This window comes from Vibrio sp. Of14-4, from assembly GCF_022347625.1.
GTDB lineage: Bacteria > Pseudomonadota > Gammaproteobacteria > Enterobacterales > Vibrionaceae > Vibrio > Vibrio pristinus.
Genome location: NZ_JAKRGI010000004.1, coordinates 115,344 through 230,686, shown reverse-complemented (window position 1 = coordinate 230,686; position 115,343 = coordinate 115,344). Strand labels below are relative to the sequence as shown.

Genomic DNA, 115,343 nt, shown 5'->3' with positions numbered 1-115,343 from the left:
GACTCTACCAGCCCCGGCAACCACGAAAAAGTCTTGCAACTACAATTTATTGATCAAGATGTTCGTTTTATTAACTACAGTACATTGCATCCTAAACATGATATGCAGCATCTTCTCAAGGAAGTGCACAAAGCTATTGAACAATCAGAAGATAGGGATAAGACTATCATTTGTGGTGTTGGCCTTGGAGGGTACTGGTCGGAGCGTATTGGATTTCTATGTGGGATTAAGCAGGTGATCTTTAATCCTAACCTTCATCCAGAACTCACCATGCAAGGTCGCATCGACAGACCTGAAGAGTATAAAGATATTGCGACTAAGTGCGTGCAGGAATTTCGTAGTAAGAATAAAAACCATTGCTTAGTTATTTTGTCAGAAAATGATGAAATACATGATAATCTCCAAACGTCAGCAGAGCTTGAACGTTATTACAATATTATTTGGGACGCTACTCAGAGCCATAAGTTTAAAAAAATTTCTCAGCATTTAGAAGCGATAAAAACGTTTGGGCAATACGAATAAAAATAACTAGATCAAGGCACTACACTAGTGCCTTTTACGATTTGTAGTTATCTACGTCGTCTTCGTCTAGCCACTTCCATTGTAGAATAAAATGCATGAATGATACCAGGAATGAAAAAAAATAGAGTGAGTACAAAACTAATAAAAAAGTCTTTTCCTAGTCCACGGTTACATAAAACTGCGACAGGTGGTAACAACAAGCATAAGATGATAAGTAAAAATTTATTCATAATATATTCCTAAATTGAGTTAAACTAAAATTTTTTGAATACATATGTTCTTATTTGAAGGAAATTAAGTCAACGGACATAATAATTATTATTTATGCTGATTTCACTAAGTGCAATAATATTTATTAAGTTCTTATTATAAGATGTAAAATACAAATAATATTATTCTAAGTCAGTAGGTAGATCACCTTTGTTATTTTTTATAATATCTTTAATCAGAATGAAAACTTGTAGTACTACGATAAAAGTAAAGGGAAGCGCTCCTGCTATGGCTATTTGTTTGTTAAGCTCAACATCATTGTCATAAAGTAGTGACGCCGAGAGCAAGACTAGAATGATTGCCCATATCAGCTTGGCTCTATTACTATCAGTATTGGTTAGCATAGAGCAAACAAACAATGCCGAGTCAGCGCTTGTGATGATAAAAGTCACCAATAAGATTAAGGCTGCGATTGAAAATATTTGACTCAAGGGCAGATGCTCAAAGAAAACAAATAAACCCTGAGTGTAGTCTTTGCTTACAGAGCCGATGACATGCGCGCTAAAGTCACTGTCAAGACTAGCGCCTCCAAAAGTACTAAACCAAATAATGGAAGCTAGGGTTGGAATAAGCACGACACAGGCTAAGAACTGCCGAATGGTTCTACCTCTACTGATCCTTGCGATAAAAGGCCCAACGAAAGGAGCCCATGCAATCCACCATACTAGATACGTGATAGTCCAACCTAGGCTCCAGCTGTGAGACTGAGGCTCGATGGAAAAAGAGACTTTTGGTAAAAGCTGGATATAAGCGAGCGATGATGAAGTGATTCGAATTAGAGTTTGTATCGGGTCGATAAGGACGAATACTGCAATAACCATAGCAAGCATAATTACTGTATTGAAAAGGCTTAGCCGCTTAATGCCTTTTTGCAGTCCTAATAAGGATGATGCGGTAAACAAGATTGCAATGGCGATAAGCAAGCTATATCGAAAAGAGAATGAATCTATGGACCTTGAAAACGTTTGCTCTAAGCCGGTTTGAATCAGTGCAATAGCGTTAGCAAACGTGCCAGCAACACCAAATATTATCGCAATGACGGCCATCCAATCGACGACAGAGTACCAACCTTGTTTTGATTTAGAAGTAAATGTCGATGATATGTGTAAGGTGCGCTTTCTATTGTAACTAAACCACGCGATAGCAAGTGCTGTGATGGCATAAATCGCCCATGCATGTATCCCCCAATGGAAATAAGTAATTGCCAAGGCTGTGTCGGTATTATCTCCTAAGTTTTGTGCAAATACAGGCAAGTTAGCGGCATGAAAAGAGGGCTCAGCAATTCCCCAAAAGATAAGACCAGAGCCCATCCCAGCGGTAAACAACATTGCGAGCCAACTTGATGTGCTAAATTCAGGTATGCTTAATTCCCCACCCAAACGTATTTTGCCTACTGGGCTTATACTGAGTCCGACAACGAGCAACACCATAAAGCTTGAGATAAGTAGCAGACCAAGGCCAAATTGGTTAATCGCTGATTGAGTTAGATGAGCGAGATAGCTAATGGTGAGCTCGGGAAAGGAGACAAAAACAAACATAGTAGCGGCGATTGCATAAATGCTCATCGTCGTATTATTTGGCCTAAAGATATGAATCAGTCGAGATTTGAGTATAGCTATATTGGATGAGCTCACTTAGTTTTCCAGATGTTAACAATCCTATTCTAACTGATGTTATTCAATCAGGAAAACAATCATCAAACAACAATAACATACTGGTGAATGTGCAATAGATAGTGTTCAGTAGAGATTGGTACAATTATTAACCACATAGAAAGCGACTTATTAGGAAATATTACGTCTCAATACACAACACCCACTTTCAGGGTTGTTCGATTAATTTCATTCAGTTGAAAGATGATATCGACTAAAGCACAACAAGATGCACATAATTATCAATGTTATGTATACACATATATATTAATATATATTACAATCACCTATCCAAAAAATAACAAAAAGGGAACGACAATGCGGTGCCGTCTACTCACTGCCAGCGTACTTGCAATAGCAATCAGCGGGTGTGCTACTCAATCTCCACAACTTCTCTCTCAAGAAAGTGTTCATTCTCAACAGTCTCAGGTTGAAGCCCAAAAGTTAGCTACGGAAGCCTCCATTAAGCATCCAGTTTTAAAACGAAAAGTAGCATTGGGTCGAATTACTAATGAAACTATTTATGGGAAAAGCCTTCTTCGAGATGATAAAGGTGATGTATTGGGAAAACAAGTCACAGATATTCTATCAAAAGCGCTTACGGAGTCAGGGCAATATTTGGTGTTCGAACGACCTGATATTGAACGGCTAAAAGATGAAGCCCAACTCACTGGCAAAGCCTTGAATCTAGTCGGTGTTGATACATTGATTTTGGGGTCGCTAACTGAGTTTGGTCGCAAAACTGAAGGAGAAAGAGGCTTTCTTTCGTCTTCAAAAAAGCAAATTGCATTTGCTAAAGTGGATTTGCGGTTAGTTGATAGTGAAACCGGGTTGGTTTATCACTCCTTATCCGGAGCTGGGGAGAGTAGTTCTGAGTCAGCCTCTGTTGCTGGGTTTGGTTCTAAGGCTTCTTATGACGGTACACTGAATGATGCAGCGATATCAAACGCAATATCTGATGCGATAAATAAACTAGCAGTTGAGATCCAAACGCGCCCTTGGCATACCGATATTATTGCCGTTGAAGATGACCTTTTGTTTATCAGTGGCGGAAAGTCGCAAGGGTTAAAAAAAGGTATGATCTTGGATATCGAAACTAAAGGTAAAACCATAAAATCGAAACAAAATGGTTTTGATATTACATTGCCAGGAAAAAAGATAGCGACAATCTCAGTCCATGAACTATTTGGTGATAATGAGACAAACGAAGGTGCCATTACCAAGGTTGTAAGCGGTTCGATTGAGGGACTTAAATATGCTGACCTCAATGTTGTGGAGGCGAAACAATGAGAATAAAACTCGCTCTTTTACTATGTCTATCAAGCCTAAGTACTGGCTGTATACAAATGCCAACAACAGCAAGTTCGACAGTTGATAATAGACCGCAAGTTATTTTCAAGTCTAATAGCAGTGTAGACTTGAGCAGACTAAACGTTGTGGTTGATGGCCTAGACAATGGTTCAGCCGCCCACTTCAGTAATAAAGCATTACGTCTACTACCAGGTACTCATATTGTTGAAGTTTTTGATGGTGATGAGTTGATATCTTCACAAAAAATTTACTTGTCTGATGGTGTGACGAAAGAGGTATTTATTAAATGAGAAATATAAAATTGGGTCTTTGCCTCGCTTTACTTTTAGGCTTAACAGGTTGTAAATCGACTGCATTATATGATTGGGGTGAATACGATGAGAATTTGTATGAATACTATCACGATCCTATAGCTGCAAAGGAGTTCCCTGCTGTTCTTGAAAAGCATTTAGAACAGCTTGAAAGCAAAAATCTACGCCCTGCACCTGGTCTCTATGCTGAGGTTGGTACTTTCAAGCTCAAGTCTGGAGACACAAAAGAAGCCATAGCTTTTTATAAAAAAGAAGCAAGTACTTGGCCTGAAAGTGCTCCATTAATGGATGCACTTGTCAAAAACCTTGAACGTCAAAGCGATAAATAATAATGAAACATCTCAAACTTTTTTTCTCAATTATAATTGTGGCGATCTTAGCCGGGTGTCAAACCACCAAAGTAGAACGACAAACTGGCTTTGAAGAGCTCCAGCCCAGATCAATACTTGTTTTACCGGTTGTAAACAACAGTGTTGATGTTGATGCACCATTAGCCGTGTACAGCTCATTACCTGTTATGCTTGCCGAAAAAGGTTACTATGTTTATCCAGCAAATACAGTAAAAACTATCCTCGAGTATGAAGGTCTTTACGAACCTAAAGAAATACAACAAGTACCAGCAGAGTCGATTGCACAAATGTTTGATGCTGATGTAGTTCTTTATGTTTCGATAGAGCGCTGGGATACTTCATATGCTGTTATTTCTAGTACCACAGAAGTTGAATTCACTTATGAGTTTAAGAACAGAAGCGGTGATTCTATTTGGAAAGCTTCAAAGAAGATGGCTTATTCACCACAAAATCAATCATCGGGTAACTTGATAGTAGATCTTATAAGCGCTGCTGTGACGGCTGCAATTAACCGTGCTGCGCCTGATTATATGCCGTTGACCAAAACAGCAAACTACCAAGTGTTCTATCATGATCCTGCGACCTATTTACCGGATGGGCCTTATATGCCCCAAGATAAAAAATAGTATTAAGGCCAGCATATTTGCTGGCCGATTTTTTATCTATCTTGCAAGAGGCAATGCGGTGTGATCCTACATAAACTTCAATTTCATACTTCTTAAGACAATCTTTAGTTGCGCGGCCTATCCTGCCCTATATAATGACTTCTATCATAAGGATGTTGATAAAAATCAAAAAATGAGAGCAAGTCAAAACTTGCCCAAGCAAGACTAAAATTTTGAAAGCCTCTCGAAGGCGAAACATTGTTTGAATAACGTGGCTTACTTGATAAATAAAACCTCTACACGCCTTGATTGCCGTAAGACTCAATCTAATGAGAGCAGGCTGGCGAGAAATTAAGCAAATTTTATCGAGGCGAACTATCGGCTCGACACCTATTTTATTTTTCTAGAGGATAGTTGCTGTGACTCGAATTATCGTAGTGGGCGGCGGTGCAGGTGGTTTAGAGCTTGTTACCAAACTTGGCCGGACCTTAGGCCGTAAAGGGCGTGCGAAAGTGACGCTAGTGGATCGCAAAGCCAGTCATTTATGGAAACCCTTGTTGCACGAAGTAGCAACAGGATCCCTCGATGAAGGGGTGGATGCACTGAGCTATCGCGCTCATGCTAAAAATCATCACTTCGATTTCCAAATGGGTAGTCTTAAAGACATCGATAGGACGCGTAAGGTGATCACCCTTAGCGAACTTAAAGATGAACATGATGAGTTGTTGATGCCAGGTCGTGAATTAGAGTATGACATTCTGATTATGGCGCTGGGCTCTACCTCTAACGACTTCAATACTCCAGGCGTGCGCGAGCATTGCATTTTTCTAGATAGTACAGACCAAGCATCTAAATTCAGAACGGAAATGAACAATGAGTTCTTGAAGCTACATGCAAAACATGGTCATGGTTCGGTTGATATTGCCATTGTTGGCGCGGGTGCAACCGGAGTCGAACTATCTGCTGAGCTTCATAATGCGGTAAAAGAGCTTCGTACTTATGGGTTTGGTGACTTGGATTCAAGCAAGTTAAACGTTAACTTGATTGAAGCTGGTGAGCGCATTCTACCGGCACTGCCAACTCGTATTTCGTCGGCAGCGCATCAAGAATTAACCAAGCTTGGCGTGAATGTTCGTACCACAACTATGGTTACCGAAGCCTGCCCTGATGGACTGATCACCAAAGAAGGGGAAAAAATCCCTGCACAAATCATGGTCTGGGCGGCAGGAATTAAGGCGCCAGATTTTGTTAAAAATATCGCTGGCCTTGAAACTAATCGTATCAACCAACTGATTGTTAAAGAAACTCTGCAAACGACCTTAGATGACGATATTTTTGTTATCGGAGACTTGGCCCAGTGCACTCAGGCCGATGGCTCCTTCGTTCCGCCAAGAGCGCAAGCTGCCCACCAAATGGCGAGCCGAGCATTTTCTAATATCGTTGCCAAGCTTAATAGCCGCGAACTCAAGCCTTATGTTTACAAAGACAAAGGCTCTTTGGTGTCTTTAAGTAAGTTTTCAACAGTCGGCAGTTTAATGGGGAATTTGACCAAAGGCTCAATGATGATTGAAGGTCGAATCGCTAGAGTGGTGTATATCTCCCTCTATCGCTTGCATCAAATGGCCCTGCACGGTGTATTCAAAACCGCATTGATTATTCTTATGGGTAGGATTAACCGAGTATTACGTCCAAATCTAAAGCTTCACTAAAAAGCGTCTGCTGATAGGCGAACACACTAGTATTGCAGGGAAAGACTTAATGGCGGTATACCTCGGTATGCCGCTTTTTTTTAAGTGACTCAATAAGTGGGAGACCAAAAGCGGTATTACCTCCACCTCAATGAAAAGCAACCGTAAGTACAATGCGAGTAGCTCTATTCTCGGTCCTCGACTAAATCACCCTTCGTATCTAATTGTTTCTGACATGATACTAGAACTTCTTTAGCTAATTCATCGTCGTTTAAGGCTCTAGATACAGCCAGTCCACCAATCATCATTATTGCTGATTGTATGGCTTTTCTGTAGCCAACTGCGCCGTTGCCTTGCTTTTGAATTTGCATTACAAACTTTTGAAAGATTTGAGTGTAAGTGTCTCTTATTTTTTCGTCCTGATGGGTTATGTCTGTTACCAAGTAGGCTAGTGGGCAATAGGCATGCTTTCCTTCTCTATGCTCGACACTTAGGTATTGCTCGACTTGTTCAAGTAGCTCTCCATCCGCCCTACAATTAAGCAATAACTGGTTACGGCTATGCTGCGCAGCTTTTAAAAGCGCGTCACAATAGAGGTCTGACTTACTAGAAAAGTACTTATAAAACACCCCTCGAGTTAAGCCTGCATCAGACATGATTTCGTCGATTCCCACTCCCTCATAACCTCTATGGGTAAATAATTTAGCAGCACTTGATAGGATTTTTTCTCGTGTATCAAGCGTATGTTGTGGCTTCCAAGGCATTGATAATCTCATTCAAAGTGAAAGAAACGGAAGCGTCATTCTAATACAAAATATGTTCTTGAACATATTTTGCGGGAAATTAACATGATTTCATAACAAAAAACTATGGAGTTACAGTAAGTTGTCAGGTGTTTACATTATTGGTGCGCAATACAGTACATTTGTTCGTGCCGTTGCTTTGTGTTGTGAAGAAAAAGGAATTAACTACAGTCTTGGTTTCGATTTTCCAGGTCATTCTCTGGAGTATAAAGGCGTCACTCATTACAGGTTACACCCTTTCGGTAAGGTCCCAATTCTAATACATGGCGAACGGAAAATTTTTGAATCTGCCACTATCTGTCGCTATTTGGATAGTGAATTCTCAAGTAAGAAGCTCCAACCCAGCCACCACTTTGAACGGGCCCAAGTAGACCAATGGTGTGCAGCCATCTCTACCTATATCGACAAGGCTCTGATAAGGGATTATTTGCTAGAATTTAGTTTTCCAAAGGGCAGAGATGGAGAAATTCGCTGGGACAAACTTGAACAGTCCAAACCTAATGTTGAAGAAACTTTCAGCATCTTGAATCAACAATTGGGCAATAACACTTTTATATGTGGTGACCGATACAGCATAGCAGATGCTCTGCTAACACCTATTCTAGATTATTTAGAAAAACTCTCAGATGCTAAAGCGCTTTTTATTCTATACCCGAAACTTGAGAGCTACCTATTAAGGATGCGCTGTCGAAAAAGTGGCCAAAAAGTTTTAATTGCAGCAGAGATAAATAGTTGAGTTTTGATGCTAGATGATTTAATAAGTTATTATTCATTTGGGGATTAGCAATGAACATACCTTATACAACACACATTATTAAAAGGTGATAACACGGTGGCGCTTTTTATGTGATGTTAGAATATATAGCTCGATATATTTACTTTAATTCTTAGTGGCTTATGATAGATTCAACAGGATACAGGCAAGCCATAAAATGAGACTGTCTATTAATAAGCATGTTACATCCCTGACTAAAGTACAGCTTATTTTCACCAGTTGTTTAATTGTTAAAATAATTTGAGTCATAAATCCAGTGCAGCCATTTGAATCAATGAAATTTTGCCATTCATGGCGTCCATATCAGTCACGAGTGCTGAGCGCCATTCACGATCACTTAGATGATAAGCGAATTCACGTTGTTGCAGCGCCTGGCGCTGGAAAAACGACTTTAGGTCTGGAAATCTTTAGAATTCTAGAAAGTTCTACACTTGTACTCTCTCCGACAAGAATAATCCGAGATCAATGGGTAGAAAGACTGAAAGACTTTATAGAGTCTGATGATGTAATAAAACTAAACTGGGTAAGTAACTCAATACACGAGCCAAAAGTCTTAACTTCAATAACCTATCAAGCGCTACATAAACAATTCGCCAACGAACTAAATACTTTTGAAGATGAAGAAGTACTTCTAGAGGAAGATGAAGGGCTCCAGGATGATGAACTAAACAGTTTCATAAAAGTTATTGAGAAGCACAATATTAGAGTACTTATCCTCGATGAAGCGCATCACCTCAAATCTGAATGGTGGAAAGCATTAGATAAAGTTTGCGAACACGTCCCGGACATTATCCTCGTATCATTAACGGCCACTCCTCCTTATGATTCACAGAACCATGAATGGTTACGATATGAACAGCTATGTGGTCCTATTGATGAAGAAATTTCCGTTCCAGAGTTAGTTAAAGCTGGAACTTTGTGCGCCCACCAAGATTTCATATGGGCTTGTAACGCAACAACTAACGAAAAAAAACGAATTCAAGAATATGATTCTAGGGTCTTTACCCTCTGCGATACTTTGTTCAATAGTATTGAGTTTGAGGATATTGTATTGTCACATCCTTGGTTGCAGCCAGATGAAATAGAGTCTGAAATCATAAAGGAACCTAAAATTGCGATAGCGCTACTTGCTTTCATAAAGAAAAAGTCTCTTCCAGATAATAAAGAGTTGATGAATCTACTAGATGTGAGGGTAGAAGATATACCCGATCTAGGTCGTCATTGGTGGCAAGTTTTAACTGAAGCTATTTTGTTTTCAAAAACGACTCAACATAGTGAATCTCAAAAACAGTATGTTGATCAACTTAAAAAACAGCTTAGGGCTAGTGAATTGCTCTACAAAAGGGAGCTATCTTTAGAGAGGTCTCGACGAGTTGAAAGATCACTTTCTTTAAGTGTCTCTAAAGTTTTAGCATGTGGAACAATTCATCAACTGGAATATAAGCACAGAGGTGAAAGCCTTAGGCAAGTGATATTAACAGACTATATTAGAGACGAGGCCCTTTCGTCAGGGTTGGATACAGGTGAAATAAACTTAGGTGCTTGGCCAGTCTTCAAAAGTATAACCTCATCCTCTTCTGTCCCTGATCAAATTGGTTTACTTACAGGAAGAATAAGCATTATTCCTACTGCAAAGCTTCAATCACTTCTTCAATATATTGAAAGCAAAAATGTGAAAACCGAACCCATGGGGAGTCAGGAGCAATACCAAAAGGTGACAGCTCCGTTAAACCAGTTAACCTCTGCCTTCACTGAGCTTTTAATGAATGGAGACATTAAAGTATTAGTAGGAACTCGATCATTACTTGGGGAGGGTTGGGATGCCCCTGCAATTAACTCACTTATTTTAGCTAGCTCTGTGGGTTCATTCATGTTGAGCAATCAAATGCGCGGCCGCGCCATTAGAATTAACCCCAATCAAAGAGACAAAATAAGTACCATTTGGCATTTATTTGCCGTTGATGCAAAGTCATATGCAGGTTGGAGTGATTATCTTAACCTAAGAAAACGCTTTGAAACCTTTGTCGGTCTTTCAGAAAAAGAACTGACTATAGAAAGTGGATTTGAGCGTATGAATGCTACTTCTATTGAATCATATAACAGGCACAGTCCAACAGCTCCTATCACTGGTAATAACCGTCAAATGCTACGTCGCTATAGAAAATTAGATCGGATTTCAAAGCGGTGGAACGAAGCTTTATCATTAGATGAAACGGCAAGGGTTATCCCTTCAGTAAGAACAAGCAAAACGCCTGACCTTCGAGGGCTGCTTTTAAAACACTCGTTTTCCTACTTGCTAACGCAACTTATCGTGACTTTAGGTGGTGTAATTGCTGCTATTATTTATTCGTCCCCTATGTTTGACTCACTATTACCACTTTTTTTATTGATAGGTATTGTTGGAGGGTTAATCTACACACTACCAAAAACAATATCTATCATGAAAATCATATTTCTTTATCTTCCAGTTGATGGCGCACTAAAGCAAATAGCCAAAGCGCTAATGGAGGCATTATGCCAAGCTGGCTTTATAGAAACATCCATTCGGAAAATGAAAGTCAATATCGATAAACTTCCAGATGGCTCATTTTATTTATCACTAGCAGGTTGTTCCTTCTATGAGTCCTCGCTATTTGCTGATTGTTTAGCTGAAATTCTTTCACCGATTGACAACCCAAGATACCTTGTGCTCCGTGACGGTAAAATATATGGCTACTCAAGAGAAGATTATCATGCTGTACCTATAAAGTTTGCAGCCAAGAAAGAGTTAGCACAAATATTTTATAACTCGTGGCAGAAGAATGTTAGCTTGTCCGAATTGATTTACACGAGAACAGACGAAGGACGAAAGAGGTTATTGAAAGCAAAAATTAAGTCTTTTTCTTCAACATTTAAAGATGAGGTGAAAAGACAAGATAGATGGAGATAATATCACAAATAAAGAGTTTTAATTTCGAAGAGGAAACGTAATAAGGCTAAATATCTAGGCGACTAGGCAGTGTCGGTGTTTGAAGTGTTATAAGCTTGGAGATTTGTGGAAAACTTCAAAGTTAGTAGAATCCACCAGAATTACGCATTTTTCGACTGTCTGGTATCCTCCACAATGAAAGTGGTTTGTAAATGTCTTTAGTTTAAAATACCGGCGAACATGACAAGGTATTCAATAGGGATTCGCAGTTAGGCCCTACTTCAAATTTAGTGGTTGTAGCACAATCATTAGATTAGGTGGTAAAAATATAGGGCACACACCAGTAAAGAAAAACATAAATTGTCTAAATAAAATTTATTATTTTCTTGATGCTCCAGTAATTTTGAAATATGTTACCCGAGAGGAGAGATGTTTATTGAATATTTCTACGGCTTGTCAATGTCGCTTCTGATACACCTCGTATGTTCCGAGTTATCGTGCTAGTTTATTGGCTATTAAAAATGTTAGGAGTAAAAACTTATGATAAATTACTACGCATTGGCAGTAGGGGCCGCTGTCGTTGTCTTTGTGATCTTTTATTTTAAAAAAACTGGTCATGAAAATTACAACATAGCATACCCGGTTTTATTGGCGACTTTTCCAGTTTATTACTGGTTCTTTTCTATTTATTCTAACGATTATAACGCGCTATTCTATGAGGTAATTGTTGGTATACTTTTTATCGTCTCGGCAGGACTAGCGTATAAAATGAGTCGGATGAAAAGCTTAGCCTTGCTGGCACTAGCATTCATTTGCCATGGTATTTATGACATCATACATACAACAATATATAGTCACTCAGTGGCTCCGTCATGGTGGCCTGAATTTTGCGGGGTAATCGATGTTTTCCTGGGTCTATATATGCTGTCTTTAATGAAATGGAATAAATCCCAAAAGGTCTCTGATTAATAAATGTATAAATTAGGTATCATTTAGCGCCCTTTATTATCTAAATTTGACAGCGAGATATAACTATATAACATAATTGGAACAATTCCGCACAAGGACTAGTGTATGTTCTATAGATTAAAATATAAAAAAATAAATCGCTTCACCAAGGTTTTATTGTTGGTTTTGTTACTTAATATCTTTCCAACATCAGCAAGTGAATACTCGTCTTCAAATAATCAAGCCGAGGATCAAGCAGCGCTGGAAACATTAAAGCGTATTACCTTCTGGACATGGGAAGAAGAGGTTTCTTTATTACTACAAAACTACAATAATATCGATTATCGTAAGATAAATGCTAATTATGTTTTTAATGAACTTGACATGCATCGTTGGGGGCAGAAAATAACTGATTTCTTAGATTTGGCGACATTGTTATTATCGTTTCAGTCAGAAGAATATCAGAAAAGTAATCAATTAGAGTTCGACCAAGCCAAGTCTACCATCAATGATCTTAGGCATAGGATCAATCAGCTTGTACTCAGCGTACATCCGAGCTTCGATTTAAATTATCATACACTTACAAATGTATATAAAGGGTCAAATATTAAAATAGCTGTGTTTGATTTATTTGATCCTGTATTGCTCGCCAAGCAAGTTGAGCACTATCCAAATGCCAATATACAAGCCATACGAAGTTTTGGCGATCCAGTACAGCTTAACCATGGCAATTCTGTGATTGATGTTATTCTTGCCATTGCGCCTCACGCCACCATTATCCCCATAAGTGCGGAAACGAGTACTTATCATCAAGCCATGACTTATCTCGAAAATAGAACGGATATCCACATCATCAATATGAGTCGTGCTTTTCTCGCGCTTGATAACGAGTTAGATCCACAATTTTCGCAGCAGTTAAGCCATATTCTCGGGCGTACAATCGTCACCAAATCTCTCGGTAATACAGGGACAGACTTAGAGTCGAATGTCACACCATTAAGGCAAAATCTTGGCTTGGGAGCGAGCGGAAATTTATTTTCCTATGATTTGGGCTTAATCAAAGAATTTTTGCCCAGCCTTTATACCGATAACGATAACCTGTTGCTGGTCATCAATCTAGACACTTTTTCTCATCAAATCGCATTAAGCGCAACGATTCCGGGCGATAACGCTTTGGCTGTATCGACAAGTCTCAGCACACCCGCTGATGCAGTTTATACTTGGTCGACAGGCAACTTTGAATCAGGCAGCTCTTTTGCAGCGCCGCAACTCGCGGCGATAAGTGCATTATTATGGCAGGCTTATCGAGAACATCATCCTCAACAAATGCCCAATGCAGCCAGCAAGATCACTCAAGCACTTAAGATAAGTACTCGTGCTTCTGACTTGGGAGCATCCAATACAGGGCTAGGGTTGGTCGATGCTGACAAAGCACTAGCCTATATTTTAGGGCATCAATCAAAACAGAACTCGATAAAATAAACGATGGACTCACTAATGACTTGAAGAAAGTGCTCTTTGGGTCATTTTTCCTTGCGGCAGTTAAGATTCTGGTGGAAGGATAGCGTAAACCAAGCCCTGTTTGGGTAATCCATTATAGATGTATCGATTAGGCGCGCTGACTTCAAAACGCGCCCCACATGACTCGGCAAGCTTTTGGCTTGGCACATTATCGGGGTCGCATACGATTTCGATGCGAGTGACCTTGAGAATTGAAAAGCAAAACTCAACCAATGCGTCTACCGCTTCCTTTGCGTAACCTTGCTTTTGATAAGCATCGCCAAGCCAGTAGCCTATGCTGGCCATATTGAAAGTGTGGTAAAGCTCATTGACTGCAACCATGCCGATAAAGGTATGGTCTTTACGGGTGTAAAGACCAAATCCATAGGCTTCGGATTTTACCCAATTGAGGCGAGTGGCGAGAATAAACTTTTGTGCATCATCGAATGAAAAAGCCGGATGACACCAGTCTATCCATCGGTGTAAACCGGGCGAGGAGAGGACACACTGAGTGAGTTGCTCGTCATCTTCTTGAGGCATCAATTTTAAAACCAATCTGGCGGTAATAATCTGATAGTCTGGTTTCATAACACCCTTTTAGATGAACAAACAGCAGGTTAAGTGTACAATAATCACTCAGGTACGCGTCTTACTTGAATGATGACCCCAAGTAATGGGTGATCCAAAAAGTGAGTTTCAGTGCTGCGCATACGTCTCTTTTGATCCATGCGGTAGCTTTTAAGAAACTGCTCGGTATGAATCGTCGGCGTGATGTTTTCCATCATACCCGCTTGCACAGTGTCATCGCCTTCTAGGTTACTGATCTCAGTAAACACCAGTGGGTTATCTTCCAGTTTCACTTCACGAGTCGTGGACTGCTTGAGATCAAGCTGAACATCCGCATAAAGATAGTGCTCAACGTAGATTTGTAACTTGCCGTCAAGCTCATACAAAGGCCGAGAAATATTTTCTTCAGTGACGCCATCAATGACTTCGGTTCCTGTGTTTGCACCTTTAGGGCTGCCATCGGAGTTAAATTGTCCAGAGAAATCTCGCCCTGCCTTAATACGGAAGGTAGGTGCACGATAGCGATTACCGTCTCCTTGTCGCCAAGCCATATGGGTGAGAACCTCAAAGCCAGCATGATTTCTTAATTTCTTCACTTGAGGAGTCAGTTTGTATGATGAAGCCGGTAAACGAGTGACCCCTTTTCGATTACGATAATTGGTATCATTCAAATAGCCGACATTATCCATTGATAGCTCAGGAAGAGAATCTGGCCAAGACTCGGCAGTTTGCTCCGGATTTAATGCGCGTTTAAAAATGATCACTTCTATATCAAATTGACGCTGTGCCCATGAAGGCATAGCGACAACGAGAAGTAGTAGTGGGATCAGCTTTTTCATTGCAACTCCAAAATAAGGTGCGATCACCTTGAATTAGTTAAGCCTGAACTCATCAGGCTTGTGGTAGAAGGTTATGGCGGAATTCTCCCAACATATCACCGACAAATTGAATCCGCTTACGTCTGTCCACTAATGGTACCGTAAACTTAAACTTAGTTGGGCCTTCCATTGCGAATTTTTGTGGTTGTGATTGCAATAGTTTAACTAAATAAGTCGGATTAATGTCAGCATCCGGATAGAACTCAATGAATCCACCTTTATCATGGGCTTCAACTTTCTTCACTTTCAGGCTGCCTGCCTCAAGTTTGATTTCAGACACTGAGAGTAAGTTTTTGGTTGCGTCAGGTAAAAGACCAAAGCGGTCAATTAACTCAATTTTGAGATCTTCCAATTCTGCGGGTTCAGAGACACTTGCTATCTGTTTGTACATAGATAAACGTGTATTAACATCTGGGATGTAGTCGTCAGGAAGCAAAGCAGGCAGGCGCATCTCCACTTCCGTTTGCTCTCGCAACAGCTCATCCAGAGAAGGCTCTTTTCCGTCTTTAAGTGCTTCAACCGCTTGCTCAAGCATTTCCATGTAAAGGGTAAAGCCAACAGACTGGATTTGACCACTTTGTTCATCACCAAGCAATTCTCCCGCACCACGGATTTCTAGGTCGTGTGTCGCGAGCGTAAAGCCCGCTCCTAAGTCTTCCAGTGAGGCGATGGCATCCAAGCGTTTGATCGCATCTTTGGTCATGGCCTTTGGATGGGGGGTGAGTAAGTAGGCATATGCTTGATGGTGTGAACGTCCAACTCGGCCGCGCAATTGATGTAATTGAGCCAGCCCGAGGTTATCAGCTCTATCCATTATGATGGTATTGGCTGTTGGGACATCGATACCAGTTTCAATAATGGTGGTGCACACTAAGAGGTTAAAACGCTGATGGTAGAAATCATTCATGATCCGCTCAAGCTCGCGCTCGCGCATTTGACCATGAGCGACAGTGACCCGCGCTTCTGGGATTAACTTTTCTAGATCGGCCGCCACTTTTTCAATGGTTTCGACTTGATTATGTAAAAAGTAAACTTGGCCGCCACGCATAATTTCACGCAGAACCGCCTCTCTAACAACAGCAGTGTCGTGCTGTCGAACAAAAGTTTTGATCGCTAAGCGTCTGGCTGGAGGTGTGGCTATGATAGACAAATCACGCATGCCACTCATCGCCATGTTCAGTGTTCGAGGAATTGGCGTTGCGGTGAGGGTCAGTATGTCGACATCTGCTCGCATTGCCTTCATTTTCTCTTTTTGACGAACACCAAAGCGATGTTCTTCATCAACAATGAGAAGGCCGAGATCTTTAAACTTAATGTCATCGGATAAAAGCTTATGGGTTCCGACCACTAAGTCTACTTTACCTGCTTCAATATCTTGAAGGACTTGTTTTTGCTCTTTAGCAGTTTTAAAACGAGAGAGCACTTCGACCCGAATTGGTAGATTGGCAAAACGATCTCTAAAGTTTTCAAAATGCTGCTGGGCAAGCAGTGTGGTAGGGACTAAAACCGCCACCTGCTTGCCATTGTCTGTGGCGACAAACGCAGCTCGCATGGCAACTTCTGTTTTACCAAAGCCGACATCACCACACACGAGGCGATCCATTGCTTTGGCTTGGCACATGTCCGACATCACGGCGTTGATTGCCATGGACTGGTCGTCGGTTTCCTCAAACGGGAAACCGGCCTTAAATGTGGCGTATTGGTCGCGATCGAGCGCAAATTTATACCCTGGCTTTAATTCGCGTTTGGCGTAGACATCGAGCAGCTCTGCGGCAACATCACGCACTTTTTCAGCGGCGCGGCGCCGAGCTTTAGCCCAAGCTTCTCCACCTAACTTATGTAAAGGAGCCGATTCTTCAGCGCCTCCAGAATAGCGACTGATCAAATTCAGAGACGCTACTGGCACATAGAGTTTTGCCTCGTTTTGATATTCTAAGGTGACGTATTCGGTTTTTAATCCACCGGCTTCAAGCGTTTGCAAACCGATATAACGCCCAATTCCATGATCGATATGGACAACGGGTTGACCTGATTTGAGCTCTGCAAGGTTACGAATAACAGCATCGCTATTGGTGGTTTTGCGATCTTTTCGGCGACGTTGAATCACTCTATCGCCTAATAAGTCACTTTCGCATACCAGCGCCAGTTGTTGATCGCCAAACAGAAACCCATGTTCTGCCGCGCCAAGGACTAAGGCGAATTTACTGTCAGCCTGTATTGCTGAAGAAAAGCTATCAAACTCAACAGGGCGGAGTTTGATGCGCTGTAAAAGCTCCAACAAAGCTTCTCTGCGGCCTTCGGATTCGACAGAAAAGACGATCTTACCAGCGAAAGATTCACTGAACTGACGCAGTGCGGCTAAGGGTTCTTTGTTTTGATGCTGGGCAGCAAGTTCAGGTAAAGCTTGAATCGCTGGGTTTATCCGGCCCTGCTTTTCTACGATGGCATCGGTTGATAAATGCACCTGATGCAAGGTCTTGAAGTGACTAAACAACTCATCTTTCTTAAGCCACAGCTCTGAAGGTGGAAGTAGGGGGCGTAATGGATCGATTTTACGCTGCTCATATCGATATTCTGTATCTGATAGGAAATGATCTATTGCGCCTTCTAAATCGCCGACGGTGATCAGTTGACTGTCATCTGCGATATAGTCGAACAAGGTTTCGGTGTGCTCGAAAAATAGAGGCTGCCAGTATTCTATCCCAGCAGGCCAGATCCCTTTTGAAACTTGGACATAAACAGATTCGGGCTCTCTCCTGGTATCAAAGCGTTGGCGCCAGCGGATACGAAAGTCTTCAATTGCGCCTTCCGAAGTAGGAAACTCATGAGCAGGGAGCAAACAGATGTCTTTGACATCTTCAATAGAGCGCTGATTTTCAGGATCAAAAGTGCGTATCGTATCGATTTCGTCATCAAAAAAATCAATCCGAAATGGGTCATTAGAACCCATTGGGAAAAGGTCAAGAATCGAGCCTCTACTTGCGTATTCTCCGGGACCGAACACTTGGTCCACATGACGATAGCCGGACTTTTCAAGCTGAATGCGCAGCTTTTCTAAAGAATAGCGGTCGCCGACTTTTACCATCAAGGTATGCTGCATTAAGAAGTCTCGAGGAGACTGTTTTTGCAATAATGTGCTGATTGGCACAATAGTGATACCCGTATTTTGGGTGGGAAGGCGATACAAACGGGCAATGCGATCAGAAATAATTTCCTGATGGGGTGAGAAACTATCGTAAGGAAGCGTTTCCCAATCTGGAAACAGTGACACTTCTTGATCGGTGAATTGTTCTACTTCTTGTAACAGCTTAAGGGCCGTTTGTGGATCCGCGACAGCCAATAAGGTATGGCTATCATGCTGGTTAGCGAGTTCAGCAACCGCAAGTGCTAGGCTAGCACCTTGCAAATTGCCGACCTGTTTTTTGTCTCCGGCTCCAGATGAACTGGCCAGATTGAAAAGTGATGTAATAGGCATAGTAAGATTATTTTTTGTCGCGATCTCTTGAGCGCTGACGGAGTAATTTCTGTTGCTGATAGAGTGCTGCTTTTATCAAAAGATCTTCGTCTTGGTCACGCAGTAAATCATATTTTATCGTGATTAGGAAATCATCACCATCTTTGTCGTTACTTTCAACGTGTCCATAACAGTAAACGGCGGTTGCAGGGTGCTCAATAAACATCTTAACCCTAACTTTTGTCCCCACAGACAAAGCAGAATCGGCACTATAGCAGAATTTGCTGGCACCAAAAGACAAGGTTTGATAGCGATACTGTTCGTTGTCTTGCTGAGAAAGCATAAAGGTCAAGAGCAAATTAAGCTTTGAGTTTTGCGCATCAAGTAAATCAATCACGTATTTGAAATCAATACTTTTCATTTCGGCTCGAGCATGATCGTTTAAAATATCGAGATGACTGAATTCACTCGCGACAAGAAAAGGGGCAGGAATTTCACGTTCGAACTGCTCATAACTAGGTAAAACCTCAGTGCTGGGTAAAGGTTCGACGTTAACGGACATTTTATGATGTACGGTAAAATATTCTTGCTCAGACATACGCAAATTCCTTAAAGCTATGTCTTGATTATCGTCATAAGCAGCAACTAATCAAGATATCTCATTGTTTCGTGCATGATTTGACGCCATTTTAGCGAATAAGGACTACAACCTAGGGCGATAAATCGTTACAGTAATGGCTATCAAACGTTTTTGGTTATAACTATGTTCCATCCTGTATCTGCCTTTATTGGTCTTCGTTATTTGCGTGGACGCTCGGGTGATAGGTTCAGCCGTTTTGTTTCCTATATGTCGACGGCGGGCATCACCATAGGAGTAATGTCTCTGGTGACGGTACTTTCGGTAATGAACGGCTTTGAAGCGCAATTGAAAGGCCGCATCTTGGGCGTTTTACCCCAAGCGATAGTGTCTTATGCTGACGGAAAAACACCGAACACTTCCCCCCCTAACTTTCTTGATCAATTGCCGAGTTCAGCTTTACCAGAACCTATTGTTCAAGGAGAAGCGGTTATTCAAAGTGCCAGCACGCTATCTGCGGGCTTGCTGATAGGCGTAAAACCTAATGACCACGATCCGATAGAATCTTTCTTGGTGGCTGGCAGACTCACCTCTTTGCAATCGGGGCAATACCAAGTTTTGATTGGCCAAAGTTTGGCGAGAGGGTTGAAAGCTTCGGTTGGCGACAAAGTGCGTCTTATGGTCACAAGTGCTAGTCAGTTTACTCCACTTGGTCGCATTCCAAGTCAACGAATCTTCACCGTGGCTGGTATTTATAATACAGGCTCTGACGTCGACTCCCAGCTAATAGTAACTCACATAGATGATGCAGCTCGTTTGCTTCGATTGCCAAAAAACACAATCACAGGTTGGCGATTATTCTTCGATGATCCTTTTGTTGTCAGCGATCTAGGAAGTAAAGCCTTGCCAGATGGCTGGAAATGGCAAGATTGGCGAGACCAACGTGGTGAGTTGTTCCAAGCGGTTCGAATGGAAAAAAATATGATGGGTTTGATGCTTGGCCTTATTATTGGCGTTGCTGCGTTTAACATTATATCTGCTCTTATTATGGTGGTAATGGAAAAGCAAGCTGAAGTAGCCATATTGAAGACTCAAGGTATGACAAAGGCTGAGCTGATAGGTGTTTTCATGGTTCAAGGGGCGAGCAGCGGTGTTCTTGGATCAATCATTGGTGGTGGACTGGGTGTTTTGTTGGCCACTAACCTCAACTCTATACTCGACAGTGCTGGTGTTGCTTTGCTTTCCGTTGGGGGTCAACTGCCTGTATTAGTAAACCCTTTCCAAATCGGAACTGTGATCGTAATGGCCATTGCTTTGAGTTTATTGGCGACGCTTTTCCCTTCTTATCGTGCATCTTCTATTAAACCTGCTGAGGCTTTGAGATATGAATAACCTCCTTCAATGTCATAATATTTGTAAAACATACCGAGAAGGATCGATTGACACTCAAGTCCTCAAAGGAGTTAGCTTTGAGTTACAAAAAGGTGAACTGGCTTCGATCATTGGCTCATCAGGGTCGGGTAAAAGTACCTTGCTGCATATTCTGGGGACACTTGATGACGCAACAGAAGGAGAGGTAAGTATTCTTGGGCAGAACGTCGCGTCTTTAAGTTCGAATAAGCAAGCTAGGCTTCGTAATCAGCATCTTGGCTTTGTATATCAATTTCACCATCTTTTGGCCGATTTTAGCGCGCTAGAAAATGTCGCCATGCCGCTTTTGATTGGCGGAGAAAAATCAACCAAAGCCAAACAGGCCGCTAAAGCTTTACTTGGCAAAGTTGGATTAACTCACCGCTTGGGCCATCGGCCTTCCGAGTTGTCTGGGGGAGAGCGCCAGCGCGTTGCGATAGCCCGTGCGCTTGTTAACAACCCCTCTTTGGTGCTTGCTGACGAACCAACTGGCAATCTCGATTACCAAACGGCGCTGTCAATTTACGATTTAATGCGCGAGTTAAACCAAGAATCAGGAACGGCATTTCTGGTGGTGACTCATGATGGCGAGTTAGCTGCAAAAATGGATAAGCAGTTACACATGCAAGATGGTTTGCTGCTTGATGTCGAGGGAGTCTAGTGTGTTTTCTTCATTATCACTATTAATTGGTAGCCGTTTTAGCCGAGCCAAGCAGAGAAATAAAATGGTGTCGTTTATTTCATTGTCTTCCACTATCGGCATTACTGTTGGCGTCGCGGTCATTATCATAGGACTGTCGGCAATGAATGGTTTTGAGAGAGAACTCAAGGATCGCGTTCTATCAGTCATTGCTCATGGTGAGTTTGAAGGAGTGAGAGGACCTATCTTCGATTGGCAATCTGTGGTGCAGCAAGCTGAAAAGCACCCCAAAATTGAAGCGGCAGCTCCCTATGTAACTATTACGGCGTTAGCTGAAAAAGGTAATAAGGTTAAGGCGCTTGAAGTTCGTGGAGTGGACGCAGAGTTGGAATCTAAGGTGTCTAGCATCAATCGCTATGTGGATGACAAGGCATGGCAAGACTTTATGCCTGGCAAACAACAGGTGATTCTGGGTCAAGGAGTCGCGACATATTTAGGAGTGTCAGAAGGTGATTATCTTACTCTTATGATCCCGACTTCAGGTTCCACTAATCGAGTACAAGCGCCAAAGCGAGTTCGACTTAAGGTTGCTGGTTTGCTTAAACTCAACGGGCAGATTGACCATAACCTTGCAATTGTGCCTTTAGAAGATGCTCAGAAATACGCTCAGCTTACTGGTGCTGTTACCGGTGTGTCCTTGAAAGTTTCTGATGTTCTTAATGCAACACAAATTGTGCGTGAAGCAGGCAATACCTTAGATGTTTATGTGTATCTGCGTAGTTGGCAACAAGAATATGGCTTCTTGTATAGAGACATTCAACTTGTTAGGACGATAATGTATCTTGTTATGGTCCTCGTAATCGGTGTCGCTAGCTTTAACATTGTATCGACGCTCATGATGGCGGTAAAAGATCGCGCGGGAGAAATTGCGATATTAAGAACAATGGGGGCGACGGATGGCTTGATGAAGCGAATTTTTATTTGGCAAGGCGTTTTTTCTGGTGTCCTAGGTAGTGTTATCGGTAGCGTATTCGGTGTTCTAGTCGCAGCGAATTTGACTTACCTCATCAAACTACTGGAAAAAGCAATTGGCCATCAATTTCTCTCTGGGGATATTTACTTTGTTGATTTTCTGCCCTCACAAATTGTCTGGACAGACATAGCTCTTGTGTCAGGAACGGCGATTATCTTAAGTTTACTTGCGACTTGGTATCCGGCTTCTCGTGCATCTAAACTTAACCCAGCTTTAGTCCTAAGTTCTAAATAAAAACACAAAGATTAAAGGGCCATTTGGGCCCTTTAATCTTTGTATGACATGTCAGTTTTACCAAATTTAACCATTCATCGAAAACCTAATCTTTGCGCTTTCCTTTCTTTAGTAACCTACCTAATCTGATTTTTCTTTGCTGCCAGCTTCTCACAACAGAATAGCGCCAAAGTGCTTTGATACCGAAGTATCCAGCAATGGCTGAGACAATGCCACAAATCATGCAGCCGAGTATGAAAGGAGGACCAATGGTACTCATTTGCTGCATGATAAAGTCCCACGATAACTCGAAATGAAAGGGTTGCGGAGAGGTATGCATAACCACAGCGCCGACTTTATAAGCAAAGTAAAACAGTACGGGCATAGTTATAGGGTTGCTTACCCAAACAAGTGCGACAGACAGAGGAAGATTAACACCACATACAATCGCTAAGCCAGCTGACATAATCATTTGGCTTGGTAATGGTACGAAAGCCATAAACAAACCAACGGCGAACGCCCCTGAAGCTGAACGACGATTTAGGCACCAGAGGTTAGGATTGTAAAGCACGTTACCAAAAATTTTCAATGCTTTCTGGCGTTTTATGACTTCATGGTCAGGCATAAAACGTTTTATGAGTTTTCTTGGCATAGGGAAATATGACTCTCTTTTTAAATTACTGGACACTCATTTCGTTTTGTTTCCTTATCTCGACCGCCCAGTTTTGGTGGACCGCGCCATCATGGCCATGGGTGTTTCCCTGTGTATTGATTCTGATACTCAGTATAAGGTTAAAATTGCTAAAATGGTGTGTTGGATTACTCATTGCTTGCTTAATACTCATAATACGCATTAATTGTGTGTACTCTCAGCAAGAGATGCTTTTCCAAGATGGTCCAAATATTACCATAAATGCCGAGGTTGACAGCTTTTTTAAGCAAATAAATCACGGTTTTCACGGTAAAGTAACTGTCACTGCTATTAACGGAAAGTCTATTTTAGGCCCTCTTAGACCCAGCATATGGTTAGTGTCACCTATCCTTCTTGTTTCTAATGACAAAATCCGAGCAAAAATCAAACTAAAGCCCATAACTGGATACCTTAATGATGTCGGGTTTGATGCTGAGAAATTTGCGTTGCAGCAGGGCGTTGTAGGCCGAGGCAGTGTATTAGCTGACTATAGCTATTGGATTATAAATTCAGGGTCTGTGCGTTTTTCTTGGTACAGTCAAGTGAAAAACTCAATAGATTCCTTGATGGGCAAAGGAATAATACTGGCTTTGACCTTTGGTATAAGAGATGAATTATCTACAGAGGTACAGCGTCAACTTAAAGCCAGTGGTCTCAGTCACCTAATTGCGATATCTGGGTTGCACATTGGGATTGTGTTCGGTATTGGTTGGTTTGTCGGCAAACTGCTTTTTCGGATTTTTTTTCGTTGGAGAAGTACTCCGATGGTTGTGGCGATCTTGTGTAGCGTTTGTTACGCGTGGCTCGCAGGTTTTTCAATTCCAACGCAAAGGGCGGTCATTGCCTGTTGCTTGGTGTCTGTCTTATCAGTGTCTTCTAATCGAGTGCCTAAAAGTTATCAATGGTTACTCATTTTTTCCTTTTTATTATTTCTGGACCCTTTTTCAACAGCGTCAATGAGTTTGTGGCTTACTATGTGGGCCGTTGCTGTGATTTTGATCTTTTCAACGCAAAAAAGGGCTCACATATCCTATTGGAAAAAAACCGTGACACTTCAGAGCGCTTTGATTCTGGGTATGATGCCAGCAATAGCGATCTTTTTTCATGGCGTTAGCTTAAGTAGTTTTATTTACAATCTTGTATTTGTAGCATGGTTTAGTTGTTTTGTAGTTCCCGTGTCCCTAGTGGCAGTTATCCTTGATATTGGGGCTAACATTACTTTTCTTTGGCGCTGGGCTGACTTATTAATTCAACCTGCATTATATGCGATGAGCTTTGCCGAAGAAACTTGGTTTGCTTTATCAAACGAGCAAGTGACTTGGTTATGCCTTCTTTTCTCGCTATGTTTGTTAGCACCTTACTTAAGCAATTACGGGAGAATCTTATCTCTTCTATGTCTGTTAGCGGTTTTAATCGAATGGCGAGTTAAGCCGATATGGCAAGTTTTTGTACTTGATGTTGGCCATGGCCTGGCCGTTGTTATGCAACAAGATGGAGAAGCGATTATTTATGATACAGGGATCGCTTGGCAGGAAAGCAGTATTGCAGAGCAAGTGATTACACCTTTTCTTCACTATCACGGGGTACGCCAAATAAAGAGTCTTATTTTGTCCCATTCAGATAATGATCATGTTGGTGGAATGACTGAGCTCATTGATCAATGGCGCCCTCAACAGGTAATAAGTAGTCAGGTATTGAAGGATGGTAAGGAGTGCCTTGCTGGGCAAAAAATGACTTGGGGAGCGTTAGATATTGAGTTTATATGGCCAAATAATGCTGTGCCCAGAGCTTATAACCCACATTCGTGTGTTGTTAGAGTCACGCAATCAAATAGTGAACAGTCAATTTTACTGACTGGTGATATCGATGCCGTTGTAGAGTGGATGTTGATTAGGAAACCTAGGCTATTACGCGGTGATGTGATCATTGTTCCTCATCATGGTAGTCGGACGTCGTCAACGACTCAATTTATAAAAGTGGTTGGTCCAGACTTGGCCATTGCCTCAACAGCCAAGACTGGAAAATGGCAGTTACCTGCCCCAATGGTCGTTGAACGATACAGGAAATCAGGCTCAGCTTGGTTAGATACGGGGAGCTATGGGCAAATTAGTATCAGCTTTTATGATTCCAGTTGGCAGGTCGAGCCATTAAGGAGGGTGAAAGGGCGGTCTTGGTATAGGCAGATGCTACGTAAGGGGGTAGAATAGCACCCATAATACTTTTAAATAAAGCTGTTTTATGTCTTCAAATCAAGATGAAACAACATGGCAAACCTTTAAACGCCTTTGGACCTATATTCGCCTTTACAAAGCGGGCCTTTCAGTTGCTGTTGTTGCACTTATTATTAATGCTGCGGCAGATACCTATATGGTGTCATTATTGAAACCTCTGCTTGATGAAGGTTTTGGTGATGCAGAGTCCAATTTCCTTCGAGTACTGCCGTTTATTATATTCGGTATGATGCTTTTGAGAGGCGCGAGTGGTTTTGTCTCTTCTTATTGCCTGAGCTGGGTATCGGGTAATGTTGTTATGCTAATGCGTCGTCGGATTTTTAGCCAGTTTATGCATATGCCCGTCTCCTATTTCGACAAGGAGTCCACTGGAGGTTTGTTGTCTCGTATTACTTATGATTCAGAGCAAGTCGCTGGTGCTACAAGTCGGGCTTTGGTGAGTATTGTACGAGAGGGAGCCAGTATAATTGGCTTCCTTGTCTTAATGTTTTGGTATAGTTGGCAATTATCTCTTGTTCTCTTTATTGTTGCTCCCATTGTTGCATGGGGCATTAGTATCGTTTCGAAACGTTTTCGTAAAATATCCAAAAATATGCAAGATACTATGGGGCATGTAACGGCTTCCGCTGAGCAAATGCTAAAGGGACACAAGGTTGTATTGAGCTATGGTGGTCAAGATGTCGAGCGCGAGCGCTTTGATATAGTGAGTAATCAGATGCGCCAACAGTCAATGAAGTTGGTGGCTGCACAAGCGATTGCCAATCCGGTAATTCAAACTATCGCCTCTATTGCTTTGGTTGTGGTGCTATTCTTAGCCAGCGTTGATTCAATCAAAGAGCAGCTGACACCTGGTACGTTTACGGTCGTATTTTCTGCTATGTTTGCTTTGATGAGACCTCTTAAAGCATTGACCAATGTGACCTCGGAGTTTCAGCGTGGTATGGCAGCGAGCCAGACTTTATTTGAGCTCATGGACCTAGAGACCGAGCAAGACAAAGGAAAGTATGAGATTGACAAAGCCCGTGGCGAGTTAGCGGTAAAAAATGTTACGTTTACTTACGATGGGAAAGATGCGCCTGCTCTGCGCAATGTGAACTTTGAAGTACCCCAAGGAAAAACGGTGGCACTTGTTGGTAGGTCTGGTTCAGGAAAAAGTACCATAGCAAACCTATTTACACGTTTCTATGATGTAGACTCCGGATGCATTGAACTTGATGGCCATGATGTTCGAGATTATAAACTGACCAATCTGCGTAATCATTTTGCTTTAGTATCACAGAATGTGCATCTCTTTAACGATACAATTGCGAATAATATTGCCTATGCAGCAACGCAGGAGTATAGCCGTGAACAAATTGAGCAAGCAGCGCGTCTAGCTTATGCCATGGATTTTATTGAAAACATGGAACATGGCCTTGACACGGTAATTGGTGAAAATGGTGCTAGTCTTTCAGGTGGACAACGCCAGAGAATTGCAATCGCGAGAGCATTGTTACGAGATGCTCCTGTTCTGATTTTGGATGAGGCAACATCAGCATTAGATACTGAGTCTGAAAAAGCCATCCAATCTGCGTTGGATGAGTTACAAAAGAACAAGACAGTACTCGTTATTGCTCATCGGTTATCAACTATTGAAAGTGCTGATGAAATTCTGGTAGTTGATGAAGGTGAAATCATAGAACGAGGTAGTCACGCTAGCTTATTGGAAAAAGATGGAGCGTATGCTCAGTTGCATAGAATTCAGTTTGGTGGTTAAACCATGATTCAAAAAATCTGGTTTGGCAAATCACTTCTCTTTTATATAGTGTGGCCATTATTCTGGCCACTTAGCCGACTTTTTGGTTTTTTTAGCCGAAGGCGACGCCATGGTTTTTTATCAGGAAAGAAGGCGAGTTATCGAGCACCTGTCCCTGTAATTGTGGTTGGGAATATTACGGTTGGTGGAAACGGAAAAACACCTGTTGTCATTTGGCTGATTGAGCAACTTCAAGCTCAAGGATATAAGCCAGGAGTAGTATCACGTGGTTATGGTGCCAAGGCACCTCATTATCCCTTAGTGGTTGAAGCGCAAACTTCGACCAAGCATTGTGGTGATGAACCCAAGCTTATCTATCAGCGCACTGGATCACCGGTTGCCGTTTCTCCAAATCGCTGTGATGCAGTGAAAGCGCTGTTACCTTTGGGTGTAGACATTATTATTACAGATGATGGCCTACAACATTATGCTCTTGAGCGAGATATTGAGCTGGTTGTGGTAGATGGTCATCGCCGTTTTGGTAATGAGCATCTGATGCCATTAGGGCCTTTACGAGAGTCGACCGCTCGATTATCAGAAGTTGACTTTATCGTAGCTAATGGTGGTGAATCAAAAGCTGGTGAAATGATGATGAGTCTAACACCCAGCCTAGCGGTTAATTTAAAAACGAACTTCAAGGCTCCTGTTGGGCAGTTGGAGTCACTTGTTGCTATTGCCGGTATCGGTCATCCCCCCCGCTTTTTTGATACGCTCAAAAGCTTAGGTGCTCAGCCAGTGTTAACTCAAGGATTTGCCGATCACCAAGACTTTGACCCTTGTGAGTTACAAACTTTGGCATCTCAAGGGCAGCATCTAATCATGACGGAAAAAGATGCGGTGAAGTGCAGTGATTATGCCGAAGAAAACTGGTGGTATCTCCCTGTAACAGCGACATTCTGTCACCAAGATGAAGCGCAGATTATAAATAAAATTAAAGAGGTTAAGGAACAGTATGGACCATCGACTGCTTGAGATTGTTGCATGTCCAGTTTGTAAAGGAAAACTGACATTTGATAAAGATAAACAAGAATTGATTTGTAAGTTAGATCGTTTGGCGTACCCAATAAAAGAAGGTATCCCTGTTTTATTAGAGCCAGAAGCTCGCCAAATGAGTATGGAAGAGGGAAGGTAGTGGCCTTTACAGTTATCATTCCAGCTAGGTACGATTCCTCACGTTTACCTGGTAAACCCCTCGCTGATATCGCTGGAAAACCAATGATCCAGTGGGTGTATGAGCAGGCGACTCAGTCGGGAGCAGATACAGTTATTGTCGCAACAGACGATAAGCGAGTAGAAACAGCCGTTAAAGCGTTTGGTGGTAAAGTGTGTATGACTTCGACTGAGCATCAGTCAGGCACGGAGCGCTTAGCTGAAGTTATCCAAAATATGGGTATAGATGACAATCAAGTGATTGTTAACGTACAGGGTGACGAGCCTTTGATCCCACCAGTGACTATTGCTCAAGTCGCGAATAATTTGGCGAATAGTCAGGCTCCGATGGCAACGTTAGCGGTGGAAATATCTCATCAGGATGAGGTCTTTAATCCCAATTCAGTCAAAGTTGTTACAGATAGCGAAGGTTATGCGCTTTATTTTAGTCGAGCTACTATCCCTTGGGATCGTGATAACTTTGCAAATGCTGATAAGGCGATAGTTCAGCCATTAATGAGGCATATCGGTATTTATGCTTATCGAGCTGGTTTTATAAATACCTATATTAACTGGGAGCCAACAGCGTTAGAGAAAATTGAGAGCTTAGAGCAACTTAGGGTGCTCTGGTATGGTGAGAAAATTCATGTAGAGATTGCTAAGCAGATCCCACCAGCAGGTGTCGATACACCAGAAGATCTAGAGGCTGTTCGCCGAATCGTGCAAACGATCTAGCTTTATTTCTTTAGGTCCTTTTATTTTTCTATGTTTATTGAACGATGAAATGAAAAAGGGAGTGCATCATAGGTGCACTCCCTTCTTTTGTTATACGTTAAAGGGGATTATATTTGTCCATCGTACTCGTTTCTTTTAGGGCAAGTTGTCAGAATTTCTCTTCGTCCTGACTCTTTCACTTCTTCCAAAATGACATCAAAACCCCATAAACGATAAAGATGTTTTAGGACTTCTTCATAGCTCTCATCGAGAGGGATCCTATCATGTGGTACGTATTGCAGAGTAAGTGACCTATCCCCTCGAACATCGACATTAAAGACTTGTATATTAGGTTCAAGACTACTTAGGTTATATTGTCCTGCCAGTTTTTCTCTAATATCTCGATAACCAGTGTCATTGTGTATTGCGGTGACTTCAATGTAGTTCTTCCTATCATCATCAGTTATCGCGAATAACTTAAACTCTCGCATTAACTTAGGTGATAAATACTGACTAATAAAACTTTCATCTTTGAAGTTTTTCATCGCAAAGTGTACGGCTTCAAGCCAGTCTGTATCAACGAGTTCTGGAAACCATTCTCTGTCTTCATCTGTCGGCTCTTCACATATCCTTCTTATATCACGGAACATGGCAAAGCCCAGAGCATAAGGGTTAATACCACTAAAATATGGGCTGTTGTATGCAGGCTGTGCAACCACACTGGTATGGCTGTGAAGAAATTCTAAGATGAAGCGATCAGTGACTAGTCCTTCGTCATACAAATGATTGAGAATGGTGTAATGCCAGAATGTAGCCCAGCCTTCATTCATAACCTGAGTTTGCTTCTGTGGGTAAAAATATTGACTGATTTTACGCACAATACGAACAATTTCTCTCTGCCATGACTCAAGTAATGGCGCATGCTTTTCGATAAAGTAGAGGATATTTTCTTGTGGTTCAGAGGGGAAACGAATTTTAGACTCCTCCTGTTCTACCTTACCTTTGGGTACAGTACGCCACAAATCGTTAACTTGAGATTGAAGATAAGTCTCACGCTCTTCTTGGCGCATCTTCTCTTCAGCAATCGAGATCTTCTCGGGACGCTTGTAGCGGTCTACCCCGAAGTTCATCAACGCGTGGCAGGAGTCCAGTAACTCTTCGACTTCTTTAACTCCATACTTTTGCTCACATTCCGCAATATAGTTCTTAGCGAACAAAAGATAATCGATGATGGAACTAGCGTCTGTCCAGGTTTGAAACAAGTAGTTGCCCTTAAAGAAAGAATTATGTCCATAACATGCATGAGCCATTACCAGTGCTTGCATGGTTACGGTATTTTCTTCCATTAAATAGGCAATACAAGGATCTGAGTTAATAACGATTTCGTAGGCTAGCCCCATTTGACCATGTTTGTAGCCCTGCTCGGTTTGAATGAATTTTTTACCGAACGACCAGTGATTGTAATTAATCGGCATACCGATGCTTGAGTAAGCATCCATCATTTGCTCGGAAGTGATGACCTCGATTTGATTTGGATAGGTCTCTAACTGATAGTGATCTGCTACACGTTTAATCTCGGCATGATAACGGTCAAGTATATCAAAGGTCCAATCAGGGCCGTCTGGCAGAGTTTTTTTCTTAGTCGCTTTTTTGGTTTTCGTTGCCATCATAGCCTCCCTAAGCCGTTTCTTTTCTGAAAAGCTCTCGGAATACGGGGAAAATATCCTCTACGCTTCGAATATTTTTCATTGCAAAGTTATCGAAAGCATCTTCCAATTTTTCATACTCGTGCCACAGAGTTTGATGAGAGCGGCGAGTAATCTCTATATACGAATAATACTGGCAGTTAGGTAGTAAGTTCTTGGTGAGTAATTCACGGCATCTAGGTGAATCATCAGCCCAGTTATCGCCATCTGACGCTTGTGCGGCGTATATGTTCCACTCGCCGATTGGGTAACGGTCTGTGACAATCTCTTTCATCAATTTCAATGCACTAGACACTATGGTGCCGCCGGTTTCTTGTGAATAGAAAAACTCATGCTCATCCACTTCTTTTGCTTGAGTGTGGTGGCGAATGAATACCACTTCAACGTTTTCGTAAGTTCTAGTTAAGAAGAGATACAGCAGGACATAAAAACGTTTGGCGATATCTTTGGTAGCTTGATCCATGGAGCCTGAAACATCCATCAAGCAGAACATGACCGCTTGGCTAGAAGGGATAGGCCTGCGTTCGTAGTTTTTAAATCTAAGATCAAAAGTGTCGATGAAGGGGACCGTATCGATGCGTTTGCGAAGGTCCTTGATTTCCTTTTTGAGCCTCTTTTCCTCCAGTAGCTGAGCTGGTTCGCTCATTTTAACTTGATCTAACTCTTCCTCAAGTTCTCTAAGCATGCGTTTTTTGCCTGCCGTCATTGCCGTTCGGCGTGCGAGAGACTGTTGCAGCGATTTCACAATCGCTATATTTGCAGGCACCCCTGCGGTTTGATAACCCGCTCTATGTGTTTTCCATTCCGTTATTTTATTGATTTGGTTTTTTTCCAAGTTTGGAAGTTCTAGGTCTTCGAATAAAATATCTAGATATTCATCTTTGGATATTTGGAATACAAATTCGTCTTGGCCTTCACCGTCAGGGCTTGCGTCCCCTTCGCCTGAACCTCCTTGACCTCCACCTTTAGGACGTTCTATTTTGTCACCAGTGATAAACTGGTCGTTGCCGGGGTGAACGCGTTCTTTAACTCCCCCTTTGCCTTGATGGAAAATAGGTTCTTTGATGTCTTTGTGAGGAATTGCAACGTCTTCGCCAGTTTCTGTATTGGTAATTGATCGGCGGTTGACAGCGTCTGCAACGGATTCTTTGATTTGTTCTTTATGACGACGCAAAAATCGTTGGCGGTTTACCGCGCTTTTATTTTTGCCGTTAAGTCGTCGGTCAATAAATTGCGCCATGAGTCATCCCTCGTATCTTACACACTCACAATGAGAGTATGTTCTCACATCCAATACGCAGCCAGATGATCAAGTCTGGCTGCTAATTCATTGGCCGTATCCCTCTTTTTCGAAGAGGAAACGCTTCCTAGCTATCAAGACGATTTACGTACTCGCAAGTACCACTCTGATAACAAGCGGACCTGTTTCTCGGTATAACCTTTCTCCATCATACGAGCAACGAAGTCATCATGTTTCTTCTGATCCTCAGAAGATGTTTTGGCGTTGAAGGAAATAACGGGTAGTAATTCCTCTGTGTTTGAGAACATCTTCTTCTCAATGACGGTGCGGAGTTTCTCGTAGCTGGTCCACACTGGGTTTTGCCCGTTGTTGCTTGCACGCGCTCTAAGTACAAAGTTAACAATTTCGTTGCGGAAATCTTTAGGATTACTGATCCCTGCGGTTTTTTCGATTTTTTCTAACTCGTTATTAAGAGCGGAACGGTCAAACAGTTGTCCGGTTTCGGGGTCGCGATACTCTTGATCTTGAATCCAGAAATCTGCATAGGTGACATATCTGTCGAAGATATTCTGCCCATATTCTGAGTAAGACTCCAAGTACGCAGTTTGAATTTCTTTACCAATAAATTCAACGTATCTTGGCACCAAATACCCTTTGAGAAACTCTAGGTATTTCTCTGCGGTTTCTTGCGGGAATTGCTCACGTTCAATTTGCTGCTCGATAACATAGAAAAGATGAACTGGATTCGCTGCAACTTCAGTTTGGTCGAAGTTGAAAACGCGAGAAAGAATTTTGAACGCAAAACGCGTTGACAGGCCAGACATACCTTCGTCTACGCCAGCGAAGTCTCGATACTCTTGATAACTTTTTGCTTTTGGATCCGTATCTTTCAATGTCTCTCCATCGTAAACGCGCATTTTGGAAAAAATCGAAGAGTTCTCTGGATCCTTAAGTCTCGAAAGAATGCTAAATTGAGACAGCAACTCTAGTGTGCTGGGAGAGCATGGGGCCTTCGAGAGTTCTGAGTGGTCGAGCAGTTTCTGGTAAATTTTGATTTCTTCAGAAACTCGAAGACAGTAGGGGACTTTGACGATGTATACGCGGTCCAAGAAAGCTTCGTTGTTTTTGTTGTTACGGAAGGTTTGCCACTCAGATTCATTGGAGTGCGCAAGGATCATACCGTCGAACGGAAGTGCTGATAAGCCTTCTGTACCGTTATAGTTACCTTCTTGAGTCGCAGTAAGTAAAGGATGGAGCACTTTGATTGGTGCCTTGAACATTTCCACGAACTCCATCAGCCCTTGGTTTGCCCGGCAGAGTGCACCCGAATAGCTGTAAGCATCTGGATCATCTTGTGAGTAGTGCTCTAGCTGACGAATATCGACTTTTCCGACCAGCGAGGAGATGTCTTGGTTATTTTCATCTCCAGGTTCGGTTTTGGCAATTGCGACTTGATCCAAGATAGATGGCCGCACCTTGACCACTTTAAATTTAGTGATGTCACCGCCAAACTCATGAAGTCTTTTCGCTGCCCATGGCGACATAATAGAGCGAAGATAGCGTTTCTCAATATCGTACTCGCGTTTTAATAGGTCACCATCTTCTGTTACATCAAAGAGGCAGAACGGATGATCATTAACAGGGCTTCGCTCCCCATTTGCTGATAGGACATAAATTGGAACTTGCTGCATGAGTGCTTTTAGCTTTTCTGCTAGTGATGATTTACCACCACCTACAGGTCCAAGTAGATAAATAATCTGCTTACGTTCTTCAAGACCTTGAGCCGCATGTTTTAGGTAAGAAACAATTTGCTCTATTGCTTCTTCCATGCCATAAAAGTCTTTAAACGTTTCGTACCGAGATATTACTCGGTTAGAGAAAATTCTGCTTAGGCAAGGGTCTTGCGCAGTATCAATTAATTCTGGTTCCCCAATAGCCATCAGTAGGCGCTCCGCTGCGTTCGCGTAAGCACTTTTATCATCTTTACAAAGCGCCAAGAAATCTTGCAAGGATAACTCTTCATCCTTGGCTGCTTCATAGCGTGATTGGTAATGGTCGAAAATACTCATAATGACTTCCCCTCTGAACCTGCCTTTACAGACAATCAACCCGCATAGAAAAAAACAAATCCCTTCATAGTAAAGAGTAGTTGGTTTTTAGAATTTTGCTTAAAAAATATGTATTTATTTGCAAATTGTGATGTTTGACCACTTGCTTCAAGTAAGGTCATTGAGACGCAGTAAACTTCGTCTTGTGGTACTGAACTGATTGATGAATTTGTTAGTTTTTGAAATTGTTCGAAAGTGGGCTTGTTGAGGTGGAGTGCTGCCGAGCGGCAGCGCTCTGTGATTCATGAATTTATTATTCGTGTAATTTCATTATCACACAAGTGATACTGGCGTGGACATGTACGCCAAACATCCAACATTCGATGATATTTGTCTAACATTGGCATTTGAGCGTTAAACTGATGGGTTTGATCAAAGCTTGGATACGCACCTTCTGAAGAAACTAGAAAGCGAACATAGTGGACGTACTCAGACTCGGTAGCCATATCAAAACCAAGGAAGATAAGACGTCTTGGCTCAATCTTGCTTTGAGCTTCTTGTGCTAGCCCTTTGTATGACTCTTGCATCGCATGGAACATTTCCATCACATCGATGGTTTTCCGACATTCTAGCTCGTCGAGAGCGCCGAAGTTCTTGTCTAGCTCACGCATATGAAGAGCATAGCCTCGCTCTACTATATTCCTGAGCCGAGAATACTTTGCTTTGTTTTCTGGGTCTAGCTGCGACATCAGCTGATATTGGTTTGACAGAATCAAACGCTGAGCGTTGGTCATTTCCATAATCTTTCCTTTAAAGTCTGATAAATTTTGCACTGCGTCCAGCTTATCGATTAGGTAATGATATAAATATGATCTCAACACATGTTTTCTATGAAAAAGTAGGGAATCTATAGCGTTCTACAGGCTACTTATCTCGGTAATGATTGTAGATATAATCTCGGTCGGAAAAGACACGCAGCCACTCTGGCTTAAAAACAACTAAAATGGCAACTGCCATACCATTTAGTAGCCCTTCAGGAAATGCAAGTAAAGGTAAAAATATCATGTAGTTATCTGATATGGTCGTCCAGTCGTAAGCGCCAAGAGATAGCAGATAAACTGCATTCGTTAACAGATGCATGCTGCCAGTGAAAGCGCCGTTAAAGAAACCTGCTACAAAAATAAACACAAAAATATTTTTTGGTAGATATGAGTAGCTCAGCAAGAAAACGCTGTAACTGATTAATATGGGTATAAAGCCCGATAAAACAATGTAGCTGGGTAACTGATAAGGATTAATTTGACCGAAAAAACAAAGTGATATTGAAATTACAATGGTTAGACCACAAGCACTTCGCCAGCCATACATAAGGGTTAAAGTGGTGAGCGCTAAAAAATGAATGGTTAGGTTATCTTTTACACTGGCTTGAACTGACCATAAGAGGCCCAATAGAATGATAGCGCCACATGTAACATGTTGAAAACTCATTTCAAGGCGCAACTTAGGTATTAAGTGTAAGGAAATATCCTTCCACACCCACTTAATAGAGAGCAGAATAATAGTTAGGCAATACAGTTCTGATAGTTGCAAAGCAATTCACTCAAACTACCAGTCCAGATAGTCCTGGCATTGTTGATGAAATAACGATTTTTTGGAATCAGTATTTTACGTTAGAGTGATATTGTTCAATAACTGATACCACATTATCCATTATTTGCTTGGATGGTGGTTCGACACCCTCAAGAGGGTATTCTAAGCCTAAAGCCTCCCATTTGTGGGCACCTAACTTGTGATAGGGTAGTAGTTCCACTTTTTCTACGTTGTTCATATCTTGGATGAATCGTCCCAAAAGGTGGGCATACTCTGCGCTGTCGGTGTAGCCCGGTACGACTACATATCGTACCCATGTCTTTTGCCCAATCTTTTGTAGATACCGAGCGAAATCTAACGTACGTTTATTTGAGACACCAATAAAATCATGATGTACCTCGTCATTGATATGCTTTAGGTCTAGCATGACGAGATCCGTTGCTTCTAGCACTTCATCTATAACTTGGCTGTGCTTACGAATATAGCCGTTTGTATCTAGGCAAGTGTGAATACCCTCAGCTTTAGCTGCACGAAAAAAATCCCGCACAAATTCTGGTTGTAGCATGGCTTCTCCACCAGAGCAGGTAACACCACCACCCGACGCGTTCATAAAATGGCGATAACTCTTTGCTTCTTTGATGATTTCTTCAACGGTTATTTCTTTACCAGTGTGGGTATCCCAAGTATCTCTATTGTGACAATACATGCATCGCATTAAGCACCCTTGCATAAACACGATAAAGCGAATTCCGGGTCCATCAACAGTTCCACAAGATTCGAAAGAATGGATACGACCAATCGTTGACATAGACTCTTCTCTGGCGATTTATTTTTCGTTATTTTATTACAAAAAATAGGGGTAATATAGGTTTTTAAGGGGATCAAGCTAAGTTTCTAGTAGCTAACAAAAAGAGCGTTACATAGACTAATATATAGTTAAAGAAAATATCACGTAATGTGCAATTTTTTAACTATATACATACAAGTCGGCTAGGCAAGTTTGGAATACATCAACTGATGTAAAAGGATGTTCTATGAATATACTTGCGCTTTCTCAGAAACAAAAAGTCACCTTGTTTCTAATGGTGCTAACCATAGGTTTTATTACGCTAGCGGTGTTTACTTCTTCTCGACTGACTTATATGAGCGAGCAGTATCATCGCAGTGGTGATATATCGTCTGGATCGATTTCGATATACCAAACTCAAAGCAAGATCCTCACACTGAGTAGTGAATTAGACAATTTGCAAGGCTCTCAAGTAGCAAAAGCGAAAGAGGACATTTCGGATATCGTTGTCGCTGTTAATAATGACTTGTCTTTCTTAAACACTCTAGGTTTGGAGAGCTATGCGAGTGAACTAGCAACGAGTATTGGTGATTTCGAAGCGGCGGTAATCCCTTGGTTAGGCCTCAAACAGGAGCTGGGGTTCAATATCGAAGAAGGGAAATTGGGAGAGCTTAAGCAACTTGCCACTATCATTGAACAAAAAATTGCTGAGACAGGCATGGTGACGCTCAATTCTGATTTTCAGGCAATGGTGAAATCCCAACAAAATTATTTGCTGCAACCTAATGAGAAAAACCTTAAGCTGTTTAATCGCGCCATGGGTGCATTTGAAAGCATGTCCAACGTGTATGCAATGTTAGACCTTTACGAAAAAGAAATCGAACAGTATAAGGCTACGTTTAAAAGGGTGAGTGAGCTTTCAAAACAACTGGGTAGTGTTGAGCAGCAACTCGTTTCTACAAAAATGCAGCTTAAAACCATTATTGCTGCTGCTACTGGTGAGCTTGGTAACATCAGCGCTGAGTATCAATCTTCAGCGGAAAACTCTTCAGGTCAGACGGTATGGTCAATTTTGGTGGCGTGTATTGTATTGGCAGTGTTCACTATATCTATCTTTATCATGCAAAGTAGCTCGCTTTCTCGTTCGTTAGCGAAGACTCGAGAGATTCTGCATAATTTGTCAGAAGGGGACTTATCTAAGCGTATGGCGCTTACTAAAAACCCCAACGATGAGTTTAATCGACTGGCATCGAGCATAAATGAAACATGTGAGAACTTGGGTGAACTCGTCTCAGGGGTGCAAGCGAGCAGTGAAGCACTATCAGGGAATGCGGCCGAATTGAATAAGGGGTTAGATCTATTAGCACACCATCAATCAGAAGTACTAGGACAAACCGAGCTTCTGGCCTCTGCGACTGAAGAGGTCAGTGTCACTACCCAAGAAGTCTCTGGATCTTTGGAGCTGGTGGCTGAAATTAGCCATAGTTCTACTCAGTCTGCAGAGAATGGAGCACGTATTATAGAAGCTGCAATAGGGTCTTTAGAAGAAGTGGGTAGCATACTAACTTCTGCTGCGGGGCATATTCAGCAACTAGAGGAAGCATCGTCCAAAGTTGACTCTGTTATGGACATTATTAACGGTATTGCCGAGCAAACTAACTTACTTGCATTGAATGCAGCGATAGAAGCAGCTAGGGCCGGTGAACAAGGACGTGGCTTTGCTGTTGTTGCTGATGAAGTGCGCAGCCTTGCGGTGAGAACAGTGGATGCAGTGGCGGAGATTTCTGAGACCATAGACACAATGAAGAAAGAGAGTGCCGAGGTAATTCAGTATATGGGTCGGTCGGAAACTTCGATGAAGACAGGGCAAGAAAAGGGGCATGAGGCCATGCAGGCGATGCATACCATTACTGAAAAAGCGGATGACGCCTCTCATCAGACCGATGTTATTTTTGCTTCAATCAAGGAATTGGTGACGACCAGTCAGTCGATGGCTGATAGCATGACTCAAATCTCTAGTGCGATGAAAGAGTTGGAACAAAACAATGAGCAATTACGTTCTGTTAGCCAAGTCGTCGAGGAAAGGGCTGGCAGCCTAAATAGTGACTGCCAGAGATTTACAATTTAGAAAAAAGCGTATAGTGATAAGCTGCCCGAGCTGTAGATAGATTTATCTGATTCTTCATAATCTGGTGTTTTTACAGTGGCAGTGGCAGTGGCGCCAAAATGGTCGTTATACCAAGCTATTCCAGCAACAGCAGTCGCTTGATCTTCTTTTAGTGTAACATCATAAACATTAGCGTTATGTCCATTTAGGTTTGCATAGGTATCTACGCCGGGACGATAACCTTCAATAGTAACATCATTAAACCTGTACCTTGCTTCAATACCACCATACACGAACCATCCTGACTTAGAAGCCCCGAGCATGCTAGCACGGAACGGATTTTCATTATCTATGTTTGCTGCCCCCATACTGCCAGCGAGATCTGTTCCCCAACGAAACATCAATCCCGTTGATATATCGCTACGAAAGTTGCCTAAATTGACCTCTGAAACACTAGATACTTCCCAGCCTGTATTAGCTATTGCGTTATCTCGCCATAGGTTAATATGAGTCAAATACCCTACACTGCCGACGTATCCCTCATCAACCTGATAAACCCACCCTCTGGGCTCGTCCGATCCTACAATGCCATGAACGATGTCTTGAGACTCTTCTGCTAATGAATCTTCACCCGTAGCTCCTATGGTTAGATTAAATCTTTGGGCTTGCTGCGGATGTAAGCTGATGTAGTTAAACTCGCCGTGAAAGTATCCGGCATAAGGACGGTCATTGATTTGTGGGGTTGTGGCCTCTATATCTGAAGGTGTATACATCTTGTGGCCAATGAGAAATTCTAATTTATCTAATGATGTACCGCCCCAGTATGACAGGCTAAGAGGGCTGAAAATAGCATAAGGCGTAATCGCACCTGTGGAATAGGTCAGAAATAGCCCGCTAGTGTAATCTTTGTCCACACCGAAAATGCCATCATTATCGATAGTAAATGCCAACGTAGATTTTTCCGATGCAAGGCAGAGAGATGAAATCAGCAGGAGAGGGATAAAAAGAATACTTTTGATTTTCATTGGCTTGCTCATAATTTACTAAGAGTCTTGATAGTACAGGATAGCCGGGATTAATCGATGATTGAGATAAACATTTGTGCAATGTGTCTCCTATTTGTTAAAGAGAACAAGGAAGTTGGGATGATTTGGTTGAGTAAAAAAGCCCCTAAATGGGGCTTTAAGTCATAGGGTCAGCAAATGTTTACAAAGACTCGGTAAACGTCCTTGCTATGACATCTTGCTGTTGCTCAGCCGTTAGAGAATTAAAACGAACGGCATAGCCTGACACGCGGATAGTCAGTTGCGGATATTTCTCTGGGTGTTTCACCGCATCTTCAAGAGTGTCTCTGTTCAAAACATTAACATTGAGGTGCTGACCGCCTTCAATCCCCGCTTCATGGTGGAAATAACCATCCATAAGACCAGCCAAGTTTGCTCTTTGTGACCCCTCTTCTTTACCCAAAGCATTGGGTACGATTGAGAAAGTATATGAAATGCCATCTTTTGCATGAGCAAAAGGCAGTTTTCCTACTGACGTTAGCGAAGCGACAGCACCTTTCTCATCTCTACCGTGCATTGGGTTAGCACCGGGAGCAAAGGGTGCACCAGCACGGCGTCCGTCGGGTGTGTTACCTGTCTTTTTGCCGTATACGACATTAGAGGTAATTGTCAGGATAGACTGAGTCGGGATAGCGTTGCGATAAGTTTTTAGTGAGCGAATTTTGTTCATAAACACTTCGACTAATTCACAGGCAATGTCATCCACGCGAGCATCATTGTTACCAAATTTTGGATAGTCACCCTCGATTTCAAAGTCAATGGCAATGCCGTCTTCGTCTCGAACGGGTTTTACTTTGGCATATTTGATAGCAGATAATGAGTCCGCCGCCACAGATAACCCTGCGATACCACAAGCCATAGTGCGACGAACATCTCTGTCATGAAGGGCCATGAGTGCTGCTTCGTAGCTATACTTATCATGCATGAAATGAATGCTATTTAGCGCTGTCACGTATTGCTTAGCAAGCCAGTCCATAAACAGGTCTAGTTTTTCCCAAATACTGTCAAAGTTCAGAACTTCGTCTGTCACCTTAGGCATCTCTGGACCAACTTGGACCTTAAGCTTTTCATCGACACCGCCATTGATCACATAAAGTAGTGTCTTTGCAAGGTTGGCGCGAGCACCAAAGAATTGCATGTGTTTACCAATCACCATAGGTGACACGCAACATGCAATAGCATAGTCGTCTGACTCAAAGTCCGGGCGCATCAGGTCGTCGTTCTCGTACTGAATAGAAGACGTATCGATCGAAACCTTGGCACAGAATCGTTTAAATCCATCAGGTAATTGCTCAGACCAAAGTACGGTAATATTTGGCTCAGGTGATGGACCCATAGTGTATAAACTATTGAGGAAACGGAAGTTAGTTCTGGTTACCAGTGTGCGACCATCTAGACCCATACCGCCCATAGACTCTGTTGCCCAGATAGGGTCACCAGAGAACAGATCATCATACTCAGGAGTACGAAGGAAACGTACCATGCGTAACTTCATGACAAAGTGATCAATCATTTCCTGAGCTTTGACTTCATCAATCTTGCCCGCAGCAATGTCACGTTCAATGTAGATATCTAGGAAGGTAGAAGTTCGACCTAGGGACATAGCTGCACCGTTTTGTGATTTAACCGCAGCTAAGTACCCAAAGTAAGTCCATTGAATCGCTTCTTGGGCTGTTTCTGCCGGACGAGAGATATCAAAGCCATAAGACTCTGCCATCTTTTTCATTTGGCCAAGGGCACGATGCTGCTCAGCGATTTCTTCGCGAAGTTGCATCGTCATTTGTAAATCATCACCGTTTTCGAAACGCTCTTGCAGCGAAGCAAACTGTGCCAACTTATCTCTCATTAGGTAGTCGATACCGTAAAGTGCGACGCGGCGATAGTCACCGATAATACGTCCACGACCATAAGCATCAGGAAGACCAGTAAGCACGCCGGATTTTCGACATTTTAAAATGTCAGGAGTATAGATATCGAAAACACCTGCATTATGTGTCTTACGGTATTCAGTAAATATCTTTTTAACTTGAGGATCGAGTTCGCGATCGTAGGCTTTACACGAGCCTTCTACCATGCGGATACCACCGTTCGGAATGATGGCGCGTTTTAGCGGGGCTTCAGTTTGTAGGCCAACAATGGTTTCTAAGTCTTTGTTGATGTAGCCAGCTTGATGTGAAGTTATGGTTGAAATGACGGACGTATCAAAGTCAACAGGAGCATGGGTTGCATTTTCCTTCTTAATTCCTTCCATGACTTTGGACCACAAAGCATTTGTTGCTTCAGTCCCTTCTGATACTAGAAAAGATTCGTCGCCCTCATAAGGGGTATAGTTCTTTTGAATGAAATTACGAACATTGACTTCATTTTGCCAATCACCTTCAGCAAAACCTTCCCAAGCTTTAGCAAATTGCTCTGCCATGACATACCTACCTTATTAATTTAAACGAGCACTATCTGGCCGTTGAGCCAACCAGAGTTCTAATACAAGAACGGCACTCTATTTTTGAATAACAATATGTATAGTGGGCTAAAGTTTTCTAGACCTAGTGTCACCATAGATATTGCTACTCGTGAATGATGTTTGCCTTCGAGATCTACAATAATTTAAAAAAAAACTGCAAACCTTAAACTAAATCAATAAATGATAAACTTTTTACACAAAAATAAGGGCAACAATAGTGTTGCCCTGAAAAGGTAGTGTGTTAAAGCCAAGCTTGAATACCGTATTGGCCTTCAAGCATGCCGACTGCGAGCATGGCGGCTAAGCAGATAACCAATACGCCGACCGGAATAATGATTTTATCGACAAAGGATAGGCGCTTTGCCCGCTCTTTATCGCCAATTAGGCCATTATTATCTAGGAGCATGGTCAGTGCCCAAGCCAAAACAGGGTTGACAATCGCAGAGCCAAATATACAAATCCCGGCAGCTTGTGAGTCTTTGCAGTCTTTGACCATCTGCATGCCTGCCTCTAAAAGTGGAAGAGATACACCCACCAGCAGAGCGACGCGCATAACAGGTGGCCATACTGCGATATCCATTGGAAACCCAAGAATCGCGATAAGCATTACAAGCAGCCCCAGAAGAATTGAGCCAGCAGGGATTGGGCGTTTGGCAATTGCAGCAGGGATCATATACGTTCCCCATGACGAAGTAATGTTACCACCGCCTATTGCTGTGCCGACCATCTGACGAACCGAGCACATAGTCATAGTGTCATCAACATCCATGAGTACTTTTTCGGTTTTCTTAGGGTAATTTAATTCTTGGAAAATTCGATGACCAAGAAAATCCGGTGACCACATAGCGACAGCTAATATTGCAAAAGGCAAAGATGCGATAAAGTGCTCGGCGTTTGGAAGGCCAAGCATCCATCCTTGTTCTGTATTGCCCCACCAATAAGCTGGGTTTAGGTTAGGCAGGCCCGGTTCAGTAACAAACTCTATGTCAAAACCAGCCCCAAGTGTTAACGCAACGGCTAAGCCGGTAAAGGCGCAAACAGGTATCGCGAGCCATCGTTTGTTAAGTTTTGCTAATAACGCGTATAAAGAAATAGTAATGCCTAGCACCACTAAGCCTATATAACCCATACTGCCAGCGGTAATAGATGGAGATTGAAGTCCGACCGCCCAGTCTTGGATGGCGTTAATCTGGCTCATGGTACCGGTTAGACCGAGAAAAATGAGTAAGCCACCCGCCGTGCCCTCCGAAGTTAGGTTGACCAATTTAGAACCACCTTTGAAGAAACTGAGCAGTAGGCCAAATACACCAATTAAAATGGCTAAGGCGAGAGGGTGGGCACCGGCGATTGCAATGGTTCCTATCAGTGGGATCATAGGGCCATGATTACCTGCCAAGTTTGCTTTGGGGTTCACTATTCCTGAAGCCAATATGCAGAATAAAAACGCTGGAATAAGCATCTCAACTCTTGAGACCTCGATGGCAAAATTTTTGCCTAAGTTGACGTGGTCCCAAGCAGCGGTGAGTCCTTCAGCCCAAGACATCATCACCGCTGAATACATGGCGATAATACCTAGTGTTCCTGCTAGAGCGGGCACAAGGTCTTCAAGTTCAAACCTGAAATCTCGAAAGGGTAAGTTCAAGCCGAAACGTCTGGGTTTCATTATTTGTAGCTCGTGGTCTAAGTAGTCTGAGCGACACTTAAACTGAGAGGCTGGACGGTGGAGATCACGATAGCTTTTATCTTCGATATCCGAATCAGAATGCGATGTTTTGACTGCGTCTGACATAGATTCCTCATATTTAGCATAGAGAGTGTTTGTAGTTAAGGAAGCAAGTTGTGTAGATACACAGATGTGCTTAACTACTTTTCTGCGGCCATAAATAGTAACGGGCCAACAGTTGAGAAAGATCTCTCTTATTGAGAGTTTTATCTTTTGTGTGAGTGTAAACCGCAATATTGGGAGGTGAATTGATTTAGATCACCTTATAAATAGATATGAAAGTTAACTACATATCAGGATGATTTAGGCAATTGAGAATTGAGAATTGAAAAATGAAAGTGACTTTCAAACTGATGGGAGGTGTTCAGCAACCAATTGTGCAATTCGTCTATCTATTGATTAAATTATTGAGATGGTTCCGGTTTTTTATAAAAATGTTAATTTCTTTTGGTGGTTAACGATTCTGATGTTTTTATTTTTATGCGTCTGACGGATTTAATTTGCATAATACTTGAATCTAAATACATTTAATTTGATTATGAATTCATTTTTGTGTCGTTAATGATTTGTTGCATGTTAAGCGGTGCGGTGCTAGTTTGTAGCGAGATAAGGCTTGAATTTAGCCTTTCAGTGCCAAGCTTCTTTGTTTGGATAAGCGATAATAAAACAGGGAGTAATGAGCGCATGAATGATGCAGCCGCGCTAAATATAAAGGAACTGCATAAGACCTTTGGCCATAATGAGGTACTAAAGGGAATTTCTCTTCAAGCTCACAAAGGTGACGTGATTTCTATCATTGGTTCATCTGGTTCAGGCAAAAGCACTTTCCTACGATGTGTAAATCTTTTAGAAACGCCCACTAACGGTGAAATTTGGGTCAACGGAGAGCTGATCCAAATGAAAACCAATCGTCAAGGCGAGTCTGTGCCTGTAAGTGAAAAACAAGTCCAGCGCATACGTTCCAGATTGGCTATGGTGTTTCAAGGGTTTAATCTTTGGTCGCACATGACGGTGCTCGACAACGTTATTGAAGCGCCAGTACACGTACTTGGTGTGCCCAAAGCTCAAGCGAGAGAGAATGCAGAGCTACTTCTGAAAAAAGTCGGCCTTTATGAGCGGAAAGATTATTACCCAGGTCACCTCTCTGGAGGCCAGCAGCAGCGGGCAGCAATAGCTAGAGCTCTTGCCGTTGATCCTGAAGTGATGCTGTTTGATGAACCTACTTCAGCGCTTGATCCGGAGCTAGTTGGTGAAGTTCTTGGTGTAATGCGAGATCTTGCTGAAGAGGGCAGGACAATGCTAGTTGTAACGCACGAAATGGCATTTGCACGCGATGTTTCTAACCATGTCATGTTCTTACATCAAGGTCTAGTGGAAGAGCAGGGTGAGCCTGCTAAGCTCTTCACTAACCCAGATTCAGAGCGTTTACAACAATTTATCTCATCTATCTACTGAGTCTGTTGTAATCAGTACCACAGATTCTGCAAATATTAAGAAATCATGTTTAAAGGAGTATGAAATGAAAAAGTGGCTAGTAGCAGCGGCTCTCGCTGCGACCGCAGTGACAGGACTTGTTCAAGCGAAAGAATGGAAGACGGTTCGCTTTGGGATTGAAGGGGCTTACCCTCCATTTAGTTGGACGGAAGCCGATGGCTCTTTGAAGGGCTTTGATGTTGATATGGCCAATGCATTATGTAATGAAATGCAGGTGAAATGTAAGATTGTTGCACAAGATTGGGATGGCATTATTCCATCACTATTAGCTCGTAAATACGATGCAATCATTGCCGCTATGTCGATTACAGAAGAGCGCAAGAAGAAGGTAGATTTTACCGGAAAATATGCTCTTATACCGAATAAATTCATTGCCAAGAAAGGGGCTAATCTGGACTTCGATAAACTAGATGGGCAAAAAATTGCAGTACAAAGAGCGACTACGCACGATAAGTATCTAACTGATAATTATGGCGATAGAGTGGAGATTGTCCGTTACGGCTCGTTTGATGAAGCTTATCTTGACTTAGCAAATGGTCGAGTTGTTGCTGTTTTGGGCGATGCTTCTGCTCTTGAGGAAGGCGTATTAAACAAAGCTGGTGGCGATGCGTACGAGTTTGTCGGGCCTTCACTGACAGATCCTAAGTGGTTTGGCGAAGGTTTTGGTATTGCAGTACGTAAACAAGACAAAGATTTGACTGAAAAGCTAGATGAAGCGATTGCGTCACTTCGTGAAAAAGGTGAATACCAAAAGATTGCTGCTAAGTACTTTGACTACGATGTGTACGGGCAATAATCTTGTCTAAAAGGTCCGCTGATGTGCTTTCTGGTGTAGATCAGCGGTCTTTTTCATTCTAGCTGTTATTTAAACTAACCAATGATTTAAACCCCAGAGCTTAGGAACTTACCTATGTTGGATTTACAAGGATACGAAGCCTCTATATTGAAAGGGGCCCTAGTGACGATTGAAGTTGCGCTACTCTCTTTGTTGCTTGCGATGGTGCTAGGGATGCTGGGGGCTCTGGCAAAGATGGCACCTTATCGCTGGGCGAGAGCGATTGCGACGTTATACACCACTGTTATTCGCGGTATCCCTGACCTTGTATTAATGATGTTAATATTCTTTGGCGGACAAATCTTACTCAACAATAGTTTGTATTCGTTCAACGAATGGTTAAATGAATGGTTTACTGCAAGTGACCCAAATCATGAGTGGACCTCATATTTACCCGACTATATCGATGTAAGTCCATTCATAGCAGGTGTTCTTACCATTGGGTTTATTTTCGGTGCGTATATGGCGGAAACGTTTCGTGGGGCCATAATGGCGGTCGATAGAGGGGAATTGGAAGCTGCCAAAGCATATGGCATGAGCTCAGCACTCGCCTTTCGTCGTATTTTACTGCCACAAATGATTCGCCATGCTCTGCCAGGTTTTGGAAACAACTGGCTGGTGCTTCTTAAAACCACGGCACTTGTCTCGATTATTGGTTTGGAAGACATGGTTCGTATGAGCGCACTAGCTGCTGGCTCGACAAAGATGCCATTTACCTTTTACATGACAGTTGCTGTCATCTTTCTATTTTTTACCAGTGTCTCAACGGGGTTACTCAAACTTGTTGAGCGTAAATTCAGTATCCATACGAGGTAGTTGATGGATTTTTCACTGATCATTGAAAGTTTACCAATCTATCTCGGGGGGCTCTGGACCACGACTTGGCTGGTGGCTGCTTCTCTTATTATTGGGCTATTTGTTGCGATCCCATTAGGTATCGCTCGTAATAGTACTCACTACTTGTTCAAAGGGCCGAGTTGGGCTTTTATCTACTTTTTTCGTGGCACTCCACTATTAGTTCAGCTTTACCTCATTTATTACGGTATGGATCAGTTTTTTCCTGTCAAAGACACTCTTTGGGAAAATGCATGGTTCTGTGCTCTTGTGGCTTTTGTTCTTAATACTTCTGCCTATACCGCAGAAATAATTCGAGGTGCGATAAATGGGCTACCTAAAGGGGAAGTAGAAGCGGCCAAAGCATATGGAATGAGTACATTGATGACGTATCGACGTATCATCCTACCCAGTGCTTTGCGCCGTGCTCTACCAGCATACAGTAACGAAGTGATCTTTATGCTTCATGGCAGCGCAGTTGCTGGAATTGTGACCATAGTGGATTTGACTGGTGCTGCTCGCCTTGTTAATTCTCGTTACTACGCACCGTTTGAGTCGTTTCTGACTGCTGGCCTTTTCTATATGTGTCTGACCTTTATCATTATTTGGTGCTTTAAGCAGGCTGAAAAGCGATTTCTCGCCTATTTGAGGCCGCTTAGCTAAATATAAAAAAGCTTCCTATTGGAAGCTTTTTTATGTCTGAAACTTCAGCTCAATATAATCAGTACAGTACCAGCTAATGTCATTAGTATATTTGCAATCGCGTATGTGCCCGCATAGCCAAGCGCAGGAATAGTTGACTTAGTATAGTCATTGACTATGTCCATGGCTGGGGCGCAGGTTCGAGCTCCTATGATGGCGCCAAATAGCAGTGCTCTGTTCATCTTTAGGATATAAGCGCCCACGAGGTAAGCAAGAGCTACTGGAACAACGCTGACCAATAACGAAAGGCCAATCACTTGTGGGCCGAATTCGGCAAGGTGTTCAAACATTTTCCCACCTGCGCTCAGGCCTATCCCAACCATAAAAAACATTAGGCCTAAGTCTTTGACCATGTTTAAAGCACCTTGAGGTACGTAACCAAAAGTTGGGTGGTTAGCTCGTAAGAAACCTAGCGAAATTCCTGAGAGGAGAAGGCCTACGGCATTACCTAAGCCAAACGACACCTGACCAAAAGTCATGGTGATCAATCCAAACATAATCCCTAGGATAAAGAAGCTGCAAAATGCCAGAAGATCAGCCATCTGACTATGGATGGAAATAAACCCAATTTTCTCTGCTAATCCATGTACGCGGCTCTTCTCACCACTGACCTGAAGGACATCCCCTTTAGCCAGTACGATATCGAGATCCATTGGCATTTCTATTTGTGCGCGAACAACTCTGTTAAGGAAACAGCCATATTCGGATAAGTTCAGATCAGAGAGACGTTTACCTGCCATGGCATCACTTTTTACCACGATTTCTTCTTCAACGATCCTCAAGTCTAGAAGATTGCGGTCGAATACTTCCTTGCCATTACGAAAGCTAGGATCGAGTCTCGCGTGGCTATCAGGGAATCCAAGCAGTGCAATCTCATCACCTTGCTGCAAGATGGCGTCACCATCTGGGTGGGCAAGGATACCATTGCGACGAATACGCTCGATATAGCAACCAGTTTGGCGGTAGATACCCAATTCGCGAAGGTTTTTTCCATCGCTCCAGTCAATGAGCTCTTGCCCAACTCTGTAGGCGCGAATGATGGGCAAATAAACTTTACGCTGTCCATTACTTCCCAGCCCTCGCTCTTGGGCTATCTGCTGTGCAGAGTCGGACAAATTTTGCTTTTGAAGCTTTGGCAGCAATTTGGCAAAGGCAATCATGCTGATCAAACCAACTAGGTAAGCCATAGCGTAACCCACAGATAAGTTTTCAATCACCTCAGAAAAGTCCATAGCATGTGGCGTGGTGGCAAGGCCAGAGTTGAGAGCATCTTGAGCACCAACCAGCACAGGAGTTGCCGTAAGTGCACCAGCCATCATTCCGGCAGAGAGTCCGAAATCAAGACCTAGGTTATGGCTGGCAAAGTAGGTGATAAAAATAGCGCTAGATAAGACCACCATACTCAAAATGAAATAATGCTTACCATCTCTAAAAAAGATACCAAAGAAGTTGGGACCTGCCTCTATGCCAACACAGTAGATAAATAACATAAACCCGACGGTCAATGCGTCTGCATTGAATGTAAAACCCAGATGTCCCATGACTAATGAAGTAAGCAAAACACCAATTGAATTGCCGAGTTGGAGATTTCCAAAGCGAATTTTTCCTATGGCTAAGCCAATAGCGAGTGCAACAAAAATTAGTAGAATAGGGTTTTGCTCAAGCAGGGATAAAACATCAATGTTCACAGGGCAGCTCTTACTTCGGTGCCATAGGTTAAGTGAGCAAATTGTAACTTAATAAAGAGAAATGATAAGTGTTAATTTGTATAATTGACGATTTACTGACTTGTGCCAAATATTTTGCAATAGGATTAAATTACGGGCACAAAAAAGCCGCTATATTAAGCGGCTTCAACAAATTCTGATTAAGCGTCAAACAGACCTAAATGCTCTTTTGCATACGCTTCAAAGTCATCACAGCCACCGATATGAGTCTCATCAATGAAGATTTGTGGAACAGTTTCCACTGGCTTTCCGACAGTTTTCTCAAGGTCAGCTTTTGAAATGCCTTCTGCATGAATATCTACATAACGGTAGTTAAAGTCATCACGTTTTGCTTTCAATGTCTCAGCGTGTTCCTTTGCACGAACACAGTAAGGGCAAGCTGGACGACCAAAGATAACTACGAACATATTGTCATTCTCCTTTATTCTGATAGGCGCCACTATGCCCGAATCGAGCTGGAAAATAAAGAGGCATTTACCTGTTGCTTCGATAGGGTAAACCTATTTGTTTAGAAGTGAGACAATTTGTCGTAGCGTGAATCCTTGAGCGCTTCTTTAACCCGTTTTAGGTTGTCTCTAAAGCCTGAACCACGCCTTAACGTGAAGCCTGTTGCCAGTACATCAATTACTGTCATTTGCACGACGCGACTTGCCATTGGCATGTACACATCCGTGTCTTCAGGTACGTTCAGTGAAATGGAAAGAGAACTGGCTTGATCCAGCGGAGAATCTTTAGCCGTGAGTGCAATAACAGTGGCTCCGTTTTCGCGGGCGAGGTTGGCAATCTCAACCAGACTCTTTGTCCGGCCTGTATGCGATATCAGCACGATAACATCGTTATCCGTACAATTAATACAGCTCATACGCTGCATTACTATATCTTCAAAACAGGTGATCGGAATATTAAAGCGAATAAACTTATTTTGTGCGTCACGGGCGACCGCTGAAGATGCACCTAAACCAAAGAAAGAGATGCGTTTGGCTTGAGTGAGAAGATCGACGGCTCGATTGATCTGCATTGAGTCTAAGCTATTTTTTGCCACATCCAAACAGGCCATAGTGGACTCAAAGATTTTGTGAGTATAGGCATCTGGGCCATCATCTTCTTCAACATTACGATTTACATACGGAGTGCCGTTAGCAAGGCTTTGTGCAAGATGCAGCTTGAAATCAGGGAAGCCTTTAGTATCTAAGCGGCGACAGAAGCGGTTTACTGTCGGCTCACTGACGTCGGCCATTTTTGCAAGAGTAGCAATACTAGAATGAATAGCAGTTTGAGGAGATGCCATTATGACTTCAGCAACTTTGCGCTCCGATTTGCTGAAGTTTTCTAGATTTTTCTGAATTTTTTCTATTGTATTCATAGTGTTCACAAAGGTATAGAGAACAACTTGCTGGATAATTTAAGGCGTCATTACTTACGTACAATTGCCAACCAGCGCCATGTGGCCCAGTATAAACCCAAGCTTAAGGTTTACTGTAATATTTACACTCTTCGATAAGTGTAAACATGACAGGCCTCAAACTAAATATGTCTCAAAGAGATAAAATAGTCTTTATCCTTGCAAAAACCTTCTCTTAAAGAGGTCCAATGGTAGGCAAGTTACACTTATTTAGAAAGAAATTTTCAACTAGCTTCAATGGTTTGAGATGTTGCTAGGATTTTTGCCATCAAATTGGGTGCTTGCTGAGCGATGTATCTTTGCTCTTCTAGTACTGAACTGAGAATATCGTGTCCCGTAAGCGGATTGGCTAGAACGACGCGAAACACAATCGTATTAAGTTTACCCCAGCGAGCCGGGTTTAAACGTGTTCTCGAAACAAATGATTTTCCCGTTTCTCGTTGGCGTTTTTGGATAAATTGAGTCAGTTCATTGATTAACTCATTGAGGTGTTTTCTGCGCTCTGGTGAAGCAAGTTCAAGCGCCTCACGTACTTCGGCGGGAATATAACGATAGGTCAGTAAGCAAAGCTCTGGTTCTGATATCAACTCAAAATCATCTTGCGCTTGTATTAGTTTGGCAAAATACTTGGCTTTTTCGATACTCTCATCGATAAGCAGCTGATAACCTGGGCGGCTAATAATATGCATTGCGGCGTAAACCAGCATCGCCATACCAGACCGAGAACCTTCCAAGGTATGACTGCCTAGGTCTTTTGAGCCTTTTCGAAGTATATATTGAGCGTGGTGCTCAATAGATTTCATCGCTTTAGGATCCTTGAAGAGAACCATTCCAGCCCCCATGGGAACATAAAGCTGTTTGTGGGCATCGATGGTAATTGAATCGGCTTCTTCCACACCTTGTAAGAGGTAACGGTAGTTATTTGACATTAGGGTAGCGCCGCCCCAAGCTGCGTCGATATGAAAATGGCAGTCGTGCTCACGGCATATCTCGGCCATCTCAGGTAAAGGGTCAATCGATCCTGTTTCTGTGGTTCCTGCTACTCCTATAACCGCAAACGGTTTGATATTTTTTTTCTTTAACTCAACAATTTTTTCGTTCAATGCGTGTGGGCATATACGATTGTAATTGTCGGTTTTGACCGCGACTAAACCTTGCTGGCCAAGTCCTAGCACATCGGCAGACTTTTTCAGAGAGTAATGTCCTCTTTCTGACACTAGAATGGCAAGGCCTTGATAACCATAGTGTTGCATCGCACTGAAAAGCCCCTCTTTCTCTACACCCTGAAATTCTCCTTGTGCTTTTAATGCATTGTTTCTCGCAACCCAAAGGGCAGTGATGTTTGCGATTGTTCCACCCGAGCAAAAAGCACCTAGTGAGTGTTGTGCGCTGTGCATCCACTTTGTGTAGAAATCGTCATTTTGGTTGTATACCAATCGATGCAGCATGCCGAGTACTTGACGCTCTAACGGGGTAAACGCTTTGGATGTTTCTATTTTCACCAAGTTTTGATTGAGAGCGATCATGATTTTTGACAATGGCATCAAAAAATAGGGAAGTGCTGATGTCATATGTCCGATAAAGCTTGGTGCTGAGGTATGAACCGAGTGCGAGACTAAGGTATCAAGGAGGTGCTGAGTATGCTCAGAGACAAACTCTGGACTCTCTGGAATGGCGGAATACGAGAAGTCTTTTTCAATCTCTTTAAGGGGCTTCTCTTCTGCCACAATATGTTCACGTAAAAATTGATTAAGGTTTTGCGAGAGCCTTTCTTCGATTTTAGTCAGTGTTGAATCAGGCCCTTCAGGGACAGTAAATATTTTAAGTAAACTGTCGAAGCTTACGTCAGCCGTTTTATGTTTGGTAATCATACAACTACTTTGCTCTTGTCACTCTGTTGCCGCGCCAATCTAAACGAAAAACGGTTTAAAGTCCCGAGTTAATTGTTCGAACTTTTCTGGCAATATCAATATGAAGTGTCACTGCTTTGATATGACTCTCACCAGTGACATTTATATTAGGTTTCACATGACATACTTTCTAAGTCTTTGATAGCTTGGTTATAACGTTTAAGTGCACTATCAATTTTGGTTGGATGACTCAACAAATCAGCAAAGGCAGACCTAAGATCATAGTTTTGATCATGTGGTTTTGATTGACGATCACTGTAGGTTACTTGAGCCAGTCGACCTAATTCATCACTGCGAGACGATAAAGTTTTAATATCTTTCTGCTCGAGTAAGAGCCAAGACTCGACTGGTTGGTTTACGGCAATCTTCGAAGGGTCATTTTCTAAATAGTAGTGGACAGCCGCTCTGTTGAGCTCAAAATGGTTTTTTCGACCTTCTAAGAACCATTCACTGACTTCTTTTAGGTCGGGGTATTGTTCGCTAGTTAGCTTGGCTAAATCTTCATACCAATGAAGAGAAGCATCAATGTAAGCATCGTATTTCTTGGATAAACATGCATTGTCGGCTGCGGCAACCATGGTAGAGGTTGCTCCTAACAACAATGCAATCAGTAGACGTGTCATAATTATTCCTTTTTTCTAAGGTTATATATGATTAAGCCACTCAATATGATTCATTAAATTGTATAGCATGGCTGAGTCATTAATATAATGAACTGAAAGATAAAATCATGCGATCTGCTCTGCAAGAGAGACAAAGAACAGCATCAATAAAGGTACTAATAGGCTCAAAATGAATCCACTGACAATGGCAATCGGTACGCAGCGAACGCCTCCAGTACTTTGAATAATTGGCAATGTAAAATCCATTGCTGTAGCTCCTGCGTAACCTATAGCCACACTAGGTCGTGAATGTATAACCAGTGGAATCATAACTAAGGCAACGAGTTCTCTAACTAGTTCAATCATAAATGACGCTCCGCCAAATATTGGTCCAAAAGCATCCCCCATGAGAATCCCTGATAAAGAATACCAACCAAACCCACAAGATATGGCGAGTGCTTGATAAAGATCCAAGTCAAGTATCATTGCAGCGACAACTCCTCCTAAAATTGAAGTTGTAATTATAGTGACTGCGATGATCATGCCTTGCTTGTTGAGCAAAATTTGACGTAAGGAGAGCCCACTATTTCTGAGTTGAATCCCAATCAGAAATAGAAGAACGAATAAAACAGATTCACTTGCTATGTCCACCCAGCTTAGATCTATATATAGAAGTCTACCCGCAGCCAGACCCATGCCAACAAAGAGAATTAGCTTTATTGACTCGAAAGCCATAGTTGAAAGTGAAAGGGTATTTTTTTTGCTTTCAACCCTAATTGGGAAGAGTCTATCAACGATTGGAAGTGCCGCTAAGTTGCTTAGTCCAATACATACAGAGAAGACAACAACATACTGAAGTATCAACTGTAGATTTTGACCCAGATTATCGAGTGAAGCCAGACTCAAACCCATCAAGGCCAAGATAACAGTAATTAAATAGTTAGTTGTCCGATTAACTCCGGAGAGAAAAGCGGTATTTGACGTTTGAATAAGGTACCCCACAAGTAATGGGGCAAAAATAAAAAGCATTCCCGTAGGCATGATATTCCTGAGTAATGGCTAGTCTAGTTTATAAACCGCTAGCGCTGATGAGTTCATTGATTTTTGATTTAAACTCAATATCACTCAAATTACTCAATTTGTATAGTATATCGGCTCCCGTAACATCAAATTCGACAGTATGTTCATCGATTTGATCATCTTGACGGCGGAACATGAGAATATGATTAGCAATACGGGCTACATCGAGGTAGCTGACATTAACATTCTTTATTTGAGTGGCTTGGTTACTGGCAACATCAATAAAATCGTGGTCAAAACCCCACTGTTTTAATACCAGTTCGCTCGCACTGGTACATAAGTTGTTAAATACCTGAAATGCGATGTCTTCATCTAGGTAATTCCCTTTTTCTAGATAAGTATGGTATTCGCTAACAATGCAGAAAAGCCCAATATCTGCTAGCAACCCTGTCAGCAACGCCTTATCTGTTTCTAGGTACTCATAATCACTGGGAGAGATTTCTTTGAAACCCTTTACCACCATCACCATAGTTGCAGCAAGCTCTCGTGAAGTGCTGGCGCTATTTATAAGCATTTGATTGCATCCGCGACTTAAATTCACGGAATGCTTAAGTTGCTCTATTGCTTGGGCTGTGACTATGTCGCGAACTCTCAAGATTCCCAGACGTGAAACGGCTGTGACAATGTCAGTACAGGTAATATTACGACGGTTAAAAATCACCGAGTTTGCTACTCTGATAACGATAGCGGCAAGGCCAGGATCTTCAAACAAACAATCAGCGATATCAAATACGGTCGTGCAATCTTTAGTACAGAGCCTTTGTATTTTTAGTACGACTTCAGGGATTGGAGGTAATGTGATTTTACCAGATGTAATGGCATGCTCTACCAAGGTATTGAATTCAGACTCAATACCTTTGATCAAGAGCTCCTCATTTTCGGGAAGCCAGAAAAAAGACAGATGGTTCATTCTAATTAAGCGTTATCTTCTACCATATATATTTTACCTAGCATAGTAATCATTATGCAAATCATTGATATAAAATATGGATTTGCATATGTGTATATTGATGTTGACTCAGTATGGAAAGATACTTTATGTGATTTTAGTCGCGCTTTAGAGCTAGTCTAGCCGGATTGATGTGATCTGTGCATAGACATATTTTTTATCGTTAACTACCATTTATGGACTTGGAGTCAGAGGTCAAAACAAATCATAACTTAGAGGTTTTCTGACACAGGTATATTTTTTCGCTTACATCTGCTGCTATCTGGTGATCGTCAAATAATCGGGGTTTTCTGGTTTAAAAGGATCATGGATATGACAGAGCAAAACTTTATCTCGTATGTAAATAAGTTCGGGAGTTTCCAAAAGCGTTCAATGTTTGGTGGGCTGGGCCTCTTTAAACAAGATGCCATGTTTGCCTTGATTAGTTCTGGGCAAGTGTTTATTCGAGGTGGGGAACAACTCGACAGGCAATTGATGCAGTTGGGGTGTATGAAATACCGTCACGTAAAAAAACAGACGACAGCAACGGTGAACTATTATGATATAACGCGCCTTTTTCTTTCGAGAAGTGCAAAGCTTGACGATATTGTCCGGCAATCAATGCAATTTTCTGTTTCTCAGCGACATCATAAAAAATCATCCGCCAGTCGTCGTTTACGTGACTTGCCGAATATGCAACTAACTCTAGAGCGTATGGTAAAAAAATCCGGTATTGGTGACGTAGATACGTTTGTTGAGCTTGGTGCTCCTAAAGTGTTCTCAAAGGTGAAAGCCACATATGGCAATGATGTTGATGTGAAGCTACTTTGGAAGTTTGCTGGTGCAATAGATGGCGTACACTGGAAGTTGATTCAAGAACCGCGTAAGCGTCAATTGCTCGCATGTTGCATTTAAATAGTGAGAAGGTAAAGAAAAGCCGAGTTTCACTCGGCTTTCAACCATTAGAATTTAAAACGTGTCGTAAACATTAGCTGGTCGCCATAGAAGTCGTTAATTCTAACTTCACCTCCGATAGAAAATAGCTCTGTCGCATGAAAGCGAGCGTAAGCAGAACCAATCCAATCGTCATCATTATCAATATTTACGTAACCAGCTTTACCACCGACTTCGAGTTGAGGCCCCAGCCACTGGCGAACCCCCACATTCAGTTCCATACCAGTATCACTACCTTTACCTTCTTTGCCGTCAAAATCCACTACACGGAAAAGCATTTCACCAGTAAAGTCCGCCCAGTTATTGATCGGAGCATGAAAGCCAAAACCTGCAGCTGCATCATAATCTCCTTCGAACTCAGAGTCGATTCTACCGATGAAGTGAGCATTTGGGTGGACAGATTTACTTACAGCTGTACCGAAAGTCACAGGACTTGCTCCAATTCTGGCTTCTATGTAATCGTAGCTAAAGTTACTCATTACGGCGGGGCTGTTTGGGTCTGTCTCTGCAAGAGTTTGAGCGGATGCTAGCACTATGGCAGCAGCTAAGATTTTATTGCGCATATGAAAGAAAAACCTTTTCTTGTTAATTTCCTCGGTCTATTGCGACTGAGCACTGTCATACCATAACATCATAATGCATTCTCGTGGTATGACACCACTAAAATGTCATTGTTTTGTCACTCTTTATATCAAAAGGCAAAATTTACACCAAAATAAATTTTAAAAAGAGATTTATTACCCATCTTTAAAATCAACTTAGGACTTTGAGTGGGAGTGTAACTGGTGCAAGGGGACATTGTGTTTTGCAATTGGGTGGTGTGAGGTGGCATAAAACCTTACAGTGAATTGACCCACCTTTTGATCGTGTGGACTAGACTAGTACCAGTGAGTGTAACGTGCGGATCGTTAAACTTATAATATGGTAAAACACCAATGCTATGATTTAATAGAGAGTTTTTTGGCGTAAACTGTAATAAATACTCGAGTAAAGATAAAACATGCATCAATTAAAAAAATATGGCGCTATTGGTGGCGCAATTGCGTTAGCATTATGTTGGCCTTTGGCTGTTGGTCAAATTGGGCAAAATGTTATTAAGGACGGTGTTGCACATTTAACCAATGAATCATTGAAAGCGGAAGTAATTTCTTATGATAGGGGATATTTATCTTCAGAGGTGACAACACGCTATACAGTACATGACCCCGTCCTATCAAAAGAACTCGAATTGGATGGCTTTCCAACGGAATTTGTTGTCAATAGCCATGTTACTCATGGGCTTTTGAGTTTAAAAGCTGAGTCGACGTTAGAAGATACTGAACGCTTTCCATTAAAGTTGACTACCGTTACCCAGCTCAACGGTAACACAGATTACTCACTAGAACTGGGTAATTGGCATCAGTCTTCTGAAGGTGAAGATGCTGCGATGATCTCTGTGACCGCTTCCACTCTTAAAGGGCATTTAACCGTGCTCGGTGAAGTTAGCTATGACCTCAATGTGCCTTCGGTTGAAATCGATTTTAATTCTGGAGAGAAAATGTTGATTTCTGGAATTAAAGGCGTAGGAGATGGCCGAAAGCAAGATAACTTTTGGTTGGGTGATCAAGAAATACGCATCTCAGACGTGAAAATATCCGACGCTCAGCAATCTTCCATATTTAATATGGAAGAGGCCAAGTATGAATTCTCTTCATCGATAGACGAGGCGTCTTCTCGCGTAGATAGTCAGCATGTTGTCAATATATCTAAATTAGAAATGCCTGAAGGTAAAGCAGAAAATTTAGGACTTGACGTTGAGTTTGGTGGATTAGACAGTGATGCTTTTAACCACCTGATTAGCTTGTATCAGAACAGCCCGACTTTGACACCTGAAGACATCCAGCACGCCATGCCTTATGTGGACACTCTATTCGACAAAGGTTTCTTCCTATCGGTGAATAAAGCAACACTGACACTGGGAGATGCTGGTGAGTTTAATAGTGTGGGTAAAGTGTCTGTTCCTGAAGGTACGAGTGAGATTACGAAAAACCCAGCTAAGCTTTTGCCTGCCTTGAGCGGTGATATTGACACCTTCTTCTCGAATGGCCTTGTAGAGCAATACCCATTCATTAAACAAAGCATTGATGAGGCTTTAGTTCAGGAATTTATCGGTCAAGATGATAAGGGTTATCAGCTTAAAGCTGAGCTTAAAGATGGTAATTTAGTATTTGAAAGTGGTCAAAAAATACCCCTGATACAACTGTTCTTGCCAGCTGTAAATTAGCCCTAACCGGTAAATTTTTGCTGTTTAATTGAAAAAGAGGTCTTAAGACCTCTTTTCTTGCTTTTTATGTACAAAAAAACGTGGTATTAATCAATAAAACCTCTATTAAAAGCGTAGACAAGGAATTTGGGAATGGAGAATGTGTATAACTTTAGTGCTGGCCCTGCTGGGTTGCCTAAAGAAGTAATGCAAAAAGCACAAGCGGAGTTTGTTGAATGGAATGGGCTTGGTACTTCAGTGATGGAAATCAGTCACAGAAGCAAAGAGTTTATTCAAGTGGCTGAAGAAGCAGAACAGGACCTAAGGGATTTACTCGATATTCCAGACAACTATAAAGTATTATTCTGCCAAGGCGGTGCTCGCGCACAATTTGCAGCAGTGCCTCTAAACTTACTTGGAAGCTCGCTAAAAGCAACCTATGTTGATGCAGGCTACTGGGCTCAAAGCGCAGTGAAAGAAGCAAAAAAATACTGCCAAGTAGACCTTGTTGATGCAAAAACTACAAAAGAAGACAGAGTGGCAGTGATACAAGCCTCAGATTGGGAGATTGATCCTGAGTCTGCTTATGTCCACTTTTGCCCAAATGAAACCATTGATGGGATTGAAATATCTGATTTGCCTGATACCAAGTTACCTATTGTTGCTGATATGTCCTCTAACATACTCTCGCGTAAGATAGATGTTTCACGATATGGTGTTATTTATGCGGGAGCCCAAAAAAACATCGGTCCAGCAGGTATTTGTATTGCTATTGTACGTGACGACCTACTTGATTTAGCTCACGACCTTTTACCTAGTTTTATTAGCTATAAGGTTTTGGCAGAAAAAGACTCGATGTTTAATACTCCTCCTACATTTGCTTGGTATCTATCTGGGCTGGTTTTTAAGTGGCTTAAAGAGCAGGGAGGGGTAAGTGCCATCGAGCAAATAAACATCGAGAAAGCCACAATTTTGTATGATTATATCGATAGCTCAGAGTTTTATAGTAATAATGTCCATGCTCAAAACCGGTCGCGGATGAATGTCCCTTTCCAACTTGCAAAACCTGAATTGGATGAAGCGTTTCTCAAACAAGCTTCTGAGAGAGGCTTAGTTTCGCTTAAAGGGCATAGGGCTGTAGGAGGAATGCGGGCGTCAATTTATAATGCAATGCCGATAGAAGGTGTAAAAGCTTTGGTTGAGTTTATGAGAGAGTTTGCGGCAGATAACGCTTAAACCTCCATCAAATTTAGAGCACGAGATTCTGTTATCAAGTGCTCTTCATTCAAGTTCGGTATCGACTGCTCTTATCTTATCTTCTTTTCTTGTTGCGCTTTGTATTACTATCATTCTGATTATTATTGGGGCTATTCTTGTTCCCAGAACCAAATTTACCTTTGGGCTTAGCCCCTTTACCATGCATTTTTTCAAATCCAGGCTGACTTTTGGTGTGTTTAGTAGCAAACCGGTTTGCACCATGACGGCCAGACTTTCTGCGTTGGGCGGGTGTTAAGGTTTGCACATCTTCTTCTGGTACCAGACAACTCGGCTTATCTCCAATCAGATGTTTTTTGCCCATATTGATTAACGCTTCACGTATGATTGGCCAGTTGGCTGGATCATGGTAGCGCAGTAGTGCTTTGTGCAATCGGCGTTGTCTTTCTCCTTTGGCTACAGGCACTTCTTCGCGTTGTTTATACTTTACGCGTTTGAGTGGGTTCGTTTCTGAATAATACATAGAGGTTGCATTACACATAGGAGAAGGGTAGAAGTTCTGTACCTGATCACATTCGAAATTATTCTTCTTAAGCCACAAAGCCAAGTTGAGCATATCTTCATCTTCTGTGCCGGGGTGTGCGGAAATGAAATAAGGGATCAGATACTGCTTCTTTCCGGCTTCAGCACTGTACTTTTCGAACATGTCTTTGAACTTATCGTATGTCCCCATTCCTGGTTTCATCATTAAGTTAAGCGGCCCTTTTTCAGTATGCTCTGGAGCGATTTTTAAATAGCCTCCCACGTGATGGGTAACTAGTTCTTTCACATATTCAGGGGACTCAATAGCCAAGTCATAGCGAACACCTGATGCTATCATGACTTTTTTAACGCCTTTGACCTTACGAGCGGCGCGATACAGGTCTATGGTGTGCTTGTGATCAGTATTGAGTTTGTTACAAATTCCTGGGAAGACACAAGATGGACGTCGACAATTCGCCTCTGCTTTAGGATCACTGCAGCCTAAACGGTACATATTAGCAGTCGGACCGCCGAGATCAGATATGGTACCGGTAAAGCCTGGAACCTTGTCTCGGATTTCTTCAAGCTCATTTAGAATCGACTCTTGAGAGCGATTTTGTATGATACGGCCCTCATGTTCAGTAATTGAACAAAACGAACAGCCACCGAAACAGCCACGCATGATGTTAACGGACGTTTTGATCATGTCATAGGCAGGAATTTTTGCTTTACCATATTGAGGATGAGGTACTCTCGCATAAGGCAATCCAAACACATAATCCATTTCTTCAGTAGAGAGAGGGATCGGAGCCTGATTGACCCATAACTCGCGATCACCATGACGTTGTATCAAGGCACGGCCCGAATAAGGGTTGGTTTCTAAATGCATAATACGACTTGCATGGGCATAAAGGATACGATCGTTATTCAGTTTCTCGAAGTTAGGGATACGTACCGCGGTTGTCGCAGCGTCGTGACGTGAGGGGCGAATTGTGATTGGTTTTGCTTGCTCTTCTTTATCCTTGGCTTTGATATCACACTTTTCTTCAACAGCGTAAGGGTTGGGTGGAATAAAGGCTTCTTTACGTGGTTTTTCAATCCGTGAAGAGTCGATAATCTTATAGCCGTCAGGCTCTGAGGCCAAGCTGACAACTGTACCACGTATATTGGTCATTCTGGCGATATCCTCACCATCAGCGAGCCTATGGGCTACTTCAACTAATGCTCGTTCAGCATTGCCAAATAAAAGAATATCGGCTTTAGCATCGAATAAGATAGAACGGCGCACTTTATCTGACCAGTAATCATAGTGAGCGAGCCTTCTTAAGCTAGCTTCAATACCACCAAGTACAATCGGAACGCCTTTGTATGCTTCGCGGCAACGTTGAGAATAAACAAGAGTCGCTCGATCTGGTCGCTTTCCACCTTCATTGTTCGGAGTATAGGCATCATCATGGCGTAACTTTCGATCTGCCGTGTAGCGGTTGATCATTGAGTCCATATTGCCTGCAGTGATGCCAAAAAATAGGTTTGGCTGGCCAAGCTTTGTGAATGCTTCTTTGTCGTGCCACTCTGGCTGCGCTATGATACCAACTCTAAAACCTTGAGCCTCTAACAATCGACCGATAATCGCCATACCAAAGCTAGGGTGGTCAACGTAAGCATCCCCTGTAACGATAATAATGTCGCAGCTATCCCATCCTAATGCATCCATTTCTTTGCGGCTTGTCGGGAGAAACGGAGCGGTACCGTAGCATTCAGCCCAGTATTTTTTGTATTCATGAATAGGAGTGGTCTTAGCGTACATATTATTGTCTCTACTTCAAGGAGCGCGAATTATAGCGACTTGTTTGTTCGCTATCCACCCCAATAAAGCTGTCTAATACAGTATCCAACAGTTTAGAAAATGTTAATCTTGTAGACCACCTAACGTAAATTCTCGTGATATGCAGCTAATATCATAGTATTAGACGGTTAGCAGCAATGGGTCTATCTGTATGGGAAAAGGAAATTCAGGTAAAGAAGTATCCAATACGCAGCAAACATCTTGTTGGCACAAATACGAGAGTTATTCTTGGCAGCTTGACCTCACCACTCAGGAGTTCAGTTGTGAGCCACAAGCCATGAAATCTCTTTTTGGCTATTCTCAACCGACTATTTCGGCCAAGGAATTATTGAAACGTTTACCTCCAGCTCAAAGAAATAATGCTCGCGAGGTGTTTCGAGCGGTAATCAGTACACACAGGGTTCGTTATTTTCACTGCTGTATCATGACACCCGACAGCCTTTTTAGTTATGTGGAATTTAAAATTACAGTAGAAGAGCATTCTTTATTAAAAGGAACCTTGTTACCTTGCCTTGTGATCCCGTCCGATATTGTTGCTGCAGAGATATTCTATGCGATGTTTGAGAATTTCCATCATGGAATGCTGGTGACCGACGAAAAAACGCGGATACTCGCGTGTAATCGCCATTTTGAGAAGAGTACAGGGTATGTTCTTGAAGACATAATAGGTAAAGAGACCAGCGTTTTTAATGCAGAGAAACTAAGTAGCGACTATTACAAGAATTTATGGGGTGACATAGAAAATAACGGCCACTGGAGTGGCTTAATCTTAACCAAACGCGCTAATGGTTCGACGTTCCCCCAAAAATTAACAATCCATAAAGTATCACCGGGAAATGGTGAGTCTTATTTTTTGGGCTTAGGTACAGATTTATCTGACCACCTTCAATGTGTTGATGATAGGCAAGCTGGTGGGGTGGATTTGCTTACTCAATTGCCAACAAGTGATGCTTTTCTTAACAATATTGAAGATGATCCACAGTCGATATCTCAAGAAAACATTCAGATTATTCTCGCCTTACAACCACAATTTCCAGAACCTAATGCTCAGGAAACAAAACGCCAGTTTGCCAGCTATTTAATGGGAAATAAGTTGATCAGTCATGCCGGTTATATTGGCGATGACCGCTTTGCTGTCGTGATGACAGTGGTTATTGCTGAAAAGAAGGAAGGTATACGCTTAATTAGACAGGCCATAAAAACCTTTTTTCAGAGCTTTAAGCATTCACAAAGTTCTGTCGCACTTTCTTTAAAGCAGGGGTTAACCGGAGTATCGATAAGATATTCAAGAGATATGGCGCCAAAGCAGCTGCTATCTCATGCAGTTCAAGCATTACTTGAACTGCATTCAGGGCAAGATAGACGAGTAGCTTTTTATGACCGCCATATCCATGAGCAAGTGGAGCGCAAAAAATGTTTGGAAACCTGGGTTGAAGAGTCAATTGAAAATGACTCCTTACAAGTTTTTTTCCAGCCGATAGTCGATATCAAACAAGGCCGAATTGATAAGTTTGAAGCCTTATGTCGATTCCCCAAACATCCGAAGATTCAAACATCAACTCAAGAACTCATCAATACGGTAGAAGATATAGATAAAATTGTTGAGCTAGATGATGCGCTCAACAAAAAAGCGTTTTCTTGTTTACCAGAGTTACAGAGCTTGTTTGGGCAGCATGTGGGTATATCTATCAATCGTTCGTTTAATGCCAAGCAAGATATTATGGCAATATTGCAACACACTACACAGTCAATTGACGAAAGTGGTATACCTGCTAATAAGGTGACTATTGAGTTTACGGAAAGTGCGTACTTTGCTGGTGATAGATATCAAGAAGAGTTATTAGCGTCTATGCGAAAAGCTGGGGTTCTAATTGCGGTGGACGATTTTGGCACCGGCTTTGCGTCATTTGATTACCTAAATAAAAGCTATTTCGATGTGTTAAAAATAGATCAAAGTCTTATTGAAGGTATAGGTGCGAAAACCAGACAGTATCATGTGGTGAATACAATTGTTCAGCTAGCTCAAAAACTCAAGCTCAAAGTAGTGGTGGAAGGTGTTGAGACCTTGGATGAATATATTGCTTTGCGTGACCTAGGTGTCGATTGTATTCAAGGGTATTTCTTCTCAAAGCCCCTTTCTATTGATGAACTTCGTAATGTTGAAGATTATTGCACTTTGCCTGTCATTGATGGAAGTGCAGAAAGTAGTGTTGGCACAGTTTCAGAGCTTGTAACACCAAATTTGCCGCGTGTTGATCCGGGAGAATCATTATCTCTAATATACACCTATTTTAGTTCTGATGAACTTAATGTATTACCTGTGGTAGAGACCAATCAGTGCGTCGGTCTAGTGGACAGGGTGGCGATGAACTTACATATGACGCCGAGTATGGGCACTGACCATGAGACAAATAAAGAAAATTCTATTTGGCAGAAAGCCGTCCACCGTATGATGTCACCACCCCATGCTGTTTTAGATTGGCGTTTGCCTTTGGGTGATGTGAAAAGTTTATTGAAGACGCACGCTCTGCCTTGGGTGCTTGTTGATAGTGATTCAAGGTTTAAGGGGTTGGTCGAGCAACATGCGATAATTGAGTACTTAATCTAATACTCGAGCATAATCTGTTCGTGCTTGAAATTGTAATGTATGTTGCGTTCACACGTATACGAATATCTCCGTAGCCGACTGAGCTATTGTTTTGTTATCATACTCGCCCAGACATTATAACGACGATTCTCGCAGTGATGATTCAGCAACTTTTATCCCTTCTTGCTCCTATGCTTTTAGGTGTCCAATTATTATTAACTCTTATTTTGGTGAAAGGGGATATTTGTCCTGGGCAAAGAGGGCGAATTCATAAAGTTTTACCAGTTGTAGCGCTTCTATGGCTTGCAGTAGCATCGCTAAAAATTGAAGCGATAATGCTGGTATTCGCCATCCTGTACTTTTACTCGCAAGTTCAAACCAAAAAAACGCGTGTACAAGGGCCTCTTTGGGTGATGTACCTCGCCAATGGTCTCGCTTTTGCCTATGTAGGAATAGTGATTAGCGAGCAGCCCAGTATTGCTGGCTCCGCTTTGAAGATCATAGAGATATTTTTGCTTGGCGCTTTATTTTCTCATCTCCTTCTCACTATTGCTAAAACACGCTTACAGGCCTTTCACCGTATCTTGCCAGTTACAGGTATAGTTTCAGCTATGCTACTGAGCATTGTTGTACTGGCCAAAAGTTCTCAGATAGATCCAAATCTATTGGCTGAACATACTAATATGTTGCTAAGTGGCTTTGCATTAATGATTACTGCGGTTCTGATCTGGTGTTGGCATATTTTGCTCTCGAAAACAGTGCATAAAATTCAGCTTTGGGTGGCGTTTATTACTATGCTGGTGTCTATGAGTTTCATTGAGCAGTTTATTGTCTTGTAGCTGATGCCTATTTCTTATTTTGACTATTTGACGCTAAGCTTAAAAGATTAGGAGTAGTGTTGGGGCGTTATTATGGACCTAAGTAATGTCGCTAGATTGGATAGTAATATCTTGCTTGGTATTGTTAACGAAAAGCTAAGGCTTGAATGCAATAGCTTTGAAGAGTTGATAGTCATGTATGAGATGGATACCAATACTGTGACTCACAAGTTGGACAGTTTAGGCTATCACTATGACCCTTTGACTAATCAATTTAAGTCGTTCGACAGATAAACCAACCAAAGACCGCTTTACATTATGGCTAAACAGGTTTGATCCCTTCCAGGTGGTTCTTAGATTGCTGTTTTGCGGTGCTGTAAAACGCCTGTAAATAACGTTTATCTTTTTCACATTGACGAGTGGCAGCGAATAAACGGCGCCATAGCCCTTTACCAACCGGTAAGCTGCTGATCAACCCTTGACGAGAAAACTCGTGAATAGCCCAGTTAGGCAGAGCTGCAACACCAAGCCCTGCGGATACCATTTGCACCAGCATTAACGTGTTATCGGCTTGTTTCCATTTAGCCGGTTCTACTCCTGCCGGTTGGAGGAAGTGTTTGACTACATCAAGGCGATTTTTTTGCACAGGATAAGAGAGCATAGTTTCTTGTTTGAGATCGTCAGCTTGAACACAGTTTTTATTTGCTATTGGGTGATTTACTGCGGTGATAAGGCGCATTTCAAAATCGAATAAAGGCTCATAGTGGACTTCCGAGCGGGGTTGGATATCTGAGGTTATGACTAAATCCAACTCCCCACTGAGTAATGCTGGAAGGGGTTCAAAACCAAAGCCTGATGAAAAGTCTAGCGTCACGCTTGGCCAGGTTTGCTGGTAATCCCTCAGAGCTGGCATTAGCCACTGAAAACAAGAATGACATTCAATGGCCATATGTAATCGTCCATTAACGTCTTCTTTCAAGCCGGCCAAATCATTTTCTGCTTTGGCTAACCTAGGCAAAATTTGGTCAGCTAAGTCGAGTAGAATCTTGCCTTCAGAAGTAAACTTAACTGGGCGAGTTTTGCGTAAAAAGAGCTGTCCCCCGAGTCTTGCCTCAAGATCTTTTATCTGATGAGAGAGTGCTGACTGTGTAAGGTGTAATGCTGTCGCCGTGGCAGTGAGTGAGCCTGTATCTCTCAAAGTTACAATTGTTTTCAGATGCTTAAACTCTATCATTAGCTTTCTTCAGTTACGCGAGTTCTGTGTGAATATAACTAATCTACGCTTTAAAAAAAGATGTGTAAACATCTAGACGTCTATTTTTCGCCATTTGCGCTGTTTATCCCTGAATAGAATAAGCTGGGTTACACATGAATTTTTTTCATAAACAAGTTGAATAATTGGAGATTGTCACTTTACTGCTTTGGCGAGATAGTTTAGCCATCTAGACGCCTTTAGGTGTTCTATACAAAACCCCAGAGGGTGATGATGAATGAGCTTGCGCTTTGTAAACAATCTCACCCGTTTAAAAAACTTCAAATAGAAAAGGACGAGTAAGATGGTGACAACAACGCATATATTAGGTTATCCAAGAATAGGTGAGCAACGTGAACTTAAATTTGCGCTTGAAAAGTATTGGCGTGGCGACATTGATCAAGCGGCTTTAAAAGCGGTAGGTTCTGAGCTGAGGCATAAGAATTGGCAAACACAGTCTGATGCTGAACTCAGTTATGTTACTGCTGGGGATTTTGCTTGGTATGATCATGTATTAACCACCACCTTGCTGCTTGGCCACGTCCCAAAGCGGCACCAAACTGGGTTTCCTGACTTGGATACTTTGTTTCGAGTTGGGAGAGGACGCTCCCAACAAAAAGAGGGTGAGAAAGGCGCAGCAGCCTCGGATATGACCAAATGGTTTAACACCAATTACCACTATATTGTTCCCGAATTTAGTCAAGAAGATACGTTTGAAGTCAGTTGGCCTCAGCTATTTGAAGAAGTGAGTGAAGCAACTAAGGTGGGTCATAAGGTTAAACCTGTTTTGCTTGGCCCTATAAGTTACCTCTACTTAGGGAAGGAAGTTGAGGACGGATTCGATCGTTTGAGTCTGCTACCGCGTATTCTTACGGCTTATCAAACCATATTGTCTAAACTTGCTGCGCAAGGCGTTGAGTGGGTTCAAATAGACGAACCGATTTTATCTTTAGAGCTTGAGACGCCATGGTTGAACTCATTTAAGCTTGCTTACCAAGTCCTCCGTTGCGATGTGAAAGTACTTTTAACCACTTATTTTGATTCATTAGAAGATTCACTTGATAACGTTGTGGAACTCGATGTTGATGGTTTGCACGTGGATCTCTCTGCGGCTCCTAAGCAGCTCGATCAACTTGTGTCTAAACTTCCCCAGCACTGGGTGCTTTCTGCTGGAGTAGTGAATGGCCGAAATGTATGGCGCGCAGATCTTGCCGCTCAGCTAGAGCGGTTAAAGCCCATCAAAAACAAATTAGGCGATCGCCTATGGGTTGCAACTTCATGCTCATTACTTCACTCCCCTGTGGATCTTGACTTGGAATCCGAACTTTCTGAAGAGGTGCGTAGTTGGTTTGCGTTTGCCAAACAAAAGGTCTCTGAGGTGGCTCTATTAGCTAAAGCGCTTGATGGCGATCAACAAGCGATTGAAGCTTGTCACAGCTACAGTGTGCCTGTGAAGTCTCGTAGAGACGCAACGCATGTTAATAAACCAGAAATTCAAGAGCGTCTTAATCATATAACCAAAGCTTTTGCTCAGCGAAGTGCTCCTTATGAGGAGCGTGCGCTTGCCCAAAGTAAAGCGCTGGATTTACCTTTGTTTCCGACGACCACAATAGGATCGTTTCCACAAACGAGTGAGATCCGGATACAACGCAGTGCTTATCGTACCGGCAAATTGTCCGAATCGGACTATAACATAGCGTTACAAGGTCACATAAAAGAAGCGGTGCTGCGTCAAGAGGCCTTGGATCTCGATGTCTTGGTTCATGGCGAAGCTGAGCGAAATGATATGGTGGAGTACTTTGCAGAAAACTTGGCTGGTTTCCAGACTACGCAATTTGGTTGGGTGCAAAGTTATGGCTCTCGATGTGTAAAGCCTGCGATTGTGGTTGCAGATATCGAAAGAGAAAAACCAATTACCGTTGAATGGTCAAAGTATGCTCAGTCACTAACGTCCAAGAAAATGAAGGGCATGCTTACTGGTCCAGTGACCATTCTATGTTGGACGTTTCCTAGGGAAGATATCAGCCGTAAAGAGATCGCTAATCAGTTAGCGCTGGCGCTTCGAGATGAAGTATCAGACTTACAAGCGGCGGGGATCAATATTATTCAAATCGATGAACCCGCATTTCGCGAAGGTCTGCCACTTAAAAAGCGTGACCATCCTGAATATCTTGATTGGGCAGTCGACGCCTTTAAAATTTCTGCGGCAGGAGCAAGTTCAGAAACCCAAATCCATACTCATATGTGTTACTCCGAATTTAACGAAATTATTGATTCTGTGGCAGCTTTGGACGCTGATGTGATAACCATAGAAACCTCGAGGTCTAATATGGAACTACTCAAAGCGTTTGAGGAGTTTAATTATCCTAATGAGATTGGCCCAGGCGTTTATGATATCCACTCTCCAAATATCCCCAGTAAAGAATGGATTGAAGGCTTGATCAACAAAGCAGCGGAGAAAATCCCAGCTAAACGGTTATGGGTAAACCCTGATTGTGGTTTAAAAACTAGAAACTGGGCTGAAACGGAAGCTTCTCTGAATAACATGGTGTCTGCGGCTAAAAAGCTGCGCGCTGAATATTCATAAAATCGGGTGAAGGTAAAAATGCCGACTACTTTGGTCGGCATTATTGACTATAACTCACATAAGTTTGCCACCATCGGTCAAAAATTAGTTATAATGCAACCATGTTGTGCGCAATGAAAATAGACGATGAACACACCCAGCAAACCTAAACCGACCTCAGATAAATCCATGCTTCTTTTAAGTGAGCAGATATGCTTTCCTCTCTATAGTGCAGCTAACTCAGTGACCAGAGCTTATCGACCTTTATTAGAGAGCTTAGATCTTACCTATTCGCAATATCTGGTCATGATGCTGTTGTGGGAAAAAGATGGTGCCAGTGTTAAAGATTTAGGCAGTCGGTTACATCTTGATTCTGGAACTTTAACGCCATTACTTAAACGCCTAGAAGCGAAGGGTTTTGTCGCAAGAGGAAGAAGTGAAGAAGACGAGAGAGTACGAGTACTCAACCTAACTGACCAAGGTCGAGCACTTAAAGAACAAGCCAAATCTGTCCCGAGCAATATGTTGTGCAAAATCAATCTCGATGCCGATGAATTAGTTTCTCTCAGACGCTTGTGCGATAAAGTTCTTTCTAACCTCACTTAATGATTAAACTTGGTTATCCCCAACGCCGAAAGCGATGATCTGACTAATTTGAGTTAGACTACGGCCACTCTCTTGCTGCCATTGTGCAAAGGCTTGGTTTATTGCTTTGAGAGAGCGTTTAGTGTCTTTTCCGCCCTCAAAAATTTGATAGCTTCTTAAATAAGACTCAACATCGCCAGATAAAATAAAGGTGTCTACGCCCATTTGACGAAGGCTATAAGGGCCAGTATTACCACCTAGTCGACAGCCATGTTTTTTAAGAAAGAGCCATAGTTCAGTGATTTCGTCGCTTGGCCATTTGGCGACCATCTTGCCAAATGACCCGTGTTTTAGTGTCACTTCATGGATCATTTGGGCATTTTCACAGATTGACTTTACTTTGGAATGATGGCGAATAATACGTTTATCGGATGCTTTTTTGTCCCATTGTTCTTCAGAGAGCATAAGTAAAGGTTCAACCTTAAAATCAAAGAAAACCTCTTCAAAATTCGGCCACTTTTTTCTCACCACACTCCATGAGATGCCACTTTGAAAAACCTTCATACTGAAAGCCGCCAGCCAGCGATCATTTGGAATGTTAGCGATTTGCTCCTGACTCAGTGGGCTTGAAAGCATGGATTCAAGCTGCTGTTTTCCACCTTTGCGTTCACTCGCTCTATGATAAATATCTGCAAATTTTTCTAGTGACAATGCTACTTTCTCCGATTAGGAAATACGAGTTTTCTATGTATGCAAAGGAGCGATCTTCTTTGCTAGCCGCTGCTAAGATTACTTATAGAAGCTTTGATTCTAGTACTGAAGATTGACCCAAATAGCTTAAGGGTTTCTTTACTACAATCTCATTGATGCTAAGGGAGATTTGATGCAAAAGGAACCATATTATTTACATTTAGGAGAGGGTTATTTAGACGCAAAGACTATGAATGAGTTGGCGGGGGCATTTGATTTAATCCATGTCGACTTACTTCGAGGTCGTGGCTCAGTGCAGGTCGTGGACATGCAAGGTTGGAGCCGTGAAAAACTTAAGCAGTTCAATAGAAGTGTTACTAAAAACTTAGGTGATACACCATATATCATCAAAAATGCCGTGGATAATAAACAGCCTAAGCTGCGTCCTTACTCTTGGTACACACAAGAAGATTGTTTGAAGTCTGCCTTGGCTATGAAGAGTACTGACGTTGTATTGAGCAACCATAACCATCTCTACCACCTGGTGAATCATCAAGCAGTGCCTTTGATAGAATCTACTCTATACAAGATGGTTCCAGATATAGAGTTAATCGAAAACTCAGGCTCATTTATCTATCCTCCTGACGATGGAATGATGTCATGGCACACTAATGAAAGCGCGTCCTTAGCACCTATCAGAGTTTATTTTGTTTATACGCCGGAAGACCGAAAATCTTTCTTTCGTTATGTAGATGCGGACGGGAGAATATATACCTCATGGGACAAAAAAGGTTGGAATATTAGAGCATTTTATTGCGGAAATGTGCAGGTCGATGGATTTCGCCTTTGGCACTGTGTTCTGTCTAACACTCACAGATTTTCATTCGGTTTCAGATTGACAGGTATTTCAATGGATCAGCTTAGCTCGATGACACAAGGGTTTGATTCTAATTATATGAGTATTGAAGATTGGAGAGTTTGGTGAGTATATAAGTAAAGGCCAACAGAATCTCAGTTGGCCTTGCTTATCATAGTTTATTCTACAAAGTCAGTAGATAATTGATCAATTGGCTATACTCTTCCATTGTTCTAATTTTTTCTGATTTGACTATGTACTTGTCGTTGACCAGAACACCGGGAACGCCAGTCAAGGTACTTTTCTCAAACTGTTTATCGAAGTTTTTCTGCATCGAGTTAACCACAAAGCTGTTATAAGTGGCATCAAACTTTTTCGCATCTACCCCATTGTCGATAAAGATTTGTCGTAGGGCTTTCTCGTCTTGTGGTGCGCTGCGCAGCTGATGAATTTGCTTAAACATCGCAGGAACCATACTGTCTTCAACACCAAGAGTTACCATAGTGGCATAGGATTTAGCCATAGGAATAGCCATGTCTTTACCCATAAAGGCAACATGAACTTTTTCAAATTGCGCATCTTTGGGGAGTGAAGTTTTCACCTGATTGATAACTGGTTCGAAGTTGTAACAGTGTGGGCAGTAGAAAGAGAAAAACTCGGTTACTTTTGGTGTGGCTGATTTTTCTGTTTTTAGCACTTCATAATATGTGCCTTCATCAAACTTTGCTGCGTGAGTACTGAGCGAAATAATAGCGGTTGTAAGTAAAGCAAATAATTTTTTCATTAAATAATTCCTAATAAATACAAATGACTCCGACTATTGTAGTCGGTAATAAATGAGTAAATGGTTAAGAACTAAGTAATAGGAGGTCGAAACAAGGTTTGTATACGGGCCACCGCTTTTTCTGATTTGTCTGGCCTAATTAGAGCGAGAGAACTCTGACGAGTATCTGTTAATTTGAGCTCAGCGAGATAGGGAGCTTTTAGGGTGCAAAAGGAAGCGCAGCCGTGGTGTGGTGTGCTGGCTTTACTGTGATTTTGATTTTTGGCGGAGCATTTTATTTTATGAGTTAGTGAACTATCTGGCGCTATGACCGAAGCTTCTTGACTTAACTGAGAGGCAAAAGCGACGCTGACACTGATAAATGTGAAGCAAAAAAGCGCAACAATGTATGATGAAAATCGAGTCAGCAAAGTCAACTATCCCCAATGGCCGAAAAACTAGCTTACCGCATTTGGCCTCAATGATAAATGGTGAAAATAAAGTTGAGTCGCTATAATCGCTGCTTGATCTTTTTATATTAATCAATAACATAAACCCTACTTCTAAGGTTTGATTTAAACTATCTTACAAAAATTAATACACACTATTGATTGAGGGGGGAAGCAGGGTTGAGTTCTCAGCGCTGTTTAGGTTGCCAAAAATATGATAGCGAGGCATAACATGATCACAGGCAGCTGCAACTGCGGTGCGATAAAATACCAAATTACTGGAACAATTAAAAAAATAGTCAATTGTCATTGTAACCTGTGCCGAAAAATGAACGGCAGTGCGTTTTCAACCTATGCAGCGGTATTGCAGTCAGACTTTGAATTGATATCAGGGGAACCTGGCTCTTTTAAGGTATCGGAAAATGCCTGCAAGCATTTTTGTAACCAATGTGCTACGCCAATATACAACAAGAGTTCAAATTACACGGGTTTGAATATCGTACATTTGGGAAGCCTTGATTGTGCAGAAAGGCTGGTTCCTGAGGTAAACATCTACGACGAGTCCAAACTCGAATGGCTAACAGAGATTGCACAACTTCCTACTTTCGAAAAGTCAATCAAGTAGTCGTTCTTATGCTGTTTCTCACTCCTGCCAACGCCTAAGCTGGTTTGTTCTTCTAAATATTAATCGCTCTTTCAGATAGCAACTACACTTACATTTATATCTATTAATCTTTCGGTCACTATAGGTGTGTTTGTCGTGTATTGATCACTAATAACGTATCGCTGGTAGCTATTAATAACGTCAAGTTAATGGCTCTTTGTGACGATTATGCTTGCGAGGTGGAAATGGTGTTTATGCGTCTGAAGGTGCTGTTGGTAACTTGCAGTGTGTTGTACACCTCTAACGGGCTAGCGGGCATTAATATGTCGGAAGTTAATGCCTATGCTTATGAAGGGCTCGCCAGTATATGTGCGACTTCAAGAAAGATATCTGGTGCCCAAGCTCAAGAAATGAAAGCCATTCATGTGGAAAAAAAACGTGAGAGACAGAAGAGAGCTTCTGCAGATACCAGCTTTTCTTATTACGCTGCAAAGCAGTTATGGGGCATTCAAAGAGGAGATAGCCCTTCTTATGAAGAATGCTCAGCGCTTTTGAAGTAAAAGCGCTGTATGGGACTTAATTGAAAGGTATCCGTGATACGTTTAATTTATAAATCAGGAGCGTTGTTTATCCTTATAAAAAGTAATCCAAAGGGGCTATTTCTTTAAAAACAATATTGTACAAACGACCGCTTTTTTTTGGTTTCATCTGCAATGCTTTGATAGCAGGATAAGAGATTAACAGCTCTTTGCTCATTGGCTTCATCATATGTCTGAACTTAGGTTTTACATTGAGCCCAAAGTATGTTTCATAGAGATAGAGTAACTCACCAACCCCTTGTTTTTTGCGTTCTGCTTGCTTACACCAAGAACTATAAATCAAGGATTTAAGCTCTATTGAGTCAGCACTTTGTCGCCACTTTCTCGCATTATTATAAGCATGTATCACTTTGTCAGTATGCATGAGTAGAGGAGGGACTTGTATTCTTCCCGCGAGATGAAAATTTCCTCTTGTATTGAGAAGGTGCTCCATATGTTTTGGGGTGACCCCTCTTGGGTCGGAGCCAAAGCATGTTTTTCCGTATATAGCAACGGATGCAGCCTCATAGGCAGTAATAGCGAGTTGTGAACAAAACATATCAGGGATGAGATTAGTACTACCATAAACAAAGCTAAGCACATCCTCGATATACTCATTTGTTGTCGCATGGAATGTTCTTTTAGTATACAAAGATTTGGCTGCACCTACCATATCATAATGACCTCCCTCTACTGGAAGGCCTTTTGGTCTTGTATCGACTGTTATCCTACATAAAGCTTTAGTTATTGTTACTGCAGCCTCCGCCAATTGTTTATCTGCACATCGGTATACAACAGCAGCTGTATTGGGAATGTCATCATCGTCATGAATTTCGCCAGCAGCTTCAGCAAGTTTTCTGGAAGATAATCCAATAGCGATGTGTTCAGAGGCGGCATCACCTTTAAGCTTGATACCTGCTTTTTCATCGGGTGATTTCCAATGAAGGTATTTTTGAGCTTTGGTGATCGAAGCTGCAATTTTGTCATGAGCCCACCCCGGAAAGACTTTAAAGATGAGTACATCTCCTGGCTGCACTTTCACCTCTTGCAAACGATTGTACTGTCTGAGGCTTGCGATAACATCATTATCAAACACTTGCGACTCCTTTCTAAATATGGGCGATCATTTTCAGCGACTGAGTTAAGACTCTCAATAAAGGTGTTCCATCCACCTTTTTGTCTTTGAAAGTCACTATTGATAATAATATTTGTATATTGTGAAGTTCGCCATTAAAGCGAGCGGACTCTGTTTATATTAGTAAGCTGCTATTTTTAGTCGGTGTAATTGAAACATGTTTACATGTGTGACTGTGTTATGTCCTTGGGCTACTTGATTGACTAGTAAGTGAGATGACCGACGTGGTTTGCTATTGCAGAACAGTTTATCAAGGTGATCCTAATAACAATTCCTTTGAGCAATTTGATGAGACTTGGGGGTCGATATCAGATTTTTCTCACAAGTTAGAATTATTGATAATAAAATCCAAGCTAAATTAGGCTTTTTAACACTAGTAAACTAATTTTTATGGCATCAGAGCTTAAGATTGGGTTGGCTAAATTGAGACTATGGGAGTGCTGGGATTGTCAGCAAATACTTTGCAGGTATTGTTAGTCGAGGATGACTATCAGCTTGGCGATGTGGTTCACGAATACCTTGATATATCGGGCATAGCGGTCACTCATAAGCTGAATGCACAAGATGGTTTGGACGCGTTAAGTCATGGTGCCTTTGACTGTGTAATTCTTGATTTAAATCTTCCTGACGAGGATGGATTGGTTGTTCTTAGAAAAATTCGCTCTTCATCTGTCATTCCAGTTATTGTTTGTAGTGCCCGAGGAGACGTTGAAGATCGTATTATTGGTCTTGAATTTGGCGCAACAGATTATTTGTCTAAGCCTTATTCTGTCAAAGAGTTATTGCTACGAATAAAAACACACTCCAGTCGCTACATCAGAGATGAAAAACTGCAGGAAGATCTGAAAGTCCAACATATCCTGTTGGATACAGAGAAAAAACAGTTGCGATGTTTAAAGCGCGAAAAAGATATTCCATTGACATTGAAAGAATTTATGATTATCAAACAATTGGCACAGAAAGTAGGACGTGTATACTCAAGAGCCGAATTAATTGATGCTGTCTCTGGTGTTGATGGTCCTGAAAGTGAACGAGCCATGGATGTTGCTATTACGCGTTTGCGAAAGAAGGTAGAGGTCGACCCCAAACATCCGCAAATCATTATGACATCAGTTGGCTTTGGCTACTACTTAAATAGTTAATGTCATTTGTTAGAATCTAAGAGGTCGACCAATCGGAGACTTTTCCCATTTCGTTTTTCGGTAGCTTTGCTCCAAATACTATGTTTTGAGCTAATACCGATTGCTCGCATAGGGTGACAATTTCATATCTAAGCTTGTCTTTTAGTGCATCACGTACAGGAACTATAAACACATGGATTGACTTGATCTCATCATGTTCTTTTACTTTGATTGCAGAGTCGATAATATCAGGGTGTTGAGATATTTTGTGGCGAACTTCTCCAATATCGATATTATGCCCCTTGATTTGAATCATCCCATCTTTTCGTCCTTCGATATCGAAGCTGTTTGCGCTGACAACTTTTAGATGATCTTGAATGTCCAAACGACTCTCGCCCTGATAGATATCGGTGCCGATGAACTTGAGATCTTCTCTTAGTCGATATTCTGTGTGACATTGGTCTCGCCACCCAACCCCGCCAGTTTCTGTTGAGCCGTAGATTTGAATCACACGTTTTACCCCAATATCAGCTGCATACTTCAGGTGTCGGTGGTGGCAAGGTGAACCAGATATGACGACATTGCATTGAGACAGCATTTTGTGGCGTATGGTTTGTAACATTGATAAGCCATCCGCGATGGTGACGATCAAACTCTTATTATGTTGAATGATCACTGACAGTGGTAACTGCCGCGCATCAACCACATGGGCATTACAAAGCGCAGGTAAAATTGTTGCCCATATAAATCCATAAATATGGTGGGTTGCTACCATACTATATACGTATCGTACATCTCCGTTTAATCTCAGCCAGATTCGTGCTTCTTGTTCTAGAGCGTAAAGTGGTTTCGATATTTGTTTAGCTTTGCCTGTTGATCCAGAAGTGAGGAAGGTAATTCGGGCGTCGTTTGTTGCATTAAGGTGTTCTGCGACAATATGGGCCCATTGGTTTAAATTGGCAATTGCATAAAGCGCTTCTGCGTCTTTTTGTTCCCTGATATTAAAAAACATGGACACGAAACTTGCGGCTTGAAATGTTGCCAATGAGTCCAACTGCCATCGTCCGTTTTCATCTTCATTTGTCGCCATCAAACGAATGGATTGCTTATCTTCATAGGAGTATTGGCAGGCTTCGACAATGAGATCCAAAATCGTATTCAACAGCATATATCCTGTCCAGTGCAGTCTTTCTTCCGGCTTCATTTTTGGCCTCCTTACGCTTGTCATGAGTCGAGTATAGGTTGCTTTAAGCGATCGATTACTGAGTGAAACATGATTGAAACATCTTAGAAATGGGTTGGAAATCTTGCTCTTCATAATCAAGGTTATCCCACAACAAATCATATGGAATGTAACCATGACAGAAGAGAAGCTTTTAGAATTTTTATATGTAGCGCCGGTCGCACTTATTGAATTTGATGGTCAGGGAAAAGTGAAGATTGCCAATCCACGTGTTGCCCAGTTATTTAACCGATTCGCGCCTGGAGGCTACTTTGATAACTTTTTCACATTCCTAGACGATGTGTTGCCAGAGCTAAAAGAGGCTATTTTAGCGTTCAATGAGTCTGGTGGGCAGGTGATGGAAAACCGACGATTTTGCATAGAGGTACCAAACGGGAGTGACAATGAAAGCTTGTGGCTTGACGTTACTGTCATGCGTCAAGCTGAAGATGATTACATCGCGTCACTGAACAACGTAACTAATCAAGTTAAATCGGAAACCGAAAAATACATTGCCGAGCAGCAACTCTCGACAGTGTTCGAGTCCGTTGATGGTCATGTAATTTTTACGCTCGACACCGAAGGCAGCATAGACAGCTGGAATGTCACGGGTGAAACACATATTTGTAGTTCTGACTCAGCACTCGGCAAGTTGTTGTCACAAGTTACTAACTTATCTCTTGAAGATAATGCTCAATACCTTAAGGCGTCTTCTCAAGGTGAAATTATTAAACAGCCGATTCAATTCAAAAGCCGATATGGGGATGCGAAAGGAGCCGAGCTTTGTATGTCAGCAATTCACGATCAGAGAAACCACAATCGTGGTTTTTCTGTCGTGCTTACTTTAGGTCATTAGACCGCTAATTATAAACACAGGAGAAAGTTATGAACTTTTCAAACGTCAGTGCTAGTCAGCTAAATGGTTCAAGCTCATCTGATTTTAATAGAGCAAACTTTGGCATTGTTAAAATGGATCACAAAGGAAACGTGACCGATTACAACGATAGCCAAGTTAAGCATACAGGTATGCCCAAAGCCTCTGTTATGGGTAAACACTTTTTCACTCAAGTCGCACCTTGTACCAATAATTTTATGGTGGCTCAGAAGTATGACAAGGGTGCAGCACTGGATGAAAACTTACCTTACACCTTCACACTCAAGATGGAGCCTACGCCAGTTAAGTTACGTCTTATTAAAGACAACAGCGCTCAATATCTGCTGTGTGATTGGTAATTAAGCTCAGTGTTATGTCGAAACAGTGTTAGTAGGTGGTCACTGTTTTGACATGTACCGACCAGTTATGTTTTGGAGGGAAATAAATGTTTGAGCTATATCGAATTTTAGCATCCTCATTGATTGCAATCGTGAGCTTGCTCTTTGCCTGTGTTCTTTTTGCGTGGGATAGTGATGCATTAGCCTTTACGGTTTGTGGCGCAAGCGCAATATTTGTCGTTATTTCAACTTATTTACACTGGCGTAGGATTGTTCTTCCAATGCAACAAATACTTGAGATGGTCAACCAAAATGCTGATCAATTCAACATTCGAACTCAAGAGGGAAAGCCTATTGAACCCGACTTTCTTGTACCTTGGCTTGCGGATACGCTGAAGGCGGTTGCTGAGCGATCACATAAGTTATTTGATGATTACCACCATGATCATGACCTTGTAGAGAGGGCCACGGAAGAGCTGCGCTCAGTGCAATGTTATTCTGACCATCTAGTTTCGATTGGTGATCAACACCCCTTCAGCCCTGACGCTGTGCGCAGTGCCTTTGCCCAAGGCGATTCAGCGGCCGATTATGCGACGCAAACATTCGAAAAAATCTATATTTCTATTGATGGATTAGGACAGAGGTTTCAAGCTGTATTAGATGATTCCGGCGAGTTGAAAGAGAAAGCGACCAGCAGTGTAGAAAAAGTACAACAAACCCATTCTATGATTACCGCACTGGCCAAACAGGCAGAGGAGATCTCTGACGTCACCCAGTCAATTGCCGATATTGCTAATATGACTCAGCTGTTAGCACTCAATGCATCCATCGAAGCTGCTAGAGCTGGGGAATCGGGCAGAGGGTTTGCGGTCGTTGCCGATGAGGTGAAAAAACTGGCCCAGCAAACCGATGAGGCAACCCATCGTATCAGTGAGATTTCACAAAATATTCTTCAAGCGAGTGCTTCTTCTGCGCAGTCTATGGCTGAAATAGATGCATCAATTAGCACCGTTAGTCATTCTGTCTGCAATGTTGTGGATGAAATACAATGTCAGTGGGATGATGTTCAAGTATTAGTAGGCCAAATGGGTCAAACAGCGGGTACAGTTAGCGGCCTGAAAGGAATCTTACAGTCTTCATTGGCCGAATTAGAATCACATTTTTGTATGTTGGATGGAATCTATCAGTTCGCAAGAGAAAGCGTCCATTCAATTAATCGCTTGAGTGAAGTTCTTGAAGTACCGCTAAATTTGAATACCGGAGTCGAAGCAAACCCACCCGAGCAGAATCTATCTATCGATAATACTCACGGTGAATTTGGCTTAGATAACTCAAGCAAGCAGCGCTTAGCAAATGTAAATTAAAGCAGGGAGTAAGACTTATATGATGGATTCAAGCTATGCCAGTGAGTTATACGCTGAAAGGCGAGAGGTTAAAAATTGGATAGAGCTTGATGGTGTTTCATTGACACTTTCTAATATCAGAGCTTTGTGCCGAAATGGCTATGATGCGAAATTAGGACAAGCGATTAATAGTCCGGATTTTTTTGATAAAAGTTGCAAGGTGCTTAGGCATCAACTCGATGCTGGCGCCAAAATATATGGTGTGAATACTATGTTTGGCGGTCTTGCTAATCAAGCCGCTGAGAATCCCACCGAATTGCAAAAAGCATTGGTTTGCGCCCACATGTCTGGCGCAGGAAAGCCGCTTCCTCAAAATGTCGTTAAAATTGCGATGTACTTACGCGCAAATTCTCTTTGCCATGGCACATCGGCAATTAGGAAAGAAGTTGTAGATAGATATATTCAGCTTGCTAACCAAGACATAACCCCCTTGGTTCAAGAACTTGGTTCTATTGGTGCAAGCGGTGATTTGATACCGCTTTCTGCTATTGCGGGTGCCGTAACCGGACAATCTGAGCGATTTAAGCTGTTACTAAATGGGCAATATTTGCCATGTACTCAAGTGCTGTCCAGATTAAATCTAAGTCCCATTGAACTGAAAGAAAAAGAGGGTTTGGCGCTCATCAACGGTACGTCATGTTTGACCGCAATTGCGGCAAAAAATGCCCTCGACTTCGTGACATTGTTTGATCTTCATTTAAAGCTTCAAGTGGCATTTTGTGAAATCATGCAAGTAGATACGCGTCCTTTTGACGACTTCATTCACCAACATCGACCTCATCCAGGGCAACTCTGGGTTGCGAAGGCCATGCGGTTGGGGTTGGAATCGAGTGAAATGCTTCGGGTGAGGGAAGAGGTAGAGAAGGATTTTGCTAATCAGTCATTGATTCAAGATAGGTATTCTTTGCGCTGTATACCTCAGTTTCTCGGTGCGATACTTGAAGACTTTGTCGTGTCAAAACGTTCTATCGAAATTGAAATGAATAGTGCGACGGATAATCCGCTGATTGACACGGTTCAGGAACGCTTTCTTCATGGAGGAAACTTCCTTGGTCAGCATATGGCAATGAGCATGGACAGAATGCGCGTTAACCTCGCATTGCTTGCAAAGCACAATGAAGCTCAAGTAGCGCAACTCGTTGAACCTGCCTTTAGTGGAGGGTTATCGGCTTCTCTTGTGGCACCACACTATGTAGGACAATGTCTTGGCGTTAAGCCATTACAAATCTTGAGTAATTCTTTGGCGCCATTGCTTGAGCAAAAATCTTCCCCATTGAGTATCCATTTCCCAGTTTATGCGGAGCAATTCAACCAAAACCTAAACTCTCAAGGGTTCGGCTCTGCCCAGTTAACTCAAGATAGTATTCAACTTTTGGCAAAACACATGGCGGCGACTTCACTGATTGCAGTTCAGGCTATCGCTCTCAAAGCACAGCAATTAGGTAAGCCAGTGCAAGCCTGTTTTGGAACACATTCTAAAGAACTTTATCGAGAGTGTAGAAAGTTACTTTCGCAACAGGATAGTGACTTTGTTTGTCAGCCACAAAATCATGGTCGATATTCTGAGTTTGTTGAGATACTAAGCGAGTCAATGCTAAATGGTGAGTTGATGAGCAGCCAGCCATTTCTAGATGACAGCATTTCCTTTTAGTGGGCCATCTGAATGTTAGATTTACAAACTGATTATGAAAAAGATAGTTGTCACACTTGTCGTTTTAATTGGGATGGGAAAGAAACCTGGGAACACTTGGACGGCAAGCTGGACATGAAGGAAAAAATAGTAGGCAGTTTGCAAAGGCGGCTGAATCACACGGCTCGCTGGTGTAAAGTCTTCCACTCGTCTTTTGAGTTTTCACACTATGAATTTGAAGAGGCAGAAGGCGCAACACTTCAAGATTTAAAAGTCTACACGTTTAAGCTTGAATTACAAACCAATGGCAATATCTCGTTGTTGATTCAGCAATCTGACCGAGACTCAATATTCGACAGTGTGGGTGACTTTTTTCATATCATAATTGAAAGTATGAACGATGCCGTGGTTGTGACTAATGCCCCAGATCTAAGTGAAGGAGGGCCAAAGATCATTTTTGCTAATGAGCTTTTTGCCAATATGTCTGGGTATGGTCAGACAGAGCTTGTCGGTTATTCACCCAAAATATTGCAGGGTCCTGAAACATCCAGTGCGAGTAACCGGAGAATTCGTCAAGCATTAGAAAGCTGGACCCCGATTGTTGAACAAGTCACTAACTATCGTAAAGACGGTAGTACATTTAGTGTGGAATTAAACATCACGCCAGTGAAAGATAAAACGGGTTGGTATTCTCATTGGGTCAGTGTGCAAAGAGATATCTCGGCTTGCCTACCTAGAGATGATTCGTCAGCGTGACATGGTGATGGATTCCTCTCTCGTTGGTTGTTGGTCTTTTGATCTTGAAAGAGACAAGCTGAGAATGGACACGAAAGTGGCACGGATGCATGGGTTGTCTGATGTGCCAACGGTAACCATCGAGCATTGGTTAAACACCATACATCAAGCAGATAGGCAAGAAGTGAGGTTTAAGTTTATTCGAGCCCTTACGGCAGAAGCGGATTTGAATGTTGAATATCAAATCAATAGTGACGAAAGCAGCCAACCGAGATGGATACGTTGCAAAGCAACAAGTTTTAGTGAAAAGAAATCGATTCAGCGATGTATTTCAGGGATCTGTTTCGATGTCTCACAGGAAAGGCTCAATGCTATTGAACTCGAAAAGCATAGACAGATCTCTCAACAAAATGCCAAATTAGCATCTCTTGGTGAGCTGGCTGCCGGTGTGGGCCATGAGATCAATAATCCGCTTTCGGTGATTGTCTCCATCATTGACTTAATTGGCCTTAAGCAATCTCAAAACTTAGGCGAAGAAGTATTTACCGCTTCTCATCTAGAGCAACTGAAGGAAGCCTCCCACCGAATAGAGCGTATCGTTGATGGATTGCGAGGTGTTTCCAGTGTTGCGAGAAAAAGTGAAGAGTTAAAACCTATCGATGTGGTTCTTGCCAGTAAAAATACACTTAATATGCTCAGTGACTTATTTAGTAAAGAGGGTATTGATGTGACCTACAGAGTATCGGCAAGCGATCAACAATGCATGATAATGGGCGACGCTGCAGGGATGCAGCAAATTCTGATCAATTTGATGAATAACGCCAAGGATGCAGTTGAATTTACCACATCCAAATCAATCTCCGTTACCTTCAAGCAAACAAAAGTTAAATGTACATTGATCGTCGAGGATTCTGGCGAAGGTATGAGTGAAGATGTTCAGGTTAGGATCTTTGAGCCATTTATGACAACCAAGTCAGTGGGTAAGGGGACAGGATTAGGCCTTGCCATGACAAAAACTGTGGTGGAATCTTTTGGGGGGCAGATATCTTGTAAGTCAGCGTTAGGCAAGGGAACTATTTTCCAGTGCGATTTCCCTCGCTATATCGGTTATGCGAGTAAAGATAAAAAAACTACTGCTGTGCCTCCCCATCAAAACAAGCATGTTTTACTTGTGGATGATGATGTAGCGGTTGGACAATCTTTGACCGATCTCCTCTCTGCATTGGGGTGTAAGATCACAACCGCGCAAAATGGTGCCGATGCGCTAAATAAAATGGACCAAGCTCAGTTTGACCTTATTCTGACCGATTTAAAAATGCCAGTGTTAGATGGCGTCGAATTACTTGAAATACTAGACAACAACGAACACTGGCGCTCGATTCCCAAGTACGCTATTACAGGAGAGGTGATCAGCCATGGTGACGACTCAATTCGAGTCATCAATCAGCATACTAATGGGATAGTCAACAAGCCTATTCGTCTCAATGACATTATCGCTATTTTAGAAAAATGCTGAGCTGTGCGACGATTATATATCACGCCACAAACAAGCTAAGAAAATTTCACGCATAACCTCTCATTAAAGCGATTCAGATTGTGTGATCCGGCAATAAACCATGCAAAATTCGTCATTGAGTTGTTGCTAGCTCAGTCACCAGAAAATACAAAAAGGAAACAATGATGTTTATTGTGTCGATAACCTACATCAGTGATATGTCTCAAATTGATAAATATCTAGAGGAGCACATTAGCTACCTAGACAAGCACTATGAAAAAGGCAGCTTTATCGCTTCGGGTAGAAAAGAGCCCCGCACTGGTGGAGTCATTCTTGCCACAGTAGGTAATCTAGGCGATTTAGAGCAAATTTTAGATGAGGATCCGTTCAAGGTTCATCATCTGGCCGATTATGAAATAATCGAGTTTATTCCTACCAAATCTGCTCCTGAGTTTGCGTCTTTAGTTCAGTCAACTGGCTAACTATCGTAAAAAGAGCAGGTCGCTCACTTTGTGCTTTAGTTAAGCGTGGTTACGAATATCTATTAAGCGTTATATGGTAAACATGGACAAAATAATCGAACTGATTAAGCAAGACCAAGTCAGAGTATCCGCGCTAGATAGAGTATCTCAACTGAATTTGCCTCAGTGCTATATAGCTGCAGGTTTTGTACGTAACTTAGTTTGGGATTGGTTACATAGTTTTGAGTCGCCAACACCTTTAAATGATGTAGATGTCATTTACTACGATCAACATGAAGCCGATCCAAATGCTTATTTGGCTTACGAAGCCAAATTGAAAAAGTGGCAGCCTGAAGTAAATTGGCAGGTTCGTAATCAAGCCTATATGCATAAACGTAATGGCGATCGGCCCTATTTAAGTACTTTAGATGCTATGAGTTTTTGGGTTGAAAAAGAAACCGCTGTGGCTATAAGGAAAGTGGGGCTTGACCAGTACGAATGTATTGCCTCTTTTGGTTTTGACTCACTATTTGATTATTGCATTACATATAACCCCAAGAGATCTCGAGAAACGTTTGAAAATCGTCTAAATTCAAAAGGCTGGTTAGCTAGATGGCCAGCCTTGAAAGTTGTTCCATAACAAGTATCCGAGGCTCAAAGCCACTTTATTTACCTTATATTGATAATGTTTTGAAAGTGCTTAAATAAGCACTTTTCATTATTTCAGTATATAATTAAGTTAATTATGAAGTGAATGATTTGACCTTTAACCCATCAAATATCTTGTTGTAAAAAACACAAAATATTAGCCCAAACATAATTAGTAAAGTTCCGGTTTTTTCTATATTAGATAACCTTTCTTGTAATATAAAACTGGAAGTAATGATGCCTACTATAGGGATCAATAGGGCAAAAGGGGTAACAGAGACTGCCTCATACTTTCTTAACAGCCATCCCCAAATAGCAAAAGCAACCAATGTGGACGCATAACTGACATATATTAGTGCGGCCCAAGTTGTAGTGCTGGCAGACATCACTAATTCGATAGGTGTATTTGTTTCTGTATAGTATGATATAGCTAATAAAGGTAGAGGTGGTATTAAGCATACCCATATCATAAAATTTAATAAGTTAACGCCTTTTGTTCTCTTCATAATGATATTTGATATGGCCCAAAAAAATGCAGCCATTAGAATTAGCACTAAGCCAAGCAATGTAATGTTGGTGCTAGTTTCAATAAAGAATAGACTAAAACCTATAGTGGCAACTAATATCCCTATAATCTGACCCTGGTTAATTTTCTCTTTAAATAGGAGGATACTTAACCCTATAGTAAAAAATACTTGAGATTGTAAAAGTAACGAGGATAAACCAGCTGATGCATCGGCATCCATAGCAAAAAATAAGAAACCAAACTTTAATACACCAAGAAATAGACCCACTCCCAGTACATTCCATACTGAAGTTTTAGGGAAGGGAACAAAAAATACTGCTGGAATTGCAACAATAGTAAAGCGTAATGCAGAAAATAACAATGGTGGTAGTTCCTCTAAGCCAATCTTTATAATGGAAAAATTTACACCCCATATAACAATAACTAATAATGCAAGAGAAATATCCTTTAACTTCATATATAGAGTCCTTTTTAATTTTGTATTTTGTCAAAAAAGTCGTAGTATATCAACTTACAAAGGTATGCTGAGGGCTTTGTAGGCACTTTATTCTGGTAACTTTCCTATTTAGCTTCCAGAATTTCACTATTTTTAAGAGCTGATGAGCTCGTTATATTACTTCCTTTTCTAATAGTTATAGTATCCATTGATTTATGAAAATATAGGACTCAACATGATGAGGGCACCATTTCAGGTACTGGTTTTTCCATATAAATTAGAAATAAAAGAACCCATTTTTTTGATAGCTTGTCGAAGGGATAACGGTGAATGGCAGGCAATTTCTGGTGGTGGAGAAGATAAAGAATCTGTGCTGGATACTGCAAAAAGAGAGCTATATGAAGAGACGTCGTTAATTGGTTATGATTGGGCTCAACTAGACTCTATGTGTATGTTACCTAGAATTTTTTATTCTGGTCATGAGAAATGGAAGGAGCACCCCTATGTGATACCAGAGTACTCATTCTCTGTGCAGGTTTTTGGTGAGCCACAATTATCTGCGGAGCACACTGAATTTCGCTGGTGTAACGCATCTGATGCAAGTAGGCTTCTTAAGTATGATTCAAATAGAATAGCTTTGTGGGAGCTATGCGAACGACTTAAGTTATCTAACTGATCCTTAATGTATTAAAGCTTTGGAGCTTGCAGACAAAGTCGATTGTATTATTAGCTATGAGCGCAGTTTTTTCAGACCCGTATTCGGTTAGGTAATGGGATAAAATAATTAAACGCCCAAGAAGTGGGCGTTCTTATTAGTATTTGTTTATATTATTCGCGTGTGACAATATTGTAAGATAGTCACTAGTATCTTTGTCTTAGATGACTCACTTTTTGGTTAATGCAACACCATCAAAGTGAATACCGGCACAGCCGTGTTGGATAAAATTGCGGATGTTAGCGTGATCCTCACCATTTGGATTATTTAACACATCGTCACGATAGAACTGGCCGAAACAAGCCAAGGTTGATGATTCATCTAAGCCTTGCAGTTGTGCGAAGGCAAAGATCTTACAAGAGCCATTGTTTTGCCCTGCTTGATTTTGAGTTTCTCCGTTTACAAAGCTGACTGGGTGAAAGTCAAAATGTTCGTCGATCACCTGTATTGACTGTTCAAACATAACCTCATTAGGTGTGCTGGCCAGTCGTTTTAGAAACTTATCCATTTATCGCTTTCCTTACAGTTGAATAGACTAACTACTATATCACTAGGCAAAAAGAAAGTTAGCCCCCAAACGGTGAAAGAACCGTTTGGGGGCGTATGAGTGTGCTTTAGTTATTTAAAACGGTGACTGACTGTTGACATGGGTAAAGCGGCTGTAAAGCTTTGCAACTTCTTCTGGATCAAATGCCTCTGTATAGGTTAGCTCACTGAGGCGGTGAGTAATATTTTGCAAATCATGGGAGCGTTGCTGCGCTCTATGCTGGTAACGCTCGAATGCTCTCGGAATATCAAAAAAGTTTGATGCTAAGCTTTGGGCAAGAATAAAAGCGTTCTCGATACCAAGACTAAAGCCAATGCCCATGGTGGGCAAAACGGCGCAGCACGCGTCGCCGAGCAGTACGGCATTCTCGCGTGACCATTGAACAAATGGGGCAATATCGACCAGAGGTGAGGGGATAATTTGCTCGTCAGGTGTTTGGGCAATCATCTCTAGAAGATAAGGTGAGTAGTGAGCAAATTGGTCGAGTATTTTTTGCTTGTCTAATGTTTCATCAGACTCCATCTTGCAGGCTGCAAACCAGTACTTGCCTTGTGTTTCACGGTTATAGGTGTAGGTCACAATGCGTGATTGCATTCCAGCAAATACATAACATTCCTCATCGCTTAGCGAAGGGCTGTGGTAATCAACCATGCCTCGGCAACAATACACGCTGGGTTGGCGGAGAGTGACTTCAGGAGCAACAAATTTTCTTACCTGAGAAAATACCCCATCGACACCGACAATAACGTCAGCCTCCAATGGTTCACCGTTAATAAGTATGGTGTCATCTTCAACGGTACAATGTTGCCCTGTGATTATGTTCTCTTCGCCATAGGTGTCGAGTAAAAGCTGATAAAGGTCGCGGCGGTGGAATAGACCAACATCTGCATTTACTTTGCCGTTGACTTGTTGCATTGAAAGCTGGTTTAGTACTTCAGCATTAAACGTCGCGGTAGTGAGAAGATCGACCGTATTACCAATGCGCTTTACTTTGGCGGCGTCGGTTAGTGCAGCTAGCACTTGCATACCTTCCGGCCACATGATGATACCAGTCCCATCAATGCGCGGTTTATCAGACTTTTCATAAACACTTGCCTCAATACCAAACATACGCAGAGATAGGGCCAAGGCAAGTCCATTGAGACCCGCTCCCACGATGGCTACATTCAGAGACTTTTTATCCATTTCATACTACCAAAAGTGACTAATATTGGTTTTACGGTAACAGGAAGGGTAATCAACGGGTAGTGAAAAGTCGTATTTTGCTGTTATTTGATGCAAAGTTAATCTTTAAGAGAATGTGTGTTGATTTGTTTAATGATATTTATACTTTTTAGAGAGTTTGATAGGCGAATCGACTATAAGTAAAGGTTGTAATTCATAGATGGGTGAATGAACCTAGCCCGATGAGTAAAAAGAAATGATGGCAAAAAAATCAATGCGTAAACTAATAACGAGAACTGCTTGCCTAACGGGACTGATGAGTGTGTCTGCTTGCTCATCATTTGTTAGTTTGGAGACACCTAATAAAAATGATAGGGTTCAGTCTATTGTTATCCATTACACCCAAGAGACAGAAGAAAAAACTCTCAAGCTTTTTAATAGCCCTGAAGCCAATGTCAGTGCCCACTTTGTGGTCACGGAAGAAAGCATCTACCAGCTTGCTGAACTTAACCAGCGCGCATGGCACGCAGGGAAAAGTTTTTGGCGCGGAAGAAGTGGTCTTAATGACACGTCAGTCGGCATTGAATTAGTCTACGAGGTGGATTGTCATCGTTTGGAAAATACAGGAACCCCGACTCAGACAATGACGTGCTTGTATCCTGATTACCCACCAAAACTGATAGAAAATCTGATTAAGGTGCTGGATAAGATTTATCAGACTTATCCTGATATTCAGCCTGTCAACCTTGTCGCTCATCAAGATATTGCGCCAACGAGAAAAAGCGATCCTGGACCTAAGTTTCCTTGGCAGTATGTGTACAGCAAAGGTTATGGGGCATGGTATAACAGTGATGATTACTTGAGAGAATACAGCAAGCTTGTATCCCAACCTGTCAATCCTGATAGTTTCTATAGAGCTATCGAGTATTACGGATATCCCCAAGTAACGGATGCCAATAAAACCGATGTGATTAAAGCATTTCAAACGCACTTTACACCTTGGTTAATCAGTGGTGAAGTGACTCCCGAAAGCATGGCGGCGATTCTTGCGCTCCTCAATAAATATGATCAGGAACACTACCTTGAAATCAGTTCAGAGATGGATGGTTTTATGTTGCTTGAGCCAGAAAGTGCTTACTGATTTTGACTTGTCTATTGAACCCCAAAGCCAGCATTTGGGGTTCATTGAGTTTTGTTAGTTTTTGGGTGAGGGTTTTTGGTTTTCTAGGACTTGCAGTTTTGCACGAATAAATTCGCTGTGGTCGACATAAATAAGCTCAGCAGTTTTGCGAATGACGGCGTCTTCTAGCGGGTCTATTTCACCATCGGCATTGGCGACTTCCCACATCGATTTAATCAGATCAAAACGTGCTGCTTGGCTTAATTCCCTCAGCTGAGAGGTAAATTCGTAGAGCGATGCGGATTGACGGCTTTTAGCTTGCGCACGCGCGATAAGCTCAGCGGCCTCTTCACTACTTGTATCTAGCAAACGAGCAAGCAAGGTATTTTTCGCCTGAGTTTCCGCCTCATCCGTTTTATGGTCAGCATTGGCAACTTCACACAGCAAACATGCCATTGCTAGATTTGGGTCCGCGCTGTCATGTTTGCTGAGGTCATTTCCCTCGACTAACTGCTTAAAAAGCGCCGATATGGAATTCAACATGTTATCTGCCTCGACATTCTGTGTTATTTCTATAGATAGTGATTATTCTCGATGAGCACAAGTGCTTTGACAAAAAGATGACTTTTCATCAAGCGGTGGAAAGTCGATTTCATTGCCTTCTCCAGTCAGTATTGAGATACGTTTAGGCTTACCATGTTCATCAAGCTTTAACTCCCCAACCGCACTGGCATTGACTAGATATCGAGACCCACCAATATTTGGTTGGCGTTTTTTAACTTTGAGCCGCTTGCGCTTGGTAAAGAAGTTCAGCGGTGAGCTAGGTGAGTAGAGTACTCTATCTATATGATCACAACATCCGAGTAAGGGCTCTGGAAACTGGTTCTTGAAACCACTCGAAGTAATTTGATAAATGTTGGGGCTGGAGCGACGAAAACGAAGCTTAACATCATAAGCGAAAGAGTAATGCACATCACCGGAGAGGATAACGAAATTGCTCGGTGTTTTGGTGTGAGTAAAAATACTCAGCAGGGTATTGGCACTGCCTCTGTGCGCCATCCAGTTTTCTGCATCAATCACCAAGGGCTGGCCCATCATGGTCATGCTTTTTTGTAAAGCTTCTATGAATTTAACGCCAAAAATAGGGGCGGCAGAGACCACAATGACTTTATCTTGGTACATCAACTCTTGTTGAAACTCGATAAGGGCTTCCCAGTCCATTAAGCCAGAGGGCTTGTTCATCTTAGACTCTGAACGCCAGCGACGAGTACGAGTATCAAGTACTACCACTTTGGGTGAGGTATCAATTGTGTAGTGCCAGCGCTCAAAACTGTATAAGTAGCGGATAAGATCTCTATGGTGTTGCTCAGTCGGCTGTTTGAAATAGCCGAGAGCAAGAGATAAAAATTCCTGATTGAAGTTATCAGGCTCATTCCCCCAACCTTGACATAACCAATAAGCAATCAGGGCATTACCAATGATCTGATGCGAAAACGGGTTAGTGTAGGCCGCTTGCTCCCATCCTATGGTGAGATTCCAGTCATCGGTTACATCATGATCATCGAAAATCATATAGGTGGGAATATGAGCAAAAAGCCGTTGGACTTTAGCCAGCCCTTCAATAAAACTCCCCAGTCTCTCGTATTCGCCTTGCCATTTCTGCTGATAATGTTCAGAAATCGTTTTGCCATTGGGAGTAAAGGCTTGGTCGCTGAGGCGATCTCGATTGATGCATGGCCACAGAGTAGGGGACCAGACTAGCAAATACATGGCAAAGTATTCAGCAAAAGTGATGAGGTGGTTTTCACTTTCACGCGCACTGAATATGGGAATATGCCGTTTAGGTAAGAATTTGCGGATCCAAGTCTCTTCGCCAAAGTGATGAGGAAGTATGCTATCTCGCCCATAAAAGCTATCTGGGTGCAAATATAAATCTTTGGCGGAGCTAAGTGGTCCGTCAGGGAAGGTTTCGTCGGGTAATCCTAATAACTCGATAGTCTGAAGTATGGCGTCAAGTAAAGGGCCTGATACGTGGTCTGCATATATTTGATCGCCACTCATCATCAGCATATCGGCTCTCTCGCCCAAAGGTTGCGATGCGAGCTTAGTATCCATAGCCACTAGAGCATCTTTACTAGGATGATCCGGGTTACGACACGAGCCGTGTAAAACGTAATCCGCTTTAGTGGAAATCTTAAAAGTCAGTGCCTGCTCATTATCATGCAATAAATGCGGGTATAACTGACTCAGTGGGCCGTTTTGAGTATGGAATTCGTAACTTAGCGCTACATTGGTTGGAAAGTGGTGCTCGAAATGAGCCAGAGTGACATAGCAATGCTCCCCAACCTTAACTTGATTACATTGTTCAATCGACTGTTCGAAAATAACACCACGATCGGGTTCATGATTGAGAGAAAACTGTCCTTGCAGTGGTTCGCTAGTCACAAGCCAAAAAACCAAATCCTTGGCGGAGGACTTTCTTAAGATTGGGCCAGCCAATAGAAAAGGGAGTTCATGTTCTGTCTTCATTAAATATCTGTTGGGTCCTTAGGTACTTCTGGGTCTTCTAAGATCTCTATGATTTCAGAGCTCGACATTTCATGGCCCATAAGAAATAGGGCCAGCATAGCATCTGCTTTAGTTTTTGTATCGGAACTTTCATCGATAATGTGTTCAAATCTTTTACGAATCATATCAATCTCATGCTCAACAAAGCCGCGTCCTTCCTCATCGCCTTGCATTTCTTCTGGCGCATTGTCGAATTCAAGGAACAACATTTCTTGGTCGAGCTGAGTACTAACCAAACGCTCTGGCAGCCATACATCGCCAGTTACCAGCTCTGGGTCTTGAGTCTCATCGAGTGAGTCGATAATTTTCTTTAAGTCTGAAGCTTTCACGATTTTTTCAATTTTGGGTAAAGGTATACTCTTATAGTAATGGTGAATTGCATTAAGCGATAAGTAAAAACGCATTTAGTTTTATCAGCTTTGTACAATTTCGTCTGCTCTGTAATTTTAAGGCATAAAAATGAACAGCATACAGACATATTCAGCGCTGATGATGCTAATAACAACTCCTACCAGCTTTTCTTACGCACAAGATCAAACTTGGGGCATTGCTGCGGTTTATCGCTCGGCATCGATTCCTTTTGTGACGCCTGATAATAATCAAGCTGTCGGCTCCTTTGTTCCCATGATGTATTTTGATAATCAGCAGGTGTTTATTGATGGATTACAAGGTGGTGTTTATCTGTGGCAATCAGAAGATGAGGCTCTAGAGTTTAACGCGCTGATGCGCTTAAGGTTTGTTGATATTCCCGCTTCTGCCCAAAATGCCAACGGCGGAGATGCGGTCGATTTTGGTGCTCAGTTGGGGTATGCCTTTAACGATACGTGGCGAGTCAACACAGAACTAATGACAGACGATGAGTTTCGGTTTCACGCCAATTTTGCCCTTAAAGGCGAGTATGAGTACCAAGATTGGCAGGTGAATCCCTTTGCCGAGATCAGGTATAAAGATGCTGACTTTAATACTCAGTATTATACATTTTCGGCCTCTGACGACGAAAAACTTGGCGCCGGTGTTGATTTTAGATTAGGGGTTGATGCCCGTTATCACTTGTACTCAAACCTCTATTTACTAGGTTCAACCAGTGTCCGTCGTCTTGATAGCAACGCTTACGACTCTTCAACGGTTGACGACAGATATCAGGGTGAGGTGTTTGTTGGCTTTGGCATCTTCAATAACAAGACCAGTGATTCGAAAAAAACATTGACTGACTCAAGGTACATACGCTTGGCTCATGGCTGGGCCACGCCGTCTAACATAGGTGAAATACTCGCGTTAGACACTCAATCTGATCAATATAACAACCAAATGAGTTCTTTGTTTTATGGTCACCCGCTGACAGACCAATTGTTTGGCGTGCCGATAGATGTGTATTTCACCCCGGGTATCGCTCATCATTGGTCTTCCGAAGTGCAATCTGCCAGTACAGAATATATCGCGGCGATTAAATTTTATTACACGATTGAATGGCCTTTTAAATGGCGGCTGGGCTTTGCTGAAGGTATGTCTTTTATTGATAGCATTACCTACATAGAGCAGACAGAAATGGATGAAAAAGGGTATAACGCCAGTAATTTACTCAATTACTTGGATTTATCACTTGATGTGAATCTAGGAGATCTGGTCGGTTATTCTGAGCTCAACAAAGTGTGGTTTGGGTATTCACTTCATCACAGGAGCGCAATATTTGAGCAAGCGTCCCAGTATGGTCGAATCAAGGGTGGCAGTAACTACAACACGATTTATTTTCAATTTGAGTTCTGATCCTAAACTAGTAGGTAAGACACTGTTATTCTCTCGTTAATCCCGCAGGTTTGAAGTATTTTTATTGTTCATTGTGATACAATACGCACAGTTTATGGAGTAAAAAGAATAGGTAACGCTTTGACATCGTCACAGCCCAAAACACGCCCTACCGAAGAGCACACAGCACAAGCCAATACACCATCTTCTTTGCGCAGCGCTTTGAATCAATGCATGCTAAGAGATAGGTTTCGCCTTAGTAAGCGTATCTCTGGTGCGAGTAAAATAAAAAAAGAGCAGTCACGTCATGCTGTGTTTGATGAAATTGCATTGGATATTGCCAAGTCAATAATGGAAGCAGAGCAAAGAGCGAGCTTCAAGCCCAACATCGACTATCCAGAGATATTACCGGTTAGCCAGAAACGGGACGACATTGCTCAGGCAATACAAGACAATCAAGTGGTGATTGTTGCTGGGGAAACCGGCTCAGGTAAAACCACTCAGTTGCCTAAGATTTGCGCTGAACTTGGGCGAGGTCAATATGGCTTGATTGGTCACACCCAACCTAGACGTCTGGCAGCAAGGTCTGTGGCAAGCAGAATTGCTGAGGAAATGGGCACCAAGTTGGGGGATTTTGTCGGCTATAAAGTTCGATTTAACGATCAAATCTCAGACCAAACTCAGATCAAACTGATGACAGACGGTATTTTGCTTGCTGAAATTCAGCACGACCGCTTTTTAAATCAGTATGACACTATCATTATTGACGAAGCGCACGAACGAAGCCTCAATATCGATTTTATTCTGGGTTATCTCAAAGAGCTCTTGCCTCGTCGCCCTGACTTAAAAGTCATCATCACATCGGCAACGATTGATCCACAGCGCTTTTCAAAACATTTCGACGATGCACCGATTATTGAAGTGTCGGGCCGAACTTATCCTGTTGAAACTCGATACCGTCCATTGAGTGGAGACGATGATGTTGATCGTGACCAGTTAGAAGGCATCTTCGAGGCGGTAGATGAGTTATGCGATGAAGGGTTAGGCGATATTCTTATCTTCATGAATGGGGAACGTGAGATCCGTGATACAGCCGATGCTTTGAGTAAACGGAATTTAAAGAGTACGGAAATTGTTCCTCTATATGCTCGCCTTTCAGCAGGTGAACAGAATAAGATTTTTCAGCCTCATGCAGGGCGTCGAATTGTACTAGCCACCAACGTGGCCGAAACCTCTTTAACAGTTCCTGGTATCAAATATGTTATTGATCCCGGAACGGCTCGAATCAGTCGTTATAGCTATCGAACCAAAGTTCAAAGACTTCCCATCGAGCCTATCTCTCAGGCGAGTGCTAATCAGCGTAAAGGTCGTTGTGGCCGTGTTGAAGAGGGGATATGTATCCGCCTTTACTCTGAACAAGACTTTGAATCTCGCCCTGAGTTTACAGATCCTGAAATACTGCGAACCAACCTAGCGTCGGTTATTTTGCAGATGACGGCACTGGGTCTTGGCGACATTCAAGCTTTTCCGTTTGTTGAGGCTCCAGATAAACGCAATATCCAAGACGGTGTGCGTTTGTTAGAAGAGCTTGGCGCTATTAATGAAAGTGCTAAGGACGCCAAAAAACGTCTCACCCCAATAGGTAAGCAACTTGCACGGATACCCATTGATCCTCGCTTGGCGCGGATGGTATTGGAAGCGCCAAAATATGGTGCCCTGAAAGAAGTGATGATTATTGCGGCGGCGCTATCCATTCAGGACCCAAGAGAAAGACCAAGCGATAAACAGCAATCGTCGGATGATAAACACAAACGCTTCTTCCACGAAGAGTCTGACTTTCTAACCTTTGTCAATGTTTGGGATTACGTGCAAAAGCAGCAGAAATCGCTGTCGGGAAATCAGTTTCGCAAGCAGTGCAAGCAAGATTACCTGAACTATCTCAGAGTTAGAGAATGGCAGGATGTTTACTTTCAAATCCATCAATCAATGCGAGAGATGGAATACAAGCTCAATGATGAGCCGAGCAGTTATCAAAGTGTTCACAGTGCGATTCTTGTCGGGCTTTTATCCCATATTGGTGTCAAAGATCAGGAGAAGAACGAATATCAAGGTGCACGTAATGCGCGTTTTCATATCTTTCCTGCTTCGGGGTTATTTAAAAAACAGCCTAAATGGATAGTGTCGGCGGAATTGGTCGAAACCTCCAAACTATGGGGCCGTATCATTGCTAAAGTGCAACCAGAATGGATTGAGCCACTGGCTAAACACTTAATTAAAAGAAGTTACAGCGAGCCTCATTGGTCGAAGAAACGAGCTGCGATCATGGCACATGAAAAAGTCATGCTTTACGGCGTGCCAATTGTGCCCAAGCGGTTAGTCAATTACGGCAGCATTGACCCAAGCGTTAGCCGAGAGCTGTTTATCCGCAGCGCCTTGGTTGAAGGCGAATGGGAAACCAAACACGCTTTCTTTAAGACTAATCGCAAATTATTGCAGGAAGTGGAGCAGCTGGAGCATAAATCTCGTCGGCGCGATATATTGGTTGATGATGATGAGTTGTTTGATTTTTATGATCAGCGTATCGGAACCGAGGTCGTTTCTGGAAAGCACTTTGATTCTTGGTGGAAGAAGGCGTCGCAGACCAACAGTGAGCTGCTGAATTTTGAAAAAGAGATGTTGCTCAAGGGAGATGCCAGCCATGTAACGGAATTGGATTACCCTAATTTTTGGTATCAGAATGGGTTAAAACTTAAGCTCAGCTATCAATTTGAACCGGGCGAGGATAATGATGGTGTCACGGTTCATCTGCCTCTGCCTGTTCTTAACCAAGTTGAACCTGCTGGTTTTGATTGGCAAATTCCGGGCTTAAGACATGAATTGGTGGTCAGCCTAATAAAGGCGCTACCAAAAACCTTACGTAAGAACTTTGTTCCAGCGCCAAACTACGCAGATGCGTTTCTCGCCCGAGCCACTGCGATGGAAAGCCCGCTTTTGGACTCGCTAGAAAAAGAGTTACGCCGCATGACAGGTGTTGAAGTGCTGCGTGAAGACTGGAACCTTGAACAGGTTCCCGATCATCTTAAAGTCACATTTCGGGCCGTTGACCACAGAAACCGTAAGCTCAAAGAAAATCGCGATCTTTACCTTTTGAAAGAGAGCCTGAAAGACAAAGTTCAGGAGACACTATCAAAAGTGGCTGATGATGATATTGAGCAAAGAGATCTAAAGACTTGGAGCTTTGGAGAACTGCCTAAAGTCTACCAGCAAAAGCGTGGTGGTTATGACGTTAAAGCCTTTCCTGCGATTGTTGATGCAAAAGACAGCGTTGAAATTAAGTTGTTTGAAACCGCTGATGAGCAACACTTAGCGATGCAAGCTGGGCAGCGTAAACTTGTTTTACTCAACGTACCGTCACCGATTAAATATCTGCACAGCAACTTGCCGAACAAATCCAAGCTGGGACTTTATTTCAATCCTTATGGAAAAGTCTTGGACTTGATTGATGATTGTATCGCTTGTGGTGTTGATAAGTTAATTGAAGAGCAAGGTGGTCTGGTTTGGCAGTCTGAGGCGTTTGAGAAACTTAAAGAGCATGTACGCGCTGAACTTGGGGATACCGTTGTTGAGATTGCTAAACAAGTGGAAGTAATTTTGACGACTGCCTTCAATATTAACAAAAAGTTGAAAGGGAAAATTGATTTCTCCATGGCATTCGCCTTATCTGATATAAAAGCGCAAATAGAAGGGCTTATATTCAAAGGCTTTGCGACAGAATGCGGTTGGAAGCGGTTACCCGATATTCTTCGCTACATGCAGGCGATCGAGAAGCGTATGGAGAAATTGCCAATCGATCCAAACAAAGATCGCTTACATATGCTTAAGATTGAGTCTGTTGCAGATGAATACAAGGAACTATTAAATAAGGTTCCTAAAGGGGTAATGGTGCCTGAAAAGGTGAAGCAAATTCGCTGGATGATTGAAGAGCTTCGCGTGAGCTATTTTGCTCAGCAGTTAGGGACGCCATATCCGGTATCGGATAAAAGAGTCAAGAATGCGATCAGTGAGTGCTAGCGAGAATAAGTGCTCACTAGTCGTTTTAGGTATGCAAATTGCTTAATTGTAATACAGAGTAAAGTTTTTGACTGGGAAGGCAGAGGATTGCCGTAGCAGTTTCTGTCAAGGATAATAGAGAAGGCTAACTATGAAAAAATCACTATTAGCACTGGCATTGCTAAGTGCTTCAGCAGCGGTATCGGCAGACTCGTTGATTTACGGCGGGGCTAGCGTTGGACAAACAGACTTAAACGGAGAGTCGACGACTTCTTATAACGTTCATGTCGGAACGGGCCTCTTGCCTTTTATCGGCCTTGAAGCGGGTTATCAAGATCTCGGTAAGTTCGATCGTGTTGACTACAATGGCATTAAAACTAACCTAACAGGTAGCGCCATTTATTTTGCTGTAAAGCCAAGCATTGATTTCGGTCCTCTCCATGTGTATGGAAAGGCGGGTGTGCATTCATACAACCTGAAAGCCGATGGTGGCTTTGATGAAGATGAAGTCGATGTGACCTATGGTGTGGGTGCTGAGTACTTTGCCCCCGGACCTGTACCGATTTCTTTTGGTGCAAGTTACAATGTATTTGGCATGAAAGAAGACGATATTACTAATTTCTCTTTGAATGCGACTATCCACTTCTTGTAATATTCACTTTTCGTAACATCGACGCATAAATAAAAGCTTGGCTGTTTATAGCCAAGCTTTTTTATTTTGTACAATAATTCATATCATCTTATTGTAAGTGTATCTGAAATTTATAAGATAGCTAAGTACTATCTTAGGATGAAACCTACTCGTATTCGAACATAAATGAGACATTAACTATTTTCACGAGGTTCTAGCGTTTCTCTCATTACAAATATAATGGGGTCAGGTCTTGCTTCAGTTTATCTTTCATTATTGTGCTCAAATAGTATCAATCTATAGTGCTAATTTTACCTGTTACGGAGGTTGGAGGATAGTTAGTATAATTTAGAAATACTAGTATGAAGATTGGATAATAAAAGTCGTGTAGTAGTTCCCTCCGACACAAATTGTATTAGAGTTGCTATAAATACATTACATAGCTATGCATGTTTGGTTATACAAATGACTTCTCTCACCAATGTCGAAACATCTCTGATATAAACGCCTAATTTCGACCGTTAGACTATAAATGTCATATGCAACATCGATCACATAAATTGCAATTTATTGAAACTATATTTCACATATAGATATATTTCACTTATTATTTTTTCTCATTATATAAACCAAAGATTATAAAGGAATACTTAATGATAAAAAGAACTCTTCTACTCAGCTTTTTCTCTCTGGGAGCTACAGCTTCACCCATTCAGATCGATAGTTGCGAGAAACTACTCAACCTTGAGAATAAAACTAACTTGGATTATGAACTGGTTCAAAATATTGATTGTGCTGGATTACTTCATAGCAATCCTAAAATATTTTCAGGAAACTTAAATGGTAATGGTTACTCAGTATCAAACCTATCAATTATGGCAACTAAGGGGAACATAGGACTATTTTCTAAAATTGACTCAGGAGAAGTCAAGAACCTAACTATTAATAGCTTTCAAATTACCACGCAAGGAGTGAAAGCACAGACCGTTGGAGCTTTAGCGGGATTATTAAATGGTGGGCTTATTAAAAACGTTACAATTTCTAATTCGTCGATCGTAAATGCTGTAGGAGCTTGGGCCACTGGTTTACTAGTTGGTAGAGCAGATAATGCCATGCTGCAAAATATTACTGTAGAGCATAGCATCTTAAGTACAACTACAAAGTCTGGTAGCGTTGGTGGAGTCTCTGGCTGGCTAATAGATGGTGCGGGAGCAAACGAAATTAAGGTCCATGATCTTAATATGACGATAAAAAATAATAGCTTTAACGACACTGGAGGTATATTTGGAAAAGTATACAATACAGATCTAAGTTTGCTAGAAATTACCGATAGCGCTATTAAAAGAAATGACTTAGCAAAAAATGGTCATAACGGATTATTAGTCGGGAAGCTCGACAAGTCAACCATCAATAATGGTAGTTTAGTAAATGTTACTCATAACTTTTTGCTTGGTAAATATAATGGCATTGCAGCAGGAGTAATAAATCAATCAGAAGGCGATGAATTAGTATTAAATAGCATCTCTCACAATGATGAAGATAACACTTTAGGTTGGCACTATATCGATGCCAAACAAACATATAGAACTAATAATCTATATATTAACTTGGATAACGAATCTACTTTGCCGCCCCCTGTATGTCGCTTATAATTATAAAAATGTTTGATAGACTTATGGAATCATATGTATGCAGTAAAATGATTTTTTATTCCATGAAATTAGATTGATTTTAATTATTTAAAACTTAGTGGTATATTTTTTCGAATCTTTTACCTGAAAAATGTAATGGGTCAGGCTTTAATTCTTGTTACCCATGAGCTTTTCTATATCAAATCTACTGTTGTAATACTCACTTTTTATGACATCGATGGATAAATATAAGCTTGGTTGTTTGTGGCCAAGCTTTTTATTTTGAACATAAACATGTCAGTGGTTTTGCTAAACTATCAACTTATATAATAAATACAAGTACCTTAAACCACGTTATTGAAGCTAGCGCTCAGGTTTACATGCGATAGTTAGTCTCGACCACTCTTGCTTTGTACCGATTGCAAACAAACTGACTATAAACAAACAGATACCTGAACTTACCAACCAAAAAGTTAAAGAATTATCTGGAAACATAGACAAAAAAGGAGAAAGCTCTCAGGAGAAAAACACTGGTAACCACAACTAAAATGGAGCGCGTAAATGGAAGTTTCCTTATTACGCCAGCCCCTGCCAAGGCAAAAGTACCCCAGACACACAAAGCTGCTGCTATTGTAAGCGTGATAAGTGTAGGGTACCAAAGTCCTTGCTCCGCCATTTGTGCCATCGCTTCTCCGGCCCCGAACAGTCGATACCAATCAGCCCCAAATACAATACATCCCAAATGAGCTAATGCGGCTAAAAAGCAACACCCTGAAGATGCTATGAGACATTTGTTCTCACGACGATTCATTTATCCTCCTTGATACCTAAGGCTTACTCGACGACTAAATGCCGTTTGTCATCCAGCTATGATGCAATCTTTGTATCACAATTCAACTAAAAATCAATATATTACAGGAAGGTAAAAAGGGACGTGTTTGATTTAAAAACGGCAGTGCTTCTATACGAACACTGCTATTTTACTTTGAGCAATAACTCGTATCACCTTACAAGCTTTTGTGCACAACTTTCGTAGACTAATCACTCAAGTTAGGAAAGTTACGGAAACTTTAAGAATTGCAAACAATGATACAAGAAGCTGACACATGGCCCTGCATGTGTCAGCACGGTAGGGTATGCTAAGAAATTGCAGGATAAATTAGTCACACAACTTAGGGTCTAAAGCGTAAGTTCTACTTGAAAACTTCAAAGCTAGCTCTCGCTTAGATGTGCATTCTATATAGCCTCTACTCGCAATTTCTTTTTTCAACGCTACATTCATACCCCAACCAGTAATAAAAGATAAAATAGTTATAAAGCCTAAAATAATGAATACTATTTTAGGGATCCATTTCGCCTGTTTTCCTGTGATTAAAGGTATGGTTGAGAATACAAATGCGATAACGGAGCTCATGAGGCCGGCAAAAGATGACGCATCATTGAGAGCACCGCTAACTTTTATTGTGTCACTTAGATGATTGAAGTTATGGATGATTTCTATAGATTGTTCCCAAGAAATCCAAACCATTGGGCTACAAGCCAACATGAAAAGGAGAGCTTTAAACCGACTAACTTTCATCAATCAGCTCCTTTATTTTATCTTTTAGTGGCTTTGTGTATTCATAATGATCATCAATATCCGAAACGTACCCGCCAATTACAAAGGAAGATACAGCAAAAACACTTAAACCGACAGCCACGGGTAGTGTTGCGCCAAAAGCAAACGCAGATATCCCACCAATAACTAGAGTAAATCCTTGTGCAGCTACGCCAGCAACAACCCCCTTGGCTACATCAGCAGAATATTGACCGACAACCTCACCCAAGGTTTTTTCATCATGCATGATGTAATCTACGGCATTGACTGCACCACTGAAAACAAGCTCTACATAGATGTTACCTTTCAAGAAGTTAATATTACCCTTAACAGTATTCAGTGAGCATCTGATTTTAAGTATTTTCTAGTTAGGGCTTGGCTCTAACTCGTTATCACTTGGATAAGGCAAAATATCTCAAACCTAAACCGTTTGTGTACAAACATTACTTACTTGTAGCTAAACGGGAAGCAAGTACCAAAAATACCACACCCAACATACCATCGATATGACGGTTTAAACGTAAGTTACGGCCTAGCAAAGAACCCAACTTACTAAAAGACATTGAGAAAATAGTATTGATACATAAAACAATAAAACTAAGGATGGTTCCCAAGATGAGTATCTGATTGGTCAAAGGACTATCAGAATGAGTAAATTGAGGTAAGAACATACTGAAAAAGAGTAATGCTTTGGGGTTCATAATATTGTTAATTAAACCAAGGTAGATTAGCTCCTTGTTACCCAGATACTGAATCGTCTGACTTGCAGATACGTCTTTGTTATTCTTTAGCCACCTACGCAATAGATTTAACCCAAGCCAAGATAGATAAATCGCCCCAACAATTTTGATTGCTAATACCAAAAGTGGTATTGCTTGCAATAGTTTTCCTAAGCCAAATGCGACTAACAGTGTTTGAATCAATCCCGCGATGAAAATACCAAGAGACACCATTAGTCCATTTTTAAAGCCACGAGTCGAAGAATATGTTGATATAAGCACTAAATCTGGACCAGGAGAAATTGCCAAGAATATTGTGGTAACAAAGAATAGCGGTAATACTGTGGTATCAATCATTTTTTACTGGCTCCTTTCTTTTTGCCAGATTTTACCCGCTAATTATTTGATATTAAAGCCTAATACACGCTACATGATTTGGCATGAAGTCAGAGTTGCTTAGTCTTCAATGGAGCTTTCGAATACTAAGCAGAAATCGTTTGTCATCATCATGATTTTAGGAAAAGTAATGATATAATTAGCAATTGTATGTTCACTGTAAGCTTAGAAGAGGCATCTTCGTGTTTCATGCCCCTTAGCGCCTCTCTGGACTAACGAGTTATGTTCGAGATGGTTCCAATGCATTACAAATCAGCTCCAATGGCCCATTCATCATTTCGGTTTTGATCAAATTCGCATCATGACAACAACTGGTAGAGAACGCGAAACCATGTAAGTAATCAGCCAGCAAATCTAGGCCATCTTTTGCCACTTTCTTGTTTAAATCTAGAGGTGCAATAATAGTTTGATAACGCTCAGTAAACACTTGGGCAGGTCCATATGATGACATGCTTAGCATCGTTTGTAGTAGGCCGTTGTTCTCGCGTAACAGCTGGATATAACTAACACATAAACGTTTTAACTCAGCTTGCCAGTTTGAACTTTCCTGAGGCTGATAGATCTCCGCCACAAGTGATGTGGTAAGTGCTTCCAACAAAGCATTCTTGTTTTTGAAGTAATAATAAATCGCCATAGGGTCTACATTTAATTTCGCCGCTAATGAACGGATAGTGGGAACTTTTCCATCTCTTTTCATCAAATATTTAGCCGTTTCTAGAATGCTTTCGGCACATAACTGTGACAGTTTCCCTACTGGTCGCCCGCGTTTCTTTTCATTGACAGCCATTTGTTCTTCCCGATAAAATCAATAAAAATTCTACTGTGTAGAATTAATTTTAAACAAATTTTTTGCTTTTCTCTACCACGACAAATTTGATGAGGCTCATATGGCAAACATCGTGTTTATTGCAGCCAGTCTGGATGGTTTCATCACAGATAAACAAGGTAAACTCGACTGGCTATATTCTGTACCAAATCCAAACAATATTGATACTGGATTCTTTACGTTAATGGAGCGAGTCGACGGCTTGGTGATGGGGCGTAATACCCTCGATGTGATTCTGAGTTTTGATTGCGATTGGCCTTACACAAAACCAGTGTTCGTGTTGAGCAACACCATGACGAAAGTGCCACAAGGCTATGAAGGAAAGTTATTTTTTGTCAAAGGTGAGTTGAAAGATATTATCTCGGAACTGAATGCAAAGGGATTTTCTGATCTATACATCGACGGTGGCGTGACAATTCAAAACTTCCTCAACGAAGATCTGATCGATGAAATGGTGATCACTCGCTTTCCTATCCTGCTTGGTGACGGCGCACCTTTATTTGGTGAACTAAAAAATCCATTGAACTTCAAAGTAACCAAGAATGAAGTGTTACTAGAAACCTTGGTTCAAACCACTTACGTACGAGAGAAATAATTTCGACTTCTGTATCTAAACACGCTTCACAGCAAATTGGAGGGCATTTTACGATCTGCTTGAGTAACAGTTAACAGGTTTTATCTTTTGTCTCATCGATTAATTTATGTATTGAAAAGGTTTCTGAATTGTCCACAAAGTAATATTAGACGTAACTCCCTTCGGGGCAAAAATGAACTAGCCACGATCGCTAGCTCGTTTCTGGACATAAGTGTGGCAGTGCCTTTGCTAAATTAGCTATTCACGGATAACTTCTCGTATCCCAAAGTGACGAAGTGCACCTCTATGCGAGATGCCGATTTTTGAAAGCTTTTGGACATAGCCTTTTACCTCAGAACCATGGTGGCAGATTCGTTTAATACAGGATTTTTGTCAAAACATGCAAGATACCCCGAGTCTATACTGTACCACTAAGAGGTTGTTTTTGTATCTAATGGTTGGTATTTTGAACTCTAAAGGACTAATGCGTTTGTTATCTTCTGGCAGTATATCGATTATGAGACGCAGATCTATAGCCACAAACCCCATTCAATAAGGACATCAATATGGAAATTCAAGTTTGGATTACATATGTGGTAACGGTGTTGGTGTTAATGAGCACACCAGGGCCAAGTCAACTTCTTATGTTATCGAATAGTATTGGTAGTGGTTTTAGACGATCAATTTATACCGCAACTGGTGACTTGACGGCGAACTTCTTTCAGATGGTAATTGCAGCACTTGGTTTGGCCACGGTTATTGCAAACTCACAACATTTTTTTACCATTTTGAAATGGGGTGGTGTAGCGTATCTGCTTTATTTAGGCATGAAATTATTGTTATCAAGTCCAGGCAACTCCATTGAGCAACAAGGTCAACAACGCTCTAAGTCCTCTCTTTATTGGCAAGGTTTTATAACATCAGCAGCCAACCCGAAAGCAGTAGTTTTCTTTGCAGCCTTGTTCCCTCAATTTATAAACCCTGAGTCAGGATTGCTCATGCAGTTTGTGGTTCTCAGCTCTACCTACTTAATAATGGATGGCGTATTCTTGTGCTGCTACGGCAAGTTTGCTGAGTCTATAGCACATAGACTACATGGGAACATGAAGCACCAGTTGGATAGAATGTCAGGTATATTTTTAGTGCTTGCAGCAGTACTGTTAGGCAATAAAGAAGTAAGTTAGCCATGAACAGACGTACGGAAACGTCAATGGGCGATCTGTCACTGAGTCAGTGCGTTAACTTGGTAAAGGGGGCATTTTGTATTTAATACCCCGTCAGCACCCTTCTGGACAATTCTGAGTCAGTGAGTTTACTAATTTAGCTTGGTACGGATAACTTTTAGTACCCCAAAGCACAAACAGCTATCGCTTCTCACGATGGCTGATATGCACGAAATGGACAAAACCAAGCAATCTCTATCTATGGCATTGGATTCGCTTTATGCAGAATGTTTCGCTGAACATGCAAAATGGAACTAGACCCGAAACGCCCTAGATATTCAGCCCTAGAGATATTAAGTCTTTTTCACATTGGCCTATATCTTCAAATTGAATTGCATGCATACCAACAGACTTTGCTCCTTCTACGTTGTAAAGCATGTCATCAATAAACACGGTCTCTGAAGCTATAAGTTCGTACTTATTGAGTAATAAGTGATAAATTTCTGGTTGAGGTTTCAGCATGCCCACTTCCGCCGATACTATCGCTCCATCAAATAGCGGCCAAAATGAGTAAGTTGACTTTAAGTAGGCTACTATTTCGTGAACGTTATCCGTTAGTGCATAGACACCATAACCTGCACTCTTAATACGTTGAATGAGAGCAATGGAACCAACTATTAGACGTTGAGTCTGCTTTACATAATAAAACAGCTCTTCACACTCCTGCTATGAAAACCCGAGAATCTGCTGATACTGAGTTTTGGCTTCTGTTTCTGATATGAGTCATTTGTTCAAATCTATCCACGTCTGGGATTGGAAGGTTGCTTTGGCAAATTGTTGATGATCTTCACTCTCCACAAAAGTGAGTCGAGTAATTTCTAAAGGATCCCAACGAACAATCACGTTGCCAACGTCGAAAACAATGTTCCTTACTTTTGGTTGAGCCATAGTTTTATACCTGAATGAATTGGTCGTTTAGACATGCTGAGACATCAAAGTAATCCCTTGCTGATGTAACTCCATTTATAGTGGGTTGTGTGGGAGCAACAGCGGTAATATTAACAACATCACACCCAGCGCTTAGAGCGGATTGGATACCTGCTAGAGCATCTTCAAAAACAAGACAATGCTCAGGGAGCACTTTTAGTTTTTCGGCCGCTAGCTTGTAACCTTCTGGGTCAGGCTTTCCTTTTTGTACATCCTCTACGGTAACCAATATTTGAGGGACTGGAATTGAGGCAGCCATCAATCGTTGAACGGCCAATTCTCTTGGTGCAGACGTATATATTGCCCAGTCGTGATCGTTTAACTTGTTCAGGAAAGCAATCGCTCCGCGTATAGGTTTTACAGAATCGACATTGTCCAATTCTATTGCTTCCAGCTTAGCAACTTCTTGTTTGATATTAAGGTGGGGCATCAGCTCTTTGATGACGTCGTCCGCTGGGCGACCATGAGATATAGCTAAAATGCGCTCGACATTGATGTTATGTTCTAGCGCCCATAGACTCCATGCTTTTTCGACAGCGCCCTTTGAATCGACAAGTGTTCCATCCATATCAAAGATGAATTTTGCATAGTTCTTCATTCTTTCAACCTCTTTAAGTTGTTGTTAGTTTTTTTCGAGGTTAGCTAAGCTCTTGAGACTATTATTCGGTATATTTAGCGCTTTTAGTCGCACTATTTGGACATTAAATGATACTATCTCGACAATGTTTAAAGGCATTATTTATTGGATCTAGGCAGAATGAGACCTATACCGACGAAAAGCTTGATACGTCCAGGCTACTCTTGGAGACATCATTTAGATGACTCTCCCTTAGAGTTATTGAAAGCTCATTTTCACAGTGAGTTTGAATTTCTGTTGCTGGATCACTACCAAGGCGTAATCAGGATTGGAAGTGTTGATATAGATGTCACTTCGTGTTCTTTGTTCTTGATTCCTCCAGAATTACCCCATGATTTAAAAGGCTTAGTAGCAAATAGTAAAAAGCTTCCCCCCGAGAGGTACAGTCTATGGGTTGATAAAGAATGGGTGTCGAATATGTTGTCGCACTGTAAGGAAATGAGAAAGCTATCCAGCATACTTGGTGATGGCTTATCCATTCAATTTTCCCGACCAACGGCTGTCGAAGTGAAAACAGTCATCAACCAGATTGATTATAAAACCTCAAGCCTAGAGCAGCTATCGGTGCTTTTTCGTGTTTTTTCAGTGGTAACTCAAGACAAGAATCCCGTGACTTTAGGCTCTTCTGAACATGTTAAATTTGAGTCTGAAAAAGATAGAATTGAAGCACTATCTGAATATTTGAATCAGCACTATGCCCATGATATTTCGTTGCATGATTTGTCTCAGCATATTTTTTGTTGTGAGCGAACGGTTAATCGTATTTTTATTCGTCATTTTGGCGAAACATTTAGTCAAAGGTTGAAAAAAATACGATTGAGCCATGCTGCTAGGTTGTTAGAAACGTCTAGCCTGAAAGTCAGTCATATATGCCAAATGGTTGGATACAATAATACTTCAAATTTTAATCGGTTATTCAAGAGCTACAAAGGAATAACACCTAGGGAGTACCGAGATAAATTTTCTAGTAAATAGCAGATAGAACTATGTATTCAGATAGTTGTTCACCAGTTCACACAAGTGAGTAGCTCACTCGTTTGTTCATTAACGGCTTATCACGCCCAAAGAAATTGCATAACAATGCAAGCAGAAGTTGTCGGATAGAAGTGTCGATTTTGCACATAAATGAGAGATGCTGAGAATCGTTGTTCCGCACTCAGTCATAACTACAAGTATCGGAAATTCAGCAGCGTGATCCATTGGTTAGTCATTGCACTAAGGCGGAATGGGGCATCTTTAATTTAAAAATGGCAGTGCTGCTATATCAGCACTGCCATTTTATTAGGGTACGTAATCTCTTTCTTACAGGAATATTATTTATGAGTCGCTGCTTTCATCGGTGAAACAAACTTAGATAGCTGCACCAGCATTTCTTCTGGGGCTTCTGTGTGTGTTTCTATGATTTTAACCACTGCTGAGCCTGAAATCGCACCTGCGGCACCTGCATCAATCGCTTGTTTCACTTGCTCTGGTGTTGAGATACCAAAGCCGAGTAGGGCGGGTGGCGCATCGTATTTATTGAGCCTGTCGAGTAAATCACTGACTGGCATATTGGCTTTTGTTTCCGCTCCTGTCACTCCAGCGCGTGAGAGCAAATAGGTGTATCCACTGCCTAATTCCGCTACTGACTTTAAGGTGTCATCAGAGGCGGTAGGCGGCACAATAAAGATAGGCTCAATGCCATGTTTGGTTGCAGCTTCTACAAATTCGGCGCTTTCGTTTGTAGGTACATCGGCGATTAACACAGAATCGATGCCTGCGTTTGCGCAGCGCTGATAAAAGTTATCAATGCCGCGTGCAAACACTAGGTTTGCGTACATGAGCAGTCCGATTGGTAAATCTGGGTACTTTGCACGAATTTCTCCAATCAGATCAAAGCAGATCTCTGGGGTCGCGCCAGATTCAAGTGCACGAATATTCGCTCCTTGAATGGTAGGGCCATCAGCCAAAGGATCGGAAAAAGGAATGCCAAGTTCGAGTGCATCTGCTCCCGCTTCGACCAGCGTTTCCATTATTTTTAACGACTGAGCTGGGTTAGGGTCGCAAACCGTAACAAAAGGAACAAATGCGCCTTGGTTTTGCTCGTTTAAGCGTGCAAACATTGATTGGTAACGGCTCATTAGATCACTCCTTTTTCTTCTAAGATGGCATGTACGGTGAAGATATCTTTATCGCCGCGTCCTGATAGGTTAACAACCAATAACTGTTCTTTCTCCGGGTTCTCTCGAGCCATACGAAGGGCGTGAGCAAGAGCGTGTGAAGACTCAAGGGCAGGAATGATGCCTTCACTGCGAGCCAACTCCTGAAAAGCGTCTAAGGCTTCATCATCGGTCACATTGTCATATTCGGCGCGACCAATCGCATTTAAATGCGCATGCTGCGGCCCGACAGAGGGAAAATCTAAGCCAGCAGATACAGAATAAGACTCTTCAACTTGTCCATTGCTATCTTGCATCAGTGGCGCTTTCATACCAAAGAAGATGCCTGTTTTGCCGTGTTTTAGTGGCGCGCCATGTTGGTCGGTATCAATACCTTTACCAGCAGGTTCAACCCCAATCAGGCGAACATTTTCTTCCTCGATAAAGTCTGCAAACATACCAATGGCATTTGAGCCTCCGCCCACACAGGCAATCACGGCGTCTGGCAGGCGACCTTCGCGTGCCAAAATTTGGTTTTTGGTCTCTTCCCCAATCATACGCTGAAAATCGCGTACTATGGTTGGGAATGGGTGTGGCCCTGCTGCTGTGCCCAGAAGGTAATGGGCTTGCTCATAGGTTGCTGACCAATCGCGAAGGGCTTCGTTACACGCATCTTTTAGCGTGGCTGAACCTGAGTGAACGGGGATCACTTCTGCTCCCATCAACTTCATTCGAAACACATTAGGGCTTTGACGTTCCACGTCTTTTGCACCCATGTACACTCGACATTTTAGGCCCAATAAAGCGCAGGCTAGGGCAGTGGCTACGCCGTGTTGGCCCGCTCCGGTTTCGGCTATGATCTCGTTCTTGCCCATACGCTTAGCAAGCAATGCTTGGCCAAGTACTTGGTTGGTTTTGTGTGCGCCGCCATGGAGAAGATCTTCACGCTTTAAGTAAAGTTTGGTCTTTGTCCCTTTTGTTAAATTGCGTGTTAGGGTCAAAGCGGTAGGGCGACCCGCATATTCTTGTAGTAAGCCCATAAATTCACTACGAAAGTTGGGATCGTCTTGAGCATCGATGAAAGCTTGCTCAAGCTGCTCTAATGCAGGGACAAGGATCTGGGGGACATATTGACCACCATATTCGCCAAAATAGGCATCAAGTTTTGCCATGGTTCTATTCCTTTAATCTCGGCTGGCGTCGTTTCAAACCCCAGCACAATCGTTATTTGTTATAGGTTCAATGCTTATTACTGACTCAGTAGTTACGAATAGCTTGGAATGCTTGCTGCAATTTCTCGCCATCTTTTTTTCCGGGAGAGACTTCAACGCCTGAGTTTAGGTCTAAACCTAAGCAGCCTTGTTCAGCGGCTTTTTGAGCATTAAAAGGCGAAATACCACCTGCCAGCATAACTTGTTTGGTGTTTTCAATCAGAGACCAGTCAAAGACAAGGCCAGTGCCTCCAGTTTGCGCTCCTACTTTAGTATCAAGCAAGTGACGATTGACAGGTGTTTTAAGCATATTTGGTAAGGCATCAGTAACGCCGTATGCTTTCCAAATCTCAATACCTTCGCTTAATTGATTATTCAGGGTTTCAACATAGTCTTGGTCTTCATCTCCATGCAATTGAACAGCAGTTAACCCTATTTGATTGGCGATATCTGCGACTGTTTCAACCCTGTGGTTTTGGAATACACCCACATACTGCAAAGGGGCTCCAGACATTGTCTGGCGAGCAGTTTCAAGCTCAACACAGCGCTTAGATTTAGCAACAAAAATTAACCCGCCAAAGACGGCTCCTGCTTGGTAAGCTTTGGCTGCATCATCTGGATTGGTTAAACCACAGACCTTATTTTCGCCGAGTGTCACTTTGCGCACTGCTAGCTCAAGATTATCTTCAGCCATTAGTGAACTACCGATAAGAAAACCATCGGCAAACTTGGCTAGGTCACGTACTTGCTGGTGTGTGTAGATGCCAGATTCCGAAATAACGGTTGCTTGTGGTGCTAGCTCTCGTATTTTGGGTGCCAACTCTTTGGTGCGGTTAAGATCGGTTGTCAGATCGCGTAAGTTACGATTATTAATGCCAATCACTTTTGCATTAAGTTCGACAGCTCGCTGAAGTTCTTCTTCATTACTGACTTCAGTTAAAATGCCCATATTGAGAGAGTGGGCGACGGCGGCGAGTGCGTTATATTCCTCATCGCTCAGTACCGACAACATAAGCAGAATAGCATCGGCTGAGTAATGACGCGCCAGGTAGATCTGATAAGCATCGATAATGAAATCTTTACATAACACAGGTTGTGAAACTTGACGTCTTACCTGTGGTAGAAACTCAAAGCTGCCTTGGAAATATTTTTCGTCGGTGAGGACTGAAATCGCGTCCGCGTGCTTTTTGTAAACAGAGGCGATGTAATCAAGGTCGAAGTCTTCTCTAATTAGTCCTTTGGAAGGCGAAGCCTTTTTACATTCAGTGATGAATGCGGTTTTCTCACCGCTCACGGCTTGATAAAAGCTGCGATCAGATGGCGTGAGTGCTCCTTTAAACTCAGACAGAGGTAAAGACGATTTGTGTTCTTCTAGCCACAGGTATTTGTCACGGACAATTTTTGCCAATACTTCCGCCATCTGAGCTTCTTTAACGGAGATATGTTCAGAGAGTTTATCTTTTGTCTGAGTCATGGATTTCTTACCTTATCCTAGAATAATTAATTATGGGCTGATAACTGCTTCACGAGTTCAAACGCTTTGCCTGAATTCATGATATCAATGGCTTGCTTGGTATTGTCTTTGAGATTGTCACGACCAAAAAGCCGCATCAGCAGAGCAACATTGACTGCGACCGCACCGATTTGAGCATCTGTGCCTTTACCCGTAAGAATATTAGTGATGATGGCTTTGTTTTCCTCGGGTGCGCCGCCCTTTATCGCTTCTAATGGGTGTGTGGCGAGACCAAAATCTTCTGGGAGTAGAGTGTACTCGATAATTTGCCCATCTTTGATTTCTGCCACAGTGGTTTGACCATGAATCGCAACTTCATCAAGGCCGCTGCCATGTACCACAGCCGCTCGTTTCATGCCCATCTTGAGCATGGTTTCAGCAATCGGTCTAACTAAATCTTCACTGTATACGCCCATAAGCTCAATACTTGGTCTAGCGGGGTTAATAAGTGGACCAAGAATATTGAAGATAGTTCGCGTTTTCATTGTTTGGCGAACGGGCATCGCGTGGCGAACCCCACTGTGATATTGAGGGGCGAAGAGAAAAGCTACGCCCAACTTATCCATGGCAGAGCGGCTGGTTTCAGCGCTCATCGCAAGATCAATACCAAACGAGTCCAACAAATCCGAAGAGCCGGATTTACTCGAAACACTGCGGTTGCCATGTTTGGCAACTTTTAGGCCGCAAGCCGCTGCAACAAAGGCTGCTGTGGTTGATATGTTAATGGTATTATGACCATCGCCACCCGTGCCAACAATATCTGCAAAATCATAGTCGGGGCGAGGAAATGGATTTGCATTATCAAGCAACGCAGTCGCGGCGCCAGCAATTTCATCGGGTGTCTCGCCTTTGATTTTTAGCGCGGTGAGTGCCGAAGCCATCAAAATCGGGTCTAGTTCGCCGCGAATAATCACATCAAACAGCTGTTTGCTTTCTTCTTGGGTCAGAGAGTTCTGTTGGTAGAGTTTATTAATTATATTATCCATGTCTCTTTCCTTATTGCTGCATTGCGTGTGTTTCTGAATTTTCTAGCGCCCATTCAATGGCATTAGCGAGCAAGGTGGCGCCTTGTGTGGTCATTATTGATTCGGGGTGGAATTGAAATCCACAGACTTTATCTTGTTCTTGCACTACAGACATGACTAATCCATCAACTTCTGCGGTAACCGTTAATGAGCCTGGCACATCAGTTGCGACAAGGGAGTGATAGCGCGCGATTGCGATGGGAGAAGGTAAAGTCTTATAGATGGCATGATGTTGGTGTTCCATCATAGACACTTTACCATGGACAATATCACCAGCCCCATCGACCTGACCGCCATATGCCTCAACAATTGCTTGATGGCCAAGGCAAATTCCTATCATAGGCACTTTACCTTTAAGGTTATTGATCACTTCTGGCATTGAGCCTGCTTCTGATGGCGCTCCGGGTCCAGGAGAAAGGAGCAAAACAGGGTTATTAAGTTTCTCTACTGCAGCCTCGATGGTTGAAGCAGGTAAGCTATTGCGGTAAATGGTGACGTCGTGGCCTAGAGAGCGGAACTGATCGACTAGGTTGTAGGTGAATGAATCGAAGTTATCAATAAATACTATATTAGCCATCTGCTTAGTGCTCCATATGTGCTGCTTGAATAGCAGAAATCACGGCTTGTGCCTTACTGCGAGTTTCGTCGGCTTCTGCTTGAGGGTCAGAATCAAATACGACTCCAGCACCTGCTTGAACGTGTGCTATTCCATCTTCAACATAAGCCGAGCGGATAACGATACAAGTGTCTAATGTGCCTTCACCTGTTAGATAACCTACTGCGCCGCCATAACTGCCACGGCGACATTGTTCTACGTCGCGAATAAGCTGCATAGCCCGGATTTTAGGCGCGCCAGTTAGAGTGCCCATGTTCATACAAGCTTGATAAGCATGCAGTGCATCTAAGTCATCGCGTAGTTGACCTACAACGCGAGAGACTAAATGCATTACGTGGCTATATCTATCCACCTTTAATAAGTCAGCCACATGGCGTGAACCTGCTTGCGAGATACGGGCAACGTCGTTTCGCGCCAAATCAACCAACATCATATGTTCGGCATTTTCTTTTTTGTCGCTGCGCAGTTCGAGTTCGATGCGGCTATCTAGGTCAAAATCAATTTGGCCATCCGGCTTTTTGCCTCTTTTACGTGTGCCTGCAATCGGGTAAATTTCAACTTGGTTAGTGTCAGTTTCGTATTTAAGGGCGCTTTCAGGCGATGCACCAAACAAAGTGAATAGCTCGTCTTGCATGTAGAACATATATGGGCTGGGGTTGCTTTGTTTTAACTCTTTGTAGGCAATAAGAGGAGATGGACAAGGCAAGGTAAAACGACGAGATGGAACAACCTGAAAAATGTCACCTTTAACCACATATTGCTTGAGATCGCGAACAATTTGGCAAAAATCTTGGTCACTAACACTGGGTTGAGGTGAAATATTACTGTGTTTATCGGCGATGGGTAATGGCTTAAGGTCCGCACACTGTTGTTGGATATCTTGTATACGTGCTTCTAGCTTGTCTTTTTCTGTACATCCTGCAAATAAGCTTGCCTTTATATCACACGATTGGCGCTGGTGATCGACCACAATAAGGGTTTCTGCGACGTAGAATACGTAGTCTGGGCATCTATTTTCGCTTGATGCTTCACCAAGAGGTTCGAAGTTTGCGACCAAATCATAGGCAAACAAGCCACCAAGAAAGACCGCATTTTTATCCTGTTCGCTGATGTTGAAACTATGCTGTATCAGACGAAGCGCATCGAAGGAAGAAGCTTCACGTAGTCGAGAGTCTTCATCGAGCGTGTTGCATGGCTCTTCAAATTCTATGGTGAGTTTCTCACCATCAAAGACGTGAGTGATATTAGTGTGGATATTCTGGGTTAAATGCGCCAGCAATGAACGACCATTATTGGTCAGCGCCTGCATGGTGACAGTATGTCCAAAGCAGACAATACGGACCGCTGAATCAACAATTAATAAGCTTTTTAAGTTCTGCTTGGAGTCAATCTCTGCAGATTCAAGTAGTAAGCTATCGGTTTTGTTTTCACACAGAGTGTGAAACAGACGAGTTGGGTCTAATGTGTAGGGTGCGTTTACATGAATGACTTCTAAGTCACCCAGCTTTTTAATCTCAATGGCCTTGTTCACAAGACCTCCTTTCATATTGTTCATTTCTTCTTCCCGCTTCACATAGTCGCACAAACAAAAGCTTCACCCAATGTTGAATTTGACCGAATTGGTAGTTGTTTAACCAGTTAACTGCATTATATTCGACAAAACAAAAAGCCCGCTTTAAAAGCGGGCTTGATACTATTTATTTAGTAAATCACAAGTACGTATCAGCCCACCTAGCAGTAACCCAAGTACGCCACCAAGAAAGGTTTGCAGAAAGATCAAATTGTCCTTTCTTTGCAAGATTCACTTTTTGGTTTGGGTTAAACTCTTGTAACATGGTAAGCCTTAAATGACACACTTTGTATTTGTGTACTAGTAAACTAGTTCATGCGTAAAAAGTCAACTAAAAAAGTAAGTTTATGAAAATTGATTTACATAGCCATACGACTGCATCAGATGGACGGCTATCAGTAAGCGAACTAATAGAC

103 protein-coding genes, 2 pseudogenes and 1 other annotated feature (2 of these 106 cut by a window edge) are annotated in these 115,343 nt (G+C 42.0%); of the genes and pseudogenes, 54 read left to right on the top strand and 51 right to left on the bottom strand.

The annotated features are described in order from the left end of the window. Window positions 1–522, top strand: partial view of an alpha/beta hydrolase YcfP gene (gene ycfP / locus MHN79_RS06300; RefSeq protein WP_239172154.1) — the 3' portion only. 24 nt of this gene lie to the left of the window's left edge; the window shows 522 of its 546 coding nt (coding positions 25–546); its start codon lies beyond the left edge, outside the window; it ends in the stop codon at window positions 520–522. Window positions 523–569: 47 nt separating this feature from the next. Here the strand turns inward: ycfP and MHN79_RS06295 are convergent, their stop codons facing one another. Together MHN79_RS06295 and MHN79_RS06290 are read right to left on the bottom strand one after the other, a co-directional pair. Next, on the bottom strand, window positions 570–752 hold the full coding sequence (locus MHN79_RS06295) for a YqaE/Pmp3 family membrane protein (RefSeq protein ID WP_239172153.1): 183 nt from the start codon (window positions 750–752) through the stop codon (window positions 570–572). Window positions 753–914: 162 nt separating this feature from the next. Beyond that, entirely contained in the window at window positions 915–2,357 is a 1,443-nt protein-coding gene (locus MHN79_RS06290) for a BCCT family transporter (protein ID WP_239172152.1), read from the bottom strand. 405 nt (window positions 2,358–2,762) lie between these two features. Here MHN79_RS06290 and MHN79_RS06285 point away from each other — a divergent pair, with 405 nt between their 5' ends. The 5 genes from MHN79_RS06285 (at window position 2,763) to MHN79_RS06265 (ending at window position 6,730) form a co-directional block, all read left to right on the top strand. Beyond that, window positions 2,763–3,734, top strand: a complete 972-nt coding sequence (locus tag MHN79_RS06285) for a CsgG/HfaB family protein (RefSeq protein ID WP_160931304.1) — start codon at window positions 2,763–2,765, stop codon at window positions 3,732–3,734. Then, a complete protein-coding gene (locus MHN79_RS06280; RefSeq protein WP_239172151.1) occupies window positions 3,731–4,045 on the top strand; it encodes a hypothetical protein in 315 nt (104 codons plus the stop codon). The genes MHN79_RS06285 and MHN79_RS06280 overlap by 4 nt, the downstream gene beginning before the upstream one ends. After that, window positions 4,042–4,395 carry a DUF4810 domain-containing protein gene (locus tag MHN79_RS06275; protein WP_160931300.1) on the top strand — a complete coding sequence of 118 codons (354 nt, stop codon included), beginning with the start codon at window positions 4,042–4,044 and terminating at the stop codon, window positions 4,393–4,395. The genes MHN79_RS06280 and MHN79_RS06275 overlap by 4 nt, the downstream gene beginning before the upstream one ends. 2 nt (window positions 4,396–4,397) lie before the next feature. After that, window positions 4,398–5,042, top strand: coding sequence for a GNA1162 family protein (locus MHN79_RS06270; protein WP_160931298.1), 645 nt, complete (start codon window positions 4,398–4,400; stop codon window positions 5,040–5,042). 398 nt (window positions 5,043–5,440) lie between these two features. Then, complete coding sequence (locus MHN79_RS06265; RefSeq protein WP_239172150.1) at window positions 5,441–6,730, top strand: NAD(P)/FAD-dependent oxidoreductase; 1,290 nt, start codon at window positions 5,441–5,443, stop codon at window positions 6,728–6,730. Between the two features lie 164 nt (window positions 6,731–6,894). On the opposite strand, the gene MHN79_RS06260 is transcribed toward MHN79_RS06265, so the two are convergent. Beyond that, the gene (locus tag MHN79_RS06260) at window positions 6,895–7,473 is read right to left on the bottom strand and encodes a TetR/AcrR family transcriptional regulator (RefSeq protein WP_239172149.1); all 579 of its coding nucleotides are present in this window, start codon (window positions 7,471–7,473) and stop codon (window positions 6,895–6,897) included. Window positions 7,474–7,594: 121 nt separating this feature from the next. Here MHN79_RS06260 and MHN79_RS06255 point away from each other — a divergent pair, with 121 nt between their 5' ends. The 4 genes from MHN79_RS06255 (at window position 7,595) to MHN79_RS06240 (ending at window position 13,625) form a co-directional block, all read left to right on the top strand. Further along, window positions 7,595–8,248, top strand: coding sequence for a glutathione S-transferase family protein (locus MHN79_RS06255; RefSeq protein WP_239172148.1), 654 nt, complete (start codon window positions 7,595–7,597; stop codon window positions 8,246–8,248). 313 nt (window positions 8,249–8,561) lie between these two features. Continuing rightward, window positions 8,562–11,216, top strand: coding sequence for a DEAD/DEAH box helicase family protein (locus tag MHN79_RS06250; protein WP_239172147.1), 2,655 nt, complete (start codon window positions 8,562–8,564; stop codon window positions 11,214–11,216). Window positions 11,217–11,735: 519 nt separating this feature from the next. Continuing rightward, window positions 11,736–12,164 (top strand): hypothetical protein, encoded by a 429-nt coding sequence (locus tag MHN79_RS06245; RefSeq protein WP_239172146.1) that lies wholly within the window; start codon window positions 11,736–11,738, stop codon window positions 12,162–12,164. A 105-nt stretch (window positions 12,165–12,269) separates the two neighbouring features. Beyond that, window positions 12,270–13,625, top strand: a complete 1,356-nt coding sequence (locus MHN79_RS06240) for a S8 family serine peptidase (protein ID WP_239172145.1) — start codon at window positions 12,270–12,272, stop codon at window positions 13,623–13,625. A 60-nt stretch (window positions 13,626–13,685) separates the two neighbouring features. On the opposite strand, the gene MHN79_RS06235 is transcribed toward MHN79_RS06240, so the two are convergent. Genes MHN79_RS06235 through MHN79_RS06220 form a run of 4 tightly spaced genes read right to left on the bottom strand, consistent with a single transcriptional unit; the run spans window position 13,686 to window position 19,140 of the window. Next, a complete protein-coding gene (locus MHN79_RS06235; protein WP_239172144.1) occupies window positions 13,686–14,231 on the bottom strand; it encodes a GNAT family N-acetyltransferase in 546 nt (181 codons plus the stop codon). A gap of 44 nt (window positions 14,232–14,275) precedes the next feature. Further along, window positions 14,276–15,049 (bottom strand): peptidoglycan binding protein CsiV, encoded by a 774-nt coding sequence (locus MHN79_RS06230; protein ID WP_239172143.1) that lies wholly within the window; start codon window positions 15,047–15,049, stop codon window positions 14,276–14,278. A gap of 52 nt (window positions 15,050–15,101) precedes the next feature. Beyond that, window positions 15,102–18,563: a transcription-repair coupling factor gene (mfd, locus tag MHN79_RS06225; RefSeq protein ID WP_239172142.1), complete on the bottom strand. Its 3,462-nt coding sequence runs from the start codon at window positions 18,561–18,563 to the stop codon at window positions 15,102–15,104. 7 nt (window positions 18,564–18,570) lie between these two features. Then, window positions 18,571–19,140 carry a PilZ domain-containing protein gene (locus MHN79_RS06220; RefSeq protein ID WP_114784475.1) on the bottom strand — a complete coding sequence of 190 codons (570 nt, stop codon included), beginning with the start codon at window positions 19,138–19,140 and terminating at the stop codon, window positions 18,571–18,573. Window positions 19,141–19,305: 165 nt separating this feature from the next. Between MHN79_RS06220 and lolC the strand changes: the two genes are divergently transcribed. The 3 genes from lolC to lolE are packed head-to-tail and all read left to right on the top strand — an operon-like array spanning window position 19,306 to window position 22,436. Further along, window positions 19,306–20,511 (top strand): lipoprotein-releasing ABC transporter permease subunit LolC, encoded by a 1,206-nt coding sequence (lolC, locus tag MHN79_RS06215; protein WP_239172141.1) that lies wholly within the window; start codon window positions 19,306–19,308, stop codon window positions 20,509–20,511. Next, window positions 20,504–21,190 (top strand): lipoprotein-releasing ABC transporter ATP-binding protein LolD, encoded by a 687-nt coding sequence (lolD, locus tag MHN79_RS06210; RefSeq protein WP_239172140.1) that lies wholly within the window; start codon window positions 20,504–20,506, stop codon window positions 21,188–21,190. Before lolC ends, lolD begins: the two co-directional genes overlap by 8 nt. Window position 21,191: 1 nt before the next feature. Beyond that, window positions 21,192–22,436 (top strand): lipoprotein-releasing ABC transporter permease subunit LolE, encoded by a 1,245-nt coding sequence (lolE, locus tag MHN79_RS06205; RefSeq protein ID WP_239172139.1) that lies wholly within the window; start codon window positions 21,192–21,194, stop codon window positions 22,434–22,436. A gap of 85 nt (window positions 22,437–22,521) precedes the next feature. Here lolE and MHN79_RS06200 read toward each other — a convergent pair whose 3' ends face one another. After that, window positions 22,522–23,067, bottom strand: a complete 546-nt coding sequence (locus tag MHN79_RS06200) for a DUF2062 domain-containing protein (protein ID WP_239172138.1) — start codon at window positions 23,065–23,067, stop codon at window positions 22,522–22,524. Between the two features lie 209 nt (window positions 23,068–23,276). On the opposite strand from MHN79_RS06200, the gene MHN79_RS06195 reads away from it, so the two are divergent. Genes MHN79_RS06195 through kdsB form a run of 5 tightly spaced genes read left to right on the top strand, consistent with a single transcriptional unit; the run spans window position 23,277 to window position 29,016 of the window. Next, window positions 23,277–25,313, top strand: coding sequence for a DNA internalization-related competence protein ComEC/Rec2 (locus tag MHN79_RS06195; protein ID WP_239172137.1), 2,037 nt, complete (start codon window positions 23,277–23,279; stop codon window positions 25,311–25,313). Window positions 25,314–25,344: 31 nt separating this feature from the next. Next, window positions 25,345–27,093: a lipid A ABC transporter ATP-binding protein/permease MsbA gene (gene msbA / locus MHN79_RS06190; protein WP_239172136.1), complete on the top strand. Its 1,749-nt coding sequence runs from the start codon at window positions 25,345–25,347 to the stop codon at window positions 27,091–27,093. A 3-nt stretch (window positions 27,094–27,096) separates the two neighbouring features. After that, window positions 27,097–28,104, top strand: coding sequence for a tetraacyldisaccharide 4'-kinase (gene lpxK, locus MHN79_RS06185; RefSeq protein WP_239172135.1), 1,008 nt, complete (start codon window positions 27,097–27,099; stop codon window positions 28,102–28,104). Next, entirely contained in the window at window positions 28,085–28,264 is a 180-nt protein-coding gene (locus tag MHN79_RS06180) for a Trm112 family protein (protein WP_006075338.1), read from the top strand. Before lpxK ends, MHN79_RS06180 begins: the two co-directional genes overlap by 20 nt. Beyond that, window positions 28,264–29,016 carry a 3-deoxy-manno-octulosonate cytidylyltransferase gene (kdsB, locus tag MHN79_RS06175; protein ID WP_239172134.1) on the top strand — a complete coding sequence of 251 codons (753 nt, stop codon included), beginning with the start codon at window positions 28,264–28,266 and terminating at the stop codon, window positions 29,014–29,016. Before MHN79_RS06180 ends, kdsB begins: the two co-directional genes overlap by 1 nt. A 107-nt stretch (window positions 29,017–29,123) precedes the next feature. On the opposite strand, the gene MHN79_RS06170 is transcribed toward kdsB, so the two are convergent. The 6 genes from MHN79_RS06170 to pflA form a co-directional block, all read right to left on the bottom strand. Next, window positions 29,124–30,662 (bottom strand): SpoVR family protein, encoded by a 1,539-nt coding sequence (locus tag MHN79_RS06170; protein ID WP_160931261.1) that lies wholly within the window; start codon window positions 30,660–30,662, stop codon window positions 29,124–29,126. 10 nt (window positions 30,663–30,672) lie between these two features. Next, on the bottom strand, window positions 30,673–31,941 hold the full coding sequence (locus tag MHN79_RS06165; RefSeq protein WP_114784495.1) for a YeaH/YhbH family protein: 1,269 nt from the start codon (window positions 31,939–31,941) through the stop codon (window positions 30,673–30,675). Between the two features lie 134 nt (window positions 31,942–32,075). Next, window positions 32,076–34,010 (bottom strand): PrkA family serine protein kinase, encoded by a 1,935-nt coding sequence (locus MHN79_RS06160; protein ID WP_114784497.1) that lies wholly within the window; start codon window positions 34,008–34,010, stop codon window positions 32,076–32,078. Window positions 34,011–34,291: 281 nt separating this feature from the next. Next, window positions 34,292–34,789 (bottom strand): YfbU family protein, encoded by a 498-nt coding sequence (locus MHN79_RS06155; RefSeq protein ID WP_239172133.1) that lies wholly within the window; start codon window positions 34,787–34,789, stop codon window positions 34,292–34,294. A 124-nt stretch (window positions 34,790–34,913) separates the two neighbouring features. Continuing rightward, window positions 34,914–35,579, bottom strand: a complete 666-nt coding sequence (locus tag MHN79_RS06150) for an energy-coupling factor ABC transporter permease (protein ID WP_239172132.1) — start codon at window positions 35,577–35,579, stop codon at window positions 34,914–34,916. A 67-nt stretch (window positions 35,580–35,646) separates the two neighbouring features. Beyond that, a complete protein-coding gene (gene pflA, locus MHN79_RS06145; protein WP_239172131.1) occupies window positions 35,647–36,387 on the bottom strand; it encodes a pyruvate formate lyase 1-activating protein in 741 nt (246 codons plus the stop codon). Between the two features lie 226 nt (window positions 36,388–36,613). Here pflA and MHN79_RS06140 point away from each other — a divergent pair, with 226 nt between their 5' ends. Beyond that, on the top strand, window positions 36,614–38,494 hold the full coding sequence (locus tag MHN79_RS06140; RefSeq protein WP_239172130.1) for a methyl-accepting chemotaxis protein: 1,881 nt from the start codon (window positions 36,614–36,616) through the stop codon (window positions 38,492–38,494). On the opposite strand, the gene MHN79_RS06135 is transcribed toward MHN79_RS06140, so the two are convergent. The 3 genes from MHN79_RS06135 to MHN79_RS06125 all read right to left on the bottom strand — a co-directional run bounded on the left by MHN79_RS06135 (window position 38,491) and on the right by MHN79_RS06125 (window position 43,787). Next, window positions 38,491–39,492 carry a lipid A deacylase LpxR family protein gene (locus MHN79_RS06135; protein WP_239172212.1) on the bottom strand — a complete coding sequence of 334 codons (1,002 nt, stop codon included), beginning with the start codon at window positions 39,490–39,492 and terminating at the stop codon, window positions 38,491–38,493. The two genes, MHN79_RS06140 and MHN79_RS06135, sit on opposite strands and share 4 nt — an antisense overlap. A gap of 187 nt (window positions 39,493–39,679) precedes the next feature. Then, complete coding sequence (gene pflB, locus MHN79_RS06130; RefSeq protein WP_239172129.1) at window positions 39,680–41,956, bottom strand: formate C-acetyltransferase; 2,277 nt, start codon at window positions 41,954–41,956, stop codon at window positions 39,680–39,682. A gap of 283 nt (window positions 41,957–42,239) precedes the next feature. Beyond that, entirely contained in the window at window positions 42,240–43,787 is a 1,548-nt protein-coding gene (locus MHN79_RS06125) for a DUF3360 family protein (RefSeq protein ID WP_239172128.1), read from the bottom strand. Window positions 43,788–44,405: 618 nt separating this feature from the next. On the opposite strand from MHN79_RS06125, the gene MHN79_RS06120 reads away from it, so the two are divergent. The 4 genes from MHN79_RS06120 (at window position 44,406) to MHN79_RS06105 (ending at window position 47,547) form a co-directional block, all read left to right on the top strand. Continuing rightward, window positions 44,406–45,176, top strand: a complete 771-nt coding sequence (locus tag MHN79_RS06120; RefSeq protein WP_160931453.1) for an ATP-binding cassette domain-containing protein — start codon at window positions 44,406–44,408, stop codon at window positions 45,174–45,176. Between the two features lie 64 nt (window positions 45,177–45,240). Further along, complete coding sequence (locus MHN79_RS06115; protein WP_239172127.1) at window positions 45,241–46,011, top strand: ABC transporter substrate-binding protein; 771 nt, start codon at window positions 45,241–45,243, stop codon at window positions 46,009–46,011. A 114-nt stretch (window positions 46,012–46,125) separates the two neighbouring features. After that, window positions 46,126–46,866 carry an ABC transporter permease gene (locus MHN79_RS06110; RefSeq protein ID WP_239172126.1) on the top strand — a complete coding sequence of 247 codons (741 nt, stop codon included), beginning with the start codon at window positions 46,126–46,128 and terminating at the stop codon, window positions 46,864–46,866. Window positions 46,867–46,869: 3 nt separating this feature from the next. Next, window positions 46,870–47,547 (top strand): ABC transporter permease, encoded by a 678-nt coding sequence (locus tag MHN79_RS06105; protein WP_239172125.1) that lies wholly within the window; start codon window positions 46,870–46,872, stop codon window positions 47,545–47,547. A gap of 44 nt (window positions 47,548–47,591) precedes the next feature. Here the strand turns inward: MHN79_RS06105 and MHN79_RS06100 are convergent, their stop codons facing one another. The 7 genes from MHN79_RS06100 to MHN79_RS06070 all read right to left on the bottom strand — a co-directional run bounded on the left by MHN79_RS06100 (window position 47,592) and on the right by MHN79_RS06070 (window position 55,217). Next, window positions 47,592–49,274 carry an aspartate:alanine antiporter gene (locus MHN79_RS06100; RefSeq protein ID WP_239172124.1) on the bottom strand — a complete coding sequence of 561 codons (1,683 nt, stop codon included), beginning with the start codon at window positions 49,272–49,274 and terminating at the stop codon, window positions 47,592–47,594. A gap of 179 nt (window positions 49,275–49,453) precedes the next feature. Next, window positions 49,454–49,720 carry a GrxA family glutaredoxin gene (locus MHN79_RS06095; protein ID WP_160931234.1) on the bottom strand — a complete coding sequence of 89 codons (267 nt, stop codon included), beginning with the start codon at window positions 49,718–49,720 and terminating at the stop codon, window positions 49,454–49,456. Window positions 49,721–49,821: 101 nt separating this feature from the next. Continuing rightward, on the bottom strand, window positions 49,822–50,676 hold the full coding sequence (locus MHN79_RS06090; protein ID WP_160931232.1) for a MurR/RpiR family transcriptional regulator: 855 nt from the start codon (window positions 50,674–50,676) through the stop codon (window positions 49,822–49,824). Between the two features lie 263 nt (window positions 50,677–50,939). Beyond that, window positions 50,940–52,586 (bottom strand): pyridoxal-dependent aspartate 1-decarboxylase PanP, encoded by a 1,647-nt coding sequence (gene panP, locus MHN79_RS06085; RefSeq protein WP_239172123.1) that lies wholly within the window; start codon window positions 52,584–52,586, stop codon window positions 50,940–50,942. A 146-nt stretch (window positions 52,587–52,732) separates the two neighbouring features. Then, complete coding sequence (locus tag MHN79_RS06080) at window positions 52,733–53,248, bottom strand: hypothetical protein (RefSeq protein ID WP_114784526.1); 516 nt, start codon at window positions 53,246–53,248, stop codon at window positions 52,733–52,735. A 105-nt stretch (window positions 53,249–53,353) separates the two neighbouring features. After that, a complete protein-coding gene (locus MHN79_RS06075) occupies window positions 53,354–54,268 on the bottom strand; it encodes a lysine exporter LysO family protein (RefSeq protein WP_239172122.1) in 915 nt (304 codons plus the stop codon). Between the two features lie 28 nt (window positions 54,269–54,296). Then, entirely contained in the window at window positions 54,297–55,217 is a 921-nt protein-coding gene (locus MHN79_RS06070; RefSeq protein ID WP_239172121.1) for an HDOD domain-containing protein, read from the bottom strand. A 345-nt stretch (window positions 55,218–55,562) separates the two neighbouring features. Here MHN79_RS06070 and MHN79_RS06065 point away from each other — a divergent pair, with 345 nt between their 5' ends. Continuing rightward, a complete protein-coding gene (locus tag MHN79_RS06065) occupies window positions 55,563–56,150 on the top strand; it encodes a TfoX/Sxy family DNA transformation protein (protein WP_160931222.1) in 588 nt (195 codons plus the stop codon). Window positions 56,151–56,197: 47 nt separating this feature from the next. On the opposite strand, the gene MHN79_RS06060 is transcribed toward MHN79_RS06065, so the two are convergent. Then, the gene (locus MHN79_RS06060) at window positions 56,198–56,752 is read right to left on the bottom strand and encodes a hypothetical protein (RefSeq protein WP_239172120.1); all 555 of its coding nucleotides are present in this window, start codon (window positions 56,750–56,752) and stop codon (window positions 56,198–56,200) included. A 437-nt stretch (window positions 56,753–57,189) separates the two neighbouring features. Here MHN79_RS06060 and MHN79_RS06055 point away from each other — a divergent pair, with 437 nt between their 5' ends. Together MHN79_RS06055 and serC are read left to right on the top strand one after the other, a co-directional pair. Next, on the top strand, window positions 57,190–58,452 hold the full coding sequence (locus tag MHN79_RS06055; protein ID WP_239172119.1) for a DUF945 family protein: 1,263 nt from the start codon (window positions 57,190–57,192) through the stop codon (window positions 58,450–58,452). A gap of 132 nt (window positions 58,453–58,584) precedes the next feature. Continuing rightward, window positions 58,585–59,667 carry a 3-phosphoserine/phosphohydroxythreonine transaminase gene (gene serC, locus MHN79_RS06050; protein ID WP_239172118.1) on the top strand — a complete coding sequence of 361 codons (1,083 nt, stop codon included), beginning with the start codon at window positions 58,585–58,587 and terminating at the stop codon, window positions 59,665–59,667. Window positions 59,668–59,743: 76 nt separating this feature from the next. Here the strand turns inward: serC and MHN79_RS06045 are convergent, their stop codons facing one another. After that, a complete protein-coding gene (locus MHN79_RS06045; RefSeq protein ID WP_239172117.1) occupies window positions 59,744–61,975 on the bottom strand; it encodes a YgiQ family radical SAM protein in 2,232 nt (743 codons plus the stop codon). 190 nt (window positions 61,976–62,165) lie between these two features. Here MHN79_RS06045 and MHN79_RS06040 point away from each other — a divergent pair, with 190 nt between their 5' ends. From MHN79_RS06040 to MHN79_RS06030, 3 genes are all read left to right on the top strand, one after another. Next, window positions 62,166–64,622 carry an EAL domain-containing protein gene (locus MHN79_RS06040; protein WP_239172116.1) on the top strand — a complete coding sequence of 819 codons (2,457 nt, stop codon included), beginning with the start codon at window positions 62,166–62,168 and terminating at the stop codon, window positions 64,620–64,622. A gap of 137 nt (window positions 64,623–64,759) precedes the next feature. Further along, window positions 64,760–65,440: a hypothetical protein gene (locus tag MHN79_RS06035; RefSeq protein ID WP_239172211.1), complete on the top strand. Its 681-nt coding sequence runs from the start codon at window positions 64,760–64,762 to the stop codon at window positions 65,438–65,440. Between the two features lie 72 nt (window positions 65,441–65,512). Next, window positions 65,513–65,713: a DUF4250 domain-containing protein gene (locus MHN79_RS06030; RefSeq protein ID WP_239172115.1), complete on the top strand. Its 201-nt coding sequence runs from the start codon at window positions 65,513–65,515 to the stop codon at window positions 65,711–65,713. Window positions 65,714–65,741: 28 nt separating this feature from the next. On the opposite strand, the gene MHN79_RS06025 is transcribed toward MHN79_RS06030, so the two are convergent. Then, window positions 65,742–66,653, bottom strand: coding sequence for a LysR substrate-binding domain-containing protein (locus MHN79_RS06025; protein ID WP_239172114.1), 912 nt, complete (start codon window positions 66,651–66,653; stop codon window positions 65,742–65,744). Between the two features lie 322 nt (window positions 66,654–66,975). Here MHN79_RS06025 and metE point away from each other — a divergent pair, with 322 nt between their 5' ends. Together metE and MHN79_RS06015 are read left to right on the top strand one after the other, a co-directional pair. Next, a complete protein-coding gene (gene metE, locus MHN79_RS06020) occupies window positions 66,976–69,258 on the top strand; it encodes a 5-methyltetrahydropteroyltriglutamate--homocysteine S-methyltransferase (RefSeq protein ID WP_239172113.1) in 2,283 nt (760 codons plus the stop codon). A 126-nt stretch (window positions 69,259–69,384) separates the two neighbouring features. Next, window positions 69,385–69,843, top strand: a complete 459-nt coding sequence (locus tag MHN79_RS06015; protein ID WP_239172112.1) for a MarR family transcriptional regulator — start codon at window positions 69,385–69,387, stop codon at window positions 69,841–69,843. A 3-nt stretch (window positions 69,844–69,846) separates the two neighbouring features. On the opposite strand, the gene MHN79_RS06010 is transcribed toward MHN79_RS06015, so the two are convergent. Further along, window positions 69,847–70,533 (bottom strand): DNA-3-methyladenine glycosylase I, encoded by a 687-nt coding sequence (locus tag MHN79_RS06010; protein WP_239172111.1) that lies wholly within the window; start codon window positions 70,531–70,533, stop codon window positions 69,847–69,849. A gap of 172 nt (window positions 70,534–70,705) precedes the next feature. On the opposite strand from MHN79_RS06010, the gene MHN79_RS06005 reads away from it, so the two are divergent. Then, window positions 70,706–71,497: a hypothetical protein gene (locus tag MHN79_RS06005; protein ID WP_239172110.1), complete on the top strand. Its 792-nt coding sequence runs from the start codon at window positions 70,706–70,708 to the stop codon at window positions 71,495–71,497. Window positions 71,498–71,552: 55 nt separating this feature from the next. Here the strand turns inward: MHN79_RS06005 and MHN79_RS06000 are convergent, their stop codons facing one another. Beyond that, a complete protein-coding gene (locus MHN79_RS06000; RefSeq protein ID WP_239172109.1) occupies window positions 71,553–72,152 on the bottom strand; it encodes a thiol:disulfide interchange protein DsbA/DsbL in 600 nt (199 codons plus the stop codon). Between the two features lie 660 nt (window positions 72,153–72,812). Between MHN79_RS06000 and MHN79_RS05995 the strand changes: the two genes are divergently transcribed. Then, a complete protein-coding gene (locus tag MHN79_RS05995) occupies window positions 72,813–73,205 on the top strand; it encodes a GFA family protein (protein ID WP_239172108.1) in 393 nt (130 codons plus the stop codon). Window positions 73,206–73,438: 233 nt separating this feature from the next. Then, window positions 73,439–73,744: a hypothetical protein gene (locus MHN79_RS05990; RefSeq protein WP_239172107.1), complete on the top strand. Its 306-nt coding sequence runs from the start codon at window positions 73,439–73,441 to the stop codon at window positions 73,742–73,744. A gap of 73 nt (window positions 73,745–73,817) precedes the next feature. Here MHN79_RS05990 and MHN79_RS05985 read toward each other — a convergent pair whose 3' ends face one another. Next, window positions 73,818–74,858 (bottom strand): hypothetical protein, encoded by a 1,041-nt coding sequence (locus MHN79_RS05985; RefSeq protein ID WP_239172106.1) that lies wholly within the window; start codon window positions 74,856–74,858, stop codon window positions 73,818–73,820. A 485-nt stretch (window positions 74,859–75,343) separates the two neighbouring features. Between MHN79_RS05985 and MHN79_RS05980 the strand changes: the two genes are divergently transcribed. Then, window positions 75,344–76,039: a response regulator transcription factor gene (locus MHN79_RS05980; RefSeq protein WP_239172105.1), complete on the top strand. Its 696-nt coding sequence runs from the start codon at window positions 75,344–75,346 to the stop codon at window positions 76,037–76,039. A 16-nt stretch (window positions 76,040–76,055) separates the two neighbouring features. On the opposite strand, the gene MHN79_RS05975 is transcribed toward MHN79_RS05980, so the two are convergent. After that, entirely contained in the window at window positions 76,056–77,222 is a 1,167-nt protein-coding gene (locus tag MHN79_RS05975) for an AMP-binding protein (RefSeq protein ID WP_239172104.1), read from the bottom strand. Between the two features lie 154 nt (window positions 77,223–77,376). Between MHN79_RS05975 and MHN79_RS05970 the strand changes: the two genes are divergently transcribed. The 8 genes from MHN79_RS05970 to MHN79_RS05935 all read left to right on the top strand — a co-directional run bounded on the left by MHN79_RS05970 (window position 77,377) and on the right by MHN79_RS05935 (window position 84,816). Next, a complete protein-coding gene (locus MHN79_RS05970; RefSeq protein ID WP_160931176.1) occupies window positions 77,377–78,096 on the top strand; it encodes a hypothetical protein in 720 nt (239 codons plus the stop codon). Window positions 78,097–78,125: 29 nt separating this feature from the next. After that, window positions 78,126–78,473: a photoactive yellow protein gene (locus MHN79_RS05965; RefSeq protein ID WP_160931174.1), complete on the top strand. Its 348-nt coding sequence runs from the start codon at window positions 78,126–78,128 to the stop codon at window positions 78,471–78,473. Window positions 78,474–78,559: 86 nt separating this feature from the next. Continuing rightward, window positions 78,560–79,816 (top strand): methyl-accepting chemotaxis protein, encoded by a 1,257-nt coding sequence (locus MHN79_RS20860; RefSeq protein WP_275436100.1) that lies wholly within the window; start codon window positions 78,560–78,562, stop codon window positions 79,814–79,816. 19 nt (window positions 79,817–79,835) lie between these two features. Further along, complete coding sequence (locus tag MHN79_RS05955; protein WP_239172103.1) at window positions 79,836–81,506, top strand: aromatic amino acid ammonia-lyase; 1,671 nt, start codon at window positions 79,836–79,838, stop codon at window positions 81,504–81,506. A 12-nt stretch (window positions 81,507–81,518) separates the two neighbouring features. Continuing rightward, window positions 81,519–82,241 carry a PAS domain S-box protein gene (locus tag MHN79_RS05950; protein ID WP_239172102.1) on the top strand — a complete coding sequence of 241 codons (723 nt, stop codon included), beginning with the start codon at window positions 81,519–81,521 and terminating at the stop codon, window positions 82,239–82,241. Next, a complete protein-coding gene (locus MHN79_RS05945) occupies window positions 82,189–83,736 on the top strand; it encodes a hybrid sensor histidine kinase/response regulator (RefSeq protein ID WP_239172101.1) in 1,548 nt (515 codons plus the stop codon). The genes MHN79_RS05950 and MHN79_RS05945 overlap by 53 nt, the downstream gene beginning before the upstream one ends. A 164-nt stretch (window positions 83,737–83,900) precedes the next feature. After that, window positions 83,901–84,197 (top strand): YciI family protein, encoded by a 297-nt coding sequence (locus tag MHN79_RS05940; protein ID WP_239172209.1) that lies wholly within the window; start codon window positions 83,901–83,903, stop codon window positions 84,195–84,197. An 82-nt stretch (window positions 84,198–84,279) separates the two neighbouring features. Beyond that, entirely contained in the window at window positions 84,280–84,816 is a 537-nt protein-coding gene (locus MHN79_RS05935; protein WP_239172100.1) for a nucleotidyltransferase family protein, read from the top strand. A gap of 103 nt (window positions 84,817–84,919) precedes the next feature. On the opposite strand, the gene MHN79_RS05930 is transcribed toward MHN79_RS05935, so the two are convergent. Continuing rightward, window positions 84,920–85,807 carry an EamA family transporter gene (locus MHN79_RS05930; protein ID WP_239172099.1) on the bottom strand — a complete coding sequence of 296 codons (888 nt, stop codon included), beginning with the start codon at window positions 85,805–85,807 and terminating at the stop codon, window positions 84,920–84,922. Window positions 85,808–86,024: 217 nt separating this feature from the next. On the opposite strand from MHN79_RS05930, the gene MHN79_RS05925 reads away from it, so the two are divergent. Continuing rightward, the gene (locus MHN79_RS05925; protein WP_239172208.1) at window positions 86,025–86,462 is read left to right on the top strand and encodes an NUDIX pyrophosphatase; all 438 of its coding nucleotides are present in this window, start codon (window positions 86,025–86,027) and stop codon (window positions 86,460–86,462) included. Beyond that, window positions 86,455–86,553 (top strand): annotated as a pseudogene (locus MHN79_RS05920) (NIPSNAP family protein); the annotation flags it as partial. The gene MHN79_RS05925 and the pseudogene MHN79_RS05920, both read left to right, overlap by 8 nt. A 117-nt stretch (window positions 86,554–86,670) precedes the next feature. On the opposite strand, the gene MHN79_RS05915 reads toward MHN79_RS05920, so the two are convergent. Together MHN79_RS05915 and MHN79_RS05910 are read right to left on the bottom strand one after the other, a co-directional pair. Continuing rightward, window positions 86,671–87,009, bottom strand: a complete 339-nt coding sequence (locus MHN79_RS05915; RefSeq protein ID WP_239172098.1) for a HopJ type III effector protein — start codon at window positions 87,007–87,009, stop codon at window positions 86,671–86,673. Window positions 87,010–87,123: 114 nt separating this feature from the next. Further along, window positions 87,124–88,233, bottom strand: a complete 1,110-nt coding sequence (locus tag MHN79_RS05910) for an FAD-dependent monooxygenase (RefSeq protein WP_239172097.1) — start codon at window positions 88,231–88,233, stop codon at window positions 87,124–87,126. A gap of 253 nt (window positions 88,234–88,486) precedes the next feature. Here MHN79_RS05910 and MHN79_RS05905 point away from each other — a divergent pair, with 253 nt between their 5' ends. Then, window positions 88,487–89,353: an N-acetylmuramoyl-L-alanine amidase gene (locus MHN79_RS05905; protein WP_239172096.1), complete on the top strand. Its 867-nt coding sequence runs from the start codon at window positions 88,487–88,489 to the stop codon at window positions 89,351–89,353. A 54-nt stretch (window positions 89,354–89,407) separates the two neighbouring features. Here MHN79_RS05905 and MHN79_RS05900 read toward each other — a convergent pair whose 3' ends face one another. The 3 genes from MHN79_RS05900 to MHN79_RS05890 are packed head-to-tail and all read right to left on the bottom strand — an operon-like array spanning window position 89,408 to window position 92,229. Beyond that, complete coding sequence (locus MHN79_RS05900; RefSeq protein ID WP_114784569.1) at window positions 89,408–89,875, bottom strand: TerB family tellurite resistance protein; 468 nt, start codon at window positions 89,873–89,875, stop codon at window positions 89,408–89,410. A 42-nt stretch (window positions 89,876–89,917) separates the two neighbouring features. Next, window positions 89,918–91,861 carry an alkaline phosphatase D family protein gene (locus tag MHN79_RS05895; RefSeq protein ID WP_239172095.1) on the bottom strand — a complete coding sequence of 648 codons (1,944 nt, stop codon included), beginning with the start codon at window positions 91,859–91,861 and terminating at the stop codon, window positions 89,918–89,920. Beyond that, window positions 91,861–92,229 carry a hypothetical protein gene (locus tag MHN79_RS05890; protein ID WP_239172207.1) on the bottom strand — a complete coding sequence of 123 codons (369 nt, stop codon included), beginning with the start codon at window positions 92,227–92,229 and terminating at the stop codon, window positions 91,861–91,863. The genes MHN79_RS05895 and MHN79_RS05890 overlap by 1 nt, the downstream gene beginning before the upstream one ends. Window positions 92,230–92,389: 160 nt before the next feature. On the opposite strand from MHN79_RS05890, the gene MHN79_RS05885 reads away from it, so the two are divergent. The 4 genes from MHN79_RS05885 to MHN79_RS05870 all read left to right on the top strand — a co-directional run bounded on the left by MHN79_RS05885 (window position 92,390) and on the right by MHN79_RS05870 (window position 99,976). Further along, window positions 92,390–93,664: a MipA/OmpV family protein gene (locus tag MHN79_RS05885; RefSeq protein ID WP_239172206.1), complete on the top strand. Its 1,275-nt coding sequence runs from the start codon at window positions 92,390–92,392 to the stop codon at window positions 93,662–93,664. 120 nt (window positions 93,665–93,784) lie between these two features. After that, the gene (hrpA, locus tag MHN79_RS05880; protein WP_239172094.1) at window positions 93,785–97,714 is read left to right on the top strand and encodes an ATP-dependent RNA helicase HrpA; all 3,930 of its coding nucleotides are present in this window, start codon (window positions 93,785–93,787) and stop codon (window positions 97,712–97,714) included. 130 nt (window positions 97,715–97,844) lie between these two features. After that, the gene (locus tag MHN79_RS05875) at window positions 97,845–98,345 is read left to right on the top strand and encodes an outer membrane beta-barrel protein (protein WP_152430664.1); all 501 of its coding nucleotides are present in this window, start codon (window positions 97,845–97,847) and stop codon (window positions 98,343–98,345) included. A 632-nt stretch (window positions 98,346–98,977) separates the two neighbouring features. Continuing rightward, complete coding sequence (locus tag MHN79_RS05870) at window positions 98,978–99,976, top strand: hypothetical protein (RefSeq protein ID WP_239172093.1); 999 nt, start codon at window positions 98,978–98,980, stop codon at window positions 99,974–99,976. Between the two features lie 460 nt (window positions 99,977–100,436). Here the strand turns inward: MHN79_RS05870 and MHN79_RS05865 are convergent, their stop codons facing one another. The 5 genes from MHN79_RS05865 to MHN79_RS05845 all read right to left on the bottom strand — a co-directional run bounded on the left by MHN79_RS05865 (window position 100,437) and on the right by MHN79_RS05845 (window position 103,454). Next, on the bottom strand, window positions 100,437–100,766 hold the full coding sequence (locus MHN79_RS05865; protein ID WP_239172092.1) for a hypothetical protein: 330 nt from the start codon (window positions 100,764–100,766) through the stop codon (window positions 100,437–100,439). 348 nt (window positions 100,767–101,114) lie between these two features. Beyond that, complete coding sequence (locus MHN79_RS05860; RefSeq protein WP_239172091.1) at window positions 101,115–101,534, bottom strand: hypothetical protein; 420 nt, start codon at window positions 101,532–101,534, stop codon at window positions 101,115–101,117. Continuing rightward, window positions 101,524–101,862, bottom strand: a complete 339-nt coding sequence (locus MHN79_RS05855; RefSeq protein WP_239172090.1) for a hypothetical protein — start codon at window positions 101,860–101,862, stop codon at window positions 101,524–101,526. The genes MHN79_RS05860 and MHN79_RS05855 overlap by 11 nt, the downstream gene beginning before the upstream one ends. 133 nt (window positions 101,863–101,995) lie before the next feature. Next, window positions 101,996–102,628, bottom strand: coding sequence for a LysE family translocator (locus MHN79_RS05850; protein WP_239172089.1), 633 nt, complete (start codon window positions 102,626–102,628; stop codon window positions 101,996–101,998). Between the two features lie 259 nt (window positions 102,629–102,887). Beyond that, window positions 102,888–103,454 carry a TetR/AcrR family transcriptional regulator gene (locus tag MHN79_RS05845; protein ID WP_239172088.1) on the bottom strand — a complete coding sequence of 189 codons (567 nt, stop codon included), beginning with the start codon at window positions 103,452–103,454 and terminating at the stop codon, window positions 102,888–102,890. 100 nt (window positions 103,455–103,554) lie between these two features. Between MHN79_RS05845 and MHN79_RS05840 the strand changes: the two genes are divergently transcribed. Together MHN79_RS05840 and MHN79_RS05835 are read left to right on the top strand one after the other, a co-directional pair. Next, entirely contained in the window at window positions 103,555–104,088 is a 534-nt protein-coding gene (locus tag MHN79_RS05840; protein WP_239172087.1) for a dihydrofolate reductase family protein, read from the top strand. Between the two features lie 545 nt (window positions 104,089–104,633). Then, on the top strand, window positions 104,634–105,251 hold the full coding sequence (locus MHN79_RS05835) for a LysE family translocator (protein ID WP_239172086.1): 618 nt from the start codon (window positions 104,634–104,636) through the stop codon (window positions 105,249–105,251). Between the two features lie 309 nt (window positions 105,252–105,560). Here MHN79_RS05835 and MHN79_RS05830 read toward each other — a convergent pair. Both MHN79_RS05830 and MHN79_RS05825 read right to left on the bottom strand, forming a co-directional pair. Continuing rightward, a pseudogene (locus MHN79_RS05830) lies at window positions 105,561–106,178 on the bottom strand (HAD family phosphatase). Between the two features lie 4 nt (window positions 106,179–106,182). Then, window positions 106,183–106,815 (bottom strand): HAD-IA family hydrolase, encoded by a 633-nt coding sequence (locus MHN79_RS05825; RefSeq protein WP_239172085.1) that lies wholly within the window; start codon window positions 106,813–106,815, stop codon window positions 106,183–106,185. A 159-nt stretch (window positions 106,816–106,974) separates the two neighbouring features. Here MHN79_RS05825 and MHN79_RS05820 point away from each other — a divergent pair, with 159 nt between their 5' ends. Next, a complete protein-coding gene (locus tag MHN79_RS05820) occupies window positions 106,975–107,829 on the top strand; it encodes an AraC family transcriptional regulator (RefSeq protein ID WP_239172084.1) in 855 nt (284 codons plus the stop codon). A 338-nt stretch (window positions 107,830–108,167) separates the two neighbouring features. On the opposite strand, the gene trpA is transcribed toward MHN79_RS05820, so the two are convergent. From trpA to MHN79_RS05785, 7 genes are all read right to left on the bottom strand, one after another. Then, the gene (gene trpA / locus MHN79_RS05815; protein WP_239172083.1) at window positions 108,168–108,974 is read right to left on the bottom strand and encodes a tryptophan synthase subunit alpha; all 807 of its coding nucleotides are present in this window, start codon (window positions 108,972–108,974) and stop codon (window positions 108,168–108,170) included. Further along, window positions 108,974–110,164: a tryptophan synthase subunit beta gene (trpB, locus tag MHN79_RS05810; protein ID WP_239172082.1), complete on the bottom strand. Its 1,191-nt coding sequence runs from the start codon at window positions 110,162–110,164 to the stop codon at window positions 108,974–108,976. The genes trpA and trpB overlap by 1 nt, the downstream gene beginning before the upstream one ends. Before the next feature lie 85 nt (window positions 110,165–110,249). Then, entirely contained in the window at window positions 110,250–111,677 is a 1,428-nt protein-coding gene (gene trpCF, locus MHN79_RS05805) for a bifunctional indole-3-glycerol-phosphate synthase TrpC/phosphoribosylanthranilate isomerase TrpF (RefSeq protein ID WP_239172081.1), read from the bottom strand. Between the two features lie 26 nt (window positions 111,678–111,703). Beyond that, window positions 111,704–112,702, bottom strand: coding sequence for an anthranilate phosphoribosyltransferase (gene trpD / locus MHN79_RS05800; protein WP_239172080.1), 999 nt, complete (start codon window positions 112,700–112,702; stop codon window positions 111,704–111,706). A 10-nt stretch (window positions 112,703–112,712) separates the two neighbouring features. Next, window positions 112,713–113,318 (bottom strand): aminodeoxychorismate/anthranilate synthase component II, encoded by a 606-nt coding sequence (locus MHN79_RS05795; RefSeq protein ID WP_239172079.1) that lies wholly within the window; start codon window positions 113,316–113,318, stop codon window positions 112,713–112,715. A 4-nt stretch (window positions 113,319–113,322) separates the two neighbouring features. Beyond that, window positions 113,323–114,888 (bottom strand): anthranilate synthase component 1, encoded by a 1,566-nt coding sequence (locus tag MHN79_RS05790; protein ID WP_239172078.1) that lies wholly within the window; start codon window positions 114,886–114,888, stop codon window positions 113,323–113,325. Window positions 114,889–115,017: 129 nt separating this feature from the next. After that, window positions 115,018–115,120 (bottom strand) — a sequence feature (Trp leader region). Then, window positions 115,067–115,192 carry a Trp operon leader peptide gene (locus MHN79_RS05785; protein ID WP_239172077.1) on the bottom strand — a complete coding sequence of 42 codons (126 nt, stop codon included), beginning with the start codon at window positions 115,190–115,192 and terminating at the stop codon, window positions 115,067–115,069. (Overlaps the previous feature by 54 nt.) A gap of 82 nt (window positions 115,193–115,274) precedes the next feature. Here MHN79_RS05785 and MHN79_RS05780 point away from each other — a divergent pair, with 82 nt between their 5' ends. Continuing rightward, window positions 115,275–115,343, top strand: partial view of a PHP domain-containing protein gene (locus MHN79_RS05780; protein ID WP_239172076.1) — the beginning only. The gene runs 771 nt beyond the window's last position; 69 of the gene's 840 nt are visible here — the first part of the coding sequence; it begins with the start codon at window positions 115,275–115,277; the stop codon falls past the right edge of the window.

What these genes read in the sequence shown, in the direction of transcription:
- MHN79_RS06295 (WP_239172153.1), bottom strand. Translation starts at nt 752, where the DNA reads ATGAATAAATTTTTACTTATCATCTTATGCTTGTTGTTACCACCTGTC.
- MHN79_RS06290 (WP_239172152.1), bottom strand. Translation starts at nt 2,357, where the DNA reads ATGAGCATTTATGCAATCGCCGCTACTATGTTTGTTTTTGTCTCCTTT.
- MHN79_RS06285 (WP_160931304.1), top strand. Translation starts at nt 2,763, where the DNA reads ATGCGGTGCCGTCTACTCACTGCCAGCGTACTTGCAATAGCAATCAGC.
- MHN79_RS06280 (WP_239172151.1), top strand. Translation starts at nt 3,731, where the DNA reads ATGAGAATAAAACTCGCTCTTTTACTATGTCTATCAAGCCTAAGTACT.
- MHN79_RS06275 (WP_160931300.1), top strand. Translation starts at nt 4,042, where the DNA reads ATGAGAAATATAAAATTGGGTCTTTGCCTCGCTTTACTTTTAGGCTTA.
- MHN79_RS06270 (WP_160931298.1), top strand. Translation starts at nt 4,398, where the DNA reads ATGAAACATCTCAAACTTTTTTTCTCAATTATAATTGTGGCGATCTTA.
- MHN79_RS06260 (WP_239172149.1), bottom strand. Translation starts at nt 7,473, where the DNA reads ATGCCTTGGAAGCCACAACATACGCTTGATACACGAGAAAAAATCCTA.
- MHN79_RS06250 (WP_239172147.1), top strand. Translation starts at nt 8,562, where the DNA reads ATGAAATTTTGCCATTCATGGCGTCCATATCAGTCACGAGTGCTGAGC.
- MHN79_RS06245 (WP_239172146.1), top strand. Translation starts at nt 11,736, where the DNA reads ATGATAAATTACTACGCATTGGCAGTAGGGGCCGCTGTCGTTGTCTTT.
- MHN79_RS06240 (WP_239172145.1), top strand. Translation starts at nt 12,270, where the DNA reads ATGTTCTATAGATTAAAATATAAAAAAATAAATCGCTTCACCAAGGTT.
- MHN79_RS06235 (WP_239172144.1), bottom strand. Translation starts at nt 14,231, where the DNA reads ATGAAACCAGACTATCAGATTATTACCGCCAGATTGGTTTTAAAATTG.
- MHN79_RS06230 (WP_239172143.1), bottom strand. Translation starts at nt 15,049, where the DNA reads ATGAAAAAGCTGATCCCACTACTACTTCTCGTTGTCGCTATGCCTTCA.
- mfd (WP_239172142.1), bottom strand. Translation starts at nt 18,563, where the DNA reads ATGCCTATTACATCACTTTTCAATCTGGCCAGTTCATCTGGAGCCGGA.
- MHN79_RS06220 (WP_114784475.1), bottom strand. Translation starts at nt 19,140, where the DNA reads ATGTCTGAGCAAGAATATTTTACCGTACATCATAAAATGTCCGTTAAC.
- lolC (WP_239172141.1), top strand. Translation starts at nt 19,306, where the DNA reads ATGTTCCATCCTGTATCTGCCTTTATTGGTCTTCGTTATTTGCGTGGA.
- lolD (WP_239172140.1), top strand. Translation starts at nt 20,504, where the DNA reads ATGAATAACCTCCTTCAATGTCATAATATTTGTAAAACATACCGAGAA.
- MHN79_RS06200 (WP_239172138.1), bottom strand. Translation starts at nt 23,067, where the DNA reads ATGCCAAGAAAACTCATAAAACGTTTTATGCCTGACCATGAAGTCATA.
- msbA (WP_239172136.1), top strand. Translation starts at nt 25,345, where the DNA reads ATGTCTTCAAATCAAGATGAAACAACATGGCAAACCTTTAAACGCCTT.
- lpxK (WP_239172135.1), top strand. Translation starts at nt 27,097, where the DNA reads ATGATTCAAAAAATCTGGTTTGGCAAATCACTTCTCTTTTATATAGTG.
- MHN79_RS06180 (WP_006075338.1), top strand. Translation starts at nt 28,085, where the DNA reads ATGGACCATCGACTGCTTGAGATTGTTGCATGTCCAGTTTGTAAAGGA.
- MHN79_RS06170 (WP_160931261.1), bottom strand. Translation starts at nt 30,662, where the DNA reads ATGGCAACGAAAACCAAAAAAGCGACTAAGAAAAAAACTCTGCCAGAC.
- MHN79_RS06165 (WP_114784495.1), bottom strand. Translation starts at nt 31,941, where the DNA reads ATGGCGCAATTTATTGACCGACGACTTAACGGCAAAAATAAAAGCGCG.
- MHN79_RS06160 (WP_114784497.1), bottom strand. Translation starts at nt 34,010, where the DNA reads ATGAGTATTTTCGACCATTACCAATCACGCTATGAAGCAGCCAAGGAT.
- MHN79_RS06155 (WP_239172133.1), bottom strand. Translation starts at nt 34,789, where the DNA reads ATGGAAATGACCAACGCTCAGCGTTTGATTCTGTCAAACCAATATCAG.
- pflA (WP_239172131.1), bottom strand. Translation starts at nt 36,387, where the DNA reads ATGTCAACGATTGGTCGTATCCATTCTTTCGAATCTTGTGGAACTGTT.
- MHN79_RS06140 (WP_239172130.1), top strand. Translation starts at nt 36,614, where the DNA reads ATGAATATACTTGCGCTTTCTCAGAAACAAAAAGTCACCTTGTTTCTA.
- pflB (WP_239172129.1), bottom strand. Translation starts at nt 41,956, where the DNA reads ATGGCAGAGCAATTTGCTAAAGCTTGGGAAGGTTTTGCTGAAGGTGAT.
- MHN79_RS06125 (WP_239172128.1), bottom strand. Translation starts at nt 43,787, where the DNA reads ATGTCAGACGCAGTCAAAACATCGCATTCTGATTCGGATATCGAAGAT.
- MHN79_RS06120 (WP_160931453.1), top strand. Translation starts at nt 44,406, where the DNA reads ATGAATGATGCAGCCGCGCTAAATATAAAGGAACTGCATAAGACCTTT.
- MHN79_RS06115 (WP_239172127.1), top strand. Translation starts at nt 45,241, where the DNA reads ATGAAAAAGTGGCTAGTAGCAGCGGCTCTCGCTGCGACCGCAGTGACA.
- MHN79_RS06110 (WP_239172126.1), top strand. Translation starts at nt 46,126, where the DNA reads ATGTTGGATTTACAAGGATACGAAGCCTCTATATTGAAAGGGGCCCTA.
- MHN79_RS06105 (WP_239172125.1), top strand. Translation starts at nt 46,870, where the DNA reads ATGGATTTTTCACTGATCATTGAAAGTTTACCAATCTATCTCGGGGGG.
- MHN79_RS06095 (WP_160931234.1), bottom strand. Translation starts at nt 49,720, where the DNA reads ATGTTCGTAGTTATCTTTGGTCGTCCAGCTTGCCCTTACTGTGTTCGT.
- MHN79_RS06090 (WP_160931232.1), bottom strand. Translation starts at nt 50,676, where the DNA reads ATGAATACAATAGAAAAAATTCAGAAAAATCTAGAAAACTTCAGCAAA.
- panP (WP_239172123.1), bottom strand. Translation starts at nt 52,586, where the DNA reads ATGATTACCAAACATAAAACGGCTGACGTAAGCTTCGACAGTTTACTT.
- MHN79_RS06080 (WP_114784526.1), bottom strand. Translation starts at nt 53,248, where the DNA reads ATGACACGTCTACTGATTGCATTGTTGTTAGGAGCAACCTCTACCATG.
- MHN79_RS06075 (WP_239172122.1), bottom strand. Translation starts at nt 54,268, where the DNA reads ATGCCTACGGGAATGCTTTTTATTTTTGCCCCATTACTTGTGGGGTAC.
- MHN79_RS06070 (WP_239172121.1), bottom strand. Translation starts at nt 55,217, where the DNA reads ATGAACCATCTGTCTTTTTTCTGGCTTCCCGAAAATGAGGAGCTCTTG.
- MHN79_RS06065 (WP_160931222.1), top strand. Translation starts at nt 55,563, where the DNA reads ATGGATATGACAGAGCAAAACTTTATCTCGTATGTAAATAAGTTCGGG.
- MHN79_RS06060 (WP_239172120.1), bottom strand. Translation starts at nt 56,752, where the DNA reads ATGCGCAATAAAATCTTAGCTGCTGCCATAGTGCTAGCATCCGCTCAA.
- MHN79_RS06055 (WP_239172119.1), top strand. Translation starts at nt 57,190, where the DNA reads ATGCATCAATTAAAAAAATATGGCGCTATTGGTGGCGCAATTGCGTTA.
- serC (WP_239172118.1), top strand. Translation starts at nt 58,585, where the DNA reads ATGGAGAATGTGTATAACTTTAGTGCTGGCCCTGCTGGGTTGCCTAAA.
- MHN79_RS06045 (WP_239172117.1), bottom strand. Translation starts at nt 61,975, where the DNA reads ATGTACGCTAAGACCACTCCTATTCATGAATACAAAAAATACTGGGCT.
- MHN79_RS06040 (WP_239172116.1), top strand. Translation starts at nt 62,166, where the DNA reads ATGGGAAAAGGAAATTCAGGTAAAGAAGTATCCAATACGCAGCAAACA.
- MHN79_RS06035 (WP_239172211.1), top strand. Translation starts at nt 64,760, where the DNA reads ATGATTCAGCAACTTTTATCCCTTCTTGCTCCTATGCTTTTAGGTGTC.
- MHN79_RS06030 (WP_239172115.1), top strand. Translation starts at nt 65,513, where the DNA reads ATGGACCTAAGTAATGTCGCTAGATTGGATAGTAATATCTTGCTTGGT.
- MHN79_RS06025 (WP_239172114.1), bottom strand. Translation starts at nt 66,653, where the DNA reads ATGATAGAGTTTAAGCATCTGAAAACAATTGTAACTTTGAGAGATACA.
- metE (WP_239172113.1), top strand. Translation starts at nt 66,976, where the DNA reads ATGGTGACAACAACGCATATATTAGGTTATCCAAGAATAGGTGAGCAA.
- MHN79_RS06015 (WP_239172112.1), top strand. Translation starts at nt 69,385, where the DNA reads ATGAACACACCCAGCAAACCTAAACCGACCTCAGATAAATCCATGCTT.
- MHN79_RS06005 (WP_239172110.1), top strand. Translation starts at nt 70,706, where the DNA reads ATGCAAAAGGAACCATATTATTTACATTTAGGAGAGGGTTATTTAGAC.
- MHN79_RS06000 (WP_239172109.1), bottom strand. Translation starts at nt 72,152, where the DNA reads ATGAAAAAATTATTTGCTTTACTTACAACCGCTATTATTTCGCTCAGT.
- MHN79_RS05995 (WP_239172108.1), top strand. Translation starts at nt 72,813, where the DNA reads ATGATCACAGGCAGCTGCAACTGCGGTGCGATAAAATACCAAATTACT.
- MHN79_RS05990 (WP_239172107.1), top strand. Translation starts at nt 73,439, where the DNA reads ATGCGTCTGAAGGTGCTGTTGGTAACTTGCAGTGTGTTGTACACCTCT.
- MHN79_RS05975 (WP_239172104.1), bottom strand. Translation starts at nt 77,222, where the DNA reads ATGAAGCCGGAAGAAAGACTGCACTGGACAGGATATATGCTGTTGAAT.
- MHN79_RS05970 (WP_160931176.1), top strand. Translation starts at nt 77,377, where the DNA reads ATGACAGAAGAGAAGCTTTTAGAATTTTTATATGTAGCGCCGGTCGCA.
- MHN79_RS05965 (WP_160931174.1), top strand. Translation starts at nt 78,126, where the DNA reads ATGAACTTTTCAAACGTCAGTGCTAGTCAGCTAAATGGTTCAAGCTCA.
- MHN79_RS20860 (WP_275436100.1), top strand. Translation starts at nt 78,560, where the DNA reads ATGTTTGAGCTATATCGAATTTTAGCATCCTCATTGATTGCAATCGTG.
- MHN79_RS05955 (WP_239172103.1), top strand. Translation starts at nt 79,836, where the DNA reads ATGATGGATTCAAGCTATGCCAGTGAGTTATACGCTGAAAGGCGAGAG.
- MHN79_RS05950 (WP_239172102.1), top strand. Translation starts at nt 81,519, where the DNA reads ATGTTAGATTTACAAACTGATTATGAAAAAGATAGTTGTCACACTTGT.
- MHN79_RS05940 (WP_239172209.1), top strand. Translation starts at nt 83,901, where the DNA reads ATGTTTATTGTGTCGATAACCTACATCAGTGATATGTCTCAAATTGAT.
- MHN79_RS05935 (WP_239172100.1), top strand. Translation starts at nt 84,280, where the DNA reads ATGGACAAAATAATCGAACTGATTAAGCAAGACCAAGTCAGAGTATCC.
- MHN79_RS05930 (WP_239172099.1), bottom strand. Translation starts at nt 85,807, where the DNA reads ATGAAGTTAAAGGATATTTCTCTTGCATTATTAGTTATTGTTATATGG.
- MHN79_RS05925 (WP_239172208.1), top strand. Translation starts at nt 86,025, where the DNA reads ATGAGGGCACCATTTCAGGTACTGGTTTTTCCATATAAATTAGAAATA.
- MHN79_RS05915 (WP_239172098.1), bottom strand. Translation starts at nt 87,009, where the DNA reads ATGGATAAGTTTCTAAAACGACTGGCCAGCACACCTAATGAGGTTATG.
- MHN79_RS05910 (WP_239172097.1), bottom strand. Translation starts at nt 88,233, where the DNA reads ATGGATAAAAAGTCTCTGAATGTAGCCATCGTGGGAGCGGGTCTCAAT.
- MHN79_RS05905 (WP_239172096.1), top strand. Translation starts at nt 88,487, where the DNA reads ATGCGTAAACTAATAACGAGAACTGCTTGCCTAACGGGACTGATGAGT.
- MHN79_RS05900 (WP_114784569.1), bottom strand. Translation starts at nt 89,875, where the DNA reads ATGTTGAATTCCATATCGGCGCTTTTTAAGCAGTTAGTCGAGGGAAAT.
- MHN79_RS05895 (WP_239172095.1), bottom strand. Translation starts at nt 91,861, where the DNA reads ATGAAGACAGAACATGAACTCCCTTTTCTATTGGCTGGCCCAATCTTA.
- MHN79_RS05885 (WP_239172206.1), top strand. Translation starts at nt 92,390, where the DNA reads ATGATGCTAATAACAACTCCTACCAGCTTTTCTTACGCACAAGATCAA.
- MHN79_RS05875 (WP_152430664.1), top strand. Translation starts at nt 97,845, where the DNA reads ATGAAAAAATCACTATTAGCACTGGCATTGCTAAGTGCTTCAGCAGCG.
- MHN79_RS05870 (WP_239172093.1), top strand. Translation starts at nt 98,978, where the DNA reads ATGATAAAAAGAACTCTTCTACTCAGCTTTTTCTCTCTGGGAGCTACA.
- MHN79_RS05865 (WP_239172092.1), bottom strand. Translation starts at nt 100,766, where the DNA reads ATGAATCGTCGTGAGAACAAATGTCTCATAGCATCTTCAGGGTGTTGC.
- MHN79_RS05860 (WP_239172091.1), bottom strand. Translation starts at nt 101,534, where the DNA reads ATGAAAGTTAGTCGGTTTAAAGCTCTCCTTTTCATGTTGGCTTGTAGC.
- MHN79_RS05850 (WP_239172089.1), bottom strand. Translation starts at nt 102,628, where the DNA reads ATGATTGATACCACAGTATTACCGCTATTCTTTGTTACCACAATATTC.
- MHN79_RS05845 (WP_239172088.1), bottom strand. Translation starts at nt 103,454, where the DNA reads ATGGCTGTCAATGAAAAGAAACGCGGGCGACCAGTAGGGAAACTGTCA.
- MHN79_RS05840 (WP_239172087.1), top strand. Translation starts at nt 103,555, where the DNA reads ATGGCAAACATCGTGTTTATTGCAGCCAGTCTGGATGGTTTCATCACA.
- MHN79_RS05835 (WP_239172086.1), top strand. Translation starts at nt 104,634, where the DNA reads ATGGAAATTCAAGTTTGGATTACATATGTGGTAACGGTGTTGGTGTTA.
- MHN79_RS05825 (WP_239172085.1), bottom strand. Translation starts at nt 106,815, where the DNA reads ATGAAGAACTATGCAAAATTCATCTTTGATATGGATGGAACACTTGTC.
- MHN79_RS05820 (WP_239172084.1), top strand. Translation starts at nt 106,975, where the DNA reads ATGAGACCTATACCGACGAAAAGCTTGATACGTCCAGGCTACTCTTGG.
- trpA (WP_239172083.1), bottom strand. Translation starts at nt 108,974, where the DNA reads ATGAGCCGTTACCAATCAATGTTTGCACGCTTAAACGAGCAAAACCAA.
- trpB (WP_239172082.1), bottom strand. Translation starts at nt 110,164, where the DNA reads ATGGCAAAACTTGATGCCTATTTTGGCGAATATGGTGGTCAATATGTC.
- trpCF (WP_239172081.1), bottom strand. Translation starts at nt 111,677, where the DNA reads ATGACTCAGACAAAAGATAAACTCTCTGAACATATCTCCGTTAAAGAA.
- trpD (WP_239172080.1), bottom strand. Translation starts at nt 112,702, where the DNA reads ATGGATAATATAATTAATAAACTCTACCAACAGAACTCTCTGACCCAA.
- MHN79_RS05795 (WP_239172079.1), bottom strand. Translation starts at nt 113,318, where the DNA reads ATGGCTAATATAGTATTTATTGATAACTTCGATTCATTCACCTACAAC.
- MHN79_RS05785 (WP_239172077.1), bottom strand. Translation starts at nt 115,192, where the DNA reads ATGTTACAAGAGTTTAACCCAAACCAAAAAGTGAATCTTGCAAAGAAA.